The organism is Pseudomonas sp. MSSRFD41 (assembly GCF_014230245.1).
GTDB classification, from domain to species: Bacteria; Pseudomonadota; Gammaproteobacteria; order Pseudomonadales; family Pseudomonadaceae; genus Aquipseudomonas; species Aquipseudomonas piscis.
On record NZ_JACKZK010000003.1, the window covers coordinates 53974 to 166324 of the forward strand.

General features: G+C 64.1%; 104 protein-coding genes, 2 tRNA genes and 1 pseudogene (2 of these 107 running past the window's edge). 53 read left to right on the plus strand and 54 right to left on the minus strand.

Features of this window, described 5'->3' with window-relative positions:
• Window positions 1–615: the end of a potassium transporter Kup gene (locus H7A76_RS07100; protein WP_409297283.1), read on the plus strand. It extends 1227 nt beyond the left edge of the window; 615 of the gene's 1842 nt are visible here — the last part of the coding sequence; its start codon lies off the left edge, out of view; its stop codon occupies window positions 613–615.
• A 65-nt stretch (window positions 616–680) separates the two neighbouring features.
• On the opposite strand, the gene H7A76_RS07105 is transcribed toward H7A76_RS07100, so the two are convergent.
• From H7A76_RS07105 to H7A76_RS07120, 4 genes are all read right to left on the minus strand, one after another.
• On the minus strand, window positions 681–1979 hold the full coding sequence (locus H7A76_RS07105) for a virulence factor family protein (protein WP_185697854.1): 1299 nt from the start codon (window positions 1977–1979) through the stop codon (window positions 681–683).
• Window positions 1979–4621 carry a bifunctional lysylphosphatidylglycerol flippase/synthetase MprF gene (gene mprF, locus H7A76_RS07110; protein WP_185697855.1) on the minus strand — a complete coding sequence of 881 codons (2643 nt, stop codon included), beginning with the start codon at window positions 4619–4621 and terminating at the stop codon, window positions 1979–1981. Before mprF ends, H7A76_RS07105 begins: the two co-directional genes overlap by 1 nt.
• 275 nt (window positions 4622–4896) lie before the next feature.
• A tRNA-Met gene (locus H7A76_RS07115) sits at window positions 4897–4973 on the minus strand.
• Between the two features lie 195 nt (window positions 4974–5168).
• Window positions 5169–5245, minus strand: a tRNA-Met gene (locus H7A76_RS07120).
• 291 nt (window positions 5246–5536) lie between these two features.
• On the opposite strand from H7A76_RS07120, the gene dinB reads away from it, so the two are divergent.
• The gene (dinB, locus tag H7A76_RS07125) at window positions 5537–6601 is read left to right on the plus strand and encodes a DNA polymerase IV (RefSeq protein ID WP_185697856.1); all 1065 of its coding nucleotides are present in this window, start codon (window positions 5537–5539) and stop codon (window positions 6599–6601) included.
• A 57-nt stretch (window positions 6602–6658) separates the two neighbouring features.
• Here the strand turns inward: dinB and H7A76_RS07130 are convergent, their stop codons facing one another.
• The 4 genes from H7A76_RS07130 to H7A76_RS07145 form a co-directional block, all read right to left on the minus strand.
• On the minus strand, window positions 6659–7612 hold the full coding sequence (locus H7A76_RS07130; protein ID WP_185697857.1) for a hypothetical protein: 954 nt from the start codon (window positions 7610–7612) through the stop codon (window positions 6659–6661).
• 17 nt (window positions 7613–7629) lie between these two features.
• Complete coding sequence (locus H7A76_RS07135) at window positions 7630–9345, minus strand: proline--tRNA ligase (RefSeq protein WP_185697858.1); 1716 nt, start codon at window positions 9343–9345, stop codon at window positions 7630–7632.
• Window positions 9346–9474: 129 nt separating this feature from the next.
• On the minus strand, window positions 9475–11040 hold the full coding sequence (locus H7A76_RS07140; RefSeq protein ID WP_185697859.1) for an AmpG family muropeptide MFS transporter: 1566 nt from the start codon (window positions 11038–11040) through the stop codon (window positions 9475–9477).
• A 44-nt stretch (window positions 11041–11084) separates the two neighbouring features.
• The gene (locus H7A76_RS07145) at window positions 11085–11438 is read right to left on the minus strand and encodes an MGMT family protein (protein WP_185697860.1); all 354 of its coding nucleotides are present in this window, start codon (window positions 11436–11438) and stop codon (window positions 11085–11087) included.
• A 153-nt stretch (window positions 11439–11591) separates the two neighbouring features.
• Between H7A76_RS07145 and H7A76_RS07150 the strand changes: the two genes are divergently transcribed.
• Complete coding sequence (locus H7A76_RS07150) at window positions 11592–12599, plus strand: DUF481 domain-containing protein (protein WP_185697861.1); 1008 nt, start codon at window positions 11592–11594, stop codon at window positions 12597–12599.
• Between the two features lie 95 nt (window positions 12600–12694).
• Here H7A76_RS07150 and H7A76_RS07155 read toward each other — a convergent pair whose 3' ends face one another.
• Window positions 12695–12904: a cold-shock protein gene (locus H7A76_RS07155; RefSeq protein WP_010445013.1), complete on the minus strand. Its 210-nt coding sequence runs from the start codon at window positions 12902–12904 to the stop codon at window positions 12695–12697.
• A 351-nt stretch (window positions 12905–13255) separates the two neighbouring features.
• Between H7A76_RS07155 and dcd the strand changes: the two genes are divergently transcribed.
• Window positions 13256–13822 carry a dCTP deaminase gene (dcd, locus tag H7A76_RS07160; RefSeq protein WP_062363567.1) on the plus strand — a complete coding sequence of 189 codons (567 nt, stop codon included), beginning with the start codon at window positions 13256–13258 and terminating at the stop codon, window positions 13820–13822.
• Window positions 13823–13928: 106 nt separating this feature from the next.
• Window positions 13929–14141: a hypothetical protein gene (locus H7A76_RS07165; RefSeq protein WP_185697862.1), complete on the plus strand. Its 213-nt coding sequence runs from the start codon at window positions 13929–13931 to the stop codon at window positions 14139–14141.
• 51 nt (window positions 14142–14192) lie between these two features.
• Here H7A76_RS07165 and H7A76_RS07170 read toward each other — a convergent pair whose 3' ends face one another.
• From H7A76_RS07170 to H7A76_RS07220, 11 genes are all read right to left on the minus strand, one after another.
• Complete coding sequence (locus tag H7A76_RS07170) at window positions 14193–14957, minus strand: ABC transporter ATP-binding protein (protein WP_185697863.1); 765 nt, start codon at window positions 14955–14957, stop codon at window positions 14193–14195.
• Between the two features lie 13 nt (window positions 14958–14970).
• Entirely contained in the window at window positions 14971–16089 is a 1119-nt protein-coding gene (locus tag H7A76_RS07175; protein WP_185697864.1) for a succinylglutamate desuccinylase/aspartoacylase family protein, read from the minus strand.
• Between the two features lie 24 nt (window positions 16090–16113).
• Window positions 16114–16824 carry an ABC transporter permease gene (locus H7A76_RS07180; protein ID WP_185697865.1) on the minus strand — a complete coding sequence of 237 codons (711 nt, stop codon included), beginning with the start codon at window positions 16822–16824 and terminating at the stop codon, window positions 16114–16116.
• The gene (locus tag H7A76_RS07185) at window positions 16821–17549 is read right to left on the minus strand and encodes an ABC transporter permease (RefSeq protein ID WP_185697866.1); all 729 of its coding nucleotides are present in this window, start codon (window positions 17547–17549) and stop codon (window positions 16821–16823) included. The genes H7A76_RS07180 and H7A76_RS07185 overlap by 4 nt, the downstream gene beginning before the upstream one ends.
• A gap of 56 nt (window positions 17550–17605) precedes the next feature.
• Window positions 17606–18388 (minus strand): transporter substrate-binding domain-containing protein, encoded by a 783-nt coding sequence (locus tag H7A76_RS07190; protein WP_185697867.1) that lies wholly within the window; start codon window positions 18386–18388, stop codon window positions 17606–17608.
• Window positions 18389–18661: 273 nt separating this feature from the next.
• Window positions 18662–21091, minus strand: coding sequence for a penicillin acylase family protein (locus H7A76_RS07195; protein ID WP_185697868.1), 2430 nt, complete (start codon window positions 21089–21091; stop codon window positions 18662–18664).
• 146 nt (window positions 21092–21237) lie between these two features.
• On the minus strand, window positions 21238–21876 hold the full coding sequence (locus H7A76_RS07200) for a glutathione binding-like protein (protein ID WP_185697869.1): 639 nt from the start codon (window positions 21874–21876) through the stop codon (window positions 21238–21240).
• Window positions 21877–22014: 138 nt separating this feature from the next.
• Window positions 22015–22209 (minus strand): SEC-C metal-binding domain-containing protein, encoded by a 195-nt coding sequence (locus H7A76_RS07205; protein WP_031321030.1) that lies wholly within the window; start codon window positions 22207–22209, stop codon window positions 22015–22017.
• A 6-nt stretch (window positions 22210–22215) separates the two neighbouring features.
• A complete protein-coding gene (locus H7A76_RS07210) occupies window positions 22216–22701 on the minus strand; it encodes an LEA type 2 family protein (RefSeq protein ID WP_185697870.1) in 486 nt (161 codons plus the stop codon).
• Window positions 22702–22767: 66 nt separating this feature from the next.
• Window positions 22768–23244 carry a YchJ family protein gene (locus H7A76_RS07215; protein ID WP_185697871.1) on the minus strand — a complete coding sequence of 159 codons (477 nt, stop codon included), beginning with the start codon at window positions 23242–23244 and terminating at the stop codon, window positions 22768–22770.
• A gap of 4 nt (window positions 23245–23248) precedes the next feature.
• Window positions 23249–23743, minus strand: a complete 495-nt coding sequence (locus tag H7A76_RS07220) for a DUF6231 family protein (protein WP_185697872.1) — start codon at window positions 23741–23743, stop codon at window positions 23249–23251.
• 189 nt (window positions 23744–23932) lie between these two features.
• On the opposite strand from H7A76_RS07220, the gene H7A76_RS07225 reads away from it, so the two are divergent.
• The 3 genes from H7A76_RS07225 to H7A76_RS07235 all read left to right on the plus strand — a co-directional run bounded on the left by H7A76_RS07225 (window position 23933) and on the right by H7A76_RS07235 (window position 25840).
• Window positions 23933–24622, plus strand: a complete 690-nt coding sequence (locus H7A76_RS07225; RefSeq protein ID WP_185697873.1) for an OmpA family protein — start codon at window positions 23933–23935, stop codon at window positions 24620–24622.
• A gap of 188 nt (window positions 24623–24810) precedes the next feature.
• Complete coding sequence (locus H7A76_RS07230) at window positions 24811–25089, plus strand: DUF1145 domain-containing protein (protein ID WP_185697874.1); 279 nt, start codon at window positions 24811–24813, stop codon at window positions 25087–25089.
• Window positions 25082–25840, plus strand: coding sequence for a collagen-like protein (locus H7A76_RS07235; RefSeq protein WP_185697875.1), 759 nt, complete (start codon window positions 25082–25084; stop codon window positions 25838–25840). Before H7A76_RS07230 ends, H7A76_RS07235 begins: the two co-directional genes overlap by 8 nt.
• Window positions 25841–25892: 52 nt before the next feature.
• Here the strand turns inward: H7A76_RS07235 and H7A76_RS07240 are convergent, their stop codons facing one another.
• A complete protein-coding gene (locus H7A76_RS07240) occupies window positions 25893–26357 on the minus strand; it encodes a CopD family protein (RefSeq protein ID WP_185697876.1) in 465 nt (154 codons plus the stop codon).
• 99 nt (window positions 26358–26456) lie between these two features.
• Here H7A76_RS07240 and dinG point away from each other — a divergent pair, with 99 nt between their 5' ends.
• The 5 genes from dinG to pdxH all read left to right on the plus strand — a co-directional run bounded on the left by dinG (window position 26457) and on the right by pdxH (window position 34501).
• A complete protein-coding gene (gene dinG, locus H7A76_RS07245) occupies window positions 26457–28601 on the plus strand; it encodes an ATP-dependent DNA helicase DinG (protein ID WP_185697877.1) in 2145 nt (714 codons plus the stop codon).
• 189 nt (window positions 28602–28790) lie between these two features.
• Window positions 28791–31151, plus strand: coding sequence for a beta-galactosidase (locus H7A76_RS07250; protein WP_185697878.1), 2361 nt, complete (start codon window positions 28791–28793; stop codon window positions 31149–31151).
• A gap of 104 nt (window positions 31152–31255) precedes the next feature.
• Window positions 31256–32401 (plus strand): serine hydrolase domain-containing protein, encoded by a 1146-nt coding sequence (locus H7A76_RS07255; protein ID WP_185697879.1) that lies wholly within the window; start codon window positions 31256–31258, stop codon window positions 32399–32401.
• Window positions 32402–32541: 140 nt separating this feature from the next.
• The gene (locus H7A76_RS07260; RefSeq protein ID WP_185697880.1) at window positions 32542–33828 is read left to right on the plus strand and encodes an OmpA family protein; all 1287 of its coding nucleotides are present in this window, start codon (window positions 32542–32544) and stop codon (window positions 33826–33828) included.
• A gap of 25 nt (window positions 33829–33853) precedes the next feature.
• Window positions 33854–34501: a pyridoxamine 5'-phosphate oxidase gene (pdxH, locus tag H7A76_RS07265; protein ID WP_185697881.1), complete on the plus strand. Its 648-nt coding sequence runs from the start codon at window positions 33854–33856 to the stop codon at window positions 34499–34501.
• Between the two features lie 10 nt (window positions 34502–34511).
• On the opposite strand, the gene H7A76_RS07270 is transcribed toward pdxH, so the two are convergent.
• Window positions 34512–34748, minus strand: a complete 237-nt coding sequence (locus H7A76_RS07270; protein ID WP_185697882.1) for a hypothetical protein — start codon at window positions 34746–34748, stop codon at window positions 34512–34514.
• Between the two features lie 174 nt (window positions 34749–34922).
• On the opposite strand from H7A76_RS07270, the gene H7A76_RS07275 reads away from it, so the two are divergent.
• A complete protein-coding gene (locus H7A76_RS07275) occupies window positions 34923–35387 on the plus strand; it encodes a glycine zipper 2TM domain-containing protein (protein ID WP_025127763.1) in 465 nt (154 codons plus the stop codon).
• Window positions 35388–35466: 79 nt separating this feature from the next.
• Here the strand turns inward: H7A76_RS07275 and nhaA are convergent, their stop codons facing one another.
• Window positions 35467–36654, minus strand: coding sequence for a Na+/H+ antiporter NhaA (gene nhaA / locus H7A76_RS07280; RefSeq protein ID WP_185697883.1), 1188 nt, complete (start codon window positions 36652–36654; stop codon window positions 35467–35469).
• A 322-nt stretch (window positions 36655–36976) separates the two neighbouring features.
• Between nhaA and H7A76_RS07285 the strand changes: the two genes are divergently transcribed.
• Window positions 36977–38071 carry a PLP-dependent cysteine synthase family protein gene (locus H7A76_RS07285; protein ID WP_185697884.1) on the plus strand — a complete coding sequence of 365 codons (1095 nt, stop codon included), beginning with the start codon at window positions 36977–36979 and terminating at the stop codon, window positions 38069–38071.
• Between the two features lie 42 nt (window positions 38072–38113).
• Here H7A76_RS07285 and H7A76_RS07290 read toward each other — a convergent pair whose 3' ends face one another.
• The 3 genes from H7A76_RS07290 to H7A76_RS07300 all read right to left on the minus strand — a co-directional run bounded on the left by H7A76_RS07290 (window position 38114) and on the right by H7A76_RS07300 (window position 41185).
• Window positions 38114–39727 (minus strand): NAD(P)/FAD-dependent oxidoreductase, encoded by a 1614-nt coding sequence (locus H7A76_RS07290; RefSeq protein WP_185697885.1) that lies wholly within the window; start codon window positions 39725–39727, stop codon window positions 38114–38116.
• Between the two features lie 112 nt (window positions 39728–39839).
• The gene (locus H7A76_RS07295) at window positions 39840–40514 is read right to left on the minus strand and encodes a COG3650 family protein (protein WP_185697886.1); all 675 of its coding nucleotides are present in this window, start codon (window positions 40512–40514) and stop codon (window positions 39840–39842) included.
• Window positions 40515–40585: 71 nt separating this feature from the next.
• Window positions 40586–41185, minus strand: a complete 600-nt coding sequence (locus H7A76_RS07300; protein WP_053135527.1) for a short chain dehydrogenase — start codon at window positions 41183–41185, stop codon at window positions 40586–40588.
• 104 nt (window positions 41186–41289) lie between these two features.
• Between H7A76_RS07300 and H7A76_RS07305 the strand changes: the two genes are divergently transcribed.
• Window positions 41290–42198 carry a LysR family transcriptional regulator gene (locus H7A76_RS07305; RefSeq protein ID WP_185697887.1) on the plus strand — a complete coding sequence of 303 codons (909 nt, stop codon included), beginning with the start codon at window positions 41290–41292 and terminating at the stop codon, window positions 42196–42198.
• 135 nt (window positions 42199–42333) lie between these two features.
• Here H7A76_RS07305 and H7A76_RS07310 read toward each other — a convergent pair whose 3' ends face one another.
• From H7A76_RS07310 to H7A76_RS07350, 9 genes are all read right to left on the minus strand, one after another.
• Window positions 42334–42840 (minus strand): DoxX family protein, encoded by a 507-nt coding sequence (locus H7A76_RS07310; RefSeq protein ID WP_185697888.1) that lies wholly within the window; start codon window positions 42838–42840, stop codon window positions 42334–42336.
• 19 nt (window positions 42841–42859) lie between these two features.
• A complete protein-coding gene (locus H7A76_RS07315; RefSeq protein ID WP_185697889.1) occupies window positions 42860–43612 on the minus strand; it encodes a DNA-binding domain-containing protein in 753 nt (250 codons plus the stop codon).
• Window positions 43609–44493: a DUF692 domain-containing protein gene (locus H7A76_RS07320; protein ID WP_185698143.1), complete on the minus strand. Its 885-nt coding sequence runs from the start codon at window positions 44491–44493 to the stop codon at window positions 43609–43611. Before H7A76_RS07320 ends, H7A76_RS07315 begins: the two co-directional genes overlap by 4 nt.
• 28 nt (window positions 44494–44521) lie before the next feature.
• Complete coding sequence (locus H7A76_RS07325; protein WP_022642707.1) at window positions 44522–44824, minus strand: DUF2282 domain-containing protein; 303 nt, start codon at window positions 44822–44824, stop codon at window positions 44522–44524.
• A 154-nt stretch (window positions 44825–44978) separates the two neighbouring features.
• Entirely contained in the window at window positions 44979–45680 is a 702-nt protein-coding gene (locus tag H7A76_RS07330; protein ID WP_022642708.1) for an ABC transporter ATP-binding protein, read from the minus strand.
• Window positions 45681–46448, minus strand: a complete 768-nt coding sequence (gene livG, locus H7A76_RS07335) for a high-affinity branched-chain amino acid ABC transporter ATP-binding protein LivG (protein ID WP_185697890.1) — start codon at window positions 46446–46448, stop codon at window positions 45681–45683.
• Window positions 46445–47701: a high-affinity branched-chain amino acid ABC transporter permease LivM gene (locus H7A76_RS07340; RefSeq protein WP_185697891.1), complete on the minus strand. Its 1257-nt coding sequence runs from the start codon at window positions 47699–47701 to the stop codon at window positions 46445–46447. The genes livG and H7A76_RS07340 overlap by 4 nt, the downstream gene beginning before the upstream one ends.
• On the minus strand, window positions 47698–48621 hold the full coding sequence (gene livH, locus H7A76_RS07345; RefSeq protein ID WP_022642711.1) for a high-affinity branched-chain amino acid ABC transporter permease LivH: 924 nt from the start codon (window positions 48619–48621) through the stop codon (window positions 47698–47700). The genes H7A76_RS07340 and livH overlap by 4 nt, the downstream gene beginning before the upstream one ends.
• 231 nt (window positions 48622–48852) lie before the next feature.
• Window positions 48853–49980: a branched-chain amino acid ABC transporter substrate-binding protein gene (locus tag H7A76_RS07350; RefSeq protein WP_022642712.1), complete on the minus strand. Its 1128-nt coding sequence runs from the start codon at window positions 49978–49980 to the stop codon at window positions 48853–48855.
• A 341-nt stretch (window positions 49981–50321) separates the two neighbouring features.
• On the opposite strand from H7A76_RS07350, the gene H7A76_RS07355 reads away from it, so the two are divergent.
• A complete protein-coding gene (locus tag H7A76_RS07355; RefSeq protein WP_085599178.1) occupies window positions 50322–50627 on the plus strand; it encodes a DUF2288 domain-containing protein in 306 nt (101 codons plus the stop codon).
• A 262-nt stretch (window positions 50628–50889) separates the two neighbouring features.
• Here the strand turns inward: H7A76_RS07355 and H7A76_RS07360 are convergent, their stop codons facing one another.
• A complete protein-coding gene (locus tag H7A76_RS07360) occupies window positions 50890–53070 on the minus strand; it encodes a hypothetical protein (protein ID WP_185697892.1) in 2181 nt (726 codons plus the stop codon).
• Between the two features lie 198 nt (window positions 53071–53268).
• On the opposite strand from H7A76_RS07360, the gene H7A76_RS07365 reads away from it, so the two are divergent.
• Window positions 53269–54165, plus strand: coding sequence for an NAD(P)-dependent oxidoreductase (locus tag H7A76_RS07365; RefSeq protein WP_185697893.1), 897 nt, complete (start codon window positions 53269–53271; stop codon window positions 54163–54165).
• Here the strand turns inward: H7A76_RS07365 and H7A76_RS07370 are convergent.
• Window positions 54056–56335: a bifunctional diguanylate cyclase/phosphodiesterase gene (locus tag H7A76_RS07370; RefSeq protein WP_185697894.1), complete on the minus strand. Its 2280-nt coding sequence runs from the start codon at window positions 56333–56335 to the stop codon at window positions 54056–54058. The two genes, H7A76_RS07365 and H7A76_RS07370, sit on opposite strands and share 110 nt — an antisense overlap.
• Before the next feature lie 143 nt (window positions 56336–56478).
• Window positions 56479–56847, minus strand: a complete 369-nt coding sequence (locus H7A76_RS07375; RefSeq protein ID WP_185697895.1) for a YkgJ family cysteine cluster protein — start codon at window positions 56845–56847, stop codon at window positions 56479–56481.
• Window positions 56848–57146: 299 nt separating this feature from the next.
• Here H7A76_RS07375 and H7A76_RS07380 point away from each other — a divergent pair.
• Window positions 57147–58517, plus strand: a pseudogene (locus tag H7A76_RS07380) (spinster family MFS transporter); the annotation flags it as partial.
• 72 nt (window positions 58518–58589) lie between these two features.
• Here H7A76_RS07380 and rapA read toward each other — a convergent pair.
• Entirely contained in the window at window positions 58590–61439 is a 2850-nt protein-coding gene (gene rapA / locus H7A76_RS07385; RefSeq protein WP_185697897.1) for an RNA polymerase-associated protein RapA, read from the minus strand.
• Between the two features lie 217 nt (window positions 61440–61656).
• On the opposite strand from rapA, the gene H7A76_RS07390 reads away from it, so the two are divergent.
• A complete protein-coding gene (locus H7A76_RS07390; protein ID WP_022642750.1) occupies window positions 61657–61998 on the plus strand; it encodes a hypothetical protein in 342 nt (113 codons plus the stop codon).
• Here H7A76_RS07390 and H7A76_RS07395 read toward each other — a convergent pair.
• The 3 genes from H7A76_RS07395 to gcvA form a co-directional block, all read right to left on the minus strand.
• Window positions 61995–63200: an aminotransferase class V-fold PLP-dependent enzyme gene (locus H7A76_RS07395; RefSeq protein WP_185697898.1), complete on the minus strand. Its 1206-nt coding sequence runs from the start codon at window positions 63198–63200 to the stop codon at window positions 61995–61997. The genes H7A76_RS07390 and H7A76_RS07395 overlap by 4 nt on opposite strands.
• A complete protein-coding gene (locus H7A76_RS07400) occupies window positions 63197–63667 on the minus strand; it encodes a RidA family protein (protein ID WP_185697899.1) in 471 nt (156 codons plus the stop codon). The genes H7A76_RS07395 and H7A76_RS07400 overlap by 4 nt, the downstream gene beginning before the upstream one ends.
• An 89-nt stretch (window positions 63668–63756) precedes the next feature.
• Window positions 63757–64623 carry a transcriptional regulator GcvA gene (gene gcvA, locus H7A76_RS07405; RefSeq protein ID WP_185698144.1) on the minus strand — a complete coding sequence of 289 codons (867 nt, stop codon included), beginning with the start codon at window positions 64621–64623 and terminating at the stop codon, window positions 63757–63759.
• 163 nt (window positions 64624–64786) lie between these two features.
• Here gcvA and H7A76_RS07410 point away from each other — a divergent pair, with 163 nt between their 5' ends.
• A complete protein-coding gene (locus H7A76_RS07410) occupies window positions 64787–64948 on the plus strand; it encodes a hypothetical protein (protein ID WP_185697900.1) in 162 nt (53 codons plus the stop codon).
• Between the two features lie 144 nt (window positions 64949–65092).
• Window positions 65093–65209, plus strand: a complete 117-nt coding sequence (ccoM, locus tag H7A76_RS32600; protein ID WP_007959205.1) for a cytochrome c oxidase subunit CcoM — start codon at window positions 65093–65095, stop codon at window positions 65207–65209.
• A 148-nt stretch (window positions 65210–65357) separates the two neighbouring features.
• Here the strand turns inward: ccoM and H7A76_RS07415 are convergent, their stop codons facing one another.
• Entirely contained in the window at window positions 65358–66833 is a 1476-nt protein-coding gene (locus H7A76_RS07415; protein ID WP_185697901.1) for an inorganic phosphate transporter, read from the minus strand.
• A gap of 374 nt (window positions 66834–67207) precedes the next feature.
• Window positions 67208–67408: a hypothetical protein gene (locus H7A76_RS07420; RefSeq protein WP_185697902.1), complete on the minus strand. Its 201-nt coding sequence runs from the start codon at window positions 67406–67408 to the stop codon at window positions 67208–67210.
• A gap of 602 nt (window positions 67409–68010) precedes the next feature.
• Between H7A76_RS07420 and pcaR the strand changes: the two genes are divergently transcribed.
• The 9 genes from pcaR to pcaC all read left to right on the plus strand — a co-directional run bounded on the left by pcaR (window position 68011) and on the right by pcaC (window position 77590).
• Window positions 68011–68853: a pca regulon transcriptional regulator PcaR gene (gene pcaR, locus H7A76_RS07425; RefSeq protein ID WP_185697903.1), complete on the plus strand. Its 843-nt coding sequence runs from the start codon at window positions 68011–68013 to the stop codon at window positions 68851–68853.
• A gap of 299 nt (window positions 68854–69152) precedes the next feature.
• Complete coding sequence (locus tag H7A76_RS07430; protein WP_185697904.1) at window positions 69153–70499, plus strand: MFS transporter; 1347 nt, start codon at window positions 69153–69155, stop codon at window positions 70497–70499.
• A 209-nt stretch (window positions 70500–70708) separates the two neighbouring features.
• On the plus strand, window positions 70709–71569 hold the full coding sequence (locus H7A76_RS07435) for a CoA transferase subunit A (RefSeq protein ID WP_185697905.1): 861 nt from the start codon (window positions 70709–70711) through the stop codon (window positions 71567–71569).
• A complete protein-coding gene (locus H7A76_RS07440) occupies window positions 71566–72345 on the plus strand; it encodes a CoA-transferase subunit beta (protein WP_185697906.1) in 780 nt (259 codons plus the stop codon). The genes H7A76_RS07435 and H7A76_RS07440 overlap by 4 nt, the downstream gene beginning before the upstream one ends.
• Window positions 72342–73547 (plus strand): 3-oxoadipyl-CoA thiolase, encoded by a 1206-nt coding sequence (pcaF, locus tag H7A76_RS07445; RefSeq protein ID WP_185698145.1) that lies wholly within the window; start codon window positions 72342–72344, stop codon window positions 73545–73547. The genes H7A76_RS07440 and pcaF overlap by 4 nt, the downstream gene beginning before the upstream one ends.
• Window positions 73548–73663: 116 nt before the next feature.
• Complete coding sequence (locus H7A76_RS07450; RefSeq protein ID WP_185697907.1) at window positions 73664–74959, plus strand: MFS family transporter; 1296 nt, start codon at window positions 73664–73666, stop codon at window positions 74957–74959.
• 45 nt (window positions 74960–75004) lie between these two features.
• Window positions 75005–76369: a 3-carboxy-cis,cis-muconate cycloisomerase gene (locus H7A76_RS07455; RefSeq protein ID WP_185697908.1), complete on the plus strand. Its 1365-nt coding sequence runs from the start codon at window positions 75005–75007 to the stop codon at window positions 76367–76369.
• 11 nt (window positions 76370–76380) lie between these two features.
• Window positions 76381–77169 (plus strand): 3-oxoadipate enol-lactonase, encoded by a 789-nt coding sequence (pcaD, locus tag H7A76_RS07460; protein WP_185697909.1) that lies wholly within the window; start codon window positions 76381–76383, stop codon window positions 77167–77169.
• A 22-nt stretch (window positions 77170–77191) separates the two neighbouring features.
• On the plus strand, window positions 77192–77590 hold the full coding sequence (pcaC, locus tag H7A76_RS07465) for a 4-carboxymuconolactone decarboxylase (RefSeq protein ID WP_185697910.1): 399 nt from the start codon (window positions 77192–77194) through the stop codon (window positions 77588–77590).
• 86 nt (window positions 77591–77676) lie between these two features.
• On the opposite strand, the gene adeC is transcribed toward pcaC, so the two are convergent.
• Genes adeC through emhA form a run of 3 tightly spaced genes read right to left on the minus strand, consistent with a single transcriptional unit; the run spans window position 77677 to window position 83438 of the window.
• On the minus strand, window positions 77677–79140 hold the full coding sequence (gene adeC, locus H7A76_RS07470; protein ID WP_185697911.1) for an AdeC/AdeK/OprM family multidrug efflux complex outer membrane factor: 1464 nt from the start codon (window positions 79138–79140) through the stop codon (window positions 77677–77679).
• The gene (locus H7A76_RS07475; RefSeq protein WP_185697912.1) at window positions 79137–82277 is read right to left on the minus strand and encodes an efflux RND transporter permease subunit; all 3141 of its coding nucleotides are present in this window, start codon (window positions 82275–82277) and stop codon (window positions 79137–79139) included. The genes adeC and H7A76_RS07475 overlap by 4 nt, the downstream gene beginning before the upstream one ends.
• Before the next feature lie 3 nt (window positions 82278–82280).
• Window positions 82281–83438, minus strand: a complete 1158-nt coding sequence (gene emhA, locus H7A76_RS07480) for an efflux RND transporter periplasmic adaptor subunit EmhA (RefSeq protein ID WP_185697913.1) — start codon at window positions 83436–83438, stop codon at window positions 82281–82283.
• Window positions 83439–83703: 265 nt separating this feature from the next.
• Between emhA and emhR the strand changes: the two genes are divergently transcribed.
• Both emhR and H7A76_RS07490 read left to right on the plus strand, forming a co-directional pair.
• Entirely contained in the window at window positions 83704–84336 is a 633-nt protein-coding gene (gene emhR, locus H7A76_RS07485; protein ID WP_185698146.1) for an efflux system transcriptional repressor EmhR, read from the plus strand.
• A gap of 162 nt (window positions 84337–84498) precedes the next feature.
• A complete protein-coding gene (locus H7A76_RS07490) occupies window positions 84499–85383 on the plus strand; it encodes a DMT family transporter (RefSeq protein WP_185697914.1) in 885 nt (294 codons plus the stop codon).
• Between the two features lie 71 nt (window positions 85384–85454).
• Here the strand turns inward: H7A76_RS07490 and H7A76_RS07495 are convergent, their stop codons facing one another.
• The 3 genes from H7A76_RS07495 to H7A76_RS07505 are packed head-to-tail and all read right to left on the minus strand — an operon-like array spanning window position 85455 to window position 88027.
• Window positions 85455–86504: an alkene reductase gene (locus tag H7A76_RS07495; RefSeq protein ID WP_053135457.1), complete on the minus strand. Its 1050-nt coding sequence runs from the start codon at window positions 86502–86504 to the stop codon at window positions 85455–85457.
• A gap of 35 nt (window positions 86505–86539) precedes the next feature.
• Window positions 86540–87706 carry an MFS transporter gene (locus H7A76_RS07500; RefSeq protein WP_185697915.1) on the minus strand — a complete coding sequence of 389 codons (1167 nt, stop codon included), beginning with the start codon at window positions 87704–87706 and terminating at the stop codon, window positions 86540–86542.
• An 18-nt stretch (window positions 87707–87724) separates the two neighbouring features.
• The gene (locus H7A76_RS07505) at window positions 87725–88027 is read right to left on the minus strand and encodes an ArsR/SmtB family transcription factor (protein WP_185697916.1); all 303 of its coding nucleotides are present in this window, start codon (window positions 88025–88027) and stop codon (window positions 87725–87727) included.
• Between the two features lie 154 nt (window positions 88028–88181).
• Between H7A76_RS07505 and H7A76_RS07510 the strand changes: the two genes are divergently transcribed.
• Window positions 88182–88772: an ACP phosphodiesterase gene (locus H7A76_RS07510; protein ID WP_185697917.1), complete on the plus strand. Its 591-nt coding sequence runs from the start codon at window positions 88182–88184 to the stop codon at window positions 88770–88772.
• A 6-nt stretch (window positions 88773–88778) separates the two neighbouring features.
• On the opposite strand, the gene H7A76_RS07515 is transcribed toward H7A76_RS07510, so the two are convergent.
• Both H7A76_RS07515 and olsB read right to left on the minus strand, forming a co-directional pair.
• Entirely contained in the window at window positions 88779–89573 is a 795-nt protein-coding gene (locus tag H7A76_RS07515; protein WP_185697918.1) for a lysophospholipid acyltransferase family protein, read from the minus strand.
• Complete coding sequence (gene olsB / locus H7A76_RS07520) at window positions 89573–90328, minus strand: L-ornithine N(alpha)-acyltransferase (RefSeq protein ID WP_185697919.1); 756 nt, start codon at window positions 90326–90328, stop codon at window positions 89573–89575. The genes H7A76_RS07515 and olsB overlap by 1 nt, the downstream gene beginning before the upstream one ends.
• A 141-nt stretch (window positions 90329–90469) precedes the next feature.
• Here olsB and H7A76_RS07525 point away from each other — a divergent pair, with 141 nt between their 5' ends.
• The 10 genes from H7A76_RS07525 (at window position 90470) to H7A76_RS07570 (ending at window position 100565) form a co-directional block, all read left to right on the plus strand.
• Window positions 90470–91366 carry an acyl-CoA dehydrogenase gene (locus H7A76_RS07525; RefSeq protein WP_022642776.1) on the plus strand — a complete coding sequence of 299 codons (897 nt, stop codon included), beginning with the start codon at window positions 90470–90472 and terminating at the stop codon, window positions 91364–91366.
• A gap of 73 nt (window positions 91367–91439) precedes the next feature.
• The gene (locus tag H7A76_RS07530; protein WP_185697920.1) at window positions 91440–92537 is read left to right on the plus strand and encodes a serine hydrolase domain-containing protein; all 1098 of its coding nucleotides are present in this window, start codon (window positions 91440–91442) and stop codon (window positions 92535–92537) included.
• Window positions 92534–92863: an amidase gene (locus H7A76_RS07535; RefSeq protein WP_185697921.1), complete on the plus strand. Its 330-nt coding sequence runs from the start codon at window positions 92534–92536 to the stop codon at window positions 92861–92863. Before H7A76_RS07530 ends, H7A76_RS07535 begins: the two co-directional genes overlap by 4 nt.
• Window positions 92864–92985: 122 nt before the next feature.
• Window positions 92986–94161 (plus strand): M20 aminoacylase family protein, encoded by a 1176-nt coding sequence (locus tag H7A76_RS07540; protein ID WP_185697922.1) that lies wholly within the window; start codon window positions 92986–92988, stop codon window positions 94159–94161.
• A 103-nt stretch (window positions 94162–94264) separates the two neighbouring features.
• The gene (locus H7A76_RS07545) at window positions 94265–95575 is read left to right on the plus strand and encodes an MFS transporter (protein WP_185697923.1); all 1311 of its coding nucleotides are present in this window, start codon (window positions 94265–94267) and stop codon (window positions 95573–95575) included.
• Complete coding sequence (locus H7A76_RS07550; protein WP_221775151.1) at window positions 95572–97035, plus strand: amidase; 1464 nt, start codon at window positions 95572–95574, stop codon at window positions 97033–97035. Before H7A76_RS07545 ends, H7A76_RS07550 begins: the two co-directional genes overlap by 4 nt.
• An 84-nt stretch (window positions 97036–97119) precedes the next feature.
• Window positions 97120–97893, plus strand: coding sequence for an IclR family transcriptional regulator (locus H7A76_RS07555; protein WP_185697924.1), 774 nt, complete (start codon window positions 97120–97122; stop codon window positions 97891–97893).
• Window positions 97894–98029: 136 nt separating this feature from the next.
• Window positions 98030–98626, plus strand: a complete 597-nt coding sequence (locus tag H7A76_RS07560; protein ID WP_260497929.1) for a hypothetical protein — start codon at window positions 98030–98032, stop codon at window positions 98624–98626.
• Window positions 98627–98824: 198 nt separating this feature from the next.
• Complete coding sequence (locus tag H7A76_RS07565; protein WP_185697925.1) at window positions 98825–99406, plus strand: YceI family protein; 582 nt, start codon at window positions 98825–98827, stop codon at window positions 99404–99406.
• Window position 99407: 1 nt separating this feature from the next.
• Window positions 99408–100565, plus strand: a complete 1158-nt coding sequence (locus H7A76_RS07570; RefSeq protein ID WP_185697926.1) for a phosphatidylserine/phosphatidylglycerophosphate/cardiolipin synthase family protein — start codon at window positions 99408–99410, stop codon at window positions 100563–100565.
• Window positions 100566–100674: 109 nt separating this feature from the next.
• Here H7A76_RS07570 and bglX read toward each other — a convergent pair whose 3' ends face one another.
• Window positions 100675–102966 carry a beta-glucosidase BglX gene (bglX, locus tag H7A76_RS07575; protein ID WP_185697927.1) on the minus strand — a complete coding sequence of 764 codons (2292 nt, stop codon included), beginning with the start codon at window positions 102964–102966 and terminating at the stop codon, window positions 100675–100677.
• A 238-nt stretch (window positions 102967–103204) separates the two neighbouring features.
• Here bglX and H7A76_RS07580 point away from each other — a divergent pair, with 238 nt between their 5' ends.
• The 6 genes from H7A76_RS07580 to H7A76_RS07605 all read left to right on the plus strand — a co-directional run bounded on the left by H7A76_RS07580 (window position 103205) and on the right by H7A76_RS07605 (window position 107951).
• Complete coding sequence (locus H7A76_RS07580) at window positions 103205–103813, plus strand: LemA family protein (RefSeq protein WP_185697928.1); 609 nt, start codon at window positions 103205–103207, stop codon at window positions 103811–103813.
• A gap of 365 nt (window positions 103814–104178) precedes the next feature.
• Entirely contained in the window at window positions 104179–104934 is a 756-nt protein-coding gene (locus H7A76_RS07585; protein ID WP_185697929.1) for a TPM domain-containing protein, read from the plus strand.
• Between the two features lie 29 nt (window positions 104935–104963).
• Entirely contained in the window at window positions 104964–105581 is a 618-nt protein-coding gene (locus tag H7A76_RS07590; RefSeq protein WP_185697930.1) for a TPM domain-containing protein, read from the plus strand.
• Between the two features lie 130 nt (window positions 105582–105711).
• Window positions 105712–106932 (plus strand): class I SAM-dependent methyltransferase, encoded by a 1221-nt coding sequence (locus tag H7A76_RS07595; protein ID WP_185697931.1) that lies wholly within the window; start codon window positions 105712–105714, stop codon window positions 106930–106932.
• Between the two features lie 120 nt (window positions 106933–107052).
• Complete coding sequence (locus tag H7A76_RS07600; RefSeq protein ID WP_185697932.1) at window positions 107053–107634, plus strand: DJ-1/PfpI family protein; 582 nt, start codon at window positions 107053–107055, stop codon at window positions 107632–107634.
• Window positions 107635–107648: 14 nt separating this feature from the next.
• Window positions 107649–107951: a ribbon-helix-helix domain-containing protein gene (locus tag H7A76_RS07605; RefSeq protein WP_185697933.1), complete on the plus strand. Its 303-nt coding sequence runs from the start codon at window positions 107649–107651 to the stop codon at window positions 107949–107951.
• 128 nt (window positions 107952–108079) lie between these two features.
• On the opposite strand, the gene H7A76_RS07610 is transcribed toward H7A76_RS07605, so the two are convergent.
• The gene (locus H7A76_RS07610) at window positions 108080–109081 is read right to left on the minus strand and encodes a GntR family transcriptional regulator (protein ID WP_185697934.1); all 1002 of its coding nucleotides are present in this window, start codon (window positions 109079–109081) and stop codon (window positions 108080–108082) included.
• Between the two features lie 394 nt (window positions 109082–109475).
• Here H7A76_RS07610 and H7A76_RS07615 point away from each other — a divergent pair, with 394 nt between their 5' ends.
• The 3 genes in view from H7A76_RS07615 to H7A76_RS07625 are tightly spaced (at most 50 nt apart) and all read left to right on the plus strand, a layout consistent with a single transcriptional unit that may run on beyond the window.
• Window positions 109476–110834 (plus strand): amidase, encoded by a 1359-nt coding sequence (locus H7A76_RS07615; protein WP_185697935.1) that lies wholly within the window; start codon window positions 109476–109478, stop codon window positions 110832–110834.
• 50 nt (window positions 110835–110884) lie between these two features.
• Window positions 110885–111766, plus strand: coding sequence for a polysaccharide deacetylase family protein (locus H7A76_RS07620; protein WP_185697936.1), 882 nt, complete (start codon window positions 110885–110887; stop codon window positions 111764–111766).
• Window positions 111767–111794: 28 nt separating this feature from the next.
• Window positions 111795–112351 carry the beginning of an MFS transporter gene (locus tag H7A76_RS07625; RefSeq protein ID WP_185697937.1) on the plus strand. The gene runs 784 nt beyond the window's last position, so 557 of the gene's 1341 nt are visible here — the first part of the coding sequence; the start codon lies at window positions 111795–111797; its stop codon lies beyond the right edge, outside the window.

The following is a 112351-nucleotide window of genomic DNA, read 5'->3' on the forward strand; positions in this document are numbered from 1 at the left end:
ATCGTCCAGGGCGGTGCCTTCCCGGTACTGGCGGGGATCGTGCTGTTCGTCCTGATGACCACCTGGAAGCGCGGCAAGGAGCTGCTGGTGGACCGCCTGGACGAAGGCGGCCTGCCATTGCCGATCTTCATCGGCAGCATCCGCGTGCAGCCACCGCACCGGGTCCAGGGTACCGCGGTGTTCCTTACCGCCCGCCCGGACGCCGTGCCCCATGCCTTGTTGCATAACCTGCTGCACAACCAGGTGCTGCATGAGCAAGTGGTGTTGTTGACGGTGGTTTACGAGGACATTCCACGGGTGCCGGCCCAGCGCCGGTTCGAGGTGGATTCCTATGGCGAAGGCTTCTTCCGGGTGATCCTGCACTTTGGTTTCACCGACGAGCCGGACGTGCCCGAGGCCCTGAAGCTGTGTCACCTGGACGAGCTGGACTTCAGTCCGATGCGCACCACCTACTTCCTCAGCCGCGAGACGGTGATCGCCTCCAAGCTGGTGGGCATGGCCCGCTGGCGCGAAGTGCTGTTCGCCTTCATGTTGAAGAACGCCAACGGCAACCTACGCTTTTTCAAGCTGCCGGTGAACCGGGTGATCGAGCTGGGCACCCAGGTCGAGATCTGAGGCCGCCCAAACAAAAAGCCCCCGCTGCCTGAGGCAACGGGGGCTTTTTTGTGGCCAGTGTCAGCTCATTCCTGAGCGCTTGCCTGATCCTTGGCCTGGCGCTTCTCGATGATCTCCACCAGGCGCTTGGCCAGGGCCGGGTAGTTCTCGTCGAAGTGATGGCCGCCTGGCAGTTTCATCGCTTCGCCAACGGCGGTCTTGTCGGTGCAGCCACTCTCGTTGACCTCTTCAACGCCGTAGATGCACACCACCTTGGCTGCTGGCAGCTTGGCCATTTCCGGCCCGGTGGCGGCTTCCTTGCCAGCGTTGCCCAGCCAGCCCTCGACTTCGATCTCGAAGCTGCCGGTGCGGGCGAAGGCCAGCAGGATAATGGCGTCGACCCGCTGCTGCTCGGCTTCCGGCAGGCGGTTGTAGATGGCCGGCAGAACGTCGGCGCCGAAGGAGTAGCCGGTCAGGACGAAACGCTTGGTGCCCCACTTCTGCCGGTAGTGCTGCATCAGTTCGGTGAGGTCGGTGGCGCTTTGCTCCGGGGTCTTGTGCTGCCAGTAGTAGCGCAGGGTGTCGATACCCACCACCGGATAACCGAGCTTGGCCATTTCCCCGGCCACGTCGCGGTCCAGGTCGCGCCAGCCGCCATCGCCCGAGAGGAACAGGGTCACGGTGTCCTTGGCCTGGCCGGCCGGGACTTCCACCACGGGAATGTTCAGGCCGCCGTTGTCCGAGCCCACCAGCAGCTTGCGCAGTTCGTTGTTCAGCACCTGGGGCAGGTGGACGTCGTAGTCGCTGATGCTGGTGGTGGCATTGGGGGTGTCGCGTACGAAGCCGGCGCTTTCGTCATCCGGGTTGTCGTTCCAGGCCACCAGCCAATGGCCATGGCTCATGGTCTTGGGCAGCGGGTCGGTGCAGCCGGGCGCCGGGTCGATGGTGAAGCCCACCGATACCGCCTGGGCCTTGTCGTCGTTTTGCGCGGCGATCCAGCGCCAGGCCAGGGCGGCACCCGGGCCGATGCCGCTGACCAGGGTCGCGGGCCCGGCCAACTGTGGCAGGGCGTTCTGCAGGGCCTGTTCCTGCAGCTTGCAGTCGTCCTTGGGCAGGATCACCTGGACAATCTGCGCTGCGCCGCCGCGGCTCAGGGCCAGCAGTTGCTTGTCGCTCAGGGTCGAATCCGGCAGTACGGCGACCACCACGCGGGCCTTGGCCTTGGTGCCGGGGGTTACACGGGTCAGGGTCGAGCCATCGGCCTGGGGCAATTGCTCCAGGGTCGGCTCGGGCGCGGGGCGATTCCACCACCAATAGCCACCACCTGCGATCAGTGCCAGCACCACCAGGGTGGCCAGCAGGTACCGCCAAGTACGTCGAATCATCAGCGTTTCACCAATCCAGTCAGGCCGCCCGCGATCAGGGCGGCGGTGTCGGCCAGTGCGACCAGCGGGTCCAGCCCGGCCGGCACGGCCATGTAACGGGGTTCCCAGTCGGGCTGGAACTTGTCTTTGAAGCGGCGCAGGCCCTGGAAGTTGTAGAGCTGCTCGCCGCGACGGAACACCATCGAGCCCAGGCGTTGGGTCAGCGGTGCTCCACGGCGCGGTTGCAGGCCGGAAAGGGGCACCATCCCCAGGCTGAAGCGGGCATATCCATGATTTTTATAATGCTGGATCAGGCCGACCATCATGAACTCCATGGTCAGCTTCGGAGCATCCGGATGCGCGCGCATCAGGTCGAGGCTGGCCAGGTCGTGGCTATAGGTCTCGAGCAGGTTGGCGAAGGCCACCGGGCGTCCTTCAAAACGAATGATCGCGATACGGAAGTACTTGAGGTAGTCGTCGCTGAAACGGCCCAGGGAAAAACCCTTCTCCCGGACGTTCTTGCCGGTCAGCCAGGCATCGGAGATCACCTTCAGTTCGTCCATCGGCGCTTGCCCGGGCTCGTGGATCTCCAGCGACAGGCCGTCGCGGGTACCTCGGTTCCAGGTATAGCGCAGGTCCTTCATTTCCTTGCCCTTGGCTTCCAGGTCGAAGCGCTTGAGATCGACCCGGGCCTCTTCGCCGAGCTTGATCGCGGTCAGGCCGATGTCCATGTAGTAGGGCAGGTTCTCCGCCCGTACCTGGTAGAACACCGGGCGCGCATGGTGCACATCGCACAGGTCGCGGAACTGCCAGATCATCTCGGCGCGTTGCTGGGTCGGGCCGATGGGGTCATACAGCGCCACCAGGCTGCGACCGCGGCGGGCATACATCAGGAATGCATCGTCGTTGGGGTGGAACAGCAAAGCCTTGTCACCGGTCAGCGCCAGGCCACCGTCGGGCTGGGAGGAGGCCATGAGGATCTTCGCTGCCTTGTCCAGTTCGTCGCCGGTGGGCAGGTGGATCACCGGGCGCGCGGTGCGCAGCAGCCAGGTCAGGGATACCACCAGCAGCAGGACCGCGGCGCCCAGCAGCGAGCGCAGGCCCCGTGGAGCATCGGCGTCGAGGGTGAACTGCCACCACAGTTGGTGACTGTAGGGCACGTCCTGGTAGGCGAACAGCAACAGCCAGATCGACGCTCCGAGCACACAGACGCTGGCCACCAGGTACAGCGGCGAGAACGGCAGCTCGGTGAGGCGGCTAGGGCGATAGAACGAGCGACGGAAGACGGCCAGCAGGCTGGCGGTCAGGGTCATCAGGCAGGCTTCTTCCCAGTCGAAACCCTTGAGCAGGGACAGCACGGCGCCCACCAGCAGCAGGATGGTGGTGAGCATCCAGGCGGCCGACAGGCGCCGACGCAGGCCCTGGGCCAGCAGCAGGCAGAGCACTCCGATCAGGCTGGCGCCGAAGTGCGAAGCGTCCACCAGGCGATGGGGAATCAGGAAGCCGATGTGTTGCAGGCGGGTATCGATTTCCGGGGTGGCGCCGGAGAACAGCAGCACCACGCCGGAGAGGAACACCAGCACCGCGAGGACCGGAGCCGCCAGGCCCGATGCCGCGCGCAGCGTTTGGCGAGTCTGGAACAGGCGCTGGGCTTCGTTGATCAGCAGCAGCACGCAGGCCACCAGCATCGGCAGCACGACGTAGATCAGTCGATACAGCAACAGGGCCGCCGCCAGTGGCGCAGCTCCCAGCTTGTCGGCGAAGGCCGCCAGCAGGATCGCCTCGAACACCCCGACGCCACCCGGTACATGGCTGAGCACCCCGGCGGCCAGGGCCAGCAGGTAGACCAGCAGGAATGCGCCGAAGGGCGGGGCCTCGGGCAGTAGCAGGTACAGCACGGTGGCGGCCGCAGCCACGTCCAGGGCGGTGATGACCAGTTGCAGCAAGGTCAGGCGGGGGCCGGGCAGGCGCAGGGTGCGACGGCCGATCCGCACCAGCAGGTTATCGCGCAGGGGCTGTTCCGGCAGGCGGCGGCGATAAAGCCCCATGGCCAGCACCGCGCCGAGCAGCAGTACGGCAATGGCGATGGCGGCCAGCAGGCCCTCGGGCAGGCGCAGTGCCGTCGAGGCGGCGGGCAGGTTGCTCAAGGTCGCCAGGGCGGCCAGGGGCGGCAGGGCACAGCCCAGGGACAGGCTGGCGAACAGGGTCATGTGGGCGACGTCGGCGGCCCCCAAGCCATGCCGAGCATAAAGCCGGTAGCGCACCGAGCCCCCGGAGAGCAGCGACAGGCCGATGGCGTTGCCGATGGCGAAAGCGGTGAATCCGCCCAGGGCCAGGGTGCGCCCGGAAAGATCGACCCCGGCATAACGACTGGCGGACCACTCATAGCCGAGCAGGATGATGAAGCCGACGATGGTCGCGCCCAGTGCGCCGAGCAGCGCCGGCTTGGGTACTTCCAGGATCGAGTCGTGCAGGGCGTAGAAATCCAGCTCGCTAAGCAGGTGGCGGCAGGCGACCAGGGCAATGGCGAACAGCAGCAAGGTCACCACCAGGCCGAGCGGCTGGCGGTATTTGCTCAGCAGTTCCAGCCAGCGCAAACGAGTGACTGTGATGGGTTGTGTAGCGGTATCGGTGTCTTGTGAATCAGACGTGTTGGCGCGCATCAATCACCTCTTGGATTGTGCGCGACAGGATGGGGGTATCCGGCCAAGTTACCAATCCCTGTGGAAAAATAATTTCAAATATTAACGCGTCTCGGCGTGGCCCGACGACCCGGGGTGGGTGGCACAAGGACAGGCTTGAGACAGAGCATAGCTTGCATCTTGAAGAATCGAAGCATCGCCAAAGGTTCGCAATACTTTGCCAGGTCTTTGTTGCGAAAGGATTTTTTCTACAGGTACAAAAAAGGCCACTCTTTCGAGCAGCCTTTTTTGATATTTGGTTGCGGGAGCCGGATTTGAACCGACGACCTTCGGGTTATGAGCCCGACGAGCTACCAGACTGCTCCATCCCGCGTCTGTGGGGCGGCATTCTACAGGTGAACGACCGAGTGTCAACCGTTAATGACCATCAGGGTCAAATAAGCGTCGATTTTTCTACTTCGATGCTTAACCCATGGCCACGCAAGGAGTTTTCCCGAAATGCCCGGGGGAGGGCATAAGCGACGTGCACAAAAAAGGCCACTTCAAGGAAGTGGCCTTTTTCTATATCTGGTTGCGGGAGCCGGATTTGAACCGACGACCTTCGGGTTATGAGCCCGACGAGCTACCAGGCTGCTCCATCCCGCGTCTGATGTGGCGGGATTCTACAGGGAGTTGAGAGACTGTCAATCATTAATTTAAAAAAATTGCTTCCGGTTCAACCGGTTAGCCGCTTGCGACGGGCTTTGAAAACCGCCTGGAGGTAGATGGCACGGGGCTTTCAGCTCTATTGCGGGTGGACCATCCATTGAGCGGATAAATCCTTGGGTGGCTCTCGTGAACCAGCAGGATGATGCAAGGTACTGGTGCTATATACAGGTGTCGTTAGATACTGGGCGCCTGTCCATTCCGGCGGTCTTCCATGATCCCTGCCTTCCCATGATGCAGCGCAAAATCATCCATATCGATTGCGACTGTTTCTACGCTGCCATCGAAATGCGCGACGATCCGCAATTGGCCCGCAAGCCCCTGGCCGTTGGTGGCTCCGCCGAGCGGCGAGGGGTGATCGCTACTTGCAACTACGAGGCCCGTGCCTACGGGGTGCGTTCTGCCATGTCGTCCCGGCATGCGCTGGCGTTGTGCCCGGACCTGGTCATCGTCAAGCCGCGCATGGATGCCTATCGCGAAGCATCCAGGGAGATCCACACGATCTTTCGCGACTACACCGACCTGATCGAGCCGCTGTCGCTGGACGAGGCCTACCTGGATGTCTCCGACAGCCCGAACTTCTCCGGCAGTGCCACGCGTATCGCCCAGGACATCCGCCGGCGCGTTTCCAACCAGTTGCACATCACGGTGTCGGCCGGTGCCGCGCCGAACAAGTTCCTGGCCAAGATCGCCAGTGATTGGAAGAAGCCCAACGGGCTGTTCGTGATCACGCCGGGCCAGGTCGAGGATTTCGTTTCCGAGTTGCCGGTGAGCAAGTTGCATGGAGTGGGCAAGGTTACCGCGGACAAGCTCGGCCGGCTGGGCATAACCAGCTGCCTGCAATTGCGCGACTGGAGCAAGTTGGCGCTGGTACGTGAGTTCGGCAGTTTCGGCGAGCGCCTCTGGAGCCTGGCGCGGGGAGTCGATGAGCGGCCGGTGCAGAATGACAGCCGACGTCAATCCATCAGCGTGGAGAACACCTACGATGCCGATCTGCCGGACCTGGATAGCTGCCTGCAGAAGTTGCCGGAGCTGATGGAAGCCCTGGCCGGACGCATGGCGCGCATCGACAGCAGCTACCGACCGGGCAAGCCGTTCGTCAAGGTGAAATTCCATGACTTCACCCAGACCACCCTGGAACAGGCAGGGGCCGGGCGCGACCTTGAGAGTTATCGGCAGTTGCTGAGCCAGGCCTTCAAGCGTGGTGGCAAGCCGGTGCGACTGCTGGGCATAGGCGTACGCCTGCACGACCTGCGCGGCGGTCACGAGCAGTTGGAGTTGTTCAGGGAGTCGTAGGAGGAGGGGGCGAGCCGGGCACCAGGAGCGTGAGCCCATGGTGCCGGTCGGGACAAATCAGTTACTGCCAGGATCCGCCACCAGGCGTCCGGCGTCCTTGGTCAGGGCCTTGAGAAACTCTTTCTGCAGTTCCGGATCGTTGCGTGTCAGCTCGATCAGGCTCTGCTCCAGCTCACTGGCTTCTTCTTCCAGGCCCAGTTGCGACAGGCGCTTGACCCGGTGCACCCACTCACTGACTTCGTCGTCCTCGAGGTCGTCGTAGATCAGCGCATGGGCCTCCACCAGCTTGCTGCGCAGGCCGGGGCTGATGCTCAGGGATGAATCGGAATGCACCTCGTCCTGGGCATCCTCGACACTGATCTGCAGCTTGCCGATGTGCTTGAGATCCTGCCCGGAGAACGGGTCGTCCAGGAGGTTCAAGCGCACCACGCCGTTGCGATCGGTGCTCAGCTCGTAGGTCTGCTTGCCAGCCTTGACCTGCACCGGGCGTTCGCTCCAGGGCAGGCTCGAATATTCCACGCGCTTGTCGCGCTGGACCTCGTCGATCGCTGCCAGGTTCTGCTGGGCACGGCCATGGGATGGCATGTTCATGAACGGGTTGACCCCCGAGACACCGTAGCTGAGCCAATCCTTGGTGACGCTGTCCGGCAGGTTGCCCAGGGCGAACACATTGACCACATTGGCGCCGACACCGGCCACCAGGGCCACCGCGCCCAGCGGGATCTCGTAGATTTCCCGCCAGGCTTGGTAGGGGGTATAGCGGTCGTAGTGGCGTGTAACCTCGAACTCGGTGACTTCGAAGGTCTTCTGCTCGTGGATGCGTACCCGTCGTTGCGGCAGCTCAAGCACCTTGGGCTCGCCGACATCGATCTGCAGGCTATGGTCGAGCAGCTTGCGCTCGACCCGCTCCTCGTGTTCGCTGCGTTGCGACATCTGGTTGGCGCAGCCGCTGACCAGCAGGGCACCGCACAGGGCGGCGCCACCGAGGCTTAGGGTGTTTCGCTTGAACATGACTTCTCTATCTGGTTTCAGCGACGGATACGGGCTTGGAGGAAGGACAGGACGTCGGCCACCGGCAGCGCTTGCGCCTCGGCTTCGGTACGGCTCTTGTATTCCAGGTTGCCATCGGCCAGGCCGCGGTCACTGACGACGATCCGGTGCGGAATGCCGATCAGCTCCATGTCGGCGAACTTGATACCCGGGCTGGTCTTCTTGTCGCGATCGTCCAGCAGGACCTCGAAACCGGCAGCGGTGAGTTGCTCGTAGAGCGCGTCGGTGGCTTCGCGAACCTGTTCGGTTTCATAGCGCAGCGGTACCAGGGCGATCTGGAAGGGAGCCAGCGTGTCGCTCCAGATGATGCCTTTATCGTCGTTGTTCTGTTCGATGGCGGCAGCCACCACGCGGGATACGCCGATACCGTAGCAGCCCATCTCCAAGGTGACCGGCTTGCCGTTCTCGCCCAGTACTTCGCACTTCATCGCCTGGCTGTACTTGCTGCCCAGCTGGAAGATGTGCCCGACTTCGATGCCGCGCTTGATCTCCAGCACGCCCTTGCCGTCCGGGCTTGGGTCGCCAGCGACCACGTTGCGCAGGTCGGCCACGGCTGGAACCGGCAGGTCGCGCTCCCAGTTCACGCCGAAGTAATGCTTGTCGTCGATGTTGGCACCGACGCCGAAGTCGCTCATCAGGGCTACGGAGCGGTCGATGATGATCGGCAGCGGCAGGTTCACCGGGCCCAGGGAGCCGGCGCCAGCGCCGATGGCGGCGCGCAGTTCGGCCTCGGAAGCCATGACCAGCGGGTCGGCGACGCCTGGCTGCTTGGCCGCCTTGATTTCGTTGAGCTCGTGGTCGCCACGGATGATCAGGGCGATCAGCTTGCCCGGCTCTTCGGCGTGCACCACCAGGGTCTTGACGGTCTTTTCGATCGGCAGGTTGTAGCGTTCCACCAGCTGGGCGATGGTCTTGGCGTCAGGAGTGTCCACCAGGCGCATGGTTTCGGTCGGCGCCGGGCGCGAGGTTTCGCGAGGCACGGCCTCGGCTTTCTCGATGTTCGCCGCGTAGTCGGAACCGTTGCTGAAGATGATGTCGTCTTCGCCGGACTCGGCCAGGACGTGGAACTCATGGGAGCCGGCGCCGCCGATGGAGCCGTTGTCCGCTTCCACCGGGCGGAACTTCAGGCCCAGGCGGGTGAAGATGTTGCAGTAGGCCTGGTGCATGCGGTCATAGGTGACCTGCAACGACGCCTGGTCGGCGTGGAAGGAATAGGCGTCCTTCATGATGAACTCGCGACCGCGCATCAGGCCGAAGCGTGGACGGATCTCATCGCGGAATTTGGTCTGGATCTGGTACAGGTTCAGCGGCAACTGCTTGTAGCTGCTCAGCTCGTTGCGGACCAGGTCGGTGATCACTTCTTCGTGGGTCGGGCCTGCGCAGAAGTCGCGATTGTGGCGGTCCTTCAGGCGCAGCAGTTCGGGGCCGTATTGCTCCCAGCGTCCGGACTCCTGCCACAGCTCGGCCGGCTGGATGCCCGGCATCAACACTTCAAGCGCGCCAGCGGCGTTCATTTCTTCGCGAACGATGGCCTCGACCTTGCGCATCACCCGCAGGCCCATCGGCAGCCAGGTGTACAGGCCGGAAGCCAGTTTGCGGATCATGCCGGCGCGCAGCATCAGCTGGTGGCTGATCACGACCGCGTCGGAAGGCGTTTCTTTTTGTGTGGCGAGCAGATATTGACTGGTACGCATGGTAGGCCGTTGTCGGTTGCTTAAGACTGGAAGTGACGGAGCATTGTACGGGCGCATGCCGCTGGCGTACAGGATTGCGCTCGGCAGGGGTTGGAGCGGTCTGGAAAAGCCCGCAACCCCTGGGAAACGCTAGGATTCTTCGCCGACGGCGGTGTTGCTGGCCGAGGTTTGTTCATCGGCGTTCGGGCCGGCGCGATGGCTTTCCTGGAACCAGTGCAGGGCGATCAGGATCAGGGTCGGGACACCGAGGATCGCAGTGATGAGGAAGAAGTCGTGATAACCGAATTTTTCCACCATGACCCCTGAATAGCCGCCGATCAGGCGCGGCAGCAACAGCATGATGGAGCTGAGCAGCGCGTACTGGGTGGCCGAGAACTTCAGGTTGGTCAGGCTCGACAGGTAGGCGACGAACGCCGAGGTGGCCATCCCCGAGCTGAAGTTGTCCAGGGAAATGGTGACGATCAGCATCTTCAGGTTCGGCCCCATGTCGGACAGCATGAGGAACAACAGGTTGGTGCCGGCGGATGCGGCGCCACCGATGAACAGGATCGGCAGGATGCCGAAGCGCACGATCAGCAGGCCGCCCATGCCGGCGCCGATCAGCGTCATGATCAGGCCGAAAATCTTGCTGACCCCGGCGATCTGGTCCTTGGTGAAGCCCTGGTCGATGTAGAACACGTTGGCCATGACCCCCATGACCGTGTCCGACATGCGGTAGGTAGCGATCAGCCCCAGCAGCAGAAAGGCCTGCCAGCGATAGCGCAGGATGAAGTCGTTGACCGGCGTCAGTACCGGCGCCAGGCCGCGGCGGCCCATGGCGGACAGGCACAGGGCGGTGAGGGTGATATAGAGGATGGCGCGCAGGAAGGCCCGGTCCTCCAGCAACAGGTCCAGCAGGCTGACGCCCTCGAAGATCACGCTGGCGAAGTCGGTGTTGTAGAGCTGGGTGAAGGTGGCGGGCACCGAGACCAGCAACACGATCAGCACGAATACCGAGATCAGCTGGTGGGCGAAGCTGTAGCGTCCCGCCGACAGCTGGGTGCGCAGGGGCACTGCGGGTTCGCGCATGAACAAGGTGGTGATCAGGGCCGGGATCATCAGGACCCCGAACAGCACGTAGGTGCCGGTCCAGGCCGAATGCTTGTAGCTGAAGCCAGTGGAGCCGAAACCTTCGGCGAAGAACAGCGCGCCGGCGGTGGCCAGCAGGACCGCCACCCGGTAGCCGGACATATAGCTGGCAGCCAGGGCGGCCTGGCGGCTGTCGTCGGCGATTTCCAGGCGGTAGGCGTCGATGGCGATGTCCTGGGTGGCCGAGGCAAAGGCCACGATCACCGCAATGGCGATCAGCCAGGACAGGTGTTTCTGTGGGTCACAAAAGCCCATGCCGATCAGGCCCAGGATCACCAACGCCTGGGCCAGGACCAGCCAGGATCGTCGTCGACCCAGCTTGCCCAGCAGCGGCAGGCGCCATTGGTCGAGCAGCGGCGACCACACCCACTTGAAGGCATAGGCCAGGCCGATCAGGCTGGCATAACCGATGGTTTCGCGGGCCACTCCGGCCTCGCGCAACCATACCGAAAGCGTCGAGAACACCAGCATGTAAGGCATGCCGGCAGCGAAACCAAGCAGCAACAGCACGAGCGTCGAGGGGCTGGCATAGGCGGCAAGTGCGGCGCGCCAGGTTTTACGGGGCATGGGCTGGAGTCTGCCTCAAGGATTACGGAAACAAAGCGCGCACTCTAACCGCTGTGCTCTACCGGACGCCAGCCATGGCGCCGAATATCCACCCTGTTGTTCAGTACGCTGATGCCTTCCGCGCGCAGCCTCGCGCGTTGTTCGTCCCCTGATGGGCTGCCTGCAGGCAGGCTGATGCGACCGCCGGCCCCCAAGACCCGGTGCCAGGGCAGGCTGGTGCCGGCAGGTAGCTGGCTGAGGGTGCGTCCGACCCAGCGCGCCGCCCGTCCCAGGCCGGCCATTTCCGCCAACTGGCCGTAGCTGACCACCTTGCCTTCGGGAACCTGGGCCAGGGTCAGGTATAGCGCCGTGCGTCGGATTTGCGCGGGCGTCTGTGAGTCTTGGCTGAGTTCGGTCACATTCGCGGTTCCAGATAGAGGGGGGGCGGTTCGTGGTGATTAAAGGCAGATGAGGATTGAACTCATTCTTAATAGCTGGGTCATTCGTGATCAGGGCCTATTTCAACTGGAATAATGCCGTTTTTTTCGCAAGTCCGAGTTTTGTATTGAGCTATGTTGCCTAGAATTTTCGTTTGTTTCGCCTTGCTTGGCGCTTCCTTGCCCGTGCTGGCCGATGTCGTGTGGCTGAAGAATGGTGACCGTGTCAGCGGCAAGATCAAGGTGTTCGACGGTGGCAAGCTGCTGATCCAGACCGATTATGGCGGGGCTATTTCCATCGACTGGAAGCAGGTCAAGACCCTGGAGAGCGACCAGGAGCTGCTGGTCAAGGAGGATGCCTATTCGGGAGAAAGGGCCAAGTCGCTGCGACCGGCCGCGGAGGGCAAGGTCACCCTGGCCAATGGCGAGGCACCCAGGACAGTGGAGCTGGCCAGCATCCAGCAGATCATGAAGCCCAAGCCGCTGGTGGAAGACATCGTATGGAAAGGCAATGTCGATGTGGCCATGGACTATAAGCGGGCCGAGAAGGATACCGATCGCTATGACATCGACCTCAAGACCTCCGCGCGCCATGGTGCCTGGCGACACAATGCCGAGGCCGAATACAACCGAGAGTTCCAGAACAAGGCGGTGACCACCGATAACTGGCAGGCCGAATACGCCCTGGACCGCTTCCTTACCCAGCAGTGGTTCTGGCAGGGGCGCTTGACCTACAAGCGCGACAAGGTCGAGGACCTCGAGCAGCAACGGGTAATGGGTACAGGTCCGGGTTATCAGTTCTGGGACGACGAACTGGGAGCCTTCTCGCTGGGCTCGCTGCTCAACCGCACGGACTATCGGTATGCCGATGGCGGCAAGGACAACTTCTATTCCCTGGCCATGAAGTGGGACTACAACCGTTACCTGGTCGGCAAGCGGATCGAGTTCTTCACCGCTGGCGAAGTGAGCAGGCCTCTGTCCGGGGTGGCCGATTACGCCCTGGATGCCGAGGTGGGCTTGCGCTACAAGGTCACCGACTGGGCGTCGCTGAACCTCAAGGCGGAGAAGGACATGATCCGAGGTACTGAAAACAGCGACCTGGACAAGACTCGCTATACCGTGGGTTTCGGCGTGACCTGGTAACCCCGGGCGCGCTCCAGCGGCAGTTGCAGGAAAAACCTTCGGGCACAAAAAAGCCCCGCTGTTGAGGGCGGGGCTTTTTACTGGATCAGTGCAAGTTAGATAACTTGTACTTCTTCAGCTTGCATGCCTTTCTGGCCGCGAGTAGCGACGAAAGAAACCTGCTGGCCTTCTTTCAGGGTTTTGAAGCCGTCAGCCTGGATGGCTTTGAAGTGTACGAACAGGTCGTCACCGGATTGTGGGGTGATGAAGCCGAAGCCTTTCTCATCGTTGAACCACTTAACGGTACCGGTTTGGCGATTAGACATGGTGTATCTCCTTGGACAAAGTTAACTGCGACTCGGGAAAAGCCCGGGCCGAGACTGAGTGCAAAGAGCAGGAAAAATTCTTGAAGATGGTTGGATCGAAATTCAACATCGTGTAGAGATTCTCAGTGACACAAGCAGCACAGTGGCGCCACCTTAAACCTTTTTCCCGAACGTGCCAATGGCCATTGCGAAGGTTTCTCGGTTTTCGTGATCGGTAACCGGCCATCTGTCTTGTAGCCCTTGAAAAACGTGGGATGGGGCGAGAAAAACCGCCTGGACTTTGAACCCGGCCCCGCGCCCCGGTAAGATGCCGCACAGAATTTTTCACCTCGTTATTTCAGGACTTCCGCCATGAGCATCAAATCGGACAAGTGGATTCGCCGCATGGCGCAAGAGCACGGCATGATCGAACCGTTCGTCGAGCGCCAGGTGCGCGGCGAGCAGGACAGCCGGGTGATTTCCTTCGGCGTCTCCAGCTACGGCTACGACGTCCGCTGCGCCGACGAATTCAAGGTGTTCACCAACATCAATTCGGCCACTGTCGACCCGAAGGACTTCGATGCCGGCAGCTTCGTCGACATCAAGAGCGACGTGTGCATCATCCCGCCCAACTCGTTCGCCCTGGCCCGTACCGTCGAATACTTCCGCATTCCGCGTGACGTGCTGACCATTTGCCTGGGCAAGAGCACCTACGCCCGTTGCGGCATCATCGTCAACGTCACCCCGCTGGAACCCGAGTGGGAGGGCCACGTGACCCTGGAGTTCTCCAACACCACCACCTTGCCGGCGAAGATCTACGCCAACGAAGGCGTGGCGCAGATGCTCTTCCTGCAATCCGACGAAGAATGCGAGGTGTCCTACAAGGACCGTGGTGGTAAATACCAAGGCCAACGTGGCGTCACCCTGCCGCGTACCTGATCCCGTTCGTCTGACGAACAGCGGGAATTCCTGGGAGGGCGGACACTCTATTGCAGTGTCCGCCGGCACGCGCAAGGCGTGCCGGGTACAGCCCAGGAGTACCCTCATGAAGATCGATCCCCGAATCAGCGCCACCTTGGCAAGGCTCGAACCCAATCAGGTTGGGGTACTGGCCTGGAGCCTGCTGGCGCATCCTCCTGTCGACATGGCGGGGGGCATCCCCGGCCAGCCAGATCCCGATACCCCACTGCCTGCCGAGCCCAGCGAGCCCGGCGAGCCGACCCTGCCGGACGAGCCGCCACCCGCGCCTGTGGCCTGAACCGCGCGGTGCCTGGCACCCGCGACCGACGGAAATGGCGCGGGTGGCGGGCTACTTCAGGTTGCCGCTGAGGAACTGCTTCAGGCGCTCGCTCCTGGGGTTGCCCAGGACCTCTTCGGGCGCACCTTCTTCTTCCACCAGGCCCTTGTGCAGGAATAGCACCTGGCTTGAGACCTTGCGTGCAAAGCTCATCTCGTGGGTCACCATGATCATGGTCCGGCCTTCCTCCGCCAGCCCCTGGATCACCTTGAGCACCTCGCCCACCAGTTCCGGGTCCAGGGCCGAGGTGGGCTCGTCGAACAGCATCACCTCCGGTTCCATGGCCAGTGCCCGGGCGATGGCCACCCGCTGCTGCTGGCCGCCGGAGAGGAAGGCCGGGTACTGGCTGGCGACCCGGGCCGGCAGGCCGACCTGGTCCAGGTAGCGCCGGGCCCGCTCCTCGGCGTCCCGGGTGCCGACCCCGAGTACCCGGCGCGGAGCCATGGTGATGTTCTCCAGCACGCTCATATGGCTCCACAGGTTGAAATGCTGGAACACCATGGCCAGTCGGGTGCGAATGCGCTGCAGCTCCGCCGGATCGGCCACATGCATGCCATGGCGGTCCTTGACCATGCGGATCGGCTGGCCATCCAGGCTCATGGCCCCGTCGTCCGGGGTCTCGAGGAAGTTGATGCAACGCAGGAAGGTGCTCTTGCCCGAGCCGCTGGCGCCGATCAGGCTGATCACATCGCCCGTTCTGGCCTTGAGGGAAACTCCCTTGAGCACTTCATTGTCGCCATAGCATTTATGCAGGCCTTCAACAGTCAATTTGTACATGGGGCATGCATCCTCAAGGCGAAAGTAGATAGCCGCTGCGATAGGCTTCGCGACCGGCGACATGGGCGATCACCATGCCGGCGGTGGCCATGCGGCGCAGCGAGCGGGCATACATCAGCCCGGCATTATGGCAATGGATGGGGATGACCCGGTCGGTGATCGGGTCGATGATCTCGGCCACTTGCTGCCCGGCCTCCAGGTACTGTCCCGGCAGGGCGCTGAACACCAGCAGCCCGCCCAGCGGCGTCGCCAGCGGCTCCACCCCGGCCAGTGGCGTGGCTGGAAACGCCAGTTCCGGCAACTGCGGTGCCTCGCCAGCGATGGCGCCATAGTGGGTCAGGTAGTCCAGCAGGGCCTGGCAATCGCGGCTGGCCAGCGGGTGATTGACGTCGCCCTGGCCGCGCAGTTCGACGGTGACTGCCAAGGTGCCGGTGGGGATCGTGAAGCGCTCGCCAAAACGTTGTTGCAGCTGCCACCAGGGCAGGGTGAAGCACTCATCGAACGACTGGCCGCCGGAGTCGGTGGCCAGCAGGCTCGCCTGGGAGCCGATGTAGCGGGCGAGCGGTTCGATTCGCGGCCAGGCCTCGGGGGTGGTGTACAAATGCGTCACCGCTTCGAAATCGCAGTGCAAGTCCAGCACCAACTCGGCATCGCAGGCCAGCCGTTGCAAGGTCAGGCGCAGGGACTGCAACTGGGTCTCGGGCCGCTGGCGCGCCAGGGCATCGGCCAGGTGTCGGCGGACCAAGTCGAGGTTGTGCTGGGGATCCTCATCGAGCAGGTCCTGGATGGCGTCGCCCACCTGCAGGCCGAGGTCGGCGAAGCCGCGATTGAAGTTCTGCCCGCTCTCCAGTTCATAGCGGCCCAGGGGGACGTCCATCAGCACTTGTTCCAGGCCGATGGGGTTGGCCACCGGTACCAGGACGATTTCGTGGCGCAGGCGGCCGGCGGCCTCCAGTTGCCCCAGGCGTTGCTTGAGGTGCCAGGCCACCAGCATGCCGGGCATTTCATCGGCGTGCAGCGAAGCCTGGATGTAGATCTTGCGAGCGGCCTGGGCGGGGCCGAAGTGAAAGCTGTGGACCTGCCGCGCGGTGCCCGGCAACGGTGCGAGCAGGTCGTGGATCTCATGGCGCATTGGGTGTTTTTCCTGCTGCAAGTCCTAATGAGCCGGGCCAAGGAAGGCCAGCCAGCGGCGTTCGGCCAGGCGGAACAGGCCTACCAGGGTGAACGTCACGCACAAATAGATGAGGGCGGCGATGCCGAACGACTGGAACGTCAGGAAGGTCGCCGAGTTGGCATCACGGGCGATTTTCAGGATGTCGGGAACGGTCGCGGTGAAGGCCACGGTGGTCGAGTGCAGCATCAGGATCACTTCATTGCTGTAGTAGGGCAGCGAACGGCGCAGGGCCGAGGGCATGATCACGTAGGCATAGAGCTTCCAGCCGCCCAGGCCGTAGGCCTTGGCCGCTTCCACCTCGCCATGGGCCATGCTGCGGATCGCCCCGGCGAAGATCTCCGTGGTGTAGGCGCAGGTGTTCAGGGCGAAGGCCAGGATGGTGCAGTTCATCGCATCGCGAAAGAACGCATCCAGCACCGGCTGGGCACGGACGGCGGCGATGCTGTAGATCCCGGTGTAGCAGATCAGCAACTGGATATAGAGCGGCGTGCCGCGGAACAGGTAGGTGTAGAACTGCACCGGCCAGCGCACCAGGCGCCGGGGTGAGACCCGGGCGATGGACAATGGGATCGACACCAGAAAACCGATGGCGATCGACGCGCTGAGCAGCCACAGGGTCATGGCCAGGCCGGTGATGTGGTAGCCGTCGCTGTAGAGGAACGGGCGCCAGTATTCCTGCAGGAGTTCGATCATCGCACGGCCTCCCGGGCACCCGCGGCATAGCGCCGTTCAAGCCGACGCAGGACAAAATTGGAAGCGCTGGTGATCAGCAGGTAGATCAGCGCCGCCAGAACCAGGAAATAGAACAGCTGGTAGGTGCTCTTGCCGGCATCCTGGGCGGCCTTGACCAGATCGGCCAGGCCGATGATCGACACCAGGGCCGTGGCCTTGAGCATCACCATCCAGTTGTTGCCGATGCCCGGCAGGGCGAAGCGCATCATCTGCGGGAAGACCACGAAGCGAAAGCGCTGGCCGCGCTTGAGGCCATAGGCGGTAGCCGCTTCCACCTGGCCCCGGGGCACGGCGAGGATCGCGCCACGGAAGGTCTCGGTGAAATAGGCGCCGTAGATGAAGCCCAGGGTGATCACCCCAGCGCTGAAGGGATTGATCTCGATGTATTCCCACTCCATGAAATCGGTGAAGGACGTCAGCCAGGTCTGCAGGCTGTAGAAGATCAGCAGCATCAGCACCAGGTCCGGCACGCCGCGAATCAAGGTGGTGTAGAGCTGGGCAGGTAGGCGTAGCAAGGCAAGGCTGGAGAGTTTGGCGCTGGCGCCGATCAGGCCCAGCAGCACGCTGACCAGCAGCGATAGCACCGACAATTTGACGGTCATCCAGGTACCTTCCAGCAGCAAGGGGCCGAAACCCTTCAAGCTGAACGCGCAAAGCCCCAGGTTCGTTAGGAGTTGTTCGAACATCGATCAGTGACCCGTGACGATAAAAAAGGCGCCCATCGAGGATGGGCGCCGGCAGGTTATTTACCGCTGTAGAGGTTCAGGTCACCGAAGTGTTTTTTCTGGATGGTGGCGTAGGTGCCATCATCGTGTAACGCTTTGATACCTTTATCCAGGAGCGCTTTCAGCTCTTTGTTACCTTTCGAGATACCCACTGCGGTCTTGGCCGGCAGCAGGGGGTCGTCCACCGGTTTGCTGATCTCATAGTCGGCGCCCTGTGGCGACTTGAGGAAGCCCAGCTCGGCTTGCAGCATGTCCTGGATCGATGCGTCCAGGCGCCCGGAAGTCAGGTCGGCATAGACCTGGTCCTGGTTCTGGTAGGCCTGGGTCTTGATCCCGGCCTTGTCTAGCACGGCCTTGGCGTAGGCTTCCTGGATGGTGCCCTGCTCGTAACCGATGGTCTTGCCCTTGAGCGAGGCGGTGTCTTCGCTCAGCCCCGAGCCTTTCTTGAATACGAAGGCGGTGGGGCCGGAGAACAGCTCGTTGGAGAAGTCGATCACCTTTTCCCGGGCCGGGGTCACGGTCATGGAGGAGATCACGCCATCGAACTTGTTGGCCTTGAGGCCCGGGATCATGCCGTCGAAATCGCTTTCGACCCATTTGCACTTGACCTTCAGCTCGGCACAGATGGCGTTGCCCAGGTCGATGTCGAAGCCCACCAGGCTGCCATCGGCGGCCTTGGATTCGAAAGGCGCGTACGAAGGATCGACGCCGAAGCGCAGCTCCTTGTATTCCTTGGCCAGTGTCGAGCCGGCGGCCAGGCACAGAGCCAGTGCAGAAAGGGTCAGCAATGCTTTTTTCATTATTCAATCCCTAAGAGCCGATATGAGCGCTTGTGGCGCATGGGTGCTGTTACTGCAACGCATGAGACTTAATGAAAGTAGCAATTTCCGAACCAGAGTCCCGAACAGCTGTTTTAAAAGCCTGGGGAGCCTTCGTGAGGCAGCGCTCGCGCTGAAAGGGGGCGGGGGGGAGGCAGCCGCGGAGCCAGCCGGGAGATGGCCGCCACAGGATGCACGTTATGGGGGCAGGCCCCGTTCGTACTGGTGCACGAGCGGGGCGCAAGGGCGGGAGAGTTACTTGCCCGGGACCAGGGTCAGGCGGGTCTTGCCGTAGCTGCGCTCGAAGTTCTGCGGCTGCATCGGGAAGCTCAGGTACTGGGCCTTGGACCAGCCCTCGATGCCATTGGCGTAGTGGGGGCTGGCCGGGTTGCCGGACTGGCCGCTGCTGTTGAGCCCCATCAAGGGCTCGCTGAGGCCGAAGTCGACGATCATGCGCAAGGCCGGGGCGGCGCTGACGGCAAAATCCTGGCCCCAGTGGTACGGCGCGGCGTTGATGGTGTTGTGGTCGCCGCCGGCCTGCGATGGCCCGCGGATGGCCTTGCCGTCGCTGCCGATCCAGCTGTAGCTGTGCAGCTTGCCCCATTGCCAGGCCTTGCGATCGTTGCCCAGCAGTTGCTCGCCGGACTTGACCGCGGCGGCCAGGCTGCGGGCCAGGATCGCCGGCTTGTCTTCCTTCTGTGGCGTGCGCGGGTCGTCCCAGAACGGGCTGTCTTCCTGGCCCAGCAGGTGATCGGCCTGGGCCGAGTAGGACAGGCTGCCGTTGGCGACGAAGGCCTGCCAGGGCGCTGCGGATTCCGGGCCCAGCTTGTCGAGGAAGACCTGCCGGGCGCTCTCCTGCAGGAACAGTTCATACAGGGCCGCATCCGCCGAGCCGGCGCCGAGCTTGCCATCGAACGCCATCAGGCGGCTGTAGGCCTCGCGGGCCCTGGCCCGGTCGGCATCGGGCAGGGTATCGATGGCCTGCTTCAGCGGTTGGGCCATGCCGGGGGCCTCGAACATCTTCTTCAGCTTGGCGGCGAACAAGGTGGTCTGGTCGTATTGCAGGGCGATCAGGCTGCGGTTGTCCTGCTTGCCACTGGAGGCGAGCTGGGCCAGGCGCTCGGCGCGTTCCGGGGCGTCCCACGAGTTGGACAGCTGCATGCCGTAGCCACGGGAAATCACCCGCTGGTTGGCGATGGCAAGCCAGCCCTGGGGCGGATCCTGGTCGTAGGGGTGGAGCATCGGATCGGCATAGCCGTCCCAGTCATACCGCCCCTCCCAGCCAGGGGAGGGCAGCAGGCCTTCGCCTTCGCGACGGTTGGGGAAGCGCCCGGTGACCTGCCAGCCGATGTGGCTGGCATCGGCGAACAGCAGGTTCAGGACAATGGCGCGGATGTCCCGGCTGGCGTCCGAGGCCTTCTCGGCGCTCTGCGCCCGCGACAGGTCGAAGAACGCATCCAGGCTCCGGTCGTCCTTGAGCTCTGGCGTCTGCAGGGCCAAGCCCAGGCCGTTGGCCTGGCTGGCACCCAGGGCGCTGTTGAGCAAGGGGCCGTGGCGGGTTTCGTACACCGCTTCGCGAAGCGGGCGCTGGCCCTTGACGAAGTAGGTCTCGTTGCGCACGACCACCGGCTGCCATTTGCCGTTGTTCAAGTAGTACAGGCCATTGCCCTGGCGCTTGAGCTTTTCCAGGAACAGATCCTGGTTGTCGCCTTGCACCGAGCTCAGGCTCCAGGCCACCTTGCCGTTGAAGCCCTGGAGGATCGCCGGCAAGCCGGGGATCGCAGCACCGGCGGCCTGGTACTTGGGCGCGCGCAACTGGACGTAGTGCCAGGCCGTGGCCTGGCTGTCGCTGGCCAGCAGGCTCCGGCCACTGCGGCTGCGCTGGGGGGCGATGGCCAGGTCGCTGCCGCCGCTCAGGCCCAGGGTGTTGAGCCGGGCCAGCTGGCTGGCGGTGCGGCTGAGTTCGTCCAGGCCGGGGATATCGAGGTTCAGGCCCTTGAGCTTCTCGGCCTCGGCCAGGGGCAAGGGTTCGTCGGGGTAGCCGGGGGTCAGCCAGGGCAGCTTGTCGCTGCCGACTTTGCGTGCCAGCACCAGGGCGTTGAGCTCTTCGAACAGGTTGGCGGATTGGCCGAAGTTCAGCAGGCAGAAGATCAGCGCCGAGTCTTCGGGCTTCCAGTACTCGGGGGTATAGCCGCGGCTCGCCAGCTCCGGCGGCAGCTTGTCGCGATAGCGGAACAGGTAGGCGTTGACGCCCCGTGCATAGACCTCGAAGAAGCGCTTGATCCGCGGCGAAGAGGCCTTATACAGCTCGTCGGCGCTTTTCTTCAGGTTCACCGCGCGCATCAGGCGGTCGACGTCCAGGGCCTCGGCGCCGGACATTTCCGCCAGGCGGCCCTGGGCCAGCAGGCGCAAGGTCACCATCTGGCCGATGCGATCGCTGGCATGGACGTAGCCCAGGCTGAACAAGGCATCGTGGAAGCTGTTGCTTTCGATCAAGGGCACGCCCACGGCGTTGCGGCGTACCGACACGTTCTGGGCCAGGCCCTTGAGCGGTTGCACACCGGAGGTGGGTGGCAGGCTGTTCTGGGCGTTCCAGGACTGGCAACCGGCCAGGCTCAGGACGCCGGCTACCGCCGCGGCAACGCCGAATCGGGGAAGAACATGTGAGAAGGCTGGCGAGGCCATGGCAAAGCTCCTGCGGGGGGTAGCGTCGATAAAGGCGCTACGTTAGTGAGCAGGCGTGTGCCGCGCAAGCGGGGCGACAGGTATTTATCGCAGGCCCGGACGAAGGCCTGCGCCGCAGGGTTGGAGGAGCGCTTGCAGGGACCGGTTCAGGCCGGGTTGACCCTTTCCACCAGGGCGTAGGCACGCGCGGTGGCCGGTCGTGCCTGGATGCCGTTGAACCAGCCATGCAGGTGCGGGAAGTCCTCGAGCCTCTGGCTCTGCTTCTTGTAGGAAGCGACCCAGGGGTAGATCGCCATGTCGGCGATGCTGTAGTCGTGGCCGGCGACGAAGGGCCGGTCCGCCAGGCGTCGATCCAGCACACCGTAGAGGCGCGCGGTTTCGTCTACGTAGCGCTTGACGGCGTAGGGGATCCGTTCCGGGGCGGCGTGGGCGAAATGATGGTTCTGCCCGGCCATCGGTCCCAGGCCGCCCATCTGCCAGAACAGCCATTGCAGGGTTTCCTGGCGCCCGCGCAGGTCCTGGGGCAGGAAGCGGCCGGTCTTCTCCGCCAGGTACAACAGGATCGCCCCGGACTCGAACAGCGACAGTGGCGCGCCGCCGTCGGCCGGCTGGTGGTCGACGATGGCCGGGATGCGGTTGTTGGGCGCGATCTTGAGGAACTCGGCCTTGAATTGCTCGCCCAGGCCGATGTTGACCGGGTACAGGTTGTAGGGCAGCCCGGCTTCTTCGAGGAATAGCGAGATCTTGTGGCCGTTGGGGGTGGTCCAGTAGTACAGGTCGATCATGCAGCGCTCCGGGTGAATGTGCCTTGTATAGGGACGAACTGCGGCATTGGATCGTTCCACCGGTGTTCCATCACCTGCCAGGGATCGAGGCAGCACTTGCCGGCAAGGCTGCCGGCAGGCGTTGTTTTCACGGCTGGATCAGGCGCCGTGGCACTTCTTGAACTTCTTGTTGCTGCCACAGGGGCAGGGATCGTTGCGGCCGACGTCTTTCAACGCGTTGCGTACCGGCTCCTGGTGGCCGTGGTTGCAATGCGGGCCGTGGACATGGCCATGGTCGTGATGGTCGTGATCGTGGTTGCAGTCAGGGCCATGGACATGGGGTTGCTGGGTCATTGAAGGTCACTCCGGGATGAAATCGCCGGGAATTATCACGCCATTGCGCCTCAGGTGCACGTCTTTGCCGATGAATAATCCCACCTCCAGCTCGCCCTCCAGGCGATAGGGAATCGGCCGGTCGGGCTTGTGCAGGAGTTTCACCAGGTCACGGATCTGCGGCCACAGGTTGGTGCGCACCGGTACCTTGAAATAGCGACTGCTATGGGGCGTAACGGTGAACCAGTGCTCATGCTCGCCATCGCCGAGCAAAAAGCGCTCCAGGTAGATCCGGTAGGTCAGGCGGCGTACGGTCAGGTCTTCGTCGTTGGGGTTGTCCACCCTCAGGTGCAGGGTGAAGCGCTGCTCCAGCAAGTTGGCCTTGACCACTTCGACCTTGACCAGGTGCACCTCGGGATCGATGTCTTCGTCGGCGAACCACGACACGCAACCGGACAGGCCCAGCATCCCGAGCAGGCAGAGAATGGGTAGCAGGCGCAGTTCACCGATCATTGCAAGGCTCCCTGTGGTCTCCCCTGTACCCATCCTGGGCCGGGGCTGATCGTGGCGGACGAGGGCTCAGCGGCTGAAGTAGCTCGCGCAGCACTTCTTGTATTTCTGCCCGCTGCCGCAGGGGCAGGCATCGTTGCGCGATGCCTTGAGCTGCACCGTGGGGTCGATGAAGTACCAGCGCCCCTGGTTCTGCACGAACGACGAGCGTTCGCGATGGCTGTGCTCGCCCTGGCTGTCGTGCCAGCGGGCGGTGAAGGTGACGAAGGCATGTTCGGGCTGGCCGCCGAATACCTCCGAGCTTTCCACTTGCAAGCCCAGCCAGGTGCTCTGGGCGCTCCAGTCGCTGATGGATTGGCGGTCCAGTCCTGCCTGTTGGGCCGGCAGGGTGGTGGCTACCAGATAGTCCACCTGCCCCAGCACATAGGCGCTGTAGCGCGAGCGCATCAGGGCCTCGGCACAGGGCGCGGGATGGCCGGCATGGTAATGGCCGCAGCAGGCCTCCAGCAGGTTGCCGCTGCCGCAGGGACAAATCGAAGCGCTCATCGTGTTACCACCAGTACTTTCCAAAATTTTCCGGGTTCGCCCAGAAGCGTGAATTGAGCCAATCGGGCACTTGCTTGTATTCAAGCAGATCGTAGGTAAACAGGGTCAGCACCTGTTGCTCCCGCTGGAAGCGCTCGCTGGCCTGCAGGGCCAGGGAGAAGAAGTCGGTTTCCTGCCAGCCGCAAGCGGCCAGGTCGGCCAGCACGGCGATGCGGCTGGCGTTGAGGTTGCGGATGCCTCCAAGCAGGTTCTGGCCCTCGCGCTTGGGCAGGTGCTCCAGGCAATCCACCGCCAGGGCCAGGTCGAAACGCTGCGCGGCCAGGTCGGCCGGCAAAGGCCCTGCGGCCTGGGCCACTTCGGTGGCCGGATGGGCGGCCTTGAATGCGGCCAGGGCGGGAAAGTCGCTGGCGCCGATCAGCAGCAGCCTTTGCGGTGCATAACGGTCCAGCAGGGCAGCCAGTGCCTGCTGCGGGGTACGGGCAGAAATACCGACGCTCATCATCGCTCCTCGATCAGAGCGTCCAAGACTAGCTTGCCGGCATCCGCGGGCCTAGAGCGGTTCTTCATTTATTCGTGAACCCCCTGTGTTTACGGGGCGAAACAGGGGCTGGCGGTTTGCTGGCGCGGACCTTCGGCCGGGTCTTTACTCCGTGAATCGGCCCCGAGCCGATCCCTCAGGAGAAATCAGATGAGCATCATTCGTACGGCAGTACCCCTGGTTCTGTTGACCGGTGTGTTGACTGGTTGTGCAGGTTTGCAAAAAACCGACTGGCCGATCTGCGCCGCGGTAGGCGGCGTCACCGGCGCGGCGCTGGGCGCCACCGAAAGCTCGGCGTGGGCGGGCGGTGGCGCACTGTTTGTCGGCGGCCTGGCAGGCGCCTACTGCTGGGTGCATGGCGATGGCGACGAGGACGGCGATGGCGTGCCGGACAGCCGTGACAAGTGCCCGCATACGCCCAAGGGCGTGCAGGTCGATGCCAACGGCTGCCCATTGCCTCCACCCGTGGTGGAAGAGGTCGTGGTGGTCAAGGAAGAAACCATCGTCGTGCGCGATGTGCACTTCCATTTCGACTCGGCCAAGCTGACCGAGGCCGACAAGACCAAGCTCAACACCATAGTGACTCGCCTGAAGCAGGAGTCTGCCTCGGCACAACTGCGGGTGACGGGCCATACCGACAGCGTCGGCAAGGCGGCCTACAACCAGAAACTCTCGGAAAAACGCGCCCATTCGGTGGTGGAATACTTGATCCAGGGCGGTATTCCCCGTGCCAGTTTCATCTCGGTGACCGGCGCCGGAGCCAGCAAACCCGTGGCGGACAACAAGACCGCGGAAGGACGGGCCATGAACCGCCGCACGGAAATCCAGATCAACCGTTGAGCAGGCGCGTCCGGCGCGGCCCGAGGTGCCGCGCCGGCGCATCCACGTGCGGTATGGGGAAGTGGCTGCGGCGATCCTCGTCGATCCGGGAGCTAAACTGCCGCTGGGGAGAATTTGCATGGCCCTCTGGCGTATCCCGGTAATAAGTCGTTACTGTGCGCGCAAAGAAGAACTTACAAGGGGGGCATATGAAGGTCTTATGGGGGCTGGGGAAGTTTCTGACCCTGCTATTTTGGCTGGTGATATTGATCAACCTGGCCAGGCCGTTGATCAATCCATTGCACTTGCTGGTCAACCTGGCGGGCAGCCTGTTGCTGTTGACCCATCTGCTGGAACTGGTGCTGTTCAATGGCAGCCTCAAGGGCCGTGCCCATCCTTGGCGTGATCGCCTGCAAATCCTGCTGGTAGGTATTTTCCATCTGCAGGCCCTTCCAGCCCCCGTTACCGTCGAGGCCGATCATGCGTAGGCTCTGCCCGCTGCTCCTGTTCTTTACCCCCCTGGTCCTGGCCCAGGAGGTCAGGGTCGAAACCAATTCCTTCATGCGCCTGCCCAATACCGCCAGCAACCTGGTCCTGGAACGCTTGGACGTGGCCGACTTCGCCACCTTGCTGGTACCGGCCAATGTCACTGAACTCCAGGTCCAGGACCTGCACCTGGGGCGCGAGGCGCGGATCGCCATCGTGCCCACCGAGCAGAGCCTGCATCTGGTGGTCCAGCGGGCACAGCTGGACGCGGGTAGCCAGTTCACCTCCCGGGGGGCGCCGGGGACCTATGAGAAGGCCGCCAAGCCTGGTCGCAACCTGAACCTGCGGATCGAGTCGCTGCAGGCCCAGGAGCTGTCGGTGGATGCACGGGGCGGTGCCGGTGCGCCAGGTTATGTCGGCCTGGATGGGGCCAATGGCGATGAGCCCGGCTGTACCTGGGGCCAGGCCGGACGTGGTGCCGATGGGGACAATGGCGGTAATGGCCATCCGGGTGCGGCGGGTGGCCAGGTACGCCTGGAGTTGCCGCGGGATTTCCCCGACGAGCAGATCAAGGTCTGGGTCGATGGCGGTGCCGGCGGTTTGGCCGGGGCCGGTGGCAAGCCGGGCGCGGGCGGCAAATCCAAGGGCTGCCTGGTCTACCGGGCCGACGGTGGCAAGGGCGGACGTCCCGGTGCCCAGGGCCAACCAGGGCCGGAGGGCGTGGCGGGCTCGCTGACCGTGCAGCGCCTTTAACCCGCTTTGTCAGTTGTCATGCCGATCGCCCGCTTTTGCGGGCGATCGTATTTCAGAAGCTCGGCCGGGCAGCCGCCAGGGCCACCAGCAGCAGGCCGATGATCAGGTTGATACCCACCAGGCGGCGGATCCGCCCGAGCACGGCGGCACCGGCCGGCCAGTCCTGGGCCGCCACTGCCTGGCGCAACTCCGGCAGCTGCAGCGCCTGGATACGGATGAACAGCGCGGTCATCGCCAGGTACACGCCCATCATGATCTGCACATAGCGCGGCGCGGTTTCAAAACCGTTGAACCGCAGGTGCAGCAGGCCGATGCCGCTGATCGGCAAGATCACCACGGCCGCCCAGACCCAGGCGAAAAAACGCGGGAATACCTGGGCCCACAATTGAAGCCGCTGTGGACCTTCCAGGGCCGCCACGGCGGCGGGCCGCAGGACCATCCAGGCGAAGAACATGCCGCCGACCCAGACCAGGGCGGCCAGGACATGCAAGCTGTAGGCGAGGGCGAAAGCGGTCATTCGGGTACTCCGTTCTGCGCAGGATGAATTAGCGGGGTATGATAGCGGCCGATTCGAACCACTGAAAATTTATCCAGCGTTTTCTGCGCCTGAAGAACCATGATCAGCAACGAACTCAAAACCACGATCCAGGGCGCCTACTCGCGTTTTCTCGAAGCCAAGAGCCTCAAGCCGCGTTATGGCCAGCGCCTGATGATCGCCGAGGTGGCCAAGGTCCTGGGTGACGTCGATACCGACGACGAGGGCCGGCGCAGCGGCGATCCGGCGGTGGTCGCGGTAGAGGCCGGCACCGGTACCGGCAAGACCGTGGCCTACAGCCTGGCGGCGATCCCCACGGCCAAGGCCGCCGGCAAGCGCCTGGTGATCGCCACCGCCACCGTCGCCCTGCAGGAGCAGATCGTCTACAAGGACCTGCCCGACCTGATGCGCAACAGCGGCTTGAACTTCAGCTTCGCCCTGGCCAAGGGACGCGGGCGCTACATGTGCCTGTCCAAGCTCGACATGCTGCTGCAGGAAGGCCACGCGCAGACCGCCACCGCCCAGCTGTTCGAAGAAGAAGGCTTCAAGATCGAGGTGGACGAGGCCAGCCAGAAGCTGTTCACCAGCATGATCGAGAAACTGGCCGGCAATAAATGGGACGGCGACCGCGACAGCTGGCCCACGACCCTGGAAGACGCCGACTGGGCGCGCCTGACCACCGACCACAGCCAGTGCACCAATCGCCATTGCCCCAACTTCGGCCAGTGCGCCTTCTACAAAGCCCGGGAAGGCATGGGCAAGGTCGACGTGATCGTCACCAACCACGACATGGTCCTGGCCGACCTGGCCCTGGGCGGCGGCGCGGTGCTGCCCGACCCGCGCGACACCCTCTATGTGTTCGACGAAGGCCATCACCTGCCGGACAAGGCCATCGGCCACTTCGCCCACTACACCCGGTTGCGCTCCACCGCCGACTGGCTGGAGCAGACCGCCAAGAACCTCACCAAGCTCCTGGCCCAGCACCCGCTGCCGGGGGATCTGGGACGGCTGATCGAGCAGGTGCCGGAGCTGGCGCGGGAGATCAAGACCCAGCAACAGTTCATGTTCACCGCCTGCGAGCAGATCGCCGACTTCAAGACCGGTGAAGACATGGAAGGCCGCGAGCGGCCGCGCCATCGTTTTGTCGGCGGCTTGATTCCCGACCACATGCGCGAGATGGGCATCGAGCTGAAGAAAGGCTTCTCGCGCCTGACCGACCTGTTCACTCGCCTGACCGACCTGCTCAAGGAAGGCATGGACGGCGAGGTCAACATCGGCATCGCCAGCAACCAGGCCGAGGAGTGGTATCCGCTGTTCGGCAGCCTGCTGGCCCGGGCCTCGGGCAACTGGGAACTGTGGACGGCCTTCACCGTCGAGGACCCGGAGGACAACCCGCCCATGGCCCGCTGGCTGACCCTGGCCGAGAGTGGCTCGTTGTTCGATATCGAGGTCAACGCCAGCCCGATCCTGGCCGCGGAAATGCTGCGCCGCAATTTGTGGAACGTAGCCTACGGTGCCCTGGTAACCTCGGCGACCCTGACCGCCCTGGGCACCTTCGACCGTTTCCGCATGCGTGCCGGCTTGCCGAAGAAGGCCGTTACCGCCGTGGTCCCCAGCCCATTCCACCATGCCGACGCCGGCGTGCTGCGGGTTCCCGACCTGCGGGCCGACCCACGGGATGCCGCAGCCCATACCGCAGCGATCATCCGCGACCTGCCGGAACTGGTGGAAGGCTCCCGGGGCAGCCTGGTGCTGTTCTCCTCGCGCAAGCAGATGCAGGACGTATTCGACGGCCTGGATCGCGACTGGCGCAAGCAGGTGTTCATCCAGGGCAACCTGTCCAAGCAGGAGACCCTCAACAAACACAAGGCCCGGGTCGATGGCGGCGATTCCAGCGTGCTGTTCGGCCTGGCCAGCTTCGCCGAAGGGGTGGACTTGCCGGGGGCCTATTGCGAGCACGTGGTGATCGCCAAGATCCCGTTCTCGGTACCGGACGATCCGGTGGAGGCGGCGCTGGCGGAGTGGATCGAGGCCCGGGGCGGCAACCCGTTCATGGAAATCTCGGTGCCGGATGCCTCCCTCAAGTTGGTCCAGGCCTGTGGCCGGCTGCTGCGTACCGAGCAGGACCGCGGCACCATCACCCTGCTGGATCGGCGCCTGGTCACCCAGCGCTATGGCAAGGCGATCCTCAATGCCCTGCCGCCTTTTCGCCGAGAAATATCCTAGGCTGGCCCAGACCGCATTGCGCCGGGCAGGCGAGCACGCCGCCCGGCGACGGCCTGGGTAGCCACGTCGCCCAAGGTCTTTTCACTGGCTTACCGGGCAGGGCCGCACCTTTGCGCGCCCCGCTGTCTATTTCACGTCAATGCTTGAGCATCGGCCGCCCAGCGGCCCTACAAGGAGAAACCGGCCCACATGATTCGCCGCTCGTTGCCCGTCGTACTTGCCCTGTCGTTTGCCGCGCCTGTGCTGGCGGCCCCTGCCGGACAACGAACGTTGTTCAACTTTGTCCGCCCGGCCGCCGTGGTGCAGGTGGCGACCCAGGATGCCAACCTGCCGCAGTACAACGCCGAACAGACGGCCGAGGGTGAAGTGCTGCGGCGGGTGACGTTCAACCCGACGCTGCGTCCCAGCCTGCGCCTGAGCCCCCAGGCGGGTGCCTGGGACTGGTCGCAGTCGGGTCTGATGAGCCTGCGTATCCAGAGTGCGATGGACTGGGCCCTGACCCTCTACGTGACCATCCAGAGCCACGATGGCCAGACCCTGGCCAGCCGGGTCGACTTGCCCGCCGGCCCGGCGCAGACGCTGCTGGTGCCCTTGGTGGCCAGCAGTGCCCTGGAGCAGGGCATGAAGGCCGCGCCGCCGATGCCCATGACCGTGGACGGCCAGCGCATCCTGCTGGCCAGCAGCGAAGGGCAACTGGACCGCAGCCAGGTGGTATCGGTGACCCTGTCCCTGGACAACCCCAAGGCTTCGCAAAGCATCCTTCTTGAGCGTTTCGGCGTGCAGGATGGCGAGGGCGTGGTTCGCGCCGTGTATGGCTCCCTGGTGGATGGCTATGGCCAGTCGACCCGGGACCGCTGGCCGGAGAAGGTCGCCAGCGACGAGCAGCTCAAATCCGCCGCGAGCAAGGAGCAGCAACAGCTCAAGGGCTGGCTCGCCGAGCGTGAAAAGGCCCCCCTGGATCGCTTCGGCGGCCTGAGCCAGGGGCCGGCCTTCAAGGCCAGCGGCTTCTTTCGCACCCAGAAGCGTGATGGCCGCTGGTTCCTGGTGACTCCCGATGGGCATCCGTTCTATTCCCTGGGGGTCAACACCCTGGCGGCGGACAACAACCGCACCTATGTCGCCGGGCGCGAATGGATGTTCAGCGACCTGCCCAAGGACGGCGAGCCACTGGCGGTCTACTACGGTGACGGCGACAACCGTGGCGGTAACGGCGCCGACCGCGGGCGGGGCTACAACAGCGGGCGCTGGTACGACTTCTACCGGGCCAACCTGCAGCGTACTTATGGCGCACCTTGCGCCGCTGCTGGCGCGGCCGTGGCAGCGCCCGACCAGGCGGCTCCCTGCGCGGCACCGGGGTTCGACCAGAAGCGCTGGCTCGGCCACACCCTGGACCGCCTGCAAGCCTGGGGCTTCAACACCATCGGCAACTGGAGCGCGCCGGCCCTGGGCCTGGCCGCCCGAATGCCCTACACCCTGCCGCTGTCGATCGTCGGCGACTACGCCAGCATCAGCACCGGCAGCGATTGGTGGGGCGGCATGCCCGATCCCTTCGATCCGCGCTTTGCCATGGCCACCGAGCGCGCCGTGGCCATCGCTGCCCGGGATCATCGTGACGATCCGTGGTTGATCGGTTACTTCGCCGACAACGAGCTGGCCTGGGCAGGTCCGGGAAGTGACGCGAAATCTCGCTTCGCCCTGGCCTACGGCACTTTGCGCCTGACCACCGATGTCCCGGCCAAGCGCGCCTTCCTCAAGCAACTGCGCGACAAGTATCGCAACCAGCAGGGGCTGTCCAAGGCCTGGGGGATCGATCTGCCGGCCTGGGAGTTGCTGGAAGACCCGGGCTTCGAGGCGCCGCTGCCAAGCCCCGAGCATCCCGAGATCGAGGCCGACTACCGGCATTTCCAGCGAGTCTTCGCCGATACCTACTTCAAGACCATCGCCGATTCGTTGAAATGGCACGCCCCCAATCACCTGCTGCTGGGAGGGCGGTTTGCCGTCAGCACACCTGAGGCGGTGGCGTCCTGTGCCCAGTATTGCGACGTGCTGAGCTTCAACATGTACACCCTCAAGCCCCAGGACGGGCAGGACTTCGCCTACCTGCGCAGTCTCGACAAGCCGCTGTTGGTCACCGAGTTCAACTTTGGCTCCCGGGATCGTGGCCCGTTCTGGGGCGCAGTTACCGAACTGGCCCGGGAGGAGGAGCGGGGACCGGCCTATGCCAACTTCCTCAAGCAGGCGCTGAGCGAGCCGTCCATCGTCGGGGTGCATTGGTTCCAGTACCTGGACCAGCCGGTGACCGGACGCCTGCTGGACGGTGAGAACGGCCATTTTGGCCTGGTGGGCATTACCGATGTGCCGTTCCAGGATTTCGTCGAGACCGTGCGCAAGAGCAACCTGCTGGCGTTGGAACAACTGGGCAAGGCCACGCAGTTCGCTCGGGCCCAGGCCGAGCAGGTAGCCGCCAGCGGGTCTACGACGGAAAGCCGGGACGCACCGAGCGCCACGGGTGAAGCGCATGCCGGTGGGCATTCCGGCAACGGCCACTGAAGACTTTCGGGCCCTGCTCGGGTGGGGTCCGGTTGTTCCCAAATTCCCTTGGGGCTGAAACAATGCGCGCCACGTTGCCGAGCATTGTCGCAGGGGGATTCAGGGTGCAGATTCAAGGTCATTACGAACTCAAGTTCGAGGCGGTACGCGAGGCTTTCGCGGCGCTGTTCGACGATCCCCAGGAGCGTGGCGCCGCGCTGTGCATCCAGGTCGGCGGGGAAACCGTGGTCGACCTCTGGGCCGGCACGGCCGACAAGGACGGCGCCGAGGCCTGGCACAGCGATACCATCGCCAACCTGTTTTCCTGCACCAAGACCTTTACCGCCGTGACCGCGTTGCAATTGGTGGCCGAGGGCAAGCTCAAGCTGGACGCGCCGGTGGCCGACCACTGGCCGGAATTCGCCGCGTCGGGCAAGGCGGCCATCACCTTGCGCCAGTTGCTGTGCCACCAGGCCGGGTTGCCGGCCCTGCGTGAGCTGATGCCGCCCCATGCCCTGTACGAATGGCAGACCATGGTCGACGCCCTGGCGGCCGAGCAGCCCTGGTGGACACCGGGCGAAGGGCACGGTTATGCCGCCATCACCTATGGCTGGCTGGTGGGCGAGTTGATTCGCCGGGCCGACGGCCGTGGCCCTGGCGAATCGATCGTGGCCCGGGTGGCCAAGCCCCTGGGGCTGGACTTCCATATCGGCCTGGCCGACGAGGAATTCCACCGGGTGGCGCATATCGCGCGGGGCAAGGGCAATGTCGGCGATGCCGCGGCCCAGCGCCTTTTACAGGTGACCATGCGCGAGCCCGAAGCGATGAGCACCCGGGCATTTACCAATCCACCGTCTATCATGACCAGCACCAATAAACCCGAGTGGCGGCGCATGCAGCAGCCAGCGGCCAACGGCCATGGCAACGCCCGCAGCCTCGCCGGTTTCTACAGCGGCCTGCTCGATGGCCGCTTGCTGGAGGCCGAAATGCTCGAGGAGCTGACCCGGGAGCACAGCCTGGGCATGGACAAGACCCTGTTGACCCAGACCCGTTTCGGCCTGGGCTGCATGCTCGACCAGCCCCAGGTGGCTAACGCGACCTTTGGCCTGGGGGCACGGGCATTCGGGCATCCCGGGGCGGGGGGCTCCATCGGTTTCGCCGATCCGGAGCACGACGTGGCCTTCGGTTTCGTCACCAATACCCTGGGCCCCTATGTGTTGATGGACCCACGGGCACAGAGGTTGGTGCGAGTTTTGTCGGATTGTCTGTAAAAAGGTTGCTGTTAAGAACTTTTTTGCTTAAACATGCTTGAAAAGCTGCAGGACGGAACCCTGTGGCTTTTATAATTTCCAAGCGTCTGTTTGTAGCGGTTATTTAGACCGAACTTTTTATCTCATTTTGTGGATATCCCATGTCGTCGAACAAGTCTCTAGCCTTGGCCATCTGCCTGACCGTAACCGGTTGCGCACAAACCCCACAAAATGAAGCGGACGGCGGCCATTGGTGGTCGTTCGGAGGCGATAAGGCCGCCAGCAAGGAAGCCGCTCCTGCTCCTGCCCCGGAACAACCAGCCACGGCCGAAGCCGCCCCGGCGGCTCCTGCGGGCAAGCCGGCTGTCGCGGCCAAGGGGGCTCCGGCTCCTGCTGGCAAGACCACGGCTTCCGCGAAGCAGGCAGCGCCAGCGGCCAAGGCAGCCGTGCCAGCCAAGACTCCTGCAGGCAAGCCGGCAGCTCCTGCCGCCGAGCCGGCTCCGGCACCGGTAGCGACAGCCCCGGCTCCGGCCCCAGAGGCTGAGAACGCTTCGGCCAAGGCTGAAGGTGGCAACTGGTGGTGGCCTTTCTCCTCTTCCAAGGATGCCGACAAGCCGGTAGCCGAGGCCAAGAAGGCCGAACCGGCTCCAGCCCCTGCCGTGGCCAAGGCCGCGGATGCCGAGAACCCATGGTGGTGGCCTTTCGGCAAGAGCCAGCCCAAGCCCCTGAGCAAGGTCAACGTGGCGGATATCCCGATGCCTGACCCGAAAATCACCCAGGCCTGGCTCGACGACTACGAGCCGCGCCTGCGTGAAGCCGTCAAGGACAGCAAGCTGCAGGTGGAGCGTCGTGAGAACGTGCTGGTAGTCACCGCACTGGTGGACGCTTCCTTCAACCCGGATCGCCCGGCGATGCTGCTGCCGGTGACCCTGGGCCCGTTCACCCGCGTGGCCAAGGCCGTGGAAGGCGATCCGAAGACCGCCGTGCTGATTCTCGGCCATGCCGATGCGACTGGCCCGACCCTGGCCAACCAGAAGCTGAGCCGTGATCGTGCCCAGTCCGTGGCCGCGATCTTCAGCCTCAGCGGCCTGAAGCAGGACCGCCTGATGCTGCGTGGCATGGGCGCGGTGATGCCGCGTGCCGCCAACGACAGCCCACAAGGCCGTTCGTTGAACCGCCGGGTGGAAATCATGTTGACCCAGCGCAGCACCCTGTTGGGCCTGCTGAGCAAGTACAACCAGCCGACCCCGTCCGAAACCGAAATGGTCGCTATCCAGGACGCCAAGCCACCGGTTCCGGCCCCGGCCAGCAAGAAAGCGGCAACCGCGGCGAAGAAATCCTCCGCGGCCAAGAAACCCGCAGCCAAGCCGGCGGCGAAGAAGGCTCCAGCCAAGAAAACCGTGGCGGCGGCCAAGAACCCGACGGCTACCGCCCAGGCCAAGAACTGATCTACCAGGATAAGGAACAGCAGGCATGACCCAGTCTCTGGCTGATATGCGCCGCGACTACGCTCGCGACGGCTTGTCCGAGGCCCAGGCTCCGGCCGAACCCTTCGCACTGTTCCACCAGTGGTTCGCTGAAGCGGTGCAGACCGAACAGCCGCCGGTGGAGGCCAATGCCATGACCCTGGCGACTGTTGATGCCGACGGTCGTCCCCACTGCCGCATCCTGTTGCTCAAGGGCCTGGATGAGCAGGGGTTCACCTTCTTCACCAACTATGAAAGCGCCAAGGGCCAGCAGTTGGCCGCGCGGCCTTTTGCAGCCATGACGTTCTTCTGGCCGACCCTGGAGCGCCAGGTGCGGATCGAAGGACGAGTGGTCAAGGTCTCTGCCGAGGAATCCGATGCCTACTATCAGGTACGTCCCTTGGGCAGCCGCCTGGGTGCCTGGGCGTCACCGCAGAGCCGGGTGATTGCCGATCGTGGAGAACTGCAGGAACTGCTCAAGGCCACCGAGGCGCGCTTCAGCGATAGCCAGCCCGACTGCCCGGAACACTGGGGTGGTTACCGGCTGTTGCCGGAGCGTATCGAGTTCTGGCAAGGGCGCCCCAGCCGCCTGCATGACCGCTTGAACTATCGACGGCAGGACTTGCATTGGGTGCGTGAGCGCCTGGCTCCCTGAAACTCTTGGATCACTCGCCGGGATAACCTGCCGCAGCGGCTTCCAGCCATTGCGGCAGGTCCCGGCGTTTTACTTTCTGGCGTTGGGCTTCGGCCAATTGTTGCAACATGTATTGCTTCTTCTGTTCATCGGTCCCGGCCATCGACAACGCCAGGTCCCGGTCCGTCCAGCGCTTGATGCGTACGTACAGCCACCAGTGGAAATACAGGCCGGCGACCGTGACCACGAAGATGATGAAGTAATCCATGGAAAATCCCTTGTTCGATAGCGTTATGCTGGAGGCTGGGGCTACCGTAGCGAGAGGGCCCGGAATTCATGCAGCCTGTACTTGGGCTGAATGAAAGCAATTTTATCCGGGCGGCACCGTGACAGGTGTCAAGCTGCGGAGTCTAATGATTTATTTTCCCTTGGAGTTGATCCTATGCGTAAGTCTGTTTTGCTGGTTGCGTCCTTCACCACGATGGCCATGTTGCTCGGCGGTTGCGCCTCCAACCTGACCGGTGATTCCTACTCTCGTGATGAAGCGCGTCGTGTGCAAACCGTACGTATGGGCACCATCGAATCCCTGCGCCCGGTGAAGATCGAAGGCACCAAGACCCCTATCGGCGGCGCCGCTGGCGCGGTGATCGGCGGTGTCGGTGGCAGCGCCATCGGCGGCGGTCGCGGCAGCATCGTCACTGCGGTCATCGGTGCCGTGGCGGGTGGCCTGCTCGGCTCGGCCACCGAGGAAGGGCTGACCCGTACCCAGGGCGTGGAGATCACCGTGCGTGAAGACGACGGCAGCATGCGTGCCTATGTACAGCAAGTTCAGGAAAACGAAGTGTTCCGTGTTGGCGACCGTGTACGCATCATGAGCGTCAACGGTACCAGCCGTGTAACTCGCTGATTTCTCAACAGCCAAACAAAACCCCGGCCAGGCAACTGACCGGGGTTTTGTGTTTTCAGGCGGGGGAGAACTTCGCCGATCAGGACGCCAGGGAGGTGCTCTTGCGGCTGGCGGCGGCAGTGACGGCATAGCCGATCAGGGCAGCGAACAGCGAGCCGGTGAGGATGCCCATGCGGTCCATGCCGGCGTACTCGCTGCTGCCCGGGACGAACGCCAGGGAGCCGACGAACAGGCTCATGGTGAAGCCGATCCCGCAGAGAATCGCCACGCCGAACACCTGGCCCCAGTTGGCCCCAGCCGGCAGGGCCGCCAGACCGGTCTTTACCGCCAGCCAGGTCAGGCCGAATACCCCGATCGTCTTGCCCAGCAGCAGGCCGACGGCGATGCCCATCGGCACGAAGTGGGTGAAGCTCTCGACGGTCACGCCACTCAACGACAAGCCGGCGTTGGCGAAGGCGAACAGCGGCAGGATGCCGAACGACACCCAGGGATGCAGCGCATGTTCCAGGGCCAGCAGCGGCGAAGGCTCGGCATTGCGGGTGCGCAAGGGAATGCAGAAGGCCAGGGTCACGCCCGCCAGGGTCGCATGGACGCCGCTCTTGAGCACGCAGACCCAGAGGATCAGGCCGATGATCATGTAGGGCCCGAGCTTGACCACGCCCAGGCGGTTCATCGCCACCAGCGCCGCGATGCAGGCCGCCGCCAGCATCAGCGACAAAGTCGACAGGGCGCCGGAATAGAAGATCGCGATGATCACGATGGCGCCCAGGTCATCGATGATCGCCAGGGTCATCAGGAACAGCTTCAGCGAGGTCGGTACCCGCTTGCCCAGCAGCGCCAGGACCCCGAGGGCGAAGGCGATGTCGGTGGCGGTAGGGATCGCCCAGCCGTTGAGGGCCGGCGGGTTGTCGCGGTTGAGGAACCAGTAGATCAGCGCCGGCACCAGCATGCCGCCGATGGCCGCCGCCCCTGGCAGCACCACCTGCGAAGGCTTGGACAGCTGGCCGTCCAGGACTTCACGCTTGACCTCCAGGCCGATCAGCAGGAAGAACAGGGCCATCAGGCCGTCGTTGATCCACAGCAGCAGCGGCTTGGCGATTTTCAAGGCGCCGACCTGGGCCACCACCGGGGTTTCCAGCAAGCCGTTGTACAACCAGGACAGGGGCGAGTTGTTGATGATCAGCGCAAGGATGGCCGCAGCGATCAGCAACAGGCCGCTGGCTGCCTCCATGGCAAAGAAACGAGTGAAAGTACTACGCAGAGGCAAAGGGCGCTCTCCATCTAAAAGCAAACAAGGTGGCACACCCTAACCCGTACAGTTGGTTGTTAAAACAAAAGTTATATTCTTTTTTGTTATATGTAGAGGGCAAGCGGCCTGCTGGAAAACGCACGTGGAAGTTGTGTTTCCAATTGCTTCATAGCTGTACCTGTCAGGGCGACGAGTTATTTCCTAACATGTCCGGCGGCAGTGGGCCGCAGGGCTTTTCCACTCATTGAAAAATGCCAGCGGTCCCGGACCTGGATCTCCTGCGCCGGGTGCATTTCATCTTCTTGCGCCGGTATGGCGTTCGATCCGACGAGAATAGAACATGAGCGATAATCGCCAGTGGGCCCGCGAGGCCATCCGCATCATCGAAGCCGACTTCCAGCGCAGTGCCGACACCCACCTGATCCCCTTGCCCCTGGCCGGTCATCCGGGCATCGAACTGTATTTCAAGGACGAATCGAGCCATCCCACCGGCAGCCTCAAGCACCGTCTGGCCCGCTCGTTGTTCCTCTATGCCTTGTGCAATGGCTGGCTCAAGCCCGGGGCGCCGGTGATCGAAGCTTCCAGCGGTTCCACGGCGATTTCCGAGGCCTACTTCGCGCGGTTGCTGGGCTTGCCCTTCATCGCGGTGATGCCGGCCACCACCTCCCAGGAGAAGATCGCCCAGATCGCCTTCTATGGCGGCAAGAGCCACCTGGTGCAGGACCCGACGCAGATCTATGCCGAGTCCGAGCGCCTGGCCCGCGAGAGCGGCGGGCACTTCATGGACCAGTTCACCTATGCCGAGCGCGCCACCGACTGGCGGGCCAACAACAACATCGCCGAATCGATCTTCCAGCAACTGCGCTTCGAGCGTTACCCGGAGCCGGCCTGGCTGATCTCCAGTCCCGGCACTGGCGGTACCACCGCGACCCTGGGGCGCTACGTGCGCTATCGCCAGCACCAGACCCGGGTGCTGTGCGTCGATGCCGAGCGCTCGGTGTTCTTCGACTACTACAACAGCGGCGATGCCAGCTTGCGCCTGGACTGCGGCTCGCGGATCGAGGGCATTGGCCGGCCACGGGTCGAGGCTTCGTTCCTGCCCCAGGTGATCGACGCCATGGTCAAGGTCCCGGACGCCCTGTCCCTGGCGGCCATGCACTACCTGGCCCGGCGCCTGGGACGGCGAGTCGGTGGCTCCAGCGGGACCAACCTGGTGGGGGCGCTGATGGCCGCCCAGCAGATGGCCGCCGCTGGCGAGGCGGGGTCGATCGTGGCGATTCTCTGTGACGGCGGCGAGCGTTATGCGACCACCTACTACGATGAGCGCTGGCTGGCGGAGCAGGGCTACCCATTGGCCGAGTTGATCGAAGCGGTAGCGGCCAGTGTCGAGCAGGGAGCCGCCTTGCCTGCCAGCGTGTTGCGCGCCGGCATCTGAAGCCAAGAGGGAGCCGTTGCGGCGGCTCCCCCCATCCTTGCTTCAGGCCTGGATGCCGAGGATGTCGCGGGCCACGGCTTCGGCGATGCGGATGCCGTCGACGCCGGCGGACAGGATGCCCCCGGCATAACCGGCGCCTTCGCCGGCCGGGAACAGGCCCTTGAGGTTCAGGCTCTGCATCGAGGCGTCACGGGTGATGCGCAGTGGCGACGAGGTGCGGGTCTCGATCCCGGTCAGCACCGCGTCATGCAGGGAATAACCCTTGATCTGCCGCTCGAAGGCCGGCAGGGCCTCGCGAATGGCCTCGATGGCGAAGTCCGGCAGGGCCAGCGCCAGGTCGCCCAGGCTCACCCCGGGTTTATAGGATGGCTCGACGCTGCCGATGGCGGTGCTGGGCTTGCCGGCGATGAAGTCGCCCACCAGTTGCGCCGGGGCCTGGTAGTTGCTGCCGCCGAGGACGAAGGCGTGGGACTCCAGGCGTTCCTGGAACTCGATGCCCGCCAGCGGGCCTCCCGGGTAATCCACTTCCGGGGTGATACCCACGACGATGCCGGAGTTGGCGTTGCGCTCGTTACGCGAGTACTGGCTCATGCCATTGGTGACCACACGGTTCGGCTCGCTGGTGGCCGCTACCACGGTGCCGCCCGGGCACATGCAGAAGCTGTATACCGAGCGGCCGTTCTTGGCGTGGTGCACCAGCTTGTAGTCGGCGGCGCCGAGCTTCGGGTGGCCGGCATACTTGCCCAGGCGTGCCTTGTCGATCAGCGATTGCGGGTGTTCGATGCGGAACCCCACCGAGAAGGGCTTGGCCTCCATGAACACGCCCTTGGCGTGGAGCATGCGGAAGGTGTCGCGGGCGCTGTGGCCCAGGGCCAGGACCACATGGCGCGATTCCAGTTGCTCGCCGCTTTCCAGGACTACGCCGGTCAGTTGCTCGCCCTCGGTGAGCAGGTCGGTGACCTTCTGCTCGAAGCGCACCTCGCCGCCCAGGTTGATGATCTGCTCGCGCATCTTCTCGACCATGCTGGTCAGGCGGAAGGTGCCGATGTGCGGCTTGTTGATGTAGAGGATTTCTTCCGGCGCACCGGCCTTGACGAACTCTTCCAGGACCTTGCGGCCATGGTGCTGCGGGTCCTTGATCTGGCTGTACAGCTTGCCGTCGGAGAAGGTCCCGGCGCCGCCTTCGCCGAACTGCACGTTGGATTCGGGGTTGAGCACGCTCTTGCGCCACAGGCCCCAGGTGTCCTTGGTGCGTTGGCGCACTTCCTTGCCGCGTTCGAGCACGATCGGTTTGAAGCCCATCTGTGCCAGCAACAGGCCGGCGAAGATGCCGCACGGGCCGAAGCCCACCACGATCGGTCGTTCCTGCTGACCGGCCGGGGCCTGGCCGACGAACTTGTAGCTGACGTCCGGCGCCGGGTTGACGTTGCGGTCGTCGGCGAACTTTTGCAGCAGGGCCGCCTCGTCGCGCACGTTGAGGTCGATGGTGTAGATGAACAACAGTTCCGAGGACTTCTTGCGCGCGTCGTAGCTGCGCTTGAACAGGGTGAAGTCGAGCAGGTCGTCGCTGGCGATCCCCAGGCGCTGCACGATGGCGGTGCGCAGGTCTTCATCGGGATGGTCGAGCGGCAACTTGAGTTCGGTGATTCGTAACATGACGGGGTCCGGATAGGCGGTGCGCGACAGTGCGCCGGCTTGCTTTGCACAAACCGGCGATTATAAGCCGCAATCCGCCCTGGCCGTGAGGTTAAAACGGTTGCTCGTCGAATCAGTCGTTGCGCGAGCCGCCGAAATAACCGCAGCCGCGCTGGACCTGGCCGTCCACTCGCAGCTCGGCGCTCAGGTGCTGGACGCTGCCGGTCTGGCTGTCGACGCAACGTTGCGGAGCGACCCAGAGTTCGACGCGCTGGTTGTTGGCTTCGCTGGTCAGGTTGAAGCGGCCATCCCCCAGTTGCTCCTCCAGGTAGGGCAGGGCCAGGGGCGGCTGGCCGTCACGTTCGATGCGCATGCCACGGGCGTTGACGTCGACCTTCCAGTTCGGGTTCTTGCCGCTGGCACGCAGGATCAGGCGCGGGAAGTTGGGATCGCCACAGGCGTTGGAGCGCTCCACCCGATACAGCTGGCGCAGGTCCAGCTGGCCATCGCCGCTGCCACTGGCGGAGAGTTTGCCCCGCAGGTCGGCGAACAACGTGCCCTGTTTTTCCGCCAGGGTGGCGGCTTCCTGCAGCACGCTGGTGCCGCCGCCATCGCTGACCACGTAGCGCCGGTCTTCGCTGCACGGCTTGAACAGCAGCTTGCCGTCCGCCGCGCTCAGCTCGCCCTGGACCCGGGTCAACCCGGCCATGGACGGAGCCTGGGGCTGGTCATCGAACAAGGGCAGCATCTGGCAACCGGCGAACAGCGGTAGCAGGGCGAAACAGAGCAGGGAACGGGCGGTGCGCATCAATCGGGCCTCCAGGCGGAAGCCGACACGTTACGCAGCCCGACCGTTCATCACAACCCCGGATTTTTCCATCAGCCGACGTGGTAGGTCTGGCCGGTCTGCAAGCCTTCCACGCTCTTGGCGTAGGCCAGCGCTACGTCCGCCGCTGGCACCGGCTTGAAGCCGCGGAAGTACGGGGCGTAGCTGCCCATGGCTTCCACCAGCACGTTGGGGCTTACCGAGTTGACTCGCAGGCCCCGGGGCAGCTCGATGGCCGCGGCCCGGACGAAGCTGTCCACGGCGCCATTGACCAAGGCCGCCGAGGCGCCGCTGCGAATCGGGTCGTGGCCCAGGATCCCGCTGGTGAAGGTGAAGGAGCCCCCGTCGTTGGCGTACTCACGGCCGATCAGCAGCAGGTTGACCTGGCCCATCAGCTTGTCTTGCAGGCCCAGCTGGAAGTGTTCGGCGGTCATCTCCCCCAGGGGCGCGAAGGTGACGTTGCCGGCGGCGCAGACCAGGGCATCGAAGCGCCCGGTCTTTTCGAACAGGGCGCGGATCGACTGGCTGTCGCTGATATCCACCTGGAAGTCGCCGCTGTTGCGGCCGATACGGACGATGTCATGGCGTTGCGCCAGTTCCCGGTCCACCGCCGAGCCAACAGTGCCGCTGGCACCGATCAGGAGAATCTTCATGGGCTGTTCCTCGTGAGAAGGGAGATGAGGTTGCAGTCTAGAGTGGTTTTTTCATGGATTAACGCGCTAATAGGCAACCTTTGGTTTTCTGGAGGAAACAATCCATGAGCGAGATGGATGACCTCGCGGCTTTTGCCGTATTGGTGGAGGCCGGCAGTTTCACCCTGGCGGCCCAACGCCTGGGGTGCAGCAAGGGCCAGCTGTCCAAGCGCATCAGCGCCCTGGAGGCGCGGTTCGAAGTAGTGCTGCTGCAACGCACCACCCGCCGCCTGGACCTGACCGCCGCCGGTGCCGCGCTGCTGCCCCAGGCCCAGGCGCTGGTGGCCCAGGTGGATCGCGCCCACCAGGCCCTGGCCCGACTCAAGGACGATGTCGCCGGCCCGGTGCGCCTGACGGTGCCGGTGTCCCTGGGGGAAACCTTTTTCGACGGCCTGCTGCTGGAGTTCTCCCGGCAGCATCCCCAGGTGCAGATCGAACTGGACCTGAGCAATGCCTACCGTGACCTGGCCCGTGAGAGCTTCGACCTGGCGGTGCGCTCCGCGGTGGACAACGACCAGCGCCTGGTGGCCCGGCCATTGCTGGCCTGGCATGAAATGACCTGCGCCAGCCCGGCATACCTGGAGCAATACGGCGAGCCCCGCACGCCCATGGAACTGGCCAACCACCGCTGCCTGCTCAACAGCCACTACAGCGGGCGTGAAGAATGGCTCTACCACCAGCGTCACGAGCTGCTGCGGGTGCGGGTCAACGGGCCGTTCGCCAGCAATCACTACAACCTGCTGAAAAAGGCCGCCCTGGTGGGGGCTGGTATCGCCCGGCTGCCATCCTACGTGCTGCATGGCGAGCTGGCCGATGGTCGCCTGCGCTGGCTGCTGCGGGACTACCAGACCCGCAGCATGCCCATGTACCTGGTGCATCCCTACCAGGGCGGATTACCCAGGCGCACCCAGGTCCTGGCCGATTACCTGATGGACTGGTTCCGCCGCAGCGGCGAGGCCCTGGACCGCTTGTAACGGTGGCCACGGCCAGACGAAACGCGTGGGCGTACGGCCTGTAGCCGCTGTCTAGCGTAGCGAGGCTGCGCAAAAGTCCGCAGGACCTTCCTGTACTCGACCGACCAGGCTGATTCTCCAGATGATCTGTGGCCGCTACGCGCCCGTGCGCAGCCTGCGGCAAAGCAGGTGGTCGATGGAGAATGTGCCCGGCCCACGGGCCAGCAACAGCAGGAAGATGGCGATCCAGGTGCCGTGGGTCGGGTAGGCGTCCGGATAGACGAACAGCTGGATCACCAGGGTCATGCCCAGCAGCGCCAGGGCGCTGAAGCGCGTGGCCAGGCCCACCAGGATCAACAGCGGGAAAAAATGCTCGGCGAAGGCCGCCAGGTGCGCCGCCAGCTCCGGGGTCAGCAGCGGCAGCCGGTATTCGCTCTGGAACAGGGGAATGGTCGAATCCGCCAGGCGTGGCCAGCCCAGCTCGAAGGTTCCGGAAACCAGGTCGATGGCCAGTCCTTCGACCTTGGTCTGCCCGGATTTCCAGAACACCGCGGCAATACTGAAGCGCGCGATGAAGGCCACCAGGCTGTAGGGGATGAGTTCCAGTTTCTGGCAGGCCCGCATCAGCAGGTTGGCGATAGGGGAGTGGGTCCGGGTATTCATGATCGGTCTTCTTCTGCGGTTACAAGTCAATGAGTGCGCCGTGGCCAAGCAGCAGGCCCAGGCAGCGGCCCAGGTCGAAGTCGGCTTGGGCGTCCAGGGCCTGGGCGGCGGCGACCGCCAGCGGTTGCCGGGCGCGCAAGCTGTCGGTGAAGGCCAGGCAGCCGGCATCCACCACCAGTACCTCGACCTCCAGGGCGTTGCGTAGCACCAGGATGTGTTGTTCCCGATGCAGATAGAACGATGGCCATTGCCGGCCATCCTGGTGCGCGGCCCACAGGCTGGCCACGGCGTAGCTCGATTGCAGGCTGCGCAGCGATGGATGCGGGTGCAGCTGCAACCGGCCAAGCTGCTCCGGTCGGCTCATGGCTTCTTGCAGTTGTGCCGCTGCCAATGGCCGGGCATCGGCGGCGTGATAACTCTCGACCCGCAAGCGTTCCAGGCGGGCGATATCGCCCAGGTAGGGCAAGGAGGCGGCCGGAGCGAAGTCGTCGATGAATTCGGCAAACCCCTCGCCGTAATCGTTGAGCCGTGGGGTGCTGGGAGGCTGGCGCTCGATATAGGTTCGGGCCATGGCCTTGAAAAACGCTTGGCCCACCAGTTGCTCCACCACCGGGTAGCTGTCTGCCAGGGCGTTGATCAGCGAGCCCTGCACATTGTTGCGATAGACCGCGAAGCGGCTGGCCGGATCGGCGCCGTTGCTGCTGTACAGGCCCGGCGGGCAGGCCCGCCCGGTGTCCAGCAGGGCCCTGGTGAACTCAGCGTGGCTGCTCATGTGCGCTCCTTGATCTGGCGCAGCAACGCCTCGGCCTTGCCGGCTTCGGCCTGGAGGGTGGCGAAGGGCGGAATGCGATTGTCCCTTTCGATCAGCGTGGCCATGGGGCCGATACGTTCCAGGACTTGCTGGTACAGGGCCCAGACGGCATCGTCCACCGGGGCGCCGTGGTCGTCGATCAACAGGCGATCTCCCAGCCCATCGCGGTCCTCGGCAAAGCCCGCCAGGTGGATTTCCCCTACGGCATGCAATGGCAGCGCCTGCAGGTAGGCCAGGGCATCGCGCTGGTGATTGACGCAGCAGACATGCAGGTTGTTGATGTCCAGCAAGAGGCCGCAACCGCTGCGGTGGATCACCTCGCTGATGAAGTCCGGCTCATCCAGGGTCGAGCGCTGGAACTGTAGGTAGGTGGCCGGGTTCTCCAGCAACAGCTGGCGACCCAGGCGTTGCTGTACCTGGTCGACGTGTTCGCAGACCCGTTGCAGGGTCGGTTGGTCATAGGCCAGGGGCAACAAGTCGTTGAGAAACACCGGGCCATGGCTGGACCAGGCCAGGTGCTCCGAAAAGGACTGGGGCTGGTAGCGCTCGATCAAGGCCGCCAGGCGCGCCAGGTGCTGGCTGTCCAGTGGGCCTTCGCCACCGATGGACAGGCCGACACCATGCAGCGACAGCGGGTAGTGCTCGCGAATCAGGCCCAGGTAGTGATGGAAGGGGCCGCCGTCCACCATGTAGTTCTCGGCATGGACCTCGAAGAAACCGATGTCGGGCCGTTGGTCGAGCACTTGCTTGAAGTGCTCGGTCTTGAGCCCCAGGCCAGCGCGAGGCGGCAGGCTTGGCGCCAAGGCCCGAGTGTCGTCGTGGCGGTGCGGGTTTAGGGGCATGTTCATGATCGACACTCAGGCCGCGGCATCAGGACTTGGCCTTGAAGGCCGCGAGTTGGCCGAAGCCGGTGGGGGAGGTGCTGCTGGCGGTTTTCTCGCAGGTGCCCTTGGGCACCAGTTTCCAGGCGTTGGCCTGATGGTCGGTCTTCGAGGTGCCCGCGCAGGTGGTTCCAGCACCTGCCGCGCAATCGTTCTTGCCCTTCATGGCGACGCCGAAGCACTTCTCCATGTCGCCCTCGGCATGGGCCGTGACCGGCAGGGCGGCGATGCTCAGGGCAGAGCCCAGCGCCAGGACCAGGGCGGTGGCGGACAGGGTACGAGGATGGCTCATGTTGTTTCTCCAGGGTTGGGTTTGGACAAGGAAGCATTTGTGCTCGCTTGTCCTACTAGAGACGGCACCTGGCGATTCGTTACAGCCCCTGGCGATTTTTTATTGGCCCCGAAAAAAAACGGCCCCGAAGGGCCGTTTCTGGTTCCGCTGGCGCTTAGCCGCCGAGATAGGCGTCACGGACCTTGGGATCGGTCAGCAGCGCTTCGCCGGTGCCTTGCATCACCACCCGGCCGTTCTCCAGCACATAGGCGCGGTCGGCGATCTTCAACGCCTGGTTGGCGTTCTGCTCCACCAGGAACACCGTCACGCCGTCGCGGCGCAGCTGTTCGATGATGTCGAAGATCTGCTGGATGATGATCGGCGCCAGGCCCAGGGACGGTTCGTCCAGGAGCAACAGCTTGGGCTTGCTCATCAGCGCCCGGCCGATGGCGAGCATTTGCTGCTCGCCGCCGGACATGGTGCCGCCACGCTGGGTGAAGCGTTCCTTGAGCCGTGGGAACAGGTGCAGGACCTTGTCCATCTGTTCCTGGTAGTCACCCTTGTCGGTGAAGAAACCGCCCATGGCCAGGTTCTCCTCCACCGTCAGGCGGGCGAAGACCCGGCGTCCTTCGGGCACCACGGCGATGCTCTTGCGCATGATCTGCGCCGAGCTTTGCCCTACCAGCTCCTCGCCCAGGTAGCGAATGCTGCCGCTGTGGGCCTGGGGCGAACCGCAGAGGGTCATCAGCAGGGTGGACTTGCCGGCGCCGTTGGCGCCGATCAGGGTGACGATTTCGCCTTGGCGGATCTCGACGTTGACGCTGTGCAGGGCCTGGATCTTGCCGTAGTAGGTGGAAACGTTCTCGAACTGCAGCATTTACGCTTCCCCCAGGTAGGCTTTGATCACTTCGGGATTGTCACGGATCTGTTCCGGCGTACCGTCGGCCAGCGGCGTGCCCTGGTTGATCACGACGATATGGTCGGAAATGCTCATGACCAGCTTCATGTCGTGCTCGATCAGCAGCACGGTGACGTTGTGCTCTTCACGCAGCACGCTGATCAGCGCCTTGAGATCCTCGGTCTCCTTGGGGTTGAGGCCGGCGGCGGGCTCGTCGAGCATGAGGATCCGTGGTCGGGTCATCATGCAGCGGGCGATTTCCAGGCGTCGTTGCTGGCCGTAGGCCAGGGTCCCGGCGGGGCGGTTGGCGAACTCGCGCAGGTTGACCTTGTCCAGCCAGTAGCCGGCGTACTCCATGGCCTCGCGCTCGCTCTTGCGGAACGCCGGGGTCTTGAACAAGCCGGCCAGGAAGTTGGTGTTCAAGTGGCGATGCTGGGCGATCAAGAGGTTCTCGACCGCCGTCATGTCCTTGAACAACCGCACGTTCTGGAAGGTCCGCACCACGCCCTTGCGGGCGATCTTGTGGCCGGTCAGGCCCTGGATCGGCTCGCCGTCCAGCAGGATGCTGCCGGAGCTGGGCTGGTAGAAGCCGGTGAGGCAGTTGAACACCGTGGTCTTGCCGGCGCCGTTCGGGCCGATCAGCGCCACCACTTGTTTTTCCTTGACGGTCAGGCCCACGCCATTGACCGCCAGCAGGCCGCCGAAGCGCATGGACAGCCCGGTAACTTTCAGGATCTCGCGGCTCATTTGCGCAGCTCCATGTGAGGACGTTGCATGGGCAGCAGACCTTGGGGACGCCAGATCATCATCAGCACCATCAGGGCGCCGAACATCAACATCCGGTATTCGCTGAATTCACGCATCATTTCAGGTAACAGGATCATCACGATCGCCGCGAGGATCACCCCCAGTTGCGAGCCCATGCCGCCGAGCACCACGATGGCGAGGATGATCGCCGACTCGATGAAGGTGAAGGACTCCGGGGTCACCAGGCCTTGGCGGGCGGCGAAGAAGCTGCCGGCGAAACCGGCGAAGCAGGCGCCCAGGGTGAAGGCCGAGAGCTTGATCACGGTGGGGTTCAGGCCCAGGGCGCGGCAGGCGATCTCATCTTCGCGCAGGGCTTCCCAGGCGCGACCGATCGGCATGCGCAGCAGGCGGTTGATCACGAACAGCGCGAACAAGGCCAGCAGCAACGCCACCAGGTAGAGGAAGATCACCTTGTTGATCGAGTTGTATTGCAGGCCGAAGAACTCGTGGAAGGTCTGCATGCCTTCCGCTGCCTTGCGCTCGAAGGTCAGGCCGAAGAAGGTCGGTTTCTCGATGTTGCTGATGCCGTTGGGGCCGCCGGTCAGGTCGGTCATGTTGCGCAGCAGCAAGCGGATGATCTCACCGAAGCCCAGGGTGACGATCGCCAGGTAGTCACCGCGCAGGCGCAGCACCGGGAAGCCCAGCAGGAAGCCGAAGGTGGCCGCCATCAGGCCGGCGATGGGCAGGCAGATCCAGAAGCTCAGGCCGAAGTAGTGCGATAGCAGCGCGTAGCTGTAGGCGCCGACGGCGTAGAACCCCACGTAGCCCAGGTCCAGCAGGCCGGCCAGACCGACGACGATGTTCAGGCCCAGGCCGAGCATCACGTAGATCAGGATCAGCGTGGCGATGTCCACCGCTCCGCGGGAACCGAAGAACGGCCAGACCAGGGCGCCGACGATCAGGGCCAGGATCAGCCAGCGCTGGGTGCTGGGCAGGGTCAGGAAGTTGCTGGCCTTGGCCGGGATCAGCGGCACTTTCGGCGAGGACTTCCACAGGGCGCTGATCTGGGTATGGAACAGCACCCGCAGGAACATCAGCACCGAGCACAACGCGATGGTGGCGAGGATGGTCGGGCTGGTGTTGTGCACTTCCAGGTTGATGCCGACGATGCTCAGTTTCAGGCCCAGTACCGGATACGCTACTGCCCAGACCAACAGGGCGCTGAACAGCGCCGATTTAAGATTCCTAGTCATACTTTCTCAACCTCCGGACGGCCCAGAATGCCGGTCGGCCGGAACAACAGCACCAGAACCAACAGGCCGAACGCCACGACATCCTTGTACTGGTCGCCGAACACGTCGGCACCAAAGGCTTCGGCCACCCCCAGCACCAGCCCGCCGAGCATCGCGCCCGGGATACTGCCGATGCCGCCCAGGACCGCCGCGGTGAAGGCCTTCAGGCCCACCAGGAAGCCGGCGTTGGGGTTGATCACCCCGTATTGCATGCTCAGCAGCACGGCGGCGATGGCCGCCAGCGCGGCGCCGATCACGAAGGTCAGGGCGATGATGTTGTTGGTGTTGATACCCAGCAGGTTGGCCATCCGGATGTCCTCGGCGCAGGCACGGCAAGCGCGACCCAGGCGAGAGCGGGAGATGAACAGGGTCAGGCCGAGCATGGCGATGAGGGTCACCACGAACACCACGATCTGCATGTAGGAGACCAGCACTTCCTGTGCGCCACCCGGGCCGATGGAAAAGCTGCCCGGGATCAGGTTGGGAATGGACTTGTCCTTGGAGTCCTGTGCCAGCAGAACGGTGTTCTGCAGGAAGATCGACATACCGATGGCGGAGATCAGCGGGATCAGGCGGTTACTGCCACGCAAGGGGCGGTAGGCGATCCGTTCGATGCTGTAGCCGTAGGCACTGGTGACGACGATGCTCGCGATGAAGGCCGCGGTCATCAGGAGTGGGACGCTGTCGAGTCCCATCATGGCCAGTCCGGCGATGGCGATGAACGCCACGTAGGAACCGATCATGTAGACCTCGCCATGGGCGAAGTTGATCATTCCAATGATGCCGTAGACCATCGTGTAGCCGATGGCGATCAAGGCATACGTGCTGCCAACGGTGAGACCGTTAACCAGCTGTTGGAAGAAGTGATAGATGTCAGGCATTACAACGCTCCTAAAAACCTGATACGCATTTCACTGGTGGAGTCATTTTCCCGCCCAGGCCCCATGGGTTTGCACCCACTTCGGGCTGGACTTTGCCAGCGAACCGCTGATGACGGTTTTGAGATTTTCAGGTGGGCAGGCTCCCGGATCACGGGAACGCAGCCCATACATTCGGAAAACAAAGCCCACGGCAAAGCCGTGGGCTTTATCGGCAGTCAGCCAGGGCCAGCCTTACTGAGGCGAGACTTCGGTCTTGGGCTTGCCGAAGTGCCACTCGTAGACCACGAACTTGAAGTCCTTCAGGTCGCCCTTGGCGTCGAAGCTCAGGTCGCCGGTCGGGGTCTTGAAGGTGCCGGCGTGGATGGCCTCGGCGACTTTGGCCGCGTCTTCGCTCTTGGCGTTGGCAATGGCTCCGGCGATCACTTCAACCGCGGAGTAGGAAGGGAATACGAAAGGACCGCTCGGGTCTTCTTTCTTGGCCTTGAACGCATCGGCCAGGGCGACGTTGGCCGGGTCCTGGTCGAAGGACTTGGGCAGGGTCACCAGCAGGCCTTCGGAAGCGTCCTTGGCGATCTGCGAGATGGAGTCGTTGCCGACGCCTTCCGGACCCATGAACTTGGCCTTCAGGCCTTTTTCCTGGGCTTGGCGCAGGATCAGGCCCAGTTCCGGGTGGTAGCCGCCGTAGTAGACGAAATCGACGTTGGCTTGCTTGAGCTTGGCCACCAGGGAAGAGAAGTCCTTGTCGCCGGCGTTGATGCCTTCGAACACGGCGACCTTGGTGCCTTTCTTCTCCAGGGTCTGCTTCACGGCGGTGGCGATGCCTTCACCGTATTGCTGCTTGTCGTGGAGCACCGCGACGATCTTGGGTTTCACGTGGTCGGCGATATAGTTGCCGGCGGCCGGGCCCTGGGCGCTGTCCAGGCCGATGGTGCGGAACACCATCTTGTAGCCACGGGCGGTGATATCGGGGCTGGTGGCGGCGGGGGTGATCATCACCACGCCTTCATCTTCATAGATGTCGGAGGCGGGTTGAGTGGAGCTGGAACAGAGGTGGCCGACGACATACTTGACGCCATCGTTGACCACTTTGTTGGCGACTGCCACGGCCTGCTTGGGATCGCAGGCGTCGTCGTATTCGACGGCTTCGAGTTTCTTGCCGTTCACGCCGCCCTTGGCGTTGATCTGTTCAATGGCCATCTTGGCGCCACTGAACTGCATGTCTCCGTACTGTGCTACAGGGCCGGTCTTGGGCCCGGCGATACCGATCTTGATGGTGTCAGCTGCGAACGAATGGCCGGCAACACCTGCCAGGACCATAGCGGCAAACAGTTTGGAAATCTGCTTAGTAGCCTTATTCATAGTGCTCCACTCTTACTGTTGTAATTTTTATAGTTCCGGCGGCCTTGAGTCGCAGAACCGAACCAGATATTTCGCGAATATCCGTCGGAAATGCCCCTGGCAACTGTACCGGTACAGTGTAGTGCGCCGGTCGTTCGCTTGAAAAGCTGGCTGCTGGGGGCAAAAACGCGGAGTGTCGCTTGTTTGAAAGAAAAAGACAGATTTGCGGCGTGGCATTTCGCACGTTTCGGCGTCAATCCCTGGCGCTTCTGAGCTTCTCGATCGATGACGCTTTTGCTATCGGGTTTTTCTGCCAGGGCACCGACGTTATGATTGCGCCGATTTCTTTTCTGGACAGTCCCATGACTCAAGAACCTAGCACCCTCTATGCCAAGCTGCTTGGTGAGACCGCATCCATCAGCTGGAAGGAACTGGAGCGGTTCTTCGCCAAGGGTGCCCTATTGTGGGTCGATGCCGACCTGGATCTGATCGAAGTGGCCCAGGCCGTGGCCGAGAACCAGGCGGACAAAGTGGCGGCCTGGTTGGCCCAGGGTAATGTTGAAAAGCTGTCTGCGACGCGGGCGTCCGATCTGCTGGAACGCGATCCGACGTTGTGGGCGGTGGTGGTATCACCCTGGATCCTGGTCCAGGAAAGGGCGCCGAGCTGAGGCCGTGCGCTGAACGGGTGCAGGCTTTTGTCGGACAAAAGTGTGTAGCCGAGTAACCGTGAATCCAGTGATGGCACCTTGCCGTAGAGAAAGGCCCCACGGGGTCTTTTGGCCAAGGTGACGTTCACGGAAGGGGAACAGTTTCAAGCCCATCCGACGAGCTGCCCAATTGTTCCCCGGCAGCCTTCGCAAGCGTCCTGATCCTTTCCCTTTGCATGACCCGAGCACCGGCCAGCCGATGAGGCTGGCCGGTGCTCGAGCATCAGTAGGCGGTCTTGCCGGTGTGCTGGTTGAGGGAGATGACCCGGGTCTTGCCGATGCGGTGGCGGTAGATTTCCCGCAGGTACTTGATGGCCTTCTTCACGCAATCGCGCGACAGACGGATGTCGTTGATCGAGACGAACTTGTCCTTGTCGTTGATCAGCTCGCGGTACTTCTTCTCGTACATCGGCTTGATCGCATACCAGTTGGTGTCGAGGATCTTCGCCGGGTTCTCGAACTCGTTGAGCAGGTCGTCGATGCGGTCTTCGTCGAAATGGTCGCTGGTGATGAAGTCCAGCACCGAGTTGTCCAGGGTGTCGTCGAAACGGTACGGATTACGTGCGAAGCAGCGCTTGATGAAGGCCACGATCAGCGTCAGGAAGTCGTCCGACAGGCACGGGCTCTTGGCGATCAGGGTGGTCAGCGACAGGTTGGCCGAGGCACCGATCACCAGCGCGTAGCGCTTGAGGGTGGTGTTGGGGAACAGGCTGTTGAGGTGGGTCTTGAGGCGGTTCAGGTCCATGTAGGACAGCTTGTAGTCCTTGGGCAGCGAGACGATGGACACCACCGACGAGCAGTTCTTGAAGAAATGCAGGTCGTGCAGCGCCGCGGCGTCGAAGCCCGAGGCCTTGTATTGCTCCAGCGCCGCGCGATAACGCTTGGATTCGATCGGCAGCAGGCTGATGCCCTCGATGGCCTGGGTCTGCTTGTTGAAGTGCGGCAGGTCGATGGAGCGGAAGAACAGATCGTCGATGTTCAGGCGCTGTGGCTCTTTCTCGAACACCTTGAACTTGTCGCCGGTGGGCACCGGCTGTTCCGGCACCACGGATTCGGCGTAGGCGATCGCCACCGGGCCGGCCAGGCTCATGAACAGGTCGTTGGCGTCCAGGCGGATGGTCTCGCCGATATCGATGCCGGCGCGCCGGAAGTAGTTCTGGTCGTAGTCGGTGGTCACCGCCTGGGCGGTGAGGATGTTGAAGATCTGCTGGGAGATGTACTGGTTGGCGTGCTTCTCCATGGCGTTGACGTCGATGTTCTGGATGTTGCCGTCATCGCTTTCTTCGGCGTAGCGCATGATGTCGTTGGAGATCAGCATCATTGCGTTCCAGGGGCGGATTCGCCCCATGACGCTGGCTTCGCTGCTGTCTTCGTTATCGAAGTTGTAGGAGAAGTCCCACTCCTCGGACAGGTACTTGCACAGCAGCCGCCCGGCGTTGATGTGCAGGGCCTCGGACATTTCGCTGCGATGGTCGGAGATATTCGGCAGTACGCAGATGCCGCTGGTGAAGATCGGTTCGAAGACGAAGGAGTGCCCGCTCTTGCTGTCGTGCTCGTCCATCGGCTTGGTGTCGAAGGTCTTGTTCATGTACGAGTACTGCTGGGCCAGGCCGAATTCCGAGGCCATGCCCGAGCCGGTACCGCCACCGGCGCTGAAGATCGAGAAGTACAGGCGCGACTGGTTGGCCTTGATCCCGCAGGAATCGATCAGGTACGAGTGGATCATCTTCCACTCCGGGCTGGAGAAGCGCTGGGTGTCCTTGTTGAGGATGATCTTGGCCAGGTACTGGCCGAGGATCGGCGCGTTACCGGCGCCACCGGCATGGACTTCCGAGAGGTCCATGATCTTCATCTTGCTGTAGTCGCGGATGAACCCGCTCTTTTCGCCCTTGCGCGAGAAGCGGATGCGACCGGCGATGTCCTTGTCCAGGTCGCCGAGCATCACCAGCGGTTCCACCAGGAACACCGGCTTGCTGGCCTTGTTCTGGCCCAGGCGCAGGTTCTGGCGGATCCATTGGCCGGGGCTGTAGCCGCCTTCGTAGGACTTGTCTTCGTTATTGAATTCGTTGAGGTAGAACTTGCGGGCGTTGTACACCAGCTCCGCCACGTCCAGGGCGATGTTGGAGCCGCAGCGACCGAGGCCGATCAGGCAGACCGAGGGAAATTCCTGGTCACGGCGGTTTTCCGGCTCGTCTTCCAGGTGCACCGGCCGCGGGAATACCGTGTCACGCAGGCCATCGAGGTTATCGAGGATGCGGTCGGTGTTGGTCTCGGTGAAGTACAGGTACTGCTGGGTCGACTGGGGGCGTGAACTGGACAATGGCTTCGTATCTGAGTGGCTTGGTTTGGGGGAGGTCAGCGTCATCTCGGAGACTGCGTTGGCAGGATCGTTTTTAGAAGTCATTGTGCGCCATGTGCCTGGTCAGGTTGGCTCGCGGACGAGGTGTCGGCGGGCCATCACGGAATGGGACCTCGCAGCTTCGTGGAGTGCGAATTTTGCCCAAGGTGCCAGGGTGTTTTCTGAGCGACGCTCGGGGGAATCCTTTCCTGAATCATGATGGATCGGCCAGTATCCGATGATCTTTAATCAAATGAGGGCAATATGATGTCAGCGTTACCTACGCTCGGTTTTGCCGGAATCGGCCTGATGGGGCTGCCGATGTGCCAGCGCCTGCTGGCTGCGGGCTATCCGCTGGTGGTGTGGAACCGCAACCCGCACAAGTGCGCGCCGCTGGTGGCCGCCGGGGCGCGACAAGTCGCCGCGCCATCGCAGCTCTGCGACCAGGCCGACCTGGTGCTGTCGTGCCTGGCCAATACCGAGGTGGTGCGCGAGGTGGTCTTCGGCGCCGGCGGGATCGCCGAAGGCGCCCGGCCTGGCCAGTTGCTGCTGGACCTGTCGAGCCTGGAACCGGCGGCGACCCGGGAGATGGCCGCCACCCTGGCCCGCGATACGGGCATGGGCTGGGTCGACGCTCCGGTATCCGGCGGCACCCAGGGCGCCGAGGCCGGCAGCCTGGCGATCATGGCTGGCGGTACGGCCGTGGATGTCGAGCGGGTGCGTCCCGTGCTGCTGGCCATGGGGCAGCGGGTCACGCACATGGGCGCGGTGGGCGCGGGCCAGGTGACCAAGGCCTGCAACCAGATGATCGTCGCCTGCAATGCCCTGGTGATTGCCGAGGTGGTGGCCCTGGCCGAGCGCTCCGGGGTCGATGCGCGTTTGTTGGCCGAGGCCTTGGCCGGTGGCTTCGCCGATTCGCGGCCATTGCAGATTCTCGCCCCACAGATGGCCGAGAGTCGTTTCGAACCGGTCAAGTGGCATGTCCGCACCTTGCTAAAGGACCTGGATGGCGCGGTGAAACTGTCCCGGGAGCAGGGGGCGGCGACGCCGATCAGCGGGTTAGCTGCGCAGTTGATGCGTCTGCATGGTGGGCAGGGCTATCTGGAAAAAGATCCAGCGACTCTGGTTCAGCTTTATCGAGATCCGACTGCCGTGGGCTGAGGACGCCGGCATGGCGCTGGTCGAGTTCGTCCAGCACCTCGGGCAGCTCCAGCAGCGGTACCGGCCGGCTGAGCAGGTAGCCCTGCAGGTAGTCGCAGCCGTAGTGCTCCAGCAGCCGCTGTTGCTCCAGGGTCTCGACCCCTTCGGTAACCACCTGTAGATGCAAGGTGTGGGCCATGACGATGATCGCCTGGACGATCTCCATGTCCTGGGTCGATTTGGGGATGTCCTGGATGAACGAACGGTCGATCTTCAAGGTGTTGAGCGGCAGTCGCTTGAGATAGGCCAGGGATGAGTAGCCGGTGCCGAAGTCATCGATCGACAGCGATACCCCCAGGCCACGGATCTGCTTGAGCAGTGCCAGGGTGCTGGCGATGTTGCCCATCAACGCGTTTTCCGTGACTTCCAGCTCCAGGCGCTGGGGGGCCACCTGGGCGTTGCGCAGGGCGCTGTCGATTTCCCCGGCCAGTTCCTCGCGGGTCAGGTTCAGCGCCGAGCAGTTGACCGCGATCTTCAGTTCGCCGCGGCCATGGCGCGACAGGTAGGCCAGGTCTTCGCAGGCCTTGCGCAGCACCCAGCTGTCCAGTTCGGCGATCATGCCATTGGCTTCGGCAATGCTGATGAAGCGATCCGGGCTCAACAAGCCGTGCTGTGGATGCTGCCAGCGCACCAGGGCCTCGAGCTTGGTGACCCGGGCGCTGCGAAGGTCGTAGATCGGCTGGTAGTACAGCTGCAAGGCCTGGTTGTCGCGCAGCGCGTTGCGCAATTCTTCTTCCAGTTGCAGTTCCAGGGTAGCCCGGGTCTTGAGGTTGGAACTGAAGAAATGCAGGGTGTTGCGTCCCGAATCCTTGGACTGGTAGAGGGCCAGGTCGGCGTTCTTCAATAGCTCCTCGCAGGTCTTGCCGTCGTCGGGAAAGAGACTGATGCCGATGCTGGTGGTCATCACCATGCGCCGCCCGCCCAGTTCGATCGGTTCCTTCATCTTATGCATGATGCGCAGGGCCATGTTCCGAGCCTCGTCGCGCTCATAGAGGTTGATGAGGATGCAGAATTCGTCGCCGCCCAGGCGCGCTACCACGTCCTCATGGTTGCGGGTCGAACTCTTGATATGCCCGGCGATGACCTTGAGCAGCTCATCGCCGGCATCGTGGCCGAGGCTGTCGTTGATGCGCTTGAAGTGATCGATATCAAGGAACATCACCGCCAGCATGCCGCCGAAGGTGCTCTTTTCCATCAGCTTTTCGGCGAACAGCTGGTTGAAACCCCGGCGGTTGATCAGGTTGGTCAGGGCGTCGTAATGGGCCACGTGCTGCAAGGAGGCACGGGCCTGGTCGAGCTGCGAGAGCAGCGCGTTGACCCGGCGCAGGTCGCGCTCCTTGTGCTGCAGCTTCTTGTCCGCCAGGGCTGCGCTGATGCCGCTGCCGATGACCAGCAGGATGATCGCGCAGACAGCCAGCCCCAGTTGCAGGTTGCCGTCGGGCGTCACCGAGATCGGCAGCGCCCCGGCGGGCAGGGTCAGGGTCATGGACCACATGCCGGTGAAATGCATGAGGACGATGGCGCCGCCCAGTACCAGGCTGCTGGTGTACTTGAGCAACTGGTGGAATATCCCGCTGCCGTCACGCAGGTGCCGGGACAACAAGAGCGCCGTCAGGCTGCAGCCGATGGCCACCAGCACCGACAGCCCCATGATCCTGGGGTCGTAGTACAGGCTGGCGCTGGAGCGCATGGCCGCCATGCCCACGTAGTGCATGGCGCTGATGCCCAGGCCGATCCACAGCGCGGCCAGGCAGTAGCGCCAGAGCGGCAGTTGCATGTGGCTCAGGGTATCCATCGCCAGCCAGGCGGCAATCAGCACGATGAACAGCGATAGCAGGGTCAGCGGCAGGTCGTAGTGGATTTCCAGCGGTGCTTCGAAGGCCAGCATGGCGATGAAGTGCATGGACCAGATTCCGCCGGACAGGCAGCAGGCACCGACCCAGCGCCACAAACGCTGGCTGCTCGGCTGCTCGACATGGCTGACGCGCTCGGCCATGTCCAGGGTGGCGAAGCTGGCGGCGCAGGCCACCAGGTAGGCCAGCAGCACTAGAACCGGATTGTGGGTGCAATGGAGGACCACCTGCCCGCTATCCGGAAGCTCGGTAATGAAATGCAGACCCAGCCAATCCATAGCGTGCCCATGTCATCTTAGTCGTCTGGCGTCGGCGGATCAGCGCCAACGAGTGCTTGCAGTATAGAAGGCGCTCGGTGGCTGCAATGGACGGTGGCACTTTGGCTCTAATGATTTGCTTATTGGGTCTATCGCTAAAAGTGCTAAGCGCTTTCCTCGTACCAGGGCTCGTCGTTCGCCGGCTCCAGTGGGGCAAGGCCGAACGCGGCGCGGGCGGCGTCGCAGTCGGCGTTGTGCTGGCCGTCCACCCAGGAAGCCTCGAACTCCCGGCATGGACTGCCACGCTGAGCATAGATCGAGCAACTCACGCTCTTGCCGACTTCCCCTTCAAGGGCGATGCAGCGTGGCGATTTGCAGTCGGTACCGAGCATGGCTACCCGGCTGGGAGTGATGCTCTGCACGAGTTCGTCGGGGACCGTTCCACCGGACGAGGCGCATTCGCCCCAGAAAAAAGACACACGAAAGTATGAACAGCAGGCACCGCAATTCAGACACGGACTGGCTTCGGACATAGGCGTATTCAACGGGGAAAGGGTCGGAATGGGGGGGAGGCAAGGCGGTTATTCTAGGCTTCGCATCGGCCTTGGGAAGGGGGGGCGCCAGGTATTTTTTCAGCCTTTGCCAAACCCTTGAAAATATTGGTAAAGCCCCGGGGTACGGGGGCTGTGGCCCGGTGGCCGAGGCTGCTGGGGCAGCGTTTTCCGGAGTTTGCCAGGACGCGCCGCGATGCCCAGGTATCAGGCCGGCGAATGATCACAGACAGGGGCCCCATGGCTGACTAGATTGCAGTGTCCAGGCGTGTGTCTGGCCCAATAACAATAAAAGAGATCGACCCATGGATAACTCGACTCAAGCGGCGAATGCCTGGCGCATTCTGTTCCTGTTGTTTTTGGCAAACCTGTTCAACTTCTTCGACCGTACCATTCCCGCGATCATCATCGAGCCGATCCGCATGGAGTGGCACCTGAGCGATTTCCAGCTGGGGATCATCGGCACCGCCTTCACCATCGTCTATGCCATCGCCGGCCTGCCCCTGGGGCGGCTGGCCGATACCGGCTCGCGGAGCAAGTTGATGGGCTGGGGCCTGGCGGTCTGGAGCGGGCTCACCGCAGTCAACGGCATGGTGGGCAGTTTCTGGAGCTTCCTACTGGTGCGCATGGGCGTGGGCATCGGCGAGGCCAGTTATGCGCCAGCGGCCAATTCGTTGATCGGCGATTTGTTCCCGGCCCACCGCCGGGCCCGGGCCATGGGCATCTTCATGCTCGGCCTGCCCCTGGGCCTGTTGCTGGCCTTCTTCACCATCGGGGCGATGGTCAAGGCATTCGACAGCTGGCGCGCGCCGTTCTTCATCGCCGCGGTACCGGGCCTGTTGCTGGCGGTGTTCATGTTCTTCATCAAGGAACCCAAGCGCGGGGCGGCGGAGGCCAGCAAGGTGTCCCTGGAACGCATCGAGCGGCCGATCCGCCGGGTGCTGGCGATCCCGACCTTTCTCTGGCTGACCCTGGCCGGCCTGGCCTTTAACTTTGCCACCTATGCTTGCAACTCGTTCCTGGTGCCGATGCTGCAGCGCTACTTCCTGATGCCCTTGCAGGAGGCGGCAGTGGCCACGGGGATCATGGTCGGGGTGACCGGCCTGGTGGGCCTGACCCTGGGAGGCTGGATCGCCGACAAGATCCACCAGCGGGTGGCCAACGGTCGCTTGTTGTTCGCCGCCGCCAGCCTGCTGATTTCCACGTTGTGCACGGCCTGGGCCCTGCATGCCGGACGGATCGAGATCGGTGTGTTCGTGGCGGTGTTCAGTATCGGTTGGTTGTTTGCCTACAACTTCTACACCTGCGTCTACACGGCGATCCAGGATGTGGTGGAGCCGCGTTTGCGGGCCACCGCCATGGCATTGTTCTTCGCTGGCCTGTACCTGCTGGGGGGCGGCCTGGGGCCGGTGGTGGTGGGGGCGTTGTCCGACCGCTTTGCCCATGCGGCGATGGACGCCGCCGGGGCCGGGCAGATGACCGAGGCGTTCAAGGCCATCGGCCTGCACGATGCCATGTACCTGATCCCGGTGGCGCTATTGCTGACCCTGGTGTTCCTGTGCATTGCCTCGCGCAGCTTCGTGCGCGATGCCCAGCGCATGCGCGATGGGCTGGCGCCGGGCGAGGCGGTTGCAGCGCCAGCGACGGCCTGATGGCATGGCTGCTACGGACGATAAAAAAAGGCCCGCATGAGCGGGCCTGTTTCGTGGTGCCAAGCCTGGGAATCAGCCTGCTACCAGGACCCGGATCGCCTCCAGGCGCAGCGCGGCTTTCTCGAGCATGGCCAGGCCTTGCTCCCGTTGCTTGCGCAGGGCGACCAGCTCGCTGTCGCGGACGGTGGGGTTGACCGCCTGCAACGCGGTCAGGCGCGCCAGCTCTTCGTCCAGGTCGGCTGCCAGGCGCCGTTGGGCCTCGGCCACACGCTCGGCGTGACGTGGGGCGACCTTGGCTTCGCCGGCGTTGATCTTCGGTGCCAGCTGGTCGCGCTGGGCCTGGATGAACTTGTTGGCGCTGGCCTTGGGCACGCTTTCCAGCTGGTCGTTGAGGGTCTCGAAGGCCACCCGTGGCGACAGGTCGTTGCCGTTGGCGTCCAGCAGGCAGCGCAGGGCCGCCGGTGGCAGGTAGCGGCCCAGTTGCAGCGAGCGTGGAGCGACCACTTCGCTGACATAGAGCAGTTCCAGCAGCACGGTGCCGGGCTTGAGCGCCTTGTTCTTGATCAGCGCCACGGCGGTGTTGCCCATGGAACCGGACAGCACCAGGTCCATGCCGCCCTGCACCATCGGGTGTTCCCAGGTGATGAACTGCATGTCCTCGCGGGACAGGGCCTGGCCGCGGTCGTAGGTGATGGTCACGCCTTCGTCGTCGCCCAGGGGGAAGCTGGCGTCGAGCATCTTCTCGCTGGGCTTGAGGATCAGGGCGTTGTCCGAATGGTCTTCGCTGTCGATGCCGAAGGCGTCGAACAGGGTCTCCATGTAGATCGGCAGGGCGAACTGATCGTCTTGCTCGAGGATCGCCTCCACCAGCGATTCGCCTTCGCCGGCGCCGCCGGAGTTCAGCTCCAGCAGGCGGTCGCGGCCGGTATGCAGCTCGGCTTCCAGGCGCTCGCGCTCACCACGGGCCTCGTCGATCAGGGCCTGCCACTGGCCATCGTCGGCATTTTCCAGGAGCGGCAACAAACGCGGACCGAACTGGTGCTGCAAGGCATTGCCGGTGGGGCAGGTGGCCAGGAAGGCGTTCAGCGCCTCGTGGTACCACTGGAACAGGCGCTCTTGCGGGCTGGTCTCCAGGTAGGGTACGTGCAGCTCGATCACATGCTTCTGGCCGATCCGGTCCAGGCGGCCGATCCGCTGTTCCAGCAGGTCCGGGTGCGCGGGCAGGTCGAACATCACCAGGTGATGGGCGAACTGGAAGTTGCGGCCTTCACTGCCGATTTCCGAGCAGATCAGCACCTGGGCACCGAACTCTTCGTCGGCGAAATAGGCGGCGGCGCGGTCGCGCTCAAGGATGTTCATGCCTTCATGGAAGACCGTGGCCGGGATGCCGGAGCGCACGCGCAGGGCGTCCTCCAGGTCCATGGCGGTCTCGGCGTGGGCGCAGATCACCAGGACCTTGGTGCGCTTGAGCATCTTCAGCTGGTCGATCAGCCACTCGACCCGTGGGTCGAATTTCCACCAGCGCTGGTCGTCGTCGCTGGCCTCGGGCTGGGCCTGGAAGCTGACTTCCGGGTACAGCTCGGCGTGCTCGCCCAGGGGCAGTTCCAGGTATTCGTCCGGGCACGGCAGCGGATAGGCGTGCAGCTTGCGCTCCGGGAAACCCTGGACCGCGGCGCGGGTATTACGGAACAGCACGCGGCCGGTGCCGTGGCGGTCCAGCAATTCGCGCACCAGGCGTGCGCTGGCTTCATTGTCGCCATCGTTGACGGCGGCCAGCAGGGCTTCGCCCTCATTGCCGAGGAAGCCCTGGATGGTCTTGTGCGCTTCGGGGGACAGGCGGCCCTGGTCCAGCAGTTCCTGCACGGCTTCGGCCACCGGCCGGTAGTTCTCGCTCTCGGCGCGGAAGGCCGCCAGGTCATGGAAGCGGTTCGGGTCCAGCAGGCGCAGGCGGGCGAAGTGGCTGTCCTGGCCCAGCTGCTCGGGGGTGGCGGTCAGCAGCAGGACGCCGGGAATGGTCTCGGCCAGTTGCTCGACCAGGGTGTATTCCGGGCTGGCTTGCTCTTCGTGCCAGACCAGGTGGTGGGCTTCGTCCACCACCATCAGGTCCCAGCCGGCGGCGAACAGCGCGTCCTGGGCCTTCTCATCGTCCACCAGCCACTCCAGGGCCACCAGGGCCAGCTGGGTGTCTTCGAACGGGTTGCTGGCATCGCTTTCGATGAAGCGTTCTTCGTCGAACAGTGCGACCTGCAGGTTGAAGCGCCGGCGCATTTCCACCAGCCACTGGTGCTGCAGGTTCTCCGGAACCAGGATCAGCACCCGGCTGGCACGGCCCGACAGCAGTTGACGATGGATCACCAAGCCGGCCTCGATGGTCTTGCCCAGGCCCACTTCGTCCGCCAGCAGGACCCGAGGCGCGATGCGGTCGGCGACTTCACGGGCGATATGCAGTTGGTGGGCGATGGGTTGGGCGCGCACGCCACCCAGGCCCCAGAGTGGCGATTGCAGCTGGCGGCTGGTGTGTTCCAGGGTGTGGTAGCGCAGCGAGAACCAGGCCAGCGGGTCGATCTGCCCGGCGAACAGGCGGTCACTGGCCAGGCGGAACTGGATGAAGTTCGACAGCTGGGTCTCAGGCAGGGTGACGGGCTGGTTCTGTGCGTCGAGACCGTGGTAGACCAGCAGGCCGTCGACGTCCTCGACTTCCTGCACGGTCATCTTCCAGCCTTCGAAGTGGGTGATGCTGTCACCCGGGGAGAACCTCACGCGAGTGAGGGGCGCATTTCGTAGCGCATACTGGCGGGTGTCGCCAGTGGCCGGGTAGAGCACGGTCAGCAAGCGGCCGTCCTGTGCCAGAACGGTGCCTAGACCTAGCTCCGCTTCGCTGTCACTGATCCAGCGTTGCCCCGGTTGATACTGCTGCGCCATGCTGCCTGACTCCCGCTTTGAAAAAGCCGACTATCTTAACGGAACCTGCTTGCAGTCCAAAGGATTCTGATGAAAACCCCTGGATAAAAAGTAGCGTAAGCGCTGCGTTCGTCGGGGTAGCGGGCACTATCGGCTGACGACTGGGTCACAGTTTTGCGACCGATGGCTCAAGTCGCCCATGCCGCAGCCGACAGCCTGCTGACAGGAGACCTATAACATGCTGCCACCGATGCTCCCCTTGAGTGCCGTGCCCGTCACTTCACAGCAGGATCCGATCCGCCAGCGCCCGGACATCCCGCCCGTGGTGCCGGTGCAGGAGAGCTCCAATGAAAGCACCATCGACCTGCAAAAGCGCGATGCCGAGCAGTCGGCCCTGCTGCTGCGCGAGGAACAGCAGCGCCAGCAGGAACGGCAGCGACGCCAGCGCGAGGAACAGGACGATCCCGAGCAGCACCTGGCGGTGCCCGGTGACGAGTTGAATGCCGACAACACGGTGCCGGTGGCACCGCTGATCGAAGATGCCCCGCGCCAGGGCCTCTGGGTGGACGTGCAGGTCTAGCCCGCCGGACCACGTCTGGCCAGTTCCTCGAGCGCCCGCAGCAGGCGCTGGATTTCCCCTTCGGTATTGAGATGGCTCACCGCGACCCGCGCGATGTTGGCCAAGCCCCGGGCCTGCATGTCCAGCGGGGTGTAGGCCACGCCGTTGGCGCCGATGTTGATGCCCTGGCGCCCCAGTTGCGCCTTGAGGGCCAGGCTGTCCCAGCCCTCGAGCGTGAAGGCGATCAGCCCGGATTGCCGTCCGGGTACGCCCAGGTCGCGGCGTTGCAGGCCGGGTATGCGGTCCATGGCTGCGCGCAATAGCCCGCTGAGGCGTGCGATGCGCTGTGCGATGGCCTGGATGCCGATCTCCTCGAGTTCCTGTAGCGCATTGGCCAATCCGGCCAGCAGGACCTGCGACACCTCGCTGGTTTCGAAGCGTCGGGCATCGCCGCGCAGGCTGAAGCCCTGGCCGTCCCAGGGCGCCGACAGCACATCCCGTTGCTGGGGCTGCAACCGTTCGAGAAAACCAGGCCTCACGTAAAGCAGTGCCGTGCCCCGTGGGCCGCGCAGGTACTTGCGCCCGGCGCCCTTGAGGACGTCGCAGCCCAGGGCCTGGACATCACAGGGCAGTTGGCCCAGGGCCTGGCCGGCATCGATGAAATAGGGAATGTGCCACTGGCGCGCCAGGTGGCCGATGGCGGCCGCGGGGTTGATCAGGCCGCCATTGGCCGGTAGCCAGGTCAGGGCGATCAGGCGGACCCGTGCATCGAGCATCGACTCCAGGGCCGGGACCGACACCGCGCCATGGCTGTCGCAGGGAATGATCTCCAGTTGCGCCCCCGCTGCGATCGCTGGCGCCATGCAGGCCAGGTTGCCACCCCATTCGTGGCGGCCCACCAGGATCCGGTCGCCGCTGCGCCAGCGGGGCAGGGCGTTGAAGGCCAGGCTCCAGGCGGCTGAGCCGCTGCTGGCGAAGGCGATCGCTTCGGCCGAGGTATTGAGCAGGCGGGCCGCGAGGCGGCGGGCCCGTTCCGGCCAGTCCGTCGTCGTGGCGGCCTCCATCGGCCCTTGCTGGGCTTCGTGCTGCAACTGCTGGTGCATGGCATCCAGGGTGCCCTGGCTGGGCAGCGAGGCACCGGCATGGTTGAAATGGCAGACCCGCGCGCAGCCCGGCGTGGCTTGGCGTAGCCGGGCAAGTTGGGCCGGGCCCGACAGGGTCATGGTTGCAGCTCGAAGATCCCGTCCACTTCCACGGCGACCCCGGCGGGCAGGCTGGCCACGCCCACGGCGGTACGGGCATGCCGGCCCTTGTCGCCGAGGGCGTTGACCAGCAGGTTTGAGGCACCGTTGGCTACGCCGCTGTGGTCCTGGAAGTCACCGCTGGCGGCGATGAACACGCCGAGGCGGCTGATGCGCCGCAAGCGCGACAGGTCGTCATCCAGTGCCGCTCCCAGCTGGGCCAGTAGGGCGAGGGCGGCCAGTTCGGCGGCTTGGGCGCCTTGTTCCGGCGATAGGTTCTCACCGAGCCGGCCGAGCAGGGCGGGTTCGCCCTGGAGCAGGGGGATCTGGCCGGAGATGAACAGCAGGTTCTGGCTGCGTACGTGATTGACATAGTTGGCGGCCGGCTGGCTGGGCTCCGGTAGTTCCAGGCCCAGTTGCTGCACGCGATGCTTCAAGGAGTGGTTCATGGTGAGTCCTCGGGTCAAAGGCCTGCAGCATCGGCTTTCGTTCCGTGGGACGACAAACGGATAGATCTAATCCGATGTATCCAAATGGCTCATGGATGTTCGGCCTGTTCTTGCAGCCACTGGGCGAAGCATTGCGCGGCCGGGCTTGCCCCGCCTTCGGCAGTGACCAGCCAGTAGCCGATCTGGCTGTCCAGGGGCGGCAGGTCGAAGGCTTGAACCAGCCTGCCCTGGTCCAGGTGACGCTGGATCAAGCGGCGCCGGCCCATGGCCAGGCCTTGGCCGGCCACTGCCGCCTCCACCACGATGTTGTAGTCGTGCAGCATCACGGGCGGGTGCGGGCTGAGGTCGAAACCATGGCAGGCGCTCCAGTCGTGCCACTCGAAGGGCTGCTGGGAGTGGGCCATCAGCCGTGGGGCCGTGGCCAGGGTCGTGGCCTTGAGTTCGGGGCTGCAGACCGGCGATAGCTGTTCGGCCAGCAGGCGGGTGGCGCTGACCCGGGGCCAGTGGCCCTTGCCGTAGCGAATGGCCAGGTCGACCTCGGCCCCGGCGACATCCGCCAGTTCGATGCAGGCTTGCAGTTCCAGCTGGATCTGTGGGTAGCGCCGGTTGAAGTCGGCCAGGCGCGGTGCCAGCCACAAGGTGGCGAAGGAGGCCAGCAGGCCGACGCGCAGCACCTTGGGGGCAGGTGCGACCCGTAGCGCCTGGGTGGCCTGGGCAATCTGCTCCAGGGCCGGGTGGATCTGCCGGTGGTAGGCCGCACCGGCGTGGGTCAGGTCGATGGCCCGGGTGCGGCGGATGAACAGTGGCTGGCCCAGATGCTCTTCGAGCTTGTGCACCTGATGGCTGATGGCGCTCTGGCTGACACACAGCTCCTGGGCGGCCTTGCTGAAACTCAGGTGCCGGGCTGCGGCTTCGAAGGCGCGCAGGGCCAGCAGCGGCGGCAAGTGCTTGGGCATTTCCACGATGGCTTTCCTGGGACGGTTCAAGGGGCCATTGTGCGATTAAAAAGGTCCCGAGGCAGAGATTTTATTGTGCCGATACAGGCCAGATGACTGGTCAGGGGCAGCGTCACGCCGCATTATTGTCCCCATTCGCCATTGATCATTCGTGATGCACGCCATGAAGCAAGAACCCAAGTTGATCGACCTGAACGCCGAACGCGCCAAGCGCGTGCATGACCTCAACGAAAAGCGCCTGAACGAAGTGCGCCAGGCATTCGAGCAAGCGATGCCCTTGGGCAAGCCGAAGAAAAAACCTAAAAACAAACCGAAAAAGCGCTGAACCGGGCGTTTTCCGTTGATATAGGTCAGTTATTCCCCCTTCCTCGCCCCCCGTCCTTGGCGTCATTGACGCCGGTCAATTTTCCCCTGCGCCTCTTTGGTTAACTTAGCTCCATCGCAACGAGGCACGAGCAGGAGGCTGGTCATGTTTTTCGACAATGTGGTGTTCGCCGGAGTGCTGACCGTCGGCCTCATGGTGCTGTTCTTCGCAGGTTTTGGATTCTTCATCTGGAAAGACGCCAACAAGCGTAAAAAACCTTAAGTCTCTCCAGAGCAACGAGCACGCAAGGCATTTTGGGCAACTTCGGTTGCCCTTTTTTTTGCCTGCAGGAAAGGGTCGGACATCGAATGCCGGGCATAAAAAAAGGTGCGTCCCCAGGGGGCGCACCTTTTTTCTGGCCGGGATTTGTTCAGGTGCCCAGGACCTTCGAGGCGGCCCAGAACAGGCCGGCCGACAGGGCCACGGTGGCTGGCAGGGTCAGGACCCAGGCCATCAGGATGGTCTTCACCGTGCCACCTTGCAGTCCGCTCTTGTTGGCGACCATGGTCCCGGCCACGCCGGAGGAGAGCACGTGGGTGGTGGACACTGGCAGGCTGAACACGTTGGCCAGGCCGATCAGGCCGGCAGCGGTGATTTGCGCCGACATGCCCTGGGCGTAGGTCATGCCTTGCTTGCCGATCTTCTCGCCGATGGTCTGTACCACGCGTTTCCAGCCGATCATGGTGCCTAGGCCCAAGGCCAGGGCCACGGCCAGGATCACCCAGAACGGCGCGTATTCGGTGGTGGCGGTCAGGTCCTTGCGCAGCTTGTCCAGGTCGGCTTTTTCACGGGCGGCCAGGCCAGGCAGCTTGCCGACCTTCTTGGCCGTGTCGTCCAGGCACAGCAAGTAGCGGCGGACTTCGATGCGGTCTTCCGGGGACAGCGAATGGTAGTCGGAAACGCCCTTGAGGCTGCTCAGCAGGGCGCTGATGGTCGGTTCGGTCTGCTGCGGGTTGCAGCGGAATTTGCCGGGGAGATCGTCCTTCACGCTTTTGCCCAGGGCCAGGAATTCGCCCAGGGACTCGTGGTTGCGCTGGTAGAACTGGCTCAGGTGCAGGGTGGCGTCGCGGGTACGCTCGATCTGGTAGGTGGTGCTGTTGAGGTCCAGCACGAACTGCGCGGGCACGATGCCGATCAGCACCAGCATGATCAGGCCGATGCCTTTCTGGCCATCATTGGAGCCGTGGACGAAGCTCACGGCCATGGCCGAGATCACCAGCACCAGGCGGTTCCAGAATGGCGGATGCTTCTTGTCGTCGACCTTGCGCCGCTGTTCCGGGGTCTTGTGCATCTTCGAGATCGGCCGCCACCACTTCAGGCCGATCAATACCAGCGCTGCAATAATGAAGCCGGCCATGGGCGAGAACACCAGGGATGCGCCGATATCGATCGCTTTCTGCCAGTTCACGCCATCACCCAGGGGGATATCGTTGAGCAGGGCATTGGCCAGGCCGACACCGAGGATCGAACCGATCAGGGTGTGGGAACTGGAGGCGGGAATGCCGAAGTACCAGGTCCCCAGGTTCCAGGCGATGGCTGCGGCCAGCAAGGAGAAGACCATGGCCAGGCCGTGGCCGGTGTTGACGTTGATCAGCAGCTCGACCGGCAGCAGGTGGACGATGGCGTAGGCCACGCCGACACCGCCGAGGAGCACGCCGAGGAAATTGAATACACCGGAAAAGAACACGGCCAGGTGCGGCGGCATGGCTTTGGTGTAGATAACAGTGGCAACCGCATTTGCGGTGTCATGAAAGCCGTTGATGAACTCGTAGGCGAGGACAAAAGCCAGGGCGAGCAAGAGGCTCACAAGCACCCAAGCATCCAGTCCGCTGAATAAATCGATCATGAAGGTTTTCTGACCCGGTCATAAGGGGGCGCGATTATGCCAGAAAACCCTACTAATCAACGCACAAGCTGCTCACCGGTAACATTCTTCAACGAAAAAACTGACCCGGAGCAGAGTTTTCTCCGATTTCTTCCTGGGGCGGTAACCCGCTGATTTTACTGGGCCATAACCTGCTGGTTGGTGGCCAGGGGCGGCTTCAAGAGGGTTAAAACGCTTGTATGAAATTTCACGCTGAGGGCCTGCCGGGTAGCGTTCCTCGTTTCGATAGCGCGACGTACTGGAGGCTCGTGAAGGCGGGCATCAATGGACTACCTGCCGCCGAGATCATCGTGCGGGCAAGGGAGGCAAGCCCTCGAAAGCTCAAGCCGCCCACATCATGGCTGGTCGGCCTTGAGCTCTTTTTCCATCTTCTGCAGTTCCTGGATGAATGCCTGGTCGCGAATGCTGGCGCGTTTGCGCCAAGGTTTGCGTTCAGGTTCGGGCTGGGCGGCATAAAGAGTCACCTCGCCACCGTAAACTTCCTTGTAACGTTGCTCCTGGCGCTCAAGTTCCGCGCGCAGTTCGTCTTTCGTCACAGTGTTACCTAATTATGTAAGGTCCATTCCGGTGTAACGCGTGGCAGTGGCGCGCCTACGGGAAAGCAGACTCCCCAGCACTCGGGCTTGGGAGTGGCAATCCTTGCACACGCGCCTCTAATTGCACGCGGCTACGTCACCGGATGAAAACGACTGTCGTAGCAACAGCGTCGTCTATTGCAAACGGATTGGCCAAATAGTGTTTGGGGTCAAGCGCTTGCGGCAGGTGTCTGGTTACCGCAGTCCATCACCTGGATGAGGTGGAAGGGGAACTGAGCCCATTTCCCTCGTTCGTGCAGTATAGCTTCGATAAAGATTCACTGGATGTCTATGAAGTTTAAAATTGCTAACTTCATTGTGAGTCCTTTGTTACGCGCAAGTTTTATTCATCTTCATGCGCCCGAGTTTCCCCGGCACTTTGCCTGACGGGAGGCGGTAATTTTACCGGATGATTGTTACCTTCAAGAGTCAACGAACTGATGGTCATTGCTCCGGGACGGTTGATTGCGCTTACCGATGGGCGGTTCGATAATCGTCCGTTATCGCCATCATCCGCTGTACGGCATGTCGAATATCGCTAGCCTCGCCGCAGGGAGCCTGAAATGAACGATCAGATGCGTAACTCCTTCACCTCGATGGCTCCGCCGATCGTGGCCTCGGCGGCGAAGAGGATCCAGGCGTTCACCGGCGATCCGGACTTCATGACCTCCCTGGCCCGGGGGCTGGCGGTGATCCAGGCGTTCCAGGAGCGCAAGCGGCACCTGACCATCGCCCAGATCAGCCACCGTACGGAAATACCCCGGGCTGCAGTGCGTCGCTGCCTGCACACCCTGATCAAGCTCGGCTATGCCACTACCGACGGACGCACCTATTCACTGCTGCCCAAGGTGCTGACCCTCGGGCATGCCTACCTGTCCTCGACGCCCCTGGCCGTTTCCGCACAACCCTACCTGGACCGCATGAGCGAGCAGCTGCACGAGGCTTGCAACATGGCGACCCTGGAGGGTGACGACATCCTCTACATCGCCCGTTCGGCCACCACCCAGCGGCTGATTTCCGTCGATCTTTCGGTGGGCGGCCGATTGCCGGCCTATTGCACGTCCATGGGACGGATCCTGCTGGCCGCGCTGGATGACTCCTCGCTGCACGAATACCTCGAGCATGCCGACCTGCAGGCCAAGACCAGCCGCACCCTGCATACCCCGCAGGCATTGCTGGAGTGCCTGCGCCAGGTACGCCAGCAGGGTTGGTGCATCGTCGACCAGGAACTGGAGCAGGGGCTGCGTTCGATCGCCGTGCCCGTGTACGACGCGTCAGGCCAGGTGCTGGCAGCGTTGAATGTGAGCACCCATGCCAGCCGGGTCAGCCACGTCGAACTGCAGCAGCGCTTTCTTCCCGGCCTGCTGAGCGCCAGCCGCGAACTCAGCGCCCAACTGTTCACTTAAGCTGTTCGATAAACGCCCAGATCCGCTCCTGGCGAATTGACGCTGTTTCCCCGGGCTGATTAATGTCGCGCCAGTGTCTTGGGCTGCGCACATCCCCAGCCCGCATTCCCTGTGCGATCCGCCCAGTTGCGCCATCCAATAATAAAGAAGAGGCCAGCCCCATGAGCATGTTCACCGTGCGCCCTTGTTCCCATCATTGCCGCGTCGCCTTGCCTGCCGGCTGATTGGCCCTTGCCGTCGTGATCCGACCTACCCGGGCGGAATGTTGCGCACTGGTGGCCTTGCATGGATGAACAGCCATGAACCAACCGCAATCCGCAGTAGGGAACTGCCTCGATGTGCAGTCCCTCATCAATGCCCAACCGCTGTCGTCCTACCAGTGGCGGGTGGTGATCCTGTGTTTCCTGATCGTTTTCCTCGATGGCCTGGATACGGCGGCCATGGGGTTCATCGCTCCGGCGCTGTCCCAGGACTGGGGCATCGACCGCGCCAGCCTCGGTCCGGTCATGAGCGCTGCGCTGATCGGCATGGTTTTCGGCGCCCTGGGTTCCGGGCCGCTGGCCGACCGCTTTGGGCGCAAGGTGGTGTTGGTGGGCGCGGTGGCGCTGTTTGGCGTCTTCAGCCTGGCGTCGGCCTATAGCGCCAGCGTCCAGCAGTTGTTGGTCTTGCGGTTCCTCACCGGCCTGGGGCTCGGCGCGGGCATGCCCAATGCCACTACGCTGCTTGCCGAATACACCCCCGAGCGCCACAAATCGCTGCTGGTGACCAGCATGTTCTGCGGTTTCAACCTGGGCATGGCCGCGGGTGGGTTCATCTCCGCCAAGCTGATCCCGGCCTTCGGCTGGCATAGCCTGTTGCTGGTAGGGGGAGTCTTGCCGCTGCTCCTGGTCCTGGTGCTGCTGATCTGGCTGCCGGAATCGGCACGTTACCTGGTGGTGCGCGGTGCTGGCACCGACAAGGTGCGCAAGGCCCTGGCACCGATAGCCCCGGCCCTGGTCCGCGAGGCCGGCAGTTTCAGCGTGCCGGAGCAGAAGACGGTGCGGGCGCGCAACGTGCTTGCGGTGATCTTCTCGGCCACCTGCAGCCTTGGCACCCTGTTGTTGTGGCTGACCTATTTCATGGGGCTGGTGATCGTCTACCTGTTGACCAGCTGGCTGCCGACCCTGATGCGCGACAGCGGGGCGAGCCTGGAGCAGGCCGCCTTCATCGGCGCCCTGTTCCAGTTTGGCGGAGTGCTCAGTGCGGTGCTGGTGGGCTGGACGATGGACCGCTTCGACCCGCACAAGGTGATCGGCATCTGCTATCTGCTGGCCGGAGCCTTCGCCTACGCCGTTGGCCAGAGCCTGGGCAACATGGCGTTGTTGGCCAGCCTGGTGCTGGTCGCCGGCATGTGCGTCAACGGCGCGCAATCGGCGATGCCGTCCCTGGCCGCTCGTTTCTATCCGACCCAGGGCCGGGCCACCGGTGTGTCGTGGATGCTCGGCATCGGGCGGTTCGGCGCGATTCTCGGCGCCTGGATGGGCGCGGCCCTGCTGGGTATGGGCTGGAACTTCGCGCAGGTGCTCAGCGCCCTGATGATTCCCGCTGCATTGGCCACCGCAGCGGTGTTGATCAAGGGGCGGATCAGCCATGCCGACGCCACTTGAGTCCTGGATCTTAACCTCGCTTGCCGGCGATCAGTCGGTGGTTGCGGGGTCGAGGTCATGGATAGCTCTGCAATAATTTGTTCGATAATCGAACGTTTAGTCGATTATCGGATTGTTCCGTGGTTTTGCCCCGGCTTAACCTTCAGCCACTGCGGCGCCACCTGAGCGCCTTTCCCCAGTCGCTGGACACCCACCGGGAGACTCCCTCCATGGCTGCAATCCTCTCGCTGCACGAGGCCGTAAAGCAGTTGATCAACGATGGCGACACCGTCGCGCTCGAAGGTTTCACCCACCTGATCCCCACGGCCGCGGGCCATGAAATCATTCGCCAGGGCAAGCAGGAGCTGACCCTGGTGCGGATGACCCCGGACCTGATCTACGACCAACTGATCGGGGCCGGCTGCGCCCGCAAGCTGATTTTCTCCTGGGGCGGCAACCCGGGCGTGGGGTCCCTGCATCGCCTGCGCGACGCCGTGGAAAAACAATGGCCGCGGCCGCTGGAGATCGAAGAGCACAGCCATGCCGACCTGGCCAATGCCTACGTCGCCGGGGCCTCGGGTTTGCCGTTCGCCGTGCTGCGGGCTTACGCCGGGTCCGACCTGCCCAAGGTCAACCCGCTGATCAAGAGCGTGACTTGCCCCTTCACCGGTGAAGTGCTGGCGGCGGTGCCATCGGTACGTCCGGACGTCACGGTGATCCACGCGCAGAAAGCCGACCGCAAGGGCAACGTCCTGCTGTGGGGCATCCTCGGCGTGCAGAAGGAGGCGGCGCTGGCCGCCCAGCGCTGCATCGTCACCGTCGAGGAGATCGTCGATGACCTCGAGGCGCCGATGAATGCCTGCGTGCTGCCGACCTGGGCCCTGAGCGCGGTGTGCCATGTGCCTGGCGGTGCCCATCCGTCCTACGCCCACGGGTATTCCGAGCGCGACAATCGTTTCTACCAGGCCTGGGACCCCATCGCCCGCGATCGCCAGAGCTTCACCGCATGGATCGACCAGTACATTCGCGGCACTGCCGACTTCAGTGAATTCCAGGCCAAGCTGGCCGCAGCCCGGGAGGCCCGGCAATGACTTACTCCACCAATGAAATGATGACCGTGGCCGCGGCCCGGCGCCTGCGCAACGGCTCGGTATGCTTCGTCGGCATCGGCCTGCCGTCCAAGGCCGCCAACCTGGCGCGCCTCACTTCGTCGCCGGACGTGGTGCTGATCTATGAATCCGGCCCGATCGGCGCCAAGCCCAGTGTCCTGCCGCTATCCATCGGCGACGGTGAACTGGCGGAAACCGCCGATACCGTGGTCCCCACCGCGGAGATCTTCCGCTACTGGCTGCAGGGCGGGCGGATCGACGTGGGTTTCCTGGGGGCGGCCCAGGTCGACCGCTTCGGCAATATCAACACCACGGTGGTCGGCGATTATCACCAGCCCAAGGTGCGCCTGCCGGGAGCTGGCGGTGCGCCGGAGATCGCCGGCTCGGCCAAGAGCGTGCTGATCATCCTCAAGCAGTCCGCCCGCTCCTTCGTCGACAAGCTGGATTTCGTCACCTCGGTCGGCCATGGCGAAGGCGGCGACTCGCGCCAGCGCCTGGGGCTGCCGGGCGCCGGTCCGGTGGGGATCATCACCGACTTGTGCATCATGGAACCTGAGGCAGGCAGTCATGAGTTCGTCGTCACTTCCCTGCATCCGGGAGTGACCCGTGAACAGGTGATAGAGGCCACGGGCTGGGCGATTCGCTTCGCCGAGCAGGTGACCCAGACCAGCGCACCCACCGCGCTGGAACTGACGGCGCTGCGCGAACTGGAGGCTCGTACCGCCGCTGCCCATGGCCAAGCCCCGGGAGAAGCCTGATGCGCGACGTATTCATCTGCGATGCCATTCGTACCCCCATCGGCCGCTTTGGCGGTGGCTTGTCCAGCGTGCGGGCCGATGACCTGGCGGCCTTGCCGATCAAGGCGCTGATGGAGCGCAACCGGCAAGTGGACTGGAGCGCGCTGGACGAAGTGTTCCTCGGTTGTGCCAACCAGGCCGGCGAAGACAACCGTAACGTGGCGCGCATGGCGCTGCTGCTCGCCGGCCTGCCGGATAGCGTGCCGGGCGTGACCCTCAACCGTCTTTGCGCCTCGGGCATGGAGGCTGTGGGTACGGCGTTTCGCGCCATCGCCAGTGGCGAGATGGAACTGGCCATCGCCGGCGGCGTGGAGTCGATGTCCCGTGCGCCCTTCGTCATGGGCAAGGCCGAGGGTGCCTTTTCCCGCAACATGCAACTGGAGGACACCACCATCGGCTGGCGTTTCATCAACCCGTTGATGAAGGCCCGGTATGGAGTGGATGCCATGCCCCAGACCGCCGACAACGTCGCGGATGAGCAGCGGATCTCCCGGGCCGACCAGGACGCCTTCGCCCTGCGCAGCCAGCGCAAGGCCGCGACGGCCCAGGCGGCGGGTTTTTTCGCCGAAGAAATAGTACCGGTGCGCATCGCCCACAAGAAAGGTGAAATCCTCGTCGAGGATGACGAGCACCTGCGCCCGCAGACCACTTTGGAGGCCTTGAGCAAACTCAAGCCGGTGAATGGGCCGGACAAGAGCGTCACCGCTGGCAATGCCTCGGGGGTCAACGACGGCGCCGCCGCGTTGATCCTGGCCTCGGCCGATGCGGTGAGGCAGCACGGCCTGACGCCAAGGGCCCGGGTCCTGGGCATGGCCAGCGCTGGAGTGGCGCCACGGGTCATGGGCATCGGCCCGGTGCCGGCGGTGCGCAAGCTTACCCAGCGCCTGGGCCTGGCGGTGGGCGATTTCGATGTGATCGAACTCAACGAGGCGTTCGCCAGCCAGGCCCTGGCGGTGCTGCGGGAACTGGGGTTGGCGGATGACGCGCCCCAGGTCAATCCCAACGGTGGCGCCATCGCCCTGGGCCATCCGCTGGGCATGAGCGGGGCCAGGCTGGTGCTGACGGCCTTGCACCAACTGGAGCGGACCGGCGGCAGGAAAGGCCTGGCCACCTTGTGCGTGGGGGTCGGGCAGGGCCTGGCCCTGGCCATCGAACGGGTCTGACGCCGATTGCCCGCAGCCGTCGAGGCGGCTGCGGGGCAGCCTGGTCATGGAGACTGTGGAACGGGAGTGTTGCCAAGTATGTCTAGACTGACACTGTCCCCCATGAGTGAAAAAACATGACTACAACTACAAGTCACTACACCGGAGAGGAACGCAGCAAAAGGATCTTTGCCATTGTCGGTGCTTCGTCCGGCAACCTGGTGGAATGGTTCGACTTCTATGTCTACGCCTTCTGCGCCATCTATTTCGCCCCGGCGTTCTTTCCCTCGGACGACCCCACGGTGCAATTGCTCAACACCGCCGGCGTGTTCGCCGCCGGGTTCCTGATGCGCCCGATCGGCGGCTGGTTGTTCGGCCGGGTTGCCGATCGCCACGGGCGCAAGAACTCGATGATGATCTCGGTGCTGATGATGTGCACTGGCTCCCTGGTCATCGCCTTCCTGCCGACCTATGCCAGCATCGGCGCCTGGGCGCCGTTCCTGCTGCTGCTGGCACGGCTGTTCCAGGGCCTGTCGGTGGGCGGCGAGTACGGCACTACCGCTACCTACATGAGCGAGGTGGCGCTCAAGGGCCAGCGCGGTTTCTTCGCTTCATTCCAATACGTGACCCTGATTGGCGGGCAACTGCTGGCGGTGCTGGTGCTGGTGATCATCCAGCAGTTCCTCGACGAGGCCGCGCTCAAGGCCTGGGGCTGGCGCATTCCGTTCATGATCGGCGCCATCGCGGCCCTGATCTCGTTGTTGCTGCGTCGTTCGCTGAAGGAAACCAGCAGCCGGGAAACCCGCGAGGACAAGAACGCCGGCAGTATCGCCGCGCTGTTCAAGCACCATTTGGCGGCCTTCATCACGGTGCTGGGCTACACCGCCGGTGGTTCGCTGATCTTCTATACCTTTACTACCTACATGCAGAAATACTTGGTGAACACTGCCGGCATGCACGCCAAGACCGCCAGCTATGTCATGACTGGCGCCTTGTTCCTGTACATGTGCATGCAACCGCTGTTCGGCATGCTCGCCGACCGTATCGGCCGGCGTAACTCCATGCTCTGGTTCGGCGCCCTGGGTACGTTGTTCACGGTGCCGCTCTTGCTGGCCCTGAAGACCGTCAGCAGCCCGCTCCTGGCATTCGTGCTGATTACCCTGGCGTTGGCCATCGTCAGTTTCTATACCTCCATCAGCGGCCTGGTGAAGGCCGAGATGTTCCCGCCCGAAGTCCGGGCGCTGGGCGTGGGGCTGGCCTATGCGGTGGCCAATGCGATCTTCGGGGGTTCGGCGGAATGGGTGGCCCTGAACTTCAAGAACATGGGGATGGAAAATACCTTCTACTGGTACGTTACGGTGATGATGGCCATCGCCTTCCTGTTCAGTCTGCGATTGCCCAGGCAGGCTGCCTACCTGCACCACGATCTTTGAACCACGAGCCTGCGTCCGGGTGGGCGCAGGCTGCCAAGGACCCTTATGACCCTAGCTGCGAGCAACCAGCTGTTCGATGCCTATTTCACCGCCCGGCCAATGCGCAAGGTGTTCTGCGACCAGGGCCGAATCCAGGCGATGCTCGATTTCGAAGCCGGCCTGGCCCGGGCCGAGGCCCGGGCGGGGTTGATCCCGGCCAGCGCCGTCGCGCCGATCGAGGCCGCCTGCCAGGTCGGCTGGTACGACTTGCAGGCCTTGGGCGAGGCCATAGTCACGGCGGGCAACCCGGCTATCCCGCTGGTCAAGGCCCTGGGCCGGCAAGTGGCCGTAAACGCTCCCGAAGCCGAGCGCCATGTGCACCTGGGCGCTACCAGCCAGGATGTGATGGACACGGGCCTGGTGTTGCAACTGCGCAGCGCCCTGGACCTGTTGGAACAGGATCTTGAGCGCTTGGGGGAGTGCCTGGTCGCCCAGGCCGAGCGATACGCCGACCTGCCCCTGGCGGGCCGGACCTGGCTGCAACATGCCACTCCGGTCACGCTGGGCATGAAGATCGCCGGCTGGCTGGGGGCGGTGACCCGCGGTCGCGAACGCTTGCAGCAACTCAAGCCGCGCTTGCTGGTGCTGCAGTTCGGCGGGGCCTCCGGGACCCTGGCGGCCTTGGGCGAGCAAGCGCTACCGGTGGCTCTGGCCCTGGCCGAGGAACTGCGCCTGGGCTTGCCGGAGCAGCCCTGGCACACCCAGCGCGATCGCCTGGTGGAGTTCGCCTCGAGCCTCGGTCTCTTGGCCGGCAGCCTGGGCAAGCTGGGCCGGGATATCAGCCTGCTGATGCAGACCGAGGCGGCGGAGGTATTCGAGCCGGCGGCGGCGGACAAGGGCGGCTCGTCGACCATGCCGCACAAGCGCAATCCGGTGGGCTCGGCGGTGCTGATCAGCGCCGCGACCCGGGTTCCGGGGTTGCTGGCGACACTGTTTTGCGCCATGCCCCAGGAGCACGAGCGCAGCCTGGGGCTGTGGCATGCCGAATGGGAAACCCTGCCGGAGATCTGCTGCCTGGTATCCGGCGCCCTGCACCAGGCCCTGTCGCTGGTCGAGGACCTGGAGGTGGACCGCCAGCGCATGGCGCACAACCTCCAGCTGACCCAGGGGCTGGTTCTGGCCGAGGCGGTAAGCATGGCCCTGGCCCAGCGCCTGGGGCGCGAGACCGCCCACCATCTATTGGAACAATGCTGCAAGCGCGCGGTGGCCGAGCAACGCCACCTGCGCGGGGTATTGGGCGAGGATCCCCAGGTCAGTGCCGAGCTGTCGGCGCTGGAGCTGGATCGCCTGCTGGACCCGGCGCATTACCTGGGCCAGGCCAAGACCTGGGTCGAGCGCGCCGTGGCTGAACATTTTGCCTTGAAGGCCTGAAGGAGATTGCCGTGGGATTCGTGAAACTCGCCGGGGGCGAATTGCATTATCAACTGGAGGGGCCGGAGCAGGCGCCGGTGCTGGTGCTGTCCAACTCTTTGGGTACCAACCTGCACATGTGGGACAAGCAGATGCCGCTCTTCACCGAGCATTTTCGGGTCCTGCGCATGGATACCCGTGGCCATGGCCGGTCCCTGGTCACCGCGGGGCCTTACAGCATCGAGCAACTGGGGCGCGATGTACTGGCGTTGCTCGATGCCCTGGATATCGCGCGTGCGCATTTTTGCGGCCTGTCCATGGGCGGGTTGATCGGCCAGTGGCTGGGAATTCATGCCGGCGAGCGCCTGGGCAAGCTGGTGGTGTGCAACACCGCGGCCAAGATCGGCGACCCTTCGGTGTGGAACCCGCGGATCGAGACGGTGCTGCGTGACGGCCAGGCCGCCATGGTGGCGCTACGGGATGCGTCCATCGCCCGCTGGTTCACCCCGGACTACGCCGAGGCCCATCCGGACCAGGCCAAGCTGATCACCGACATGCTGGCCGCCACTTCGCCCGAGGGCTACGCGGCCAACTGCGCCGCAGTGCGCGATGCCGACCTGCGCGAGCACTTGGCGGCGATCAAGGTGCCGACCCTGGTGATCGCCGGCAGCGACGATGCCGTCACCCCACCGGCTGGCGGGCATTTCATCCAGCAGCGGGTGCCGGGCGCCGAGTACGCCGAGTTCCGCGCCGCGCATCTGTCCAACGTCCAGGCCGGGGATGCCTTCAGCGCCCGGGTCCTGGACTTCCTGCTGGCCTGAGCGACCACCCAAGGAGCCATTCGTGGACGAAAAGCAACGCTATGCCGAAGGCCTGCAGGTGCGTCGCGCGGTGCTGGGCGAGGCCCATGTCGAGCGCAGCCTGGCAGCCCTGACCGAGTTCAACTCGGAGTTCCAGGACATGATCACTCGCCATGCCTGGGGCGATATCTGGACCCGTCCGGGACTGCCCCGGCATACCCGCAGCCTGGTCACCATCGCCATGCTGATCGGCATGAACCGCAACGAGGAGCTCAAGCTGCATCTGCGGGCGGCCGCGAACAACGGCGTGAGCCGGGGCGAGATCAAGGAAGTGATCATGCAGAGTGCCATCTACTGCGGGATCCCGGCAGCCAACGCCACCTTCCACCTGGCCGAATCGGTGTGGGATGAACTGGGGGTGGAGTCGCGCCAGGCGCCGTAGGCGAGGGCGGGGTGGTCGACCTTGGCCGTGGACTACAAACGAAAAACCCACCGTGAGGTGGGTTTTTCATGCAGCCGGTTCAGGCTTCAGAACAGATGCAGCTCAGGGGCTTTCTTTTCCGCCGTTTGCTCGTTCTTCGCGCTCTGCTCGCTCCAGCCCCCGCCGAGGGCCTTGTACAGGTTGACCTCGCTGGTCAGCTGCGCCAGGCGGTCGGTGATCAGCGCTTGTTGGGCGCTGAACAGCGAGCGCTGGGCGTCGAGGAAGGTCAGGTTGCTGTCGACCCCGATGCGGTAGCGGCGCTCGGCCAGGCGGTAGTAGTCCTGGTTGGCGCTGACGAAATCACGCTGGGCCTGCAACTGCTGGTTGTAGGTCTGGCGTGCGGCCAAGCCATCGGAGACTTCCTGGAAGGCGGTCTGGATGGACTTCTCGTACTGGGCGACGCTGATGTCCTTCTGGATCTTGGAGTAGTCCAGGCTGGCGCGCAGGCTGCCGGCGTTGAAGATCGGCAGGTTGATTTGCGGCTGGAACAACCAGGTCCCCGAGCCACCCTTGAACAGGCCGGAGAGATCCGGGCTCAGGCTGCCGGCGTTGGCCGTCAGGCTGATGCGCGGGAAGAACGCCGCGCGGGCCGCGCCGATATTGGCGTTGGCGGCCTTGAGCTTGTACTCGGCCTCGAGGATGTCCGGACGCCGTTGCAGCAGCTCGGACGGCAGGCCGGCCGGCAACTCGCTCAGCAGATCGGCCGACAGCGGCTGGGCCGCCGGCAGGTTGGCCGGGATCGCGGTGCCCAGCAGCAGGGTCAGGCTGTTTTCATCCTGGGCTACCTGGCGGGTGTAGCGCGCCAGTTGCACCCGGGCGTTTTCCACGGAGGTACGCGACTGGCTCAGGTCCAGGGCCGAGGCGACCCCGACCTCGTTGCTGCGCGAAGTCAGGCGGTAGCTTTCCTCGTAGGTCGCCAGGGTTTCCTGGGTCAGCTTCAGCAGCTCCTTGTCGGCCTGCCAGGTGATGTAGGCATTGGCGACGCTGGCCACCAGGCTGATCTGGGTGCTGCGCCGGGCTTCTTCAGTGGAGAAGTAGTTCTGCAGCGCTTGCTCGCTCAGGCTGCGCACGCGACCGAACAGGTCCAGCTCGTAGGCACTGATGCCCACGGTAGCCGAATGCTGGCCGGAGATCCGATCATCGCCGGTCCCCGATACCCGGGCCGGCAGGCGCTGGCGCTGGCCGCTGACGTTGGCGGAAATGGCGGGGAACAGGTCCGCCCGCTGGATTTGGTACTGCGCGGCATAGGCGTCGATGTTCAGCGCCGCGACCTTCAGGTCGCGGTTGTTTTCCAGGGCGACCTGGACCAGTTGCTGCAGGGCCGGGTCATGGAAGAACTGCCGCCAGCCTTGTTCGGCGGCCGCCACGTTGGCGGCCTCCTTTGGCGAATAGGCCGGGCCTTGGGGGAATTGCGCCGCCACCGGCGCGTCCGGGCGCTGATAATCCGGTATCAGCGAGCAACCACTTAGCGCGATGGCGGTGATTGCCAGGGAGAGTAGCGACTTGCTCATTGGCCAGCCTCATTAGAGTTTGCAGTAGTTTCTGATTGGTCCGCTTTCCTGCGGCCCATGGACGATACGACGACGAAGAACAGCGGGACCCAGAAGATCGCCAGGATCGTCGCGGTAAGCATACCGCCAATCACGCCGGTGCCAATCGCATGCTGGCTACCCGCGCCAGCGCCGCTGGAGGTGGCCAGAGGCACGACCCCGAGGACGAAGGCCAGGGAGGTCATGATGATCGGCCGCAGACGCATGCGGCAGGCTTCGACCGCGGCGTCGATCAGGGAGCGGCCTTGTTCGTGCAGCTCCTTGGCGAACTCGACGATCAGGATGGCGTTCTTCGCCGCGAGGCCGATGGTCACCAACAGACCCACCTGGAAGTACACGTCGTTGGACAGGCCGCGCAGGCTGGTGGCCATCAGTGCGCCGATGATCCCCAGTGGCACTACCAGCATGACCGCGATCGGGATCGACCAGCTTTCATACAGCGCCGCCAGGCACAGGAACACCATCAGCAGGGACAAGGCGTATAGCGCTGGCGCCTGGGAGCCCGACAAGCGTTCCTCGTAGGACAGGCCGGTCCAGGAAATACCGACACCTGGTGGCAGCTTGGCGGCAATGGCTTCGACCTCGGCCATGGCTTCACCGGTGGTGTAGCCGGGGGCCGGGGCACCGAGGATCTCCATGGCCTCTACGCCGTTGTAGCGGGCCAGCTTCGGCGAGCCGTAGATCCATTCACCCTTGGCGAAGGACGAGAACGGCACCATGGTCCCGGCACTGTTGCGCACGTACCACTTCTTCAGGTCCTCGGGGCTCATGCGAGCACCGGGTTGGCCCTGGATGTACACCTTCTTCACCCGACCGCGGTCGATGAAGTCGTTGACGTAGCTACTACCCAAGGCGATCGACAAGGTGTTGTTGATGTCGCTCAGGGTCACGCCCAGGGCGCTGGCGCGCTCGTCGTCGATGGTCAGATGGTACTGTGGCTCGTCGTTCAGGCCGTTCGGACGGACCTGGGCCAGTACTTTGCTCTGGGCCGCCATGCCGAGGAACTGGTTGCGTGCCGCCATCAGTTTCTCGTGGCCGATACCGGCGCGGTCCTGGAGGAACACGTCGAAACCGGTGGCGTTACCCAACTCCAGTACCGCCGGAGGGGCGAAGGCGAACACCATCGCGTCGCGGAAGCTGAAGAAGTGCATCTGCGCGCGCTGGGCCAGGTTGAACACGCTGTTTTGCGCAGAGCGCTCGCCCCATGGCTTGAGCATGATGAAAGCCATGCCCGAACTCTGGCCACGACCGGCGAAGTTGAAGCCGTTCACGGTAAATACCGAGGCGACGGTGTCCTTTTCCTTGTCCAGCAGGTAGGAACGCATTTCGTCGACCACCACCTGGGTCCGCTCGGCACTGGAGCCGGCTGGCGTCTGGACCTGGGCGAACAGTACGCCCTGGTCTTCTTCCGGCAGGAACGCGGTCGGGATGCGGGTGAACAGCCACATCATGCCCACCACGATCAGCAGGTAAGCCAGAAGGTACGGCGCCTTGTGCCTCAGGATGCTGGCCACGCCGCGTTCGTAGCTTTTCACGCTGCGGTCGAAGGTACGGTTGAACCAGCCGAAGAAGCCGCGTTTCTCGCCATGGCCTTCAGGAATGGCCTTGAGCATGGTGGCGCACAGGGCAGGGGTAAAGATCAGGGCAACCAGCACCGACAGGGCCATGGCCGAAACCACGGTGATCGAGAACTGCTTGTAGATCACACCGGTGGAGCCGCTGAAGAACGCCATCGGCAGCAGTACCGCGGACAGCACCAGGGCGATACCCACCAGGGCGCCCTGGATCTGGCCCATGGATTTCTTGGTCGCTTCCTTGGGTGACAGCCCTTCCTCTTGCATCACCCGTTCGACGTTCTCCACCACGACGATGGCGTCGTCCACCAGCAAGCCGATGGCCAACACCATGCCGAACATGGTCAGGGTGTTGATGCTGAAACCGGCTGCCGCGAGGATGCCGAAGGTACCCAGCAGCACTACCGGTACCGTCATGGTGGTGATCACCGTGGCACGGAAGTTCTGCAGGAACAGGAACATCACCAGGAACACCAGGACGATGGCCTCCACCAGCGTCTCGACCACGCTCTTGATGGATTCGGTCACCACTGGGGTGGTGTCGTACGGGAATACCACCTTCATGCCTGGCGGGAAGAAGGGCTCCAGGTCGCTGATGGTCTTGCGCAGCGCCTTGGCGGTATCCAGCGCGTTGGCGCCGTTGGCCAGTTTCACCGCCAGGCCGGAAGCCGGGTTGCCATTGAACTGGGCGCTGATGGCGTAGTTCTCGCCGCCCAGGGCAACGTCCGCGACGTCGCCCAGGCGTACTTGCGAACCATCCTTGTTGACCTTCAGCAGGATCGCCTTGAACTGCTCGGCGGTCTGCAGGCGAGTCTTGCCGATGATGGTGGCGTTCAGTTGCTGGCCAGGCACGGCAGGCAGGCCGCCAAGCTGACCGGAGGACACCTGGACGTTCTGAGCGGCGACCGCGGTCTTCACGTCTACCGGGGTCAGGTTGTAGTTGTTCAGCTTGGCCGGGTCGAGCCAGATCCGCATGGCGTACTGGGCACCGAACACCTGGAAGTCACCGACACCCGGGGTCCGGGAGATCGGGTCCTGCATGTTCGACACGATGTAGTTCGACAGGTCGTCCTTGGACATGCTGCCGTCCTCGGAAACCACGCCGATCACCAGCAGGAAGTTCTTCACCGCCTTGGTCACGCGGATGCCCTGTTGCTGTACTTCTTGCGGCAGCAGCGGGGTGGCCAGGTTGAGCTTGTTCTGCACCTGGACCTGCGCGGTATCGGAGTTGGTGCCTTGCTCGAAGGTCGCGGTGATGGTCATGCTGCCGTCGGAGTTACTTTCCGAGGACACATAACGCAGGTTGTCGATGCCGTTGAGTTGTTGCTCGATCACCTGGACCACGGTGTCCTGCACGGTCTGCGCCGAGGCTCCCGGATAGGTCACGGAGATCGCGATCGAGGGCGGCGCGATGCTCGGGTACTGGTTGATCGGCAGTTTGAGGATCGCTAGAGCCCCGACCAACATGATCACCAGGGCGATAACCCAGGCGAAGATCGGACGGTCGATAAAGAATTTCGACATGGTTTACTCCCCTTTGCCGCCTGCAGTCTTGCCTGTTGCCTGGGCAGGGGCCGGGTTCTTCGCAGATACGTTGGTGGCTTCGGTGGCCTTGACCTCGATGCCGGGCTTGACGAACTGCAGGCCTTCGGTGATCAGGCGATCGCCGGCCTTCAGGCCGTCTTCCACCAGCCACTGGCTGCCGACGGTGCGGCTGGCCTTGAGCTGGCGCAGCTCGACCTTGTTGTCGGCACCTACCACCAGGGCGGTCGGAGTGCCCTTGAGGTCACGGGTCACGCCTTGCTGTGGCGCCAGGATCGCCGCGCTGTTGACCCCGGCTTGCAGCTGGGCATGCACGAACATGCCGGGCAGCAGGGTGTGCTCAGGGTTCGGGAACACCGCACGCAGGGTCACCGAGCCGGTGGTCTCGTCCACCGAGACTTCGGAGAATTCCAGCTTGCCGTCGAGCTTGTACTGGCTGCCGTCTTCCAGGGTCAGCTTGACCTTGGCGGCGTTGTCGCCAACTTTCTGCAGGCGGCCGCTTTCCAGCTCGCGACGCAGCTCCAGCAGTTCCACCGAGGACTGGGTGACGTCGACGTAGATCGGATCCAACTGCTGGATCACCGCCATGGCCGTCGACTGGCCATTGCTCACCAGAGCGCCTTCAGTGACCGAAGAGCGGCCGATGCGACCGGTCAGCGGTGACAGCACCTTGGTGTAGCGCAGGTTGATCTGGGCATTTTGCAGCGCGGCCTCGGACTGCAGGCGGTTGGCCACGGCCGTATCGTATTCCTGGCGGCTCACGGCCTGCTCGTTGACCAGTTGTTTGTAGCGATCGGAAATCGAACGGGTCGATTGCAGGTTCGCTTCAGCGCTCTTCAGCGTTGCCTCATAGATCGATGGGTCGATCTGATAGAGCTGCTGGCCTTCCTTCACATCACCGCCTTCCTTGAACAGGCGTTTGAGGATGATTCCGTTTACCTGTGGACGAACTTCGGCGATACGGAACGCAGTGGTCCGGCCCGGGAGTTCGGAGGTCAGGGTAAAGGCTTGTGGTTGCAGGGTGACGACGCCGACCTGAGGTGCTTGAGGGGCGGGGGCCGCCTCTTCCTTTTTACATCCGCTGAGCAGCGATGCCAGGGCGACGGCAGTGACCAGAGCGGTAACAGCTGGCTTGAGTTGCATGAAGATCCTCGGGTCAGGCACGCGAGATGCGCACAAGAAAAGTGGAAAGGTAAAAAGAGTTGGCTGAGTGGATAAGTAGCTTGCTAAGGAATATACTTACGTACATGTCTGTTTGTAAATACCCTGGTGGCGTACCCATCCGGTTACAAAAGCTCCCGCAAGTGTTGAATTGTAGGTTGGGTAAACGGCACTCGAGATGTCGTTCCATATTTATTCAGAAGGTCTTTGCGCATCGCTGAAAGATCCTGATCGAGGTTGTACTGCCATGGTCCGTCGTACCAAAGAGGAAGCTCAAGAAACCCGCGCCCAGATACTCGAGGCGGCCGAGAAGGCCTTTTACGAGCGAGGCGTGGCGCGGACCACCCTGGCCGATATCGCGACGTTGGCGGGAGTCACGCGTGGCGCGATCTACTGGCATTTCAGCAACAAGGCCGACCTGGTCCAGGCCATGCTCGACAGCCTGCACGAACCCTTGGGCGAGATGGCGGCCGCCAGCGAGGATGTGGATGAAGTGGACCCTCTGGGTTGGATGCGCAAATTGCTCATTCATCTGTTTCACCAAGTTGCCCTGGACCCGAAAACCCGACGCATCAATGAAATTCTGTTTCATAAGTGCGAGTTCACCGATGAAATGTGCGACCTGCGTCGTCAGCGCCGCGCGGCCAGCCTGGAGTGCAACCTGCATATCGAGCAGACGTTGAGCAACGCGGTGAATCGTGGGCAATTGCCCGCGGATCTCGATACAAGGCGGGCAGCCATCAGCATGCGAGCCTTCGTCGACGGTCTTCTCTACCAGTGGTTGTTGGCTCCGGACAGCTTTGTCCTGCATACCGAGGCGGAGCGTTGGGTCGATATCGGACTCGATATGTTGCGCCTGAGCCCTAACCTTCGTCATTAAGACAAAATGCGTAATTGAATCTGGTTATGTCAAGATCTGCGCAATGAAGCCATGCCTCCCCGGACCACAGGGTCAAACGGGGGGCATTTATATACCGGGCCGGTCCTGTCTTGATAGATAGCGAGCTATGTATTTTGTAGGCAATTTGTTGCGGGGATGTGAATGAGTGTGAGCCCTTCACCATTCAAAGGCGCGGATCATCCCCTGAAGGGTATCGTCCTGATGTGCCTGGCGGTCTTGCTCTTCGCCAGCCACGACACACTGTCCAAGTACCTTTCGGCCTTCTATCCGATCGTGATGGTGGTCTGGGCCCGCTATGTGGTCCATACCCTGTTGATGCTGGTGGTGTTCGTGCCGCGCAGTGGTTTTTCCGCCGTGGTGCGGACCAAGCGTCCCGGCCTGCAATTGCTGCGGGCCCTGTGCATGATCGGCACCAGCCTGCTGTTCACCACCGGCCTGCGCTATATCCCCCTGGCTGAAGCCACCGCGGTCAACTTCCTCGCGCCATTGCTGGTCACCGCCTTGTCCGTGCCGTTCCTGGGCGAGCGGGTCAGCCGCGCCCAGTGGCTGGCGGTGCTGATCGGCTTCGTTGGCGTGCTGATCGTGGTGCGCCCCGGTGGTTCGCTGTTCACCCCGGCGATCCTCTTTCCCCTGGGATCGGCGCTGTGCTTCGGCTTCTATCAATTGCTGACCCGCAAACTCAGCGGCATCGATAGCCCGACCACCAGCAACTTCCTCATCGGCATTATCAACAGCCTGATCATGAGCGCGTTGTTGCCGTTCTTCTGGAGCACTCCGAGCCTGGTCCATGGTCTGTTCATGATCGGCCTGGGCGCCTGTGGCATGTTCGGCCACCTGCTGCTGACCCAGGCGTTCCGCCATGCCGCTCCGGCGATGCTGGCGCCCTTCAGTTACGGGCAGATCTTGTTCGCCGGAATGTACGGCTACCTGATCTTCGGCCATACCCCGGACAGCTACGGTCTGGTAGGCATCGCGGTGATCTGCCTCAGTGGCCTTGCCGTGGCTTGGGCCCAGCGCAAACGCTGATTCTCACGGCATACAGGCAGGCAATAAAAAGCCCCGGCTCTGGTGAACCGGGGCTTTTTCATGGGCAATGCTTACAGCATCGGGTAGTCGATGTAGCCGACCGGGCCCTTGGCATAGAAGGTCTCAGGATGCGGTTCGTTCAGTGGCGCATCGGCTTTCAGGCGGGCCGGCAGGTCCGGGTTGGCGATGAAGGGGACGCCGAAGGCCACCGCGTCGGCCTTGCCTTCGGCCAGCCAGGCATTGGCGCTGTCCTTGGTGAAGCGCTCGTTGGCGATGTACAGGCCGCCGAAGGCTTCCTTGAGCCGTGGGCCCAGGCTGTCGGTGCCTTCCTTCTCGCGGGCACAGATGAAGGCGATGCCGCGCTTGCCCAGTTCACGGGCGACATACAGGAAGGTCTGCGCCAGGTCGGCATCCCCCATGTCGTGCAGGTCGGCCCGTGGCGACAAATGTACGCCGACGCGGCCGGCGCCCCAGATCTCGATCATCGCGTCGGTCACTTCCAGCAGCAGGCGAGCACGGTTCTCCAGGGAGCCGCCATATTGGTCGGTACGCTGGTTGGTGGTGCTCTGCAGGAACTGGTCCAGTAGGTAACCGTTGGCTGCGTGGACTTCCACACCGTCGAAACCGGCGGCCTTGGCATTTTCCGCACCGACTCGGTAGGCCTCGATCACATCGGCGATCTCGGCGGTTTCCAGGGCTCGCGGAGTAGGGAAGTCGGCCAGCGGGCGCACCAGGCTGACGTGGCCCTTGGGCTGGATGGCGCTGGGGCCTACCGGGGTTTCGCCGTCCAGGTAGGAAGGATGGGAAATCCGCCCCACGTGCCACAGCTGCATGAAGATCTTGCCGCCGGCGCCGTGCACCGCCTTGGTCACGTTGGCCCAGCCACGGACCTGGTCGTTGGACCAGATGCCGGGGGTATCCGGGTAGCCCACGCCCATCGGCGTCACCGAGGTGGCTTCGCTGAGGATCAGCCCGGCCGAGGCCCGCTGCACGTAGTACTCGGCCATCAGGGCGTTGGGCACCCGGCCAGCGTCGGCGCGGCAGCGGGTCAGCGGCGCCATGATGATGCGGTTGGACAGTTCGAGGTCGCCGAGCTTGATCGGATCAAAGAGAGTCGTCATGGGATACAGCCTTCTTCTAAAGGGTAGGGAAGCTATCAGTGGGTTGCCGGAGCCAGTTCGGCGTTGCCGCCCTGGCGGAAAGTGATCAGCGTTACCAGCAGGGCCAGGATCGCCAGCGCCGCGGCTGCCAGCGGCACGCTGGTGAGGCCGAAGCCGTGGGCGATGACGCTGCCGCCGACCCAGGCGCCCAGGGCGTTGCCGATGTTGAAGGCGCCGATGTTCAGGGTCGAAACCAGGTTGGGTACGGCCTTGCCGAAGGTCACCACGTTGACCTGCAGGGCCGGGACCGCGGCGAAGGAGGCGGTGGCCCAGAGGAACAGGGTGATCTCCGTGGGGATCAGCGCCACGCTGGTCCAGGTCAGTACCGTGGAGACCACGGCCATGGCGGCGAACACACCCACCAGGGTGGCCCCCAGGCGCTTGTCGGCCATCTTGCCGCCGATGATGTTGCCCAGGGTCAGGCCCAGGCCGATCAGCAGCAGGGTCCAGGTCACGCCCTTGGGCGACACCCCGGTCACATCGCCCAGCAGCGGCGCGACATAGGTGAACAGGGTGAACATCGACGCCGCGAACAATGCGGTCATGCCCAGGGACAACCAGATCCCGGCACCCTTGAGGGCTGCCAGCTCCGCACGCATGTCGAGCTTTTCCTCATCGCGCTTGGCCGGCAGGAACCGCAGCAGGCCGAACAGCGCCACCACGCCGATCACGGTCACCGCCCAGAAGGTCGAGCGCCAGCCGGCTTCCTGGCCCAGCGCGGTTCCCAGGGGAACGCCGAGCACGTTGGCCAGCGTCAGGCCGGTGAACATCAGGGCCACGGCCGAGGCACGCTTGTTGGCCGGCACCAGGCCGGCGGCCACCACAGAACCGATACCGAAGAAGGCACCGTGGCACAGCGCCGTGATTACCCGTGCGAACATCAGCACGGTGTAGTCACTGGCCAGTGCACACAGCAGGTTGCCGATAATGAAGATCCCCATCAGCGTCACCAGGGCGGCCTTGCGTGGCAGCCGGGCAGTAGCCAGGGCCATGAACGGCGCGCCGATGGCCACGCCCAGGGCGTAGCCGGTCACCAGCCAGCCGGCGCCAGGAATCGACACCCCGAGGTCCGCCGCGACATCGGGCAGCAGGCCCATGATGACGAACTCGGTGGTGCCGATGGCGAAGGCACTCAAGGCCAGGATGAGAAGCGATAGGGGCATTATCGGGTCCTTGTCAGGTCAGAGCTGTTGGCTCATTTGCGTGAGGAACTGCTGGATGGTTTCTTCGTTGCGTTTGAAAAAATGCCATTGGCCGACTTTGCGGCTGCTGACCAGGCCGGCACGCTGCAGGGTCGCCAGGTGGGCCGAGACGGTCGACTGCGACAGGCCGCAGCGTTGGTCGATCTGCCCGGCGCACACACCGTGCTCGTTGCTGTGGGCCTGGTCGGGGAATTCGACTGTCGGATCTTTCAGCCAGTGCAGGATTTCCCTGCGAACCGGATGCGCCAGGGCTTTTATTATTTCGTCGAGGTCGATGGACATGGCGTTGCTCGCTTTTCCATGAAACGTTGTATCGCGATGAGGCGAAATTTAAATCGTTATTTCGCGATATACCAATATGATTTCGATCTTAGTTCAGTCTTTATCGGTATATCGGGTTATAACGATATGAGGTGCGCGGTGCTAAGCTGCGCGGATGAATTATCTCGCACATCTGCACCTCGGCGGCCAGCGCCCGGGTCAATTACTGGGCAGCCTCTACGGCGACTTCGTCAAAGGTCGCCTGCAAGGGCAGTTCGCTCCCGAGGTCGAGGCGGCGATCCAGCTGCATCGGCGCATCGACACCTATACCGACAGCCACCCTGTGGTGACGGCGGCGCTGGCGCGTTTCGCCCAGACCCGCAGGCGCTACGCCGGCATCGTCATCGATGTGTTCTTCGACCACTGCCTGGCCCGTGACTGGGCACAATACGCCGACCGCCCCTTGCAGGCGTTCACCGCCGACGTGTACCGGGCGCTGGCCGCCGAGCCACGACTGCCGGGGCGCCTGGCGCAGATCGCACCCTATATGGCGGCCGATGACTGGCTGGGCTCCTATCGGGATTTCCAGGTGCTGGAGCAGATCCTGCGGGGGATTGCCCGCCGCTTGTCGCGACCCGAGGAGTTGACCGCGGCCATGGGCGAGCTGGAACGGCTGTACCAGCCCTTGAGCGAGGATTTTCGCGAGTTCTACCCGCAACTGCAGGCATTCGCCGAGCAGTACACCGCCCCGTCGCCGGGGCGCTGATTCCACTCAGGCAGCGACCAGTTCGCCAGCGCGGCGTGGTTCGGCCGGCGGCAAGGGATCGCCGAACAAGGCTTTCTGGACCGCCTGCTGGGCCTGGAAGGCCAGTGCCGCGCGTTCCTGGCCCTGGCAGGGGATCGGCTTGAGCAGGTGGATCTCCACCTGGCCCTGGTCGTTGGCGAACAGGCGCAACAGGTGAGACAGCAGGTCGTCGTCGCCGATGAAGGGCGCCAGGTCGTCGACCTGGCCGTCGCGCAGGTAGCGGATCGCCACGGGTTGCAGGCAGACCTCGGCCTCGATGGCGCTGGCCAGCAAGCGTCCATGGAAGGTCCGCAGGGCACGGCCATCGGTGGTGGTGCCTTCGGGGAACAGCAGCAGCGGATGCTGTTCCTGCAGGTGCCGGGTCATCTGCTTGCGGATCAGCTGGCTGTCGCCGGCGCCGCGGCGGATGAACAGGCTGCCGGCCTTGGCGGCCAACCATCCGGCCACCGGCCAGGTGCGCACCTCGGCCTTGGACAGGAACGACAGCGGAGTGAGCATGCCCAGCAATGGGATGTCGGTCCAGGACACATGGTTGCTGACCCAGAGCATGGGCTGGCGTGGGAGTTGACCGTGCACCGTGACGCGAAAGGGCAGGGCGTTGCCCAGGCGAGCCATGAAGAATCGCGACCAGCGCTGGCGGCGGACCATGGAGTTGCTGATCCCCAGGCGTTCCAGCACGCCGAAGATACTGGCCATGCCCAGGCCCAGCGCCACCACCAGCAGCACCCGGGCGATACGCCCGTAGACCCTTGGCCGGCGCATCACACGGCCGCCTTGAAGTGGCGGGCGTAGCGTGGGCACAACTCGTCGCGCTTGAGCAGGATGAACACGTCGGCCACCTGGAAGTCCTGGTCCCAGCAGGGCTCGCCGCAGATCTTCGCCCCCAGGCGCATGTAGGCCTTGAGCAGCGGTGGCATCTCGGCGATGACGTTGGACGGCAGGTCCAGGTTCGGCAGTGGGTGCCTGGGCTCGGCCCGCAGGTGCTCGGTGCTCAGGTAGCGCTCGCGCAGGCGCTGCATGATCGCATGGGCCTGCACTCCACCGTCCTGCATCGGGATGCTGGCGCAACCCATCAGGTAGCTGTAGCCACCCTCGTTGAGGACTTCGGCCAGCTCGCCCCAGAGCACGGCGATGGTGCCGCCGTTGCGGTAGGCCGGGTCGACGCAGGTACGGCCGATCTCCAGGATCGGGCCCTGGAGTTGCACCAGGCCGTGCAGGCTGAATTCCTCTTCACTGTAGAAGCGCCCCAGGCTGCTGGCGGCCTGGTGGTCCAGCAGGCGAGTGGTGGCCACCAGGCACCCGCTGTTCAGGTCGCGTACCCCGATATGGCTGCAATGAACATCGTAGTCGTCCATGTCCAGACCCAGCTCCGCGCCCTTGAGCTTGGCGTTGAACTCGCCGCTGAAGACCTTGAACCGCAGGGCTTGGGCTTCCTGCAGGGCCTGGGCGCCGACCAGGCGTTCGGCTTGCAGGCGGCGTTCAGTACCGGTGTCGTTGATGCGGGCGATCTGAGTCATCGTGAATCTCCGTGCGGGCCAGCGACCCGCCTTGGGTTGCAGCCAATCGACTTTGTTGTGCAAAGTCAGGCTATGTAGCCGCGGTGTCATCGCCATGAAACTTTGGTGATGCTTGTGTGACAGCCCCTGAGGACCTTCGAAATGCCCTGGCAAGCCCTGCTCGAGAGCCATGAACGACTGCCCGCAACCCCTGATCTGGCGGAGGGTTACGGCGCTTTGCTGGCCCGCCTGGGCACTGTCACGCCATTCGAGCTGGCGGTGCTTGGCGGGCGTCTGATGGCGACCCCGGGCCTGGCGTTCCTGGTGGGTTACCAGGCGGCATTGCGCATGTTGTGGCCCAGTGCGCCGCTGAGCCTGGGCGCCTTGTGCGCGACTGAACGTCGCAGCCTGCGCCCGGCGGACATGCAGACCCGGCTGCAGGATTTGCGCTTGCATGGGCGCAAGGATTTCGTCACCGCCGGGGATGCCGCCGACTGGCTGCTGGTGGCGGCCCGTTGCGAGGCCCCCGGGGAGCGGGCGGCGCTGCGGCTGACGGTGGTGTATCCGGGCGAGCCCGGGGTCAAGGTCCAGACTCTGCCGGCGATCGCCCTGATGCCGGAGATCAGCCACGGTTGCCTGCTCCTGGACAATGCCGCCTGTGAACTGCTGGCCGGCGATGGCTGGGATGCCTATGTCAAACCCTTCCGCACCCTGGAAGACATCTATGTCCTCAGCGCCATGGCGGCCTGGCTCCATGGTGTCGGCCAGGACAGCGGCTGGCCGCAGCCGTTGCTCCTGCAATTGCTGGCGTTGCTGGCCGGTTGTGCCGAAGCCAGCCGGCAGAACCCGGCCCTGGCCGGCGGGCACGTCCTGTTGGGTGGGTTGTTCGTGCAGTTCGAAGCCCTGAAGCCGGAGATCGCCATGGCATTCGCCCAGGGGCCCGAGTTCTGGCGCGAACAGTGGAGCCGCGACCAGGCCCTGCTCGAGCTGGCCGCCGGCGCCCGGGCCCAGCGCCTGGCCAAGGCCCTGGCGGCCTTGCAGCAACCGGCTGGGCGCTGACCTTCGGCGCTTGCAGCAAAACTGTCATCAACCTCGATTAGGCTCGGCCATCGGTTTTTCTCGAGTGTCGTCCATGGCCAAGGGCTCGATCCTGCTGGCGCTGCTTGTCGTGCTCGGCCTGCCGGCCCGGGCCGAGGACTGGCCGGCCGAGCAATGGCCGCGCGAACCCTTGCCCCCAGGGCCGGCGCTGCAGGCCCTGGAGGCCTATGCCTTCGCCCCGCGTGACGACGAGTCGCGCCAGGGGGTACGCACCGATGCCCTGCTGGTGGTGCGTGATGGCCGCCTGGTCTACGAACGCTATGCCGGCGAGACCGGGCCACAGACTCCCCACCTGATCTGGTCCGCCAGCAAGAGCCTGCTGGCGGTGCTCATGGGCGTCGCGTTCGGCCAGGGGCGCTTCGGCCTGCAAGACCCGGCGGCGAATTTCTATCCGGCGCTCAAGCCCCACCCCGGCATCACCGTGGCCGACCTTTTGCACTGGGCCTCGGGCCTGGACTGGCAGGAAGACTACGAGTACGCGCCGCTCAATTCATCGGTGGTGGCCATGCTCTACACCCGGGGCCACCGCGACATGGCGGCCTTCGCCGCACAGCACCAGGCGGCCAGCCCACCGGGCCGGGCCTTTCGCTATTCCAGCGGCGACAGCAACCTGTTGGCGGCCAGCCTGCGCGGCATGCTGGGGGCGCAGCAATACCCGGACTATCCCTGGCGCGCCCTATTCGAGCCCCTGGGGATCCGCCAGGCCGTATGGGAGCGGGATGCGGCTGGCACCTTCGTGGCGTCTTCCTACCTTTATATGAGTGCCCGGGACCTGGCCCGCGTCGGCCTGTTGATGCAGCGCGAGGGACGCTGGCACGACCAGCAGTTGCTGCCCAGGGCCTGGGTCGAGTTCTGCCGCACGCCGTTCGCCGGTTACCGGGCGGGCCAGGACGTTGCCGTGGCGGGTGGGCACTGGTGGCTCAATCGTGCCGTGGACGGCGCCCCCCGGCCCTGGCCGGATGCGCCGGCGGATACCTACGCCGCCCTGGGCCATTGGGGCCAGGCGCTGTACATAGTGCCGCAGCAGCGCCTGGTGATCGTGCGCTATGGCGACGATCGCGACGGCAGCTACCAGCACAACGAATTGCTCAAGCGGGTGCTGGCGGCATTTCCTACCCCGGAGCAGCCATGATCCGCCGGGCCTTCGTCCTGCGCCACCCGCTGCTCTGCCTGCTGCTGGCCGGGTCGCTGGCGCTATCGGGCTGGGCCTGGCAGCAACGGGAGGCGCTCCAGGCATTCCCGGATATCCTCGGCGCCTATACCGCCAAGGAATATTGCTCCTGCCGCTATGTGATGGAGCATCCGGCTGATTACTGCCGCGGCTACGTGCGCCAGTACCTGCCCATCAGCAACCTGGTCGATGAGCCGGCATCACGGCGGATCACCGCCAGCGCCCTGGGGCGGACCCACAGCGCTACCTGGCAGGGGGATCGGCAGGGCTGCCGCCTCGACCCCTGAACCGCCTGTGGTTCCATCCTGTGGAACCACATTCGATTGTCCCTGGCGCCGGCTTCGCGGTTAGCTACCACCGAGCTGCGTACAACAAGAACGGGAACCCTCCCGGCTAGAGGACAGACGCCATGACCCGACACCAGCACATTCTTGCCTGGCTCAACGACATCGCCGGCGACTTGCGTGCCATCCGCCACGACATCCATGCCCACCCCGAGCTGGGGTTCCAGGAAAACCGCACGGCGGCACTGGTGGCTCGCTGCCTGCAAGACTGGGGCTACGAGGTGCACCAGGGCATCGGCTGCACCGGTGTGGTGGGCGTCCTGCGCAACGGCAGCAGCTCGCGCACCTTGGGCCTGCGGGCTGACATGGACGCCCTGCCTATCGTCGAGGCCAGCGACGCGGCCCACAGCAGCCGCCACCACGGCTGCATGCACGCCTGCGGGCATGACGGCCACACCACCATTCTGCTCGGCGCTGCCCGCTACCTGGCGGCCACCCGGCAGTTCGACGGCACCCTGAACCTGATCTTCCAGCCGGCGGAGGAGGGCCAGGGCGGTGCCGAGGCCATGCTCGCCGATGGCTTGCTGGAGCGTTTCCCCTGCGATGCGCTGTTCGGCCTGCACAACATGCCGGGCTTGCCGGCGGGGCACCTGGGGTTTCGCCAGGGAGCGATGATGGCGTCCCAGGACCTGCTCGAGGTAGTGGTCGAAGGTGTGGGTGGCCATGGTTCCATGCCGCACCTGGCGGTGGATCCGCTGGTGGCGGCGGCCAGCATGGTCATGGCGTTGCAGACAGTGGTGGCGCGAAACATCGATGCGCAACGGGCGGCGGTGGTCACCGTCGGCGCCCTGCAGGCTGGCGAGGCCGCCAACGTGATTCCCCAGCAGGCCCTGCTGCGCCTGAGCCTGCGGGCCCTCGATGCACCGGTGCGCGAACAGATGCTGGAGCGGGTCAGGGCGATCATCCAGACCCAGGCCGCAAGCTATGGCTGCACCGCCAGCATCCTCCATCGCCCAGCCTATCCGGTGCTGGTCAACAGTCCGGCCGAGACCGAGTTCGCCCGGCAGGTAGCCGTGGAACTGCTGGGCGAGGACGCGGTGGATGGCGATACGCCGAAGCTGATGGGCAGCGAGGACTTCGGCTGGATGCTCCAGCGTTGCCCGGGCAGCTACCTGTTCATCGGCAATGGCATGGGACAACCGATGGTGCATAACCCGGCCTACGACTTCAACGACGACATCCTGCTCACCGGCGCCGCCTACTGGGGAGCCCTGGCGGAGAGTTGGCTCAAGCCGCTCTGAGCGTCGTCTGCCAGGTATTTGCCGGTTCCCCCGGGTGCCCTTGCGTGCGCCCGGCACTTCAACGAGCCCGCAAGAAGGCTCAAAAGTCCGTGTGGAGCTTCCCATGAGTCTCTCGACCCCCGCTGCTTCCAAGACCCGGCAAGTGGTTGCCGCCGTCATCGGCAATGCCCTGGAGTGGTACGACTTCATCGTCTACGGCTTTCTCGCCAGCTTCATCGCCCACCAGTTCTTCCCCGGCAGCGATGAATACACCTCGCTGCTGATGGCGCTGGCCACCTTCGGCGTGGGCTTCTTCATGCGTCCGGTGGGCGGTGTGCTGCTGGGGATCTATGCCGATCGCAAGGGGCGCAAGGCGGCCATGCTGCTGATCATTCAGCTGATGACCCTGGCCATCGCGATCATCGTCTTCACCCCCAGCTACGCCGCCATCGGGCTTGGCGCGCCGTTGCTGGTGGTGGTGGCGCGCATGCTCCAGGGGTTCGCCACCGGTGGTGAATATGCCAGCGCCACGGCCTACCTGGTGGAGAGTGCGCCGCCCCACCGCAAGGGCCTGTACGGTTCCTGGCAACTGGTGGGGCAGTGCCTGGCGGTGTTCAGTGGAGCGGCGATGGCGGCGGCGGTGACGCATTTTTTCTCGCCCCAGGCCCTGGAGCAGTGGGGATGGCGCCTGCCCTTCGTGTTCGGCCTGTTGATCGGTCCGCTGGGTTTGTGGATTCGCAAGTACATGGACGAACCGGAGGTCTTCGTCGAGGCCCGCAAGCAGGTGCGGGGCAATGGCCCGGCGCTGCTGGAGATCATCCGTACCCATCGCCGGGGCATCCTGGTGGCCATGGGGCTGGGGTGCGGCGGTACCGTATCGTTCTATGTACTGCTGGTGAACATGCCGACCTTCGCCCATAACAATCTTGGCTTGCCCCTGGACCAGGTGCTGCTGGTACAGATGCTTGCGGTAGCGCTGATGACCCTGGTCATCCCGCTGGCCGGGGCATTATCCGACCGTCATGGCCGGCGACCGGTGCTGATGGCCTTCACCCTGGCGTTCTTCGTCATGGTCTATCCCTTGTATGCCTGGGTTGTGGCCGCGCCGTCCATCGAGCGCCTGCTGGTGATGCAGTTGCTGCTGTGCAGCGCCATCGGCGGTTGCTTCGGCCCTGCGCCCACCGCCCTGGCCGAGCAGTTTCCCATCGAGGTGCGTTCCACTGGCGTGTCGGTGGCGTATAACGTAGCCGTGATGCTGTTCGGTGGATTCGCGCCGCTGGTGGTGACCTGGCTGAGCAAGACCATGGCCACGCCGGTGGCGCCTGCGTTCTATGTATTGCTGACGTCGATGCTGAGCTTGCTGGCCATCTACTGCCTGCACGATCCGCTCAGGCAGAACAAACCCACTACCTTGCCCCTGGGAGGTGCCTCTTGACCCAGCTTCACGAGTCCGTGGCTGGCGACTCGATCGTCGAACTCGATGCCCTGGCGTTGTCCGCGGCGATTCACGGTCGCGAGCTGTCCTGTCGGGAGGTGATGCAGGCCTACCTGACGCAGATCGAGCGTGTGAATCCACAGGCCAATGCCCTGGTTTCTCTGCGTGAGCCCGAAATCCTCCTGGACGAAGCCGAGCAGCGCGACCGGCAACTGGCCCGGGGTCAATCCCTGGGCTGGATGCATGGCATGCCCCAGGCGGTCAAGGACCTGGCAGCCACCGCCGGGCTGACCACCAGCCTGGGCTCGCCGCTGTTCGCCACCCAGGTGCCCGGCGAGGATGCCATCAGTGTGGCCCGGGTACGCGCCAGTGGGGCGCTGATCGTGGGCAAGAGCAATGTCCCGGAGTTCGGCCTGGGCTCGCATACCTACAACCAGCTGTTCGGCACTACCGGCAATGCTTACGATAGCCGCCTGAGCGCCGGCGGCAGTAGCGGCGGGGCGGCGGTAGCCTTGGCGCTGCGCATGCTGCCAGTGGCCGATGGCAGCGACATGATGGGCTCGCTGCGCAACCCGGCGGCGTTCAACAACGTGTTCGGCATGCGCCCCTCCCTGGGTCGGGTGCCCCATGGCCCGGCGCCGGAGCTGTTCGTCCAGCAACTGGCTACCGAGGGCCCCATGGGCCGCACCGTGGCCGACGTCGCACGGCTGCTGGCGACCCAGGCCGGCTACGATCCCCGCGCGCCCCTGTCGTTGAAGGATGACCCGGCCGCGCTGGGTGCGTCCCTGCAGCGGGATGTGCGCGGGCTGCGCCTGGGCTGGCTGGGGGACTACAACGGTTACCTGGCCATGGAGCAGGGAGTGCTGGCGCTGTGCGAGAAGGCCCTGGGGGATTTTCTCGACCTGGGTTGCGAAGTGGACAACTGCCAGCCGGAGTTCTCCCTGGCCCAGTTGTGGGATTGCTGGCTGGTGCACCGGCACTGGCTGGTCCAGGGCACTCTGGGGCCGCTGTACAACGATCCGGACAAGCGCCGCTGGCTCAAGCCCGAGGCCCGCTGGGAGGTGGAGGGCGGGGCCAGCCTCGGTGCGGCCGATGTGTATCGCGCCTGCCAGAGTCGCAGCGATTGGTACCGGGCGCTGTTGCGCTTGTTCGAGCGTTACGATTTCCTGCTGCTGCCCACCGCCCAGGTGTTTCCTTTCGATGCACGCCAGGCCTGGCCACGCCAGGTCGCCGGGCAGGCAATGGACACCTATCACCGCTGGATGGAAGTGGTGATCGGCCCGACCCTGGCCGGCTTGCCCTGCATCAGTATCCCGGTGGGCTTCAACCCGGCGGGCCTGCCCATGGGCATGCAGATCATCGGTCCGCCCCACGCCGACCTGGCCGTGTTGCAACTGGCCCAGGCCCATGAACAGCTCACGCAATGGGTGAGCCGGCGACCGCCTGGCAATATCCGGTAACCAGGCCGGGACGATGGCGAGGTCGAGGAGGCCCGTATCTTGCTGGGAAATTCCTTACTCATCCTCAAGCAGGGAGTCCGGGACATGGCCAGCAAGGTAGAAAGCGCAGGCGTGCGTTCAGTGGAGCGGGCCCTGGCCATCGTCGAACTGCTTGGCCTGCACCAGGCCCTGGGCCTTGAAGAGTTGCACTACCTGACCGGCCTGCCCAAGGCCACGGTGTCGCGCCTGTTGCTGACCCTGCAAGAGCAAGGCTGGATCTACCGTGGCCTGAGCGACCGACGCTATTGCCTGAGTGCCCGCAGCCTGTTCGGTGACAGCCGGCAGCGCTCCAAGCGCCAACTGGCCGAGCGCGCCGGGCCCTGGCTGCTGGAACTGAGCGCCCGCACCGGACTGGTCAGCGACCTGTCGAGTTTCGACGGCGAGCACCTGGAGGTCCTGGAGAGCGTGGTGCCCGAGGTCTTGCGCAAGCGCTATCCCAGCGGTAGCAGCCGCGTGGTCGGCCAGCACGCCAGCCTGTTTCATTCGGCCATGGGCAAGGCCTGCCTAGGGGCCTTGCCTTGGGAAGAAGTCGAGCGCCTGGCTGTGCGAGAGGCCGTGTCGCTCGAGACCTGGCAACACTCCGGCCTGCAGTTCCAACAGCTGGGGTTCAGCCAGCGTACCGAGGGTTATTGGGAGTACCCGATGCGCCTGCCGTTCCTGATTCGCGCCGTGGCCCTGCCGCTGCAGGTCGAGGGCCGGGTGGTGGGCAGCATTGCCCTGCATTGGCCGCAGGATCTGTCCTTTGTGGAGCAGGTACGCCACCGGCACCTGGCGTTGCTGGCCGAAACCGTCATGCAGTTGCAGAAACACCTCGCCTGATCTCATCCGCTGCCCATGGGTTCCATCCTGCGGAATCAATGATCGTTGTCCTTTGCCTGGCGACCCCGACAATAGCGGCCAGGCCATCTTGGCGATGGCCATGACACCCATTCCAAGCATAAGAACAGGTGATCCCATGCGTGCGCAGCAGCGTTGTCTGGCGGGTGTGTTGTGCTGGCTGTTGGGGAGCGAGGCGGGGGCTGAGGGCTTTATCCAGGACAGTCGGCTGTCCTTGCGCTACGGCCAGTCCTACTGGAAAGAAAATGCCAACGGCGATGTCGGCCCGACCCGGGATGAATGGGTCCAGGCCGCGCAGTTCAACTTCAGCTCCGCCTGGTACCGCGATGTGCTGGGGCTGGATTACGGCTATGGCCTGGCCGATGCCCTGCATGTGGCAAGCAAGGCCGACAGCATCGGCAACCTGCGGACCGACCGCAGCGTGCAAAGCCCCCACGGTATCGCCAAGCCCCTGGAGTTGTATGTGCGTGGGCGCTGGGTCGACGAAGGCTGGACCCTGAGTGGCGGAGTGGGGAAAAAGAGCCTCCAGCTCGAGCTGTACACCGACGACCGCTTTACCCGGATCCTGCCGGCAGCGGTCCTGGGCCAGGACCTGGGGTATGAGCGAGGGGGCTTGAGCCTCAACCTGAGCCGTATCGAGGATTCCGGCCCGCGCAACGAATCGGCTGGAACTGGCCTGGCTGCCTACTCGCTTTCGTACCCGGGGCGAGCCTGATGATGTCCTGCGCCGGAGCATCTCCAGGGGGCCGGCGGGCATCGTCAGCCACCGCTCGGAGCGCTTCTTCTTCAACTACACCTACCGCTTCTAGCGCCGGGGGCGGTCATTCAGGGAGGGCGGGCAAGCGATCGCCGGGAGGTTTGCCAGCCTCCTGGCAGCCGGTTAAGGTGGCGCCTTCTGTTCATGGGAGCTTGCATGCCTACCTCGATCCGCCTTCTTCTCAGCCTGCTGGCAGTGCTGGCCCTTCCGGCCCAGGCCAACTGGTACCTGGACAACGAGTCCTCGCGTATTTCCTTCGTGACCACCAAGAACGCCAGCATTTCCGAGGTCCAGCGCTTCCTGGTGCTGCACGGCAAGGTCGATGGCAAGGGACTGGCCCAGTTGCAGCTGGAGCTGGATTCGGTCAGCAGCGGCATTCCCCTGCGTGACGAACGCATGCGCCAGGAGCTGTTCCAGGTCCAGCAGTTTCCCGAAGCCCAGGTCACGGCGCAGATCAACCTGCGGCCCATCAACGACCTGGCCAATGGCGCACAGATCGAACTGCTGCTGCCGGTCACGGTGAGCCTGCACGGCCAGCAGCACACCTACAACGCCGAGTTGCTGGCCACGCGCCTGGACGAGCGGCGTTTCCAGGTGGTGACCCTGGAGCCCCTGGTCCTCAACGCCGAGGATTTCAACCTGGCGCCGGGCCTGGACAGCCTGCGCAAGGTCGCCGGGTTGTCGGCCATCAGTTTCTCGGTACCGGTAGGTGCGGTACTGATCTTCACGGCGCGCTGAAATGCGCGCAGCGGTTTTTCCCTGGCGTGAAGGCAACCGCTTCGAGTTACTGGTCGACGGGCCCGAGTTCTTCCCGCGCATGCTGGTGGCCATCGCTCGCGCCCAGCGGCAGGTAGAGCTGGAGCTGTACCTGGTGGAGGCCGGCTCTTGCGCGCAAGCCATGGTCCAGGCCCTGGTCCAGGCCGCCGAGCGCGGCGTGCGGGTGCGCTGCCTGTTCGACGACTATGGCAGCCTGGCCTTCACCCCGGTCCTGCGCCGCAGCTTGACCGACGCCGGCGTCGAGCTGCGCCTGTACAACCGCCTGCAGTGGCGCCAGGGCTGGCTCAACCTCTATCGTGATCATCGCAAGCTGTTGTTGGTGGACCGTTGCCTGGCGGTGGTGGGGGGGACCGGGGTCACTGACGAATTCTGGCTGCCGGAGCTCAACAGTTGCGACTGGCACGAGGTGATGGTGCAGATCAGTGGTCCGATGGTGGCTGACTGGCAGGTGCTGTTCGACCGCCAATGGGATGCCAACCCGCATCGTGGAGCCTGGAAACCCACCGTCGACTTCGGCCTGCAACGCTTGCCGCGCCTGCCCGATAGCGGCGAGGGCATGGGCCGGGTGGCCTATGCCGATGCCCGCCAGCATCGCGACATCCTGCATTCGTTGATCCGCGCCCTGCACAGTGGCCAGCGGCGCGTCTGGCTGGCCACGCCGTACTTCCTGCCCACGTGGTCGGTGCGCCGCTCGCTGCGCAAGGCGGCGGCCCGGGGCCTGGATGTGCGCCTGCTGCTGACCGGGCCCCGTACCGACCATCCGGCGGTGCGCTATGCCGGGCACCGCTACTATCCGCGCCTGCTCAAGGCCGGAGTGCGGATCTTCGAGTACCAGCCCTGTTTCCTGCACCTGAAGATGGTGCTGGTGGACGATTGGGTGAGCGTCGGTTCCTGCAACTTCGACCACTGGAACCTGCGCTTCAACCTGGAAGCCAACCTGGAGGCCCTGGACCCGGCGCTGACCGCCGCCGTGGTGGCGAGTTTCGAGAGGGACTTTGCCCAGAGCGAGGAGGTCAGCCTGGCGGTGTGGCGCAATCGCCCCCTGTGGCGCCGGATCAAGCAGCGGATCTGGGGCTGGGTCGATCGCCTGGTGGTCAACCTGCTGGATCGTCGCGACTGACCGTCACGGCTGATACGGCTGACTGTAGATACCGTAGCGATTGCGGGGATTACAGGGGATTGCGGAAGGAGTCGGCCGGCGCAGGTCATGCGCCAGCCGGTGAGGGGGATCAGAGCAGTTCGAAGCTCTGTTGCTGGACGTCCCGGGAGTCCAGGCCGATCTGTACGTTGAAGTCGCCTGGTTCGGCGGCGTACTTGAGCTGGGCGTTGTAGAACTTCAGGTCGTCCTCGCTGATGTCGAAGCGGATGACCTTCTCTTCGCCGGCCTTGAGCATGACCTTCTGGAAGTTCTTCAGCTCCTTGATCGGACGAATGATCGAGCCGGCCACATCCTGGATATACAACTGCACCACGGTCTCGCCATCGCGCTTGCCGGTGTTCTTCAAGGTCACGCTGGCCTCCAGCTTGCCGCCCTTGTGCAGGGTGGTGGAGGACAGGGCCATGTCCGACAGGCTGAAGCGGGTGTAGCTCAAGCCATAGCCGAACGGGAACAGCGGGCCGGTGATGTCGTCGAAGTACTGGGAGGTGTAGTTGCCCGGCTTGCCGGGGGTGAACGGCCGGCCGATGGTCAGGTGGTTGTAGTAGGTCGGGATCTGGCCCACGGAACGCGGGAAGGTGATCGGCAGCTTGCCCGAGGGGTTGTAGTCGCCGAACAACACGTCGGCGATGGCGTTGCCGCCCTCGGTGCCGCTGAACCAGGTTTCCAGGATCGCGTCGGCCTGCTGGTTTTCCTCCAGCAGGGTCAGCGGCCGGCCATTCATCAATACCAGCACCAGCGGCTTGCCGGTGGCCTTGAGGGCCTTGATCAGCGCTCGCTGGTTGGCCGGGATGTTCAGCTCGGTGCGGCTCGAGGATTCATGGGACATGCCCCGCGATTCGCCCACGGCGGCGACGATCACGTCCGAGGCCTGGGCCGCCTTCACGGCCTCGTCGATCATCTGTTGCGCCGGGCGTGGGTCGTCCACCACTTCCGGGGCGTCGAAGTTGAGGAAGTTCAGGTAGTCCACCACCTTCTTGTCGTCGGTGATGTTCGAGCCCCGGGCGTAGACCAGCCGGGCCTGGTCGCCCAGCACATTGCGCATGCCGTCGTAGAGGGTCACCGATTGTGCCGGCACGCCAGCGGCGGCCCAACTGCCCATCATGTCGATCGGTGCCTTGGCCAATGGGCCGACCACGGCAATCTTCGCGGTCTTTTTCAGCGGCAGGGTGTCGTTCTGGTTCTTCAGCAATACCAGGCTGCGCCGGGCGATATCCCGGGCGTCGCTGCGGTGCAGGCGGCTCTCGGCGTTGGTGTCGGCCGGGTCGTCCTCGGCCTTGCCGATGCGCAGGTACGGATCCTTGAACAGGCCCATGTCGTACTTGGCCCCCAGGACTTCACGCACGGCGTTGTCGATGTCCTTCTCTTCGATCTCGCCGGACTTGAGCAGCCCGGGCAATTCCTTGCCGTACAGCGAGTCGTTCATGCTCATGTCGATGCCGGCCTTGATCGCCAGCTTGGCGGCCTCGCGGCCGTCCTTGGCGACGCCATGGCGGATCAGTTCGATGATCGCGCCGTGGTCGCTCACCGCCAGGCCCTTGAAGCCCCACTCCTTGCGCAACAGGTCGTTCATCAACCAGGTGTTGGAGGTGGCGGGCACGCCATTGATCGAGTTCAGGGCCACCATCACCCCGCCGGCCCCGGCGTCGATCGCCGCGCGGTAGGGTGGCAGGTAGTCCTGGTACATCTTCACCGGGCTCATGTCGACGATGTTGTAGTCGCGACCGCCTTCCACCGCACCGTACAGGGCGAAGTGCTTGACGCTGGCCATGATGCTGTCGGGTGCCGCCGGGCTCTTGCCCTGGTAGGCGTTGACCATGACCTTGGCGATTCGCGAGACCAGGTAGGTGTCTTCGCCGAAGCCTTCGGAGGTCCGGCCCCAGCGAGCATCGCGGGAGATGTCGACCATCGGTGCGAAGGTGATGTCCAGGCTGTCGGCGCTGGCTTCCTGGGCGGCGATGCGCCCGGAGCGGCCGATGGCGTCCATGTCCCAGCTGGAGGCCAGGGCCAGGCTGATGGGGAAGATGGTCCGGTGGCCATGGATCACGTCATAGGCGAAGAACATCGGGATCTTCAGGCGGCTGCGCATGGCCGCGTCCTGCATCGGCCGGTTTTCCGGACGCGAGATGGAGTTGAAGGTGGCACCGATGTTACCGGCGGCGATCTCCTTTCGGATCAGTTCCCGGGGCATTTCCGGGCCGATGCTGATCAGGCGCAACTGGCCGATCTTTTCCTGCAGGGTCATCCGCTTGAGCAGATCGGTGATAAAGGCTTCCTTGTTCTCCAAGGGGACCGGGGCAGAGTCGGCCAATACAGGGTGACTGGCCAGGCTGACCAGCAGCCCCAGCAAACACAGCTTCTTCATGAATTTGTTCTCAAGGGCTCAAGACCGACGCATGAGTGACGCGCCGAACAGCCAAAATTTAGGGAGCGGCTATTGTTGTTCAGATAATTCCCGCACACTTCTGAACTCTTTTTCGCGCTGGGCATCTTTTAGCCCATCAGCCCGATGCATTCCAGTGGCGTGGGCAGATTTTGCTCTGCCAGGGCCGCAAGAACGGGCAAAAGTTCTCTTCAACCAGGTTGTGCAAGGAGCCCCACCCATGAACATCACCCAAAGCCTGCGTTCGAGCTGGCCTGTCGCTGTCCTGTTGCTGCTTACCAGCCTGCTCAGCGGCTGCGGCATCAACAACATCCCGACCCTCGACGAGCAGGTCAAGGCCGATTGGGGCCAGGTGCAGAACCAGTACCAGCGCCGTGCCGACCTGATCCCCAACCTGGTGGAGACCGTCAAGGGCTACGCCAAGCACGAGCAGGAAACCCTGACCGCGGTGATCGAGGCGCGGGCCAAGGCGACCTCGATCCAAGTGGACGCCAAGACCCTGGACAACCCGGAGCAGCTCAAGCGGTTCCAGCAGGCCCAGGACCAGCTCAGCGGCGCCTTGAGCCGCCTGATGGTGGTGTCCGAGCGCTATCCGGATCTCAAGGCCAACCAGAACTTCCTGGCCCTGCAATCCCAGCTCGAGGGCACCGAGAACCGCATCGCCGTGGCCCGGCGTGACTTTATCCTGGCGGTGCAGAAGTACAACACCGAGATCCGCACCTTCCCCGGTCGCCTGTGGCACAGCCTGATGTACAGCGACCTGCCGGTGCGCGAGTCGTTCGAGGCCACCAGCCCCGACGCCGACAAGGCCCCGCAAGTGAAGTTCTGATGAGTCTCTGGCAGCGCGTGCTGCGAAGCGCGCTGCTGTCGTCATGGCGGGTGAGTGGCGCCGTCTGGGCCCGCACCCACGGATGGGGTGCCGTTGCGTTCGCCGCAGCCCGCTGTCCAGGTCAAGCCCGTACCGGTCACGGCGACAGCGGTGCCGCTTGAGAGCCTGTTCCCAAAGCTGCCCGGCAGGGTGGTGGTCACGGCCGAGCGCGACAGCAGTTCGAGCAGCGGCTCATTCGACTGGTTCGAGTCCAGCAGTTCCAGCTCGGATTCGGACGGCTCCAGAGGCGGCGGTGGCGGTTTTGGCGGTGGCGGGGCGTCCGCCAATTGGTAGTGCAAGCGAGAAGTCATTGAGGGCGGATATTGATGCGACTCTATAAAATCGGCCTGGTGCTGCTGTTCTGGGTCTTTGCGGCCACGGTTCAGGCCGAGCTGAAGTTCCCGGCACTGAGTGGCCGGGTAGTGGACGATGCGCAGTTGATCGAGCCTGCGACCCGGGCCCGCTTGAGCGATGAACTCCAGGCCCATGAGCAGGCGACCGGCGAGCAAGTGGTGGTCGTGACTCTGGCCAACCTGCAGGGCGCCAGCATCGAGGACTTCGGTTACCGGTTAGGGCGCCACTGGGGGATCGGCCAGAAGGACAAGAACAATGGCGCGCTGCTGATCGTCGCTCGCGATGAACACAAGTTGCGTATCGAAGTGGGGTACGGCTTGGAGGATCGTCTGACCGATGCCCAGGCCTCGGTGATCATCAACCAGGTGATGGTCCCGGCGTTCAAGAGCGGTCAGTTCAGCAAGGGTATCGACGATGGCGTCTCGGCCATGTTGCTGGTGCTGGGCGGCACGCCGCTGGACGAACCGGCCACGGCCTATGGCAATGCCCAGGGGCAAGAACAGGGCGACTTCGTCGAGCGCCATCCGCTGTTGTTCATCTTCCTGGTATTGCTGTTCATCCTCAGCATGATGGTCGCGCAGATGCTCGGTATCCTGCCCAGCGGCGGTGGTCGCGGGGGCTCCGGTGGTTTTGGCGGCGGTGGTTTCGGTGGCGGTTCCAGCGGCGGCGGTGGTTTCAGCGGTGGCGGCGGCAGTTTTGGCGGCGGCGGTTCGTCCGGTAGCTGGTAATTCAATAAAAACAACGGATATCCAACGACATGGCACTACTGAGTGAATACGAACAACGCCAGGTGGCCGAAGCCATCGCCCGGGTGGAACAGCAGACCGACGCCGAGCTGGTGACGGTGCTGGCCGCGCGGGCCGACGACTACGCCTATATCCCGCTGCTCTGGGCCAGCCTGCTGGCGCTGGTGGTGCCGGGCCTGGTGCACTACGCCACCGGCTGGCTGAACATGCACCTGTTGCTGCTGGTGCAATGGGCGACCTTCATCGTGCTGTGCCTGGTGTTCCGCCTGCCGCGGATCACCACCCGGCTGATCCCGCGCTCGGTGCGGCACTGGCGGGCCTCGAACCTGGCCCGCCGCCAGTTCCTCGAGCAGAACCTGCACCACACCCTGGGCGGTACCGGGGTGTTGATCTTCGTCAGCGAGGCCGAGCGCTACGTGGAGATCCTGGTGGACGAGGGCATCTCCAGGCGCCTGGACAACAAGCGCTGGAACGCGATCGTCCAGGCCTTTACCCAGCAGGTGAAGCAGGGCCAGACCTTGCAGGGCTTTCTCGACTGCATCGAGTCCAGCGGCGAGCTGCTCAAGGAGCACGTGCCCCTGACCCAATCGCGCAACGAGCTGCCCAACCGCCTGGTGGTGCTCAACTGAGCCTCGGCGGGCTCGGTTGCTGAATAATCTGCGCCGTCGGGTCAATAACTCCGTGCCCCGACGGCCCATCCCCCCTAAAATACCCGCCATTTACCGATTCGCACCCCGCACCGCCCGAGGCTCCAGCCCCATGTCCGTCACCGCACCTTCCGCCCGGCCCGCGCCGGACCACCATGCCCAGTTCCTGCAATTGCTGGAGACCAGCCTGGCGCAAAACGCCTTCATCAAGCTGGTACTGGCCAAGCACGTGGGCGCCGAGGCGGACCTGCAACGGCTGATCATCAAGCAACTGACGGTCAAGGAGCAGCCGTGCCTGTCCTTCGTCTATCGCTACAAGACCCGCGATATCACCAAGAACTTCTCCCTGGACGAAGGCATTGCCACCATCGCCGAGCTGCTCCCGGCTTCGTTCAAGAACGCCCATTTGCTGACCCTGTCCGACGAGGTCCAGCTGGAGTACAGCAAGAAGGGCAAGAGTTCGCTGTCCAAGGGCAAGCCGCAAACCCAGCGCGATGCGCCGTCCGCCGCGCACAACCGCGAGAAGAACCGCTTCCTCGACCTGGACCGGCCGTTCCTCGCCGACCTGGGCGTGACCAACCAGCAGCACGAGCTGATTCCGGCGATGTCGCGCAAGTGGAAGCAGATCAACAAGTTCATCGAAGTCTTCAGCCATGCCCTGGGCAGCTCGCCGATCGACCTGGCGCAGCCGGTGCGGGTGGCGGACTTCGGCTCAGGCAAGGGCTACCTGACCTTCGCCATCCACGACTACCTGCGCAATACCCTCAAGGCCCAGGGCGAGGTCACCGGGGTCGAGCTGCGCGAGGACATGGTGACCCTGTGCAACGCCGCCGCCGCGCGCCTGGAGCATCCCGGCCTGGTGTTCAAGTGCGGTGACGTGCGCAGCGTGGCCCCCAGCGAACTGGAAGTGATGATCGCCCTGCATGCCTGCGACATCGCCACCGACTACGCGATCCACACCGGCATCCGCTCCGGGGCGGCGATCATCATGTGCTCGCCGTGCTGCCACAAGCAGATCCGCCAGCAGATCCAGAGCCCGGCGTTGCTCAAGCCGATGCTGCAATACGGCCTGCACCTGGGGCAGCAGGCGGAGATGGTCACCGACAGCCTGCGGGCGCTGTTCCTCGAAGCCTGTGGTTACGAAACCAAGGTCTTCGAGTTCATCTCCCTGGAGCACACCAACAAGAACAAGATGATCCTTGCGGTCAAGCGGGCCGAGCCCCAGGACCCGACCCAGTTGCTGGCGCGGATCGACGAACTCAAGGCCTTCTACCGCATCAGCGAACACTGCCTGGAAACCCTGCTCAAGGCCGACGGCTACCTCGCGGGATAAGCTTCGAACTTGCCGCTTGTGGCTTGCAGCTGTAGTACCTGGCTATTACCCGGCCCGGCCGATTGCGACTACCTTGAGTACTTCTTCTGTCCACGTGTTTCCTTGAAAGGAGTCCACTCCATGGCCGCGAAAAAGATCCTCATGCTGGTTGGCGACTACGTCGAAGACTACGAAGCGATGGTGCCGTTCCAGGCCCTGCTGATGGTCGGGCACACGGTGCACGCCGTGTGCCCGGACAAGAGCGCCGGGCAGACCGTGCGCACCGCCATCCACGACTTCGAGGGCGACCAGACCTACAGCGAAAAGCCGGGCCATCTGTTCGCCCTGAACTTCGACTTCGCCAAGGTGCGGTCCAGCGACTACGACGCGCTGCTGATCCCCGGCGGTCGCGCCCCGGAATACCTGCGCCTGAACGAACAGGTGCTGCAACTGGTCAAGGAATTCGACCGGGCCGGCAAGCCGATTGCCGCGGTGTGCCACGGTGCGCAACTGCTGGCCGCCGCCGGGGTCCTGGAAGGCCGTGAGTGCAGCGCCTATCCAGCCTGCGCCCCGGAAGTGCGCCTGGCCGGCGGCACCTATATCGATATTCCGGTGACCGAAGGCCATGTCCAGGGCAACCTGGCGACCGCCCCGGCCTGGCCGGCCCATCCCAGTTGGCTGGCCGGCTTCCTCGGCTTGCTGGGCACCCGGATCAGCCTGTAGGCGAGGACCACGCCATGTGCGAGCTGTACGTCAAGGCCGACCCGATCCTCTATGAATCGCGTTCGCGCTCGCTGCGCATTCGGGGCGTGGTCACCACCCTGCGTTTGGAAAACCAGTTCTGGGACATCCTCGCGGAGATTGCCGAGGTCGATGGCATGACCACCAACCAGCTGATCGCCAAGTTGTACGACGAGGTCATGGACTACCGTGGCGAGGTGGTGAACTTCGCCTCCTTCCTGCGGGTCAGCTGCACCCGCTACCTGAGCCAGCGACGCACCAGCACCCCCGACCTCAGCCTGGTTCGCCTGAACCGATGACCTGTTGCCGCCGCTGAGCCCCGCGAAGCTGCGCACGCCCCGAAGGCGCGCAAGGTCTGGCTGTAGATTGCCAAGCCAGCGCCTGCGGACCTTTGCGCAGCCTTGCAAGCTCGACAGCGGCTATAGGACTAGCTGATCTTGCTGAGGAAGCCCGGCAGTTCCGGTTCCGGGAGAACCGACAGCACTTTGAGGCGCTGCAGCATGCGCTGGCGGGCGCGTTGCAGATGTTCTCGAAGGTTCAGGGCTGCGGCGTCGAAGGCGCCGTGCAACAGCAGTTCGAGGATCAGCCGGTGCTCGGCGAGCATCGCCGGGTCGGCACCGATGCCCAGCAAGCGGTAGAAGATTCGATTGATGATCATCGGGCTCTGGGCCTGACGGATCAGCGCCGCCATCTTACGGTTCTGCAAGCCGCCCAGGCACTGCTGGTGCAGGTCTTCTTCCAGGCGTTCCAGAGCCTCCAGGCCGCAGTGCTCGGCCTGCTGGGCCTGGGTCAGCCGTTCCAGCATCTGTTCCAGGCGTTCGCGGTCCAGGCCGGGGGCGCTCTGGCGCAGGGCCTCGGGCTCCAGGCAGGCACGCAGTTCGTAGTCTTCGGTGACTTCCCGGGCGGTCAGGGGCCCAGCCAGCCATTGGGAATAGGGTTCCTTTTCCACCAGGCCGCGATCGCGCAGGCGCATCAGCGCTTCGCGGACCACCGCGCGGCTGACACCGTAGTGCTCGGCGGCGGCCTGTTCGTCGAGGCGAAAATGGCCGAAGGCGATGCAGGTGGAGAGGGCGCTGCCCAGTTCTTCGTAGATCCGTTCTCCCAGGGGCCGGGTATCCACCAGTTCCTCGTCGCTGGCCAGCCCCAGGTGGGCATGGCTCAGGGGCAAGCGTAGAGGTTCGATCTCCAGGCCCTGGGGGTTGATCAGGTAACCGCGGCCATCAAATCGGCTGATCAGGCCTTCGCCGTGCAGCAGGTCGAGGGCTTTGCGCACGGGCACCCGGCTAGTGCCGAACAGTTCCGCCAGCGGCGCTTCCAGCAACACCAGGCCCTGCAGGGCGGTACCCTGGAGGATGGCGTCGCGCAAGACCTGACGGATCATGGCGTAGCGCGATGCGGTGCGCGGATCCTCTGCTGACACTGCTTTCATCGATTCCTCTTGGGGCTGTTGCCGGTGGGTGGCGCGCCTGTTGCCGGGGCGCGGTGGCCAGGGATTCTCTCACAGTTGCCAAGTGTCACTGAGTGCCACGTTTTGCTGCCCCGTCCGGGGGCGGCCCTGGACGGGTTGTTACCGTTCTGCACAAAAATGTACCTTTTAATAAAAAGTACATTATTTGAGCGGAGGAACCTTTGCCGAGGATTTTCTCCGTCGGTCGCCGGACAGCCTCTACCATCAACCCGCTCTGTCTCGGTATTCCAGGCCAATTTCCAGGTTTTCCCGCTTGCTGTCGGTGCTCTGCTCGTCTTGAGATGGCACGGAATCTGCCTTCAATAAAATGTACATTTTAAAATTAAGTACGTTTTATGACTTTGCGGAGTGAACCATGCACCCTGATTCGCTGAACGACGCCACGGCCATGGCGCAAGCCTTTGCCTCGGGCCGTACCGATCCGGTCCAGGTCCTGGAGCAGGCGCTGGTCTTGGCCGAGGCGACGCCCCATGTGTTCATTTCCCTGTGCCCGACCCGGGCCCGGCGCGAGGCCGAGGCAGCTGCCGCCCGGTGGCGGGACGGCCAGCCGCTGAGCCTGCTGGACGGCGTGCCCCTGGCCTGGAAAGACCTGTTCGACGTGGCCGGCAGCATCACCACTGCCGCCGCCCAGGTACGTCGCAATGCACCGCTGGCCCAGGTGGATGCGCCCAGCGTGCGGCAGTTGTGCCGGGCCGGGCTGGTCAGCCTGGGCAAGACCAACCTCAGCGAGTTCGCCTATTCCGGGCTTGGCCTGAACCCGCACTTCGGCACCCCGATCAACCCCCACAGCGATGCCCAGCCACGTATTCCCGGCGGCTCCTCGGCAGGCTCGGCGGTGGCAGTGGCCGCTGGGATCGTGCCGATCGCCATGGGCACCGACACTGCCGGTTCGATCCGCATTCCCGCGGCCTTCAACGGCCTGGTGGGCTATCGTGCGACGTCTCGGCGCTATGACCGCGAGGGGGTGTTTCCCCTGGCTGAAAGCCTCGACAGCCTTGGACCGCTGACCCGCAGCGTGCGCGATGCCTGGTTGATCGACGGGCTGTTGCACGGTGGCGATCCCCGGCCATTGCCGACGCCCCGCCGCCTGGCCGGGCAACGCTTCTGGGTCGATCTGCAAGTGCTCGACGACAGCCGTATCCAGAGCGCGGTGCGGGCCAACTTGCTGGTGGTCATCGAAAGCCTGCGACAGGCTGGAGCGCTGGTGGAGCAACGGCCGTTGCACAGCCTGCAAGCCACCCTGCAACTGATCCAGGAACAGGGTTGGCTCGGCGCCGCCGAAGCCTTCGCTCTGCACCAGCCCTTGCTCGACAGCGAGTACGCCGAGCAGCTTGATCCGCGAGTGCGCCGGCGCCTGGAAAGCGCCCGGCAGATGCCTGCCAGCCAGCTGTTGCGGCTGTACCAGATGCGGCGCCAGTTGCAACAACAGATGCAGGACGAACTGGACGGCGCGGTGCTGATCACCCCCACCGTGGCCCATGTGGCGCCGCCCCTGGCGCCCCTTGAACAGGACGATGAACTCTTTTTCCGGACCAACCTGGCGACCCTGCGCCTGACCATGCCCGGCAGTTTCCTCGACATGCCCGCAGTGGCCCTGCCCAGTGGCCGCGATGCCCAGGGCCTGCCCACCGGGCTGTTGCTGAGCCTGCCCCAGGGCCATGACCGGCAGTTGCTGAACGCTGCCCTGGCGCTGGAGGCGGCGCTGCCGCGCTAGCCCCGACGACTTTTTCCAACAAAACAACAAGCAATCACTGGAGGCCGCTGATGGCTAAAGAAATTCTCTGTGCATTTGGTGTCGATGTGGACGCGGTGGCCGGCTGGCTCGGCTCCTATGGCGGCGAGGATTCGCCGGACGATATCTCCCGCGGCCTGTTCGCCGGCGAGGTCGGCGCGCCGCGCCTGCTCAAGCTGTTCGAGCGTTATGGCCTGCGCACCACGTGGTTCATTCCCGGCCACTCCATGGAGACCTTTCCCGAGCAGATGAAGGCCGTGGCCGAGGCTGGCCATGAGATCGGCGTGCACGGCTACAGCCACGAAAACCCCATCGCCATGACCCCGGAGCAGGAGGAGATCGTCCTCGACAAGTCCATCGAGCTGATCACCCGGGTCACTGGCAAGCGCCCCACCGGCTACGTGGCGCCCTGGTGGGAGTTCAGCAAGGTGACCAACGAGCTGCTGCTGAAGAAGGGCATCAAGTACGACCACAGCCTGATGCACAACGACTTCCATCCCTACTACGTGCGGGTCGGCGACAGCTGGACCAAGATCGACTACAGCCAGCATCCCGACACCTGGATGAAACCCCTGGTGCGCGGCCAGGAAACCGACCTGGTGGAGATCCCGGCCAACTGGTACCTGGACGACCTGCCGCCCATGATGTTCATCAAGAAAGCGCCCAACAGCCATGGCTTCGTCAATCCGCGGCACCTGGAAGAAATGTGGCGCGACCAGTTCGACTGGGTCTACCGCGAGCACGAGCACGCGGTGTTCACCATGACTATCCACCCCGACGTCTCCGGCCGTCCGCAAGTGCTGCTGATGCTCGAGCGCTTGATCGAACACATCCAGGGCCATGCCGGCGTGCGCTTCGTCACCTTCGACGAGATCGCCGACGACTTTATCCGCCGCCACCCGCGCAACCGCTGATCCCGGCCACTTCATCGAGGCGTGATTGATGTCTATCTATAACAAGCTCGACCTGACGGGCTGGAAACCCCAGCAGCTGACCCCGGCCCAAGTGCGTTTCGCCACCTGGATCGCCTTCTTCGCCTGGGTCTTCGCGGTGTACGACTTCATTCTGTTTGGCACCCTGCTGCCGGAGATTGGCCGGCACTTCGGCTGGGGCGAGGTCGAGCAGGCCGAGATCGCCACCTGGGTGGCGGTGGGCACCGCAGTGGTGGCCCTGGCCATCGGACCGCTGGTGGACCAGTTGGGCCGGCGCATGGGCATCATTTTCACCGTCAGCGGCTCGGCCATCTGCTCGGCGCTGACCGCCGTCGGCGGCGCCTGGGGCAAGTCGCCGCTGATCCTGATCCGCTCCCTGGGCGGCTTGGGCTATGCCGAGGAAACGGTGAACGCCACCTACCTCAGCGAGCTGTACGCAGCTTCCGACGACCCGCAATTGGCCAAGCGCCGGGGCTTCATCTACAGCCTGGTGCAGGGCGGCTGGCCAGTGGGGGCGTTGATCGCGGCCGGGCTGACCGCAGTACTGCTGCCGATCATCGGCTGGCA

Coding starts and splice junctions, on each gene's coding strand:
- H7A76_RS07105 (WP_185697854.1), bottom strand. CDS start 1,979: ATGATTCGACGTACTTGGCGGTACCTGCTGGCCACCCTGGTGGTGCTG.
- mprF (WP_185697855.1), bottom strand. CDS start 4,621: ATGCGCGCCAACACGTCTGATTCACAAGACACCGATACCGCTACACAA.
- dinB (WP_185697856.1), top strand. CDS start 5,537: ATGATGCAGCGCAAAATCATCCATATCGATTGCGACTGTTTCTACGCT.
- H7A76_RS07130 (WP_185697857.1), bottom strand. CDS start 7,612: ATGTTCAAGCGAAACACCCTAAGCCTCGGTGGCGCCGCCCTGTGCGGT.
- H7A76_RS07135 (WP_185697858.1), bottom strand. CDS start 9,345: ATGCGTACCAGTCAATATCTGCTCGCCACACAAAAAGAAACGCCTTCC.
- H7A76_RS07140 (WP_185697859.1), bottom strand. CDS start 11,040: ATGCCCCGTAAAACCTGGCGCGCCGCACTTGCCGCCTATGCCAGCCCC.
- H7A76_RS07150 (WP_185697861.1), top strand. CDS start 11,592: ATGTTGCCTAGAATTTTCGTTTGTTTCGCCTTGCTTGGCGCTTCCTTG.
- H7A76_RS07155 (WP_010445013.1), bottom strand. CDS start 12,904: ATGTCTAATCGCCAAACCGGTACCGTTAAGTGGTTCAACGATGAGAAA.
- dcd (WP_062363567.1), top strand. CDS start 13,256: ATGAGCATCAAATCGGACAAGTGGATTCGCCGCATGGCGCAAGAGCAC.
- H7A76_RS07165 (WP_185697862.1), top strand. CDS start 13,929: ATGAAGATCGATCCCCGAATCAGCGCCACCTTGGCAAGGCTCGAACCC.
- H7A76_RS07170 (WP_185697863.1), bottom strand. CDS start 14,957: ATGTACAAATTGACTGTTGAAGGCCTGCATAAATGCTATGGCGACAAT.
- H7A76_RS07175 (WP_185697864.1), bottom strand. CDS start 16,089: ATGCGCCATGAGATCCACGACCTGCTCGCACCGTTGCCGGGCACCGCG.
- H7A76_RS07180 (WP_185697865.1), bottom strand. CDS start 16,824: ATGATCGAACTCCTGCAGGAATACTGGCGCCCGTTCCTCTACAGCGAC.
- H7A76_RS07185 (WP_185697866.1), bottom strand. CDS start 17,549: ATGTTCGAACAACTCCTAACGAACCTGGGGCTTTGCGCGTTCAGCTTG.
- H7A76_RS07190 (WP_185697867.1), bottom strand. CDS start 18,388: ATGAAAAAAGCATTGCTGACCCTTTCTGCACTGGCTCTGTGCCTGGCC.
- H7A76_RS07195 (WP_185697868.1), bottom strand. CDS start 21,091: ATGGCCTCGCCAGCCTTCTCACATGTTCTTCCCCGATTCGGCGTTGCC.
- H7A76_RS07200 (WP_185697869.1), bottom strand. CDS start 21,876: ATGATCGACCTGTACTACTGGACCACCCCCAACGGCCACAAGATCTCG.
- H7A76_RS07205 (WP_031321030.1), bottom strand. CDS start 22,209: ATGACCCAGCAACCCCATGTCCATGGCCCTGACTGCAACCACGATCAC.
- H7A76_RS07210 (WP_185697870.1), bottom strand. CDS start 22,701: ATGATCGGTGAACTGCGCCTGCTACCCATTCTCTGCCTGCTCGGGATG.
- H7A76_RS07215 (WP_185697871.1), bottom strand. CDS start 23,244: ATGAGCGCTTCGATTTGTCCCTGCGGCAGCGGCAACCTGCTGGAGGCC.
- H7A76_RS07220 (WP_185697872.1), bottom strand. CDS start 23,743: ATGAGCGTCGGTATTTCTGCCCGTACCCCGCAGCAGGCACTGGCTGCC.
- H7A76_RS07225 (WP_185697873.1), top strand. CDS start 23,933: ATGAGCATCATTCGTACGGCAGTACCCCTGGTTCTGTTGACCGGTGTG.
- H7A76_RS07230 (WP_185697874.1), top strand. CDS start 24,811: ATGAAGGTCTTATGGGGGCTGGGGAAGTTTCTGACCCTGCTATTTTGG.
- H7A76_RS07235 (WP_185697875.1), top strand. CDS start 25,082: ATGCGTAGGCTCTGCCCGCTGCTCCTGTTCTTTACCCCCCTGGTCCTG.
- H7A76_RS07240 (WP_185697876.1), bottom strand. CDS start 26,357: ATGACCGCTTTCGCCCTCGCCTACAGCTTGCATGTCCTGGCCGCCCTG.
- dinG (WP_185697877.1), top strand. CDS start 26,457: ATGATCAGCAACGAACTCAAAACCACGATCCAGGGCGCCTACTCGCGT.
- H7A76_RS07250 (WP_185697878.1), top strand. CDS start 28,791: ATGATTCGCCGCTCGTTGCCCGTCGTACTTGCCCTGTCGTTTGCCGCG.
- H7A76_RS07260 (WP_185697880.1), top strand. CDS start 32,542: ATGTCGTCGAACAAGTCTCTAGCCTTGGCCATCTGCCTGACCGTAACC.
- pdxH (WP_185697881.1), top strand. CDS start 33,854: ATGACCCAGTCTCTGGCTGATATGCGCCGCGACTACGCTCGCGACGGC.
- H7A76_RS07270 (WP_185697882.1), bottom strand. CDS start 34,748: ATGGATTACTTCATCATCTTCGTGGTCACGGTCGCCGGCCTGTATTTC.
- H7A76_RS07275 (WP_025127763.1), top strand. CDS start 34,923: ATGCGTAAGTCTGTTTTGCTGGTTGCGTCCTTCACCACGATGGCCATG.
- H7A76_RS07285 (WP_185697884.1), top strand. CDS start 36,977: ATGAGCGATAATCGCCAGTGGGCCCGCGAGGCCATCCGCATCATCGAA.
- H7A76_RS07290 (WP_185697885.1), bottom strand. CDS start 39,727: ATGTTACGAATCACCGAACTCAAGTTGCCGCTCGACCATCCCGATGAA.
- H7A76_RS07295 (WP_185697886.1), bottom strand. CDS start 40,514: ATGCGCACCGCCCGTTCCCTGCTCTGTTTCGCCCTGCTACCGCTGTTC.
- H7A76_RS07300 (WP_053135527.1), bottom strand. CDS start 41,185: ATGAAGATTCTCCTGATCGGTGCCAGCGGCACTGTTGGCTCGGCGGTG.
- H7A76_RS07305 (WP_185697887.1), top strand. CDS start 41,290: ATGAGCGAGATGGATGACCTCGCGGCTTTTGCCGTATTGGTGGAGGCC.
- H7A76_RS07310 (WP_185697888.1), bottom strand. CDS start 42,840: ATGAATACCCGGACCCACTCCCCTATCGCCAACCTGCTGATGCGGGCC.
- H7A76_RS07315 (WP_185697889.1), bottom strand. CDS start 43,612: ATGAGCAGCCACGCTGAGTTCACCAGGGCCCTGCTGGACACCGGGCGG.
- H7A76_RS07320 (WP_185698143.1), bottom strand. CDS start 44,493: ATGCCCCTAAACCCGCACCGCCACGACGACACTCGGGCCTTGGCGCCA.
- H7A76_RS07325 (WP_022642707.1), bottom strand. CDS start 44,824: ATGAGCCATCCTCGTACCCTGTCCGCCACCGCCCTGGTCCTGGCGCTG.
- H7A76_RS07330 (WP_022642708.1), bottom strand. CDS start 45,680: ATGCTGCAGTTCGAGAACGTTTCCACCTACTACGGCAAGATCCAGGCC.
- livG (WP_185697890.1), bottom strand. CDS start 46,448: ATGAGCCGCGAGATCCTGAAAGTTACCGGGCTGTCCATGCGCTTCGGC.
- H7A76_RS07340 (WP_185697891.1), bottom strand. CDS start 47,701: ATGACTAGGAATCTTAAATCGGCGCTGTTCAGCGCCCTGTTGGTCTGG.
- livH (WP_022642711.1), bottom strand. CDS start 48,621: ATGCCTGACATCTATCACTTCTTCCAACAGCTGGTTAACGGTCTCACC.
- H7A76_RS07350 (WP_022642712.1), bottom strand. CDS start 49,980: ATGAATAAGGCTACTAAGCAGATTTCCAAACTGTTTGCCGCTATGGTC.
- H7A76_RS07355 (WP_085599178.1), top strand. CDS start 50,322: ATGACTCAAGAACCTAGCACCCTCTATGCCAAGCTGCTTGGTGAGACC.
- H7A76_RS07360 (WP_185697892.1), bottom strand. CDS start 53,070: ATGACTTCTAAAAACGATCCTGCCAACGCAGTCTCCGAGATGACGCTG.
- H7A76_RS07365 (WP_185697893.1), top strand. CDS start 53,269: ATGATGTCAGCGTTACCTACGCTCGGTTTTGCCGGAATCGGCCTGATG.
- H7A76_RS07370 (WP_185697894.1), bottom strand. CDS start 56,335: ATGGATTGGCTGGGTCTGCATTTCATTACCGAGCTTCCGGATAGCGGG.
- H7A76_RS07375 (WP_185697895.1), bottom strand. CDS start 56,847: ATGTCCGAAGCCAGTCCGTGTCTGAATTGCGGTGCCTGCTGTTCATAC.
- rapA (WP_185697897.1), bottom strand. CDS start 61,439: ATGGCGCAGCAGTATCAACCGGGGCAACGCTGGATCAGTGACAGCGAA.
- H7A76_RS07390 (WP_022642750.1), top strand. CDS start 61,657: ATGCTGCCACCGATGCTCCCCTTGAGTGCCGTGCCCGTCACTTCACAG.
- H7A76_RS07395 (WP_185697898.1), bottom strand. CDS start 63,200: ATGACCCTGTCGGGCCCGGCCCAACTTGCCCGGCTACGCCAAGCCACG.
- H7A76_RS07400 (WP_185697899.1), bottom strand. CDS start 63,667: ATGAACCACTCCTTGAAGCATCGCGTGCAGCAACTGGGCCTGGAACTA.
- gcvA (WP_185698144.1), bottom strand. CDS start 64,623: ATGCCCAAGCACTTGCCGCCGCTGCTGGCCCTGCGCGCCTTCGAAGCC.
- H7A76_RS07410 (WP_185697900.1), top strand. CDS start 64,787: ATGAAGCAAGAACCCAAGTTGATCGACCTGAACGCCGAACGCGCCAAG.
- ccoM (WP_007959205.1), top strand. CDS start 65,093: ATGTTTTTCGACAATGTGGTGTTCGCCGGAGTGCTGACCGTCGGCCTC.
- H7A76_RS07415 (WP_185697901.1), bottom strand. CDS start 66,833: ATGATCGATTTATTCAGCGGACTGGATGCTTGGGTGCTTGTGAGCCTC.
- pcaR (WP_185697903.1), top strand. CDS start 68,011: ATGAACGATCAGATGCGTAACTCCTTCACCTCGATGGCTCCGCCGATC.
- H7A76_RS07430 (WP_185697904.1), top strand. CDS start 69,153: ATGAACCAACCGCAATCCGCAGTAGGGAACTGCCTCGATGTGCAGTCC.
- H7A76_RS07435 (WP_185697905.1), top strand. CDS start 70,709: ATGGCTGCAATCCTCTCGCTGCACGAGGCCGTAAAGCAGTTGATCAAC.
- H7A76_RS07440 (WP_185697906.1), top strand. CDS start 71,566: ATGACTTACTCCACCAATGAAATGATGACCGTGGCCGCGGCCCGGCGC.
- H7A76_RS07450 (WP_185697907.1), top strand. CDS start 73,664: ATGACTACAACTACAAGTCACTACACCGGAGAGGAACGCAGCAAAAGG.
- H7A76_RS07455 (WP_185697908.1), top strand. CDS start 75,005: ATGACCCTAGCTGCGAGCAACCAGCTGTTCGATGCCTATTTCACCGCC.
- adeC (WP_185697911.1), bottom strand. CDS start 79,140: ATGAGCAAGTCGCTACTCTCCCTGGCAATCACCGCCATCGCGCTAAGT.
- H7A76_RS07475 (WP_185697912.1), bottom strand. CDS start 82,277: ATGTCGAAATTCTTTATCGACCGTCCGATCTTCGCCTGGGTTATCGCC.
- emhA (WP_185697913.1), bottom strand. CDS start 83,438: ATGCAACTCAAGCCAGCTGTTACCGCTCTGGTCACTGCCGTCGCCCTG.
- emhR (WP_185698146.1), top strand. CDS start 83,704: ATGGTCCGTCGTACCAAAGAGGAAGCTCAAGAAACCCGCGCCCAGATA.
- H7A76_RS07490 (WP_185697914.1), top strand. CDS start 84,499: ATGAGTGTGAGCCCTTCACCATTCAAAGGCGCGGATCATCCCCTGAAG.
- H7A76_RS07495 (WP_053135457.1), bottom strand. CDS start 86,504: ATGACGACTCTCTTTGATCCGATCAAGCTCGGCGACCTCGAACTGTCC.
- H7A76_RS07500 (WP_185697915.1), bottom strand. CDS start 87,706: ATGCCCCTATCGCTTCTCATCCTGGCCTTGAGTGCCTTCGCCATCGGC.
- H7A76_RS07505 (WP_185697916.1), bottom strand. CDS start 88,027: ATGTCCATCGACCTCGACGAAATAATAAAAGCCCTGGCGCATCCGGTT.
- H7A76_RS07510 (WP_185697917.1), top strand. CDS start 88,182: ATGAATTATCTCGCACATCTGCACCTCGGCGGCCAGCGCCCGGGTCAA.
- H7A76_RS07515 (WP_185697918.1), bottom strand. CDS start 89,573: ATGCGCCGGCCAAGGGTCTACGGGCGTATCGCCCGGGTGCTGCTGGTG.
- olsB (WP_185697919.1), bottom strand. CDS start 90,328: ATGACTCAGATCGCCCGCATCAACGACACCGGTACTGAACGCCGCCTG.
- H7A76_RS07525 (WP_022642776.1), top strand. CDS start 90,470: ATGCCCTGGCAAGCCCTGCTCGAGAGCCATGAACGACTGCCCGCAACC.
- H7A76_RS07530 (WP_185697920.1), top strand. CDS start 91,440: ATGGCCAAGGGCTCGATCCTGCTGGCGCTGCTTGTCGTGCTCGGCCTG.
- H7A76_RS07535 (WP_185697921.1), top strand. CDS start 92,534: ATGATCCGCCGGGCCTTCGTCCTGCGCCACCCGCTGCTCTGCCTGCTG.
- H7A76_RS07540 (WP_185697922.1), top strand. CDS start 92,986: ATGACCCGACACCAGCACATTCTTGCCTGGCTCAACGACATCGCCGGC.
- H7A76_RS07545 (WP_185697923.1), top strand. CDS start 94,265: ATGAGTCTCTCGACCCCCGCTGCTTCCAAGACCCGGCAAGTGGTTGCC.
- H7A76_RS07555 (WP_185697924.1), top strand. CDS start 97,120: ATGGCCAGCAAGGTAGAAAGCGCAGGCGTGCGTTCAGTGGAGCGGGCC.
- H7A76_RS07560 (WP_260497929.1), top strand. CDS start 98,030: ATGCGTGCGCAGCAGCGTTGTCTGGCGGGTGTGTTGTGCTGGCTGTTG.
- H7A76_RS07565 (WP_185697925.1), top strand. CDS start 98,825: ATGCCTACCTCGATCCGCCTTCTTCTCAGCCTGCTGGCAGTGCTGGCC.
- H7A76_RS07570 (WP_185697926.1), top strand. CDS start 99,408: ATGCGCGCAGCGGTTTTTCCCTGGCGTGAAGGCAACCGCTTCGAGTTA.
- bglX (WP_185697927.1), bottom strand. CDS start 102,966: ATGAAGAAGCTGTGTTTGCTGGGGCTGCTGGTCAGCCTGGCCAGTCAC.
- H7A76_RS07580 (WP_185697928.1), top strand. CDS start 103,205: ATGAACATCACCCAAAGCCTGCGTTCGAGCTGGCCTGTCGCTGTCCTG.
- H7A76_RS07585 (WP_185697929.1), top strand. CDS start 104,179: ATGCGACTCTATAAAATCGGCCTGGTGCTGCTGTTCTGGGTCTTTGCG.
- H7A76_RS07590 (WP_185697930.1), top strand. CDS start 104,964: ATGGCACTACTGAGTGAATACGAACAACGCCAGGTGGCCGAAGCCATC.
- H7A76_RS07595 (WP_185697931.1), top strand. CDS start 105,712: ATGTCCGTCACCGCACCTTCCGCCCGGCCCGCGCCGGACCACCATGCC.
- H7A76_RS07600 (WP_185697932.1), top strand. CDS start 107,053: ATGGCCGCGAAAAAGATCCTCATGCTGGTTGGCGACTACGTCGAAGAC.
- H7A76_RS07605 (WP_185697933.1), top strand. CDS start 107,649: ATGTGCGAGCTGTACGTCAAGGCCGACCCGATCCTCTATGAATCGCGT.
- H7A76_RS07610 (WP_185697934.1), bottom strand. CDS start 109,081: ATGAAAGCAGTGTCAGCAGAGGATCCGCGCACCGCATCGCGCTACGCC.
- H7A76_RS07615 (WP_185697935.1), top strand. CDS start 109,476: ATGCACCCTGATTCGCTGAACGACGCCACGGCCATGGCGCAAGCCTTT.
- H7A76_RS07620 (WP_185697936.1), top strand. CDS start 110,885: ATGGCTAAAGAAATTCTCTGTGCATTTGGTGTCGATGTGGACGCGGTG.